Origin of the sequence: Histophilus somni 2336, from assembly GCF_000019405.1 — a bacterium.
Taxonomy (GTDB): Bacteria; Pseudomonadota; Gammaproteobacteria; order Enterobacterales; family Pasteurellaceae; genus Histophilus; species Histophilus somni.
On sequence record NC_010519.1, the window covers coordinates 2,127,453 to 2,242,795 of the forward strand.

Annotated in this window: 121 protein-coding genes, 2 tRNA genes, 4 pseudogenes and 1 riboswitch (2 of these 128 cut by a window edge); of the genes and pseudogenes, 97 read left to right on the top strand and 30 right to left on the bottom strand. The window is 37.3% G+C overall.

Annotated features, from left to right (window positions below):
* Both HSM_RS09660 and HSM_RS09665 read left to right on the top strand, forming a co-directional pair.
* Positions 1–635 carry the end of a Mu transposase C-terminal domain-containing protein gene (locus tag HSM_RS09660; RefSeq protein WP_012340961.1) on the top strand. Its footprint begins 1,324 nt before the window's first position, so only the last 635 of its 1,959 coding nucleotides appear in the window; its start codon lies off the left edge, out of view; the stop codon is at positions 633–635.
* Between the two features lie 3 nt (positions 636–638).
* Positions 639–1,519: pseudogene (locus tag HSM_RS09665) on the top strand (AAA family ATPase).
* 320 nt (positions 1,520–1,839) lie between these two features.
* On the opposite strand, the gene HSM_RS09670 reads toward HSM_RS09665, so the two are convergent.
* From HSM_RS09670 to HSM_RS09680, 3 genes are all read right to left on the bottom strand, one after another.
* Positions 1,840–2,961: an IS1595 family transposase gene (locus tag HSM_RS09670; RefSeq protein ID WP_012340962.1), complete on the bottom strand. Its 1,122-nt coding sequence runs from the start codon at positions 2,959–2,961 to the stop codon at positions 1,840–1,842.
* A gap of 376 nt (positions 2,962–3,337) precedes the next feature.
* Positions 3,338–3,835, bottom strand: coding sequence for a hypothetical protein (locus HSM_RS09675; protein WP_012340963.1), 498 nt, complete (start codon positions 3,833–3,835; stop codon positions 3,338–3,340).
* A 1-nt stretch (position 3,836) separates the two neighbouring features.
* Positions 3,837–4,037 (bottom strand): hypothetical protein, encoded by a 201-nt coding sequence (locus tag HSM_RS09680; protein WP_005822158.1) that lies wholly within the window; start codon positions 4,035–4,037, stop codon positions 3,837–3,839.
* A gap of 131 nt (positions 4,038–4,168) precedes the next feature.
* On the opposite strand from HSM_RS09680, the gene HSM_RS09685 reads away from it, so the two are divergent.
* The 3 genes from HSM_RS09685 to HSM_RS09695 all read left to right on the top strand — a co-directional run bounded on the left by HSM_RS09685 (position 4,169) and on the right by HSM_RS09695 (position 6,048).
* Complete coding sequence (locus HSM_RS09685; RefSeq protein WP_012340964.1) at positions 4,169–4,573, top strand: helix-turn-helix domain-containing protein; 405 nt, start codon at positions 4,169–4,171, stop codon at positions 4,571–4,573.
* A gap of 82 nt (positions 4,574–4,655) precedes the next feature.
* A complete protein-coding gene (locus tag HSM_RS09690; RefSeq protein ID WP_012340965.1) occupies positions 4,656–5,603 on the top strand; it encodes a hypothetical protein in 948 nt (315 codons plus the stop codon).
* Complete coding sequence (locus HSM_RS09695; RefSeq protein WP_012340966.1) at positions 5,587–6,048, top strand: hypothetical protein; 462 nt, start codon at positions 5,587–5,589, stop codon at positions 6,046–6,048. The genes HSM_RS09690 and HSM_RS09695 overlap by 17 nt, the downstream gene beginning before the upstream one ends.
* Positions 6,049–6,387: 339 nt before the next feature.
* Here the strand turns inward: HSM_RS09695 and HSM_RS09700 are convergent, their stop codons facing one another.
* From HSM_RS09700 to HSM_RS10925, 4 genes and pseudogenes are all read right to left on the bottom strand, one after another.
* Positions 6,388–6,783 (bottom strand): hypothetical protein, encoded by a 396-nt coding sequence (locus HSM_RS09700; protein ID WP_012340967.1) that lies wholly within the window; start codon positions 6,781–6,783, stop codon positions 6,388–6,390.
* A 110-nt stretch (positions 6,784–6,893) separates the two neighbouring features.
* Positions 6,894–8,435 carry an HsdM family class I SAM-dependent methyltransferase gene (locus tag HSM_RS09705; protein WP_012340968.1) on the bottom strand — a complete coding sequence of 514 codons (1,542 nt, stop codon included), beginning with the start codon at positions 8,433–8,435 and terminating at the stop codon, positions 6,894–6,896.
* Complete coding sequence (locus tag HSM_RS09710; RefSeq protein ID WP_012340969.1) at positions 8,395–8,793, bottom strand: type I restriction enzyme HsdR N-terminal domain-containing protein; 399 nt, start codon at positions 8,791–8,793, stop codon at positions 8,395–8,397. The genes HSM_RS09705 and HSM_RS09710 overlap by 41 nt, the downstream gene beginning before the upstream one ends.
* 110 nt (positions 8,794–8,903) lie before the next feature.
* A pseudogene (locus tag HSM_RS10925) lies at positions 8,904–9,235 on the bottom strand (helix-turn-helix domain-containing protein).
* Positions 9,236–9,396: 161 nt separating this feature from the next.
* Between HSM_RS10925 and HSM_RS09720 the strand changes: the two are divergent.
* The 6 genes and pseudogenes from HSM_RS09720 (at position 9,397) to HSM_RS09745 (ending at position 15,782) form a co-directional block, all read left to right on the top strand.
* Entirely contained in the window at positions 9,397–10,050 is a 654-nt protein-coding gene (locus HSM_RS09720) for an IS1595-like element IS1016C2 family transposase (RefSeq protein ID WP_011608478.1), read from the top strand.
* A gap of 113 nt (positions 10,051–10,163) precedes the next feature.
* Positions 10,164–11,198, top strand: a pseudogene (locus HSM_RS09725) (IS1595 family transposase).
* Between the two features lie 133 nt (positions 11,199–11,331).
* On the top strand, positions 11,332–11,646 hold the full coding sequence (locus HSM_RS09730; protein ID WP_012340971.1) for a hypothetical protein: 315 nt from the start codon (positions 11,332–11,334) through the stop codon (positions 11,644–11,646).
* Positions 11,647–11,775: 129 nt separating this feature from the next.
* A pseudogene (locus tag HSM_RS09735) lies at positions 11,776–12,093 on the top strand (transposase); the annotation flags it as partial.
* A gap of 420 nt (positions 12,094–12,513) precedes the next feature.
* Positions 12,514–13,593, top strand: a complete 1,080-nt coding sequence (locus tag HSM_RS09740; protein WP_041605183.1) for an AAA family ATPase — start codon at positions 12,514–12,516, stop codon at positions 13,591–13,593.
* A complete protein-coding gene (locus HSM_RS09745; RefSeq protein WP_012340974.1) occupies positions 13,590–15,782 on the top strand; it encodes a S8 family peptidase in 2,193 nt (730 codons plus the stop codon). Before HSM_RS09740 ends, HSM_RS09745 begins: the two co-directional genes overlap by 4 nt.
* Positions 15,783–15,916: 134 nt before the next feature.
* Here HSM_RS09745 and HSM_RS10485 read toward each other — a convergent pair whose 3' ends face one another.
* A complete protein-coding gene (locus HSM_RS10485) occupies positions 15,917–16,348 on the bottom strand; it encodes a hypothetical protein (RefSeq protein WP_012340975.1) in 432 nt (143 codons plus the stop codon).
* Positions 16,349–16,433: 85 nt separating this feature from the next.
* Between HSM_RS10485 and HSM_RS09755 the strand changes: the two genes are divergently transcribed.
* The 5 genes from HSM_RS09755 to HSM_RS09775 all read left to right on the top strand — a co-directional run bounded on the left by HSM_RS09755 (position 16,434) and on the right by HSM_RS09775 (position 20,548).
* Complete coding sequence (locus tag HSM_RS09755) at positions 16,434–16,967, top strand: GntT/GntP/DsdX family permease (RefSeq protein ID WP_012340976.1); 534 nt, start codon at positions 16,434–16,436, stop codon at positions 16,965–16,967.
* A gap of 10 nt (positions 16,968–16,977) precedes the next feature.
* The gene (dsdA, locus tag HSM_RS09760; RefSeq protein ID WP_012340977.1) at positions 16,978–18,294 is read left to right on the top strand and encodes a D-serine ammonia-lyase; all 1,317 of its coding nucleotides are present in this window, start codon (positions 16,978–16,980) and stop codon (positions 18,292–18,294) included.
* 244 nt (positions 18,295–18,538) lie between these two features.
* A tRNA-Phe gene (locus HSM_RS09765) sits at positions 18,539–18,614 on the top strand.
* A 6-nt stretch (positions 18,615–18,620) separates the two neighbouring features.
* Positions 18,621–18,696 (top strand) — tRNA-Asn (locus HSM_RS09770).
* A gap of 454 nt (positions 18,697–19,150) precedes the next feature.
* Positions 19,151–20,548 carry a nicotinate phosphoribosyltransferase gene (locus tag HSM_RS09775; RefSeq protein WP_012340978.1) on the top strand — a complete coding sequence of 466 codons (1,398 nt, stop codon included), beginning with the start codon at positions 19,151–19,153 and terminating at the stop codon, positions 20,546–20,548.
* 76 nt (positions 20,549–20,624) lie between these two features.
* Here HSM_RS09775 and gpt read toward each other — a convergent pair whose 3' ends face one another.
* Positions 20,625–21,089 (bottom strand): xanthine phosphoribosyltransferase, encoded by a 465-nt coding sequence (gpt, locus tag HSM_RS09780; RefSeq protein WP_011608161.1) that lies wholly within the window; start codon positions 21,087–21,089, stop codon positions 20,625–20,627.
* 124 nt (positions 21,090–21,213) lie between these two features.
* On the opposite strand from gpt, the gene HSM_RS09785 reads away from it, so the two are divergent.
* Positions 21,214–22,674, top strand: a complete 1,461-nt coding sequence (locus tag HSM_RS09785; RefSeq protein WP_011608162.1) for an aminoacyl-histidine dipeptidase — start codon at positions 21,214–21,216, stop codon at positions 22,672–22,674.
* Between the two features lie 147 nt (positions 22,675–22,821).
* Here the strand turns inward: HSM_RS09785 and mutS are convergent, their stop codons facing one another.
* From mutS to HSM_RS09805, 4 genes are all read right to left on the bottom strand, one after another.
* Positions 22,822–25,392: a DNA mismatch repair protein MutS gene (gene mutS / locus HSM_RS09790; RefSeq protein WP_041605184.1), complete on the bottom strand. Its 2,571-nt coding sequence runs from the start codon at positions 25,390–25,392 to the stop codon at positions 22,822–22,824.
* Positions 25,393–25,533: 141 nt separating this feature from the next.
* On the bottom strand, positions 25,534–26,349 hold the full coding sequence (aroE, locus tag HSM_RS09795; protein ID WP_012340980.1) for a shikimate dehydrogenase: 816 nt from the start codon (positions 26,347–26,349) through the stop codon (positions 25,534–25,536).
* 3 nt (positions 26,350–26,352) lie between these two features.
* Positions 26,353–26,904: a Sua5/YciO/YrdC/YwlC family protein gene (locus HSM_RS09800; protein WP_012340981.1), complete on the bottom strand. Its 552-nt coding sequence runs from the start codon at positions 26,902–26,904 to the stop codon at positions 26,353–26,355.
* Positions 26,901–27,449 (bottom strand): DNA topoisomerase family protein, encoded by a 549-nt coding sequence (locus tag HSM_RS09805; RefSeq protein ID WP_012340982.1) that lies wholly within the window; start codon positions 27,447–27,449, stop codon positions 26,901–26,903. Before HSM_RS09805 ends, HSM_RS09800 begins: the two co-directional genes overlap by 4 nt.
* A 133-nt stretch (positions 27,450–27,582) precedes the next feature.
* Here HSM_RS09805 and HSM_RS09810 point away from each other — a divergent pair, with 133 nt between their 5' ends.
* Entirely contained in the window at positions 27,583–28,146 is a 564-nt protein-coding gene (locus HSM_RS09810; protein ID WP_012340984.1) for a YqgE/AlgH family protein, read from the top strand.
* A complete protein-coding gene (ruvX, locus tag HSM_RS09815) occupies positions 28,146–28,571 on the top strand; it encodes a Holliday junction resolvase RuvX (RefSeq protein ID WP_011608168.1) in 426 nt (141 codons plus the stop codon). The genes HSM_RS09810 and ruvX overlap by 1 nt, the downstream gene beginning before the upstream one ends.
* On the opposite strand, the gene HSM_RS09820 is transcribed toward ruvX, so the two are convergent.
* On the bottom strand, positions 28,572–29,330 hold the full coding sequence (locus tag HSM_RS09820; protein ID WP_012340985.1) for a DeoR/GlpR family DNA-binding transcription regulator: 759 nt from the start codon (positions 29,328–29,330) through the stop codon (positions 28,572–28,574). It lies immediately after the preceding gene.
* A 170-nt stretch (positions 29,331–29,500) separates the two neighbouring features.
* Here HSM_RS09820 and ltnD point away from each other — a divergent pair, with 170 nt between their 5' ends.
* From ltnD to HSM_RS09870, 11 genes are all read left to right on the top strand, one after another.
* On the top strand, positions 29,501–30,409 hold the full coding sequence (ltnD, locus tag HSM_RS09825) for an L-threonate dehydrogenase (protein WP_012340986.1): 909 nt from the start codon (positions 29,501–29,503) through the stop codon (positions 30,407–30,409).
* 1 nt (position 30,410) lies between these two features.
* Complete coding sequence (gene otnK / locus HSM_RS09830; RefSeq protein WP_012340987.1) at positions 30,411–31,652, top strand: 3-oxo-tetronate kinase; 1,242 nt, start codon at positions 30,411–30,413, stop codon at positions 31,650–31,652.
* Positions 31,649–32,281, top strand: coding sequence for a 3-oxo-tetronate 4-phosphate decarboxylase (otnC, locus tag HSM_RS09835; RefSeq protein WP_012340988.1), 633 nt, complete (start codon positions 31,649–31,651; stop codon positions 32,279–32,281). The genes otnK and otnC overlap by 4 nt, the downstream gene beginning before the upstream one ends.
* Positions 32,282–32,283: 2 nt before the next feature.
* The gene (gene otnI, locus HSM_RS09840; RefSeq protein ID WP_012340989.1) at positions 32,284–33,066 is read left to right on the top strand and encodes a 2-oxo-tetronate isomerase; all 783 of its coding nucleotides are present in this window, start codon (positions 32,284–32,286) and stop codon (positions 33,064–33,066) included.
* A gap of 14 nt (positions 33,067–33,080) precedes the next feature.
* A complete protein-coding gene (locus tag HSM_RS09845; protein WP_012340990.1) occupies positions 33,081–33,755 on the top strand; it encodes a cyclase family protein in 675 nt (224 codons plus the stop codon).
* 1 nt (position 33,756) lies between these two features.
* A complete protein-coding gene (locus HSM_RS09850) occupies positions 33,757–35,556 on the top strand; it encodes an alpha/beta hydrolase (RefSeq protein WP_012340991.1) in 1,800 nt (599 codons plus the stop codon).
* Between the two features lie 144 nt (positions 35,557–35,700).
* On the top strand, positions 35,701–36,648 hold the full coding sequence (denD, locus tag HSM_RS09855) for a D-erythronate dehydrogenase (protein ID WP_011608174.1): 948 nt from the start codon (positions 35,701–35,703) through the stop codon (positions 36,646–36,648).
* Positions 36,649–36,663: 15 nt separating this feature from the next.
* Positions 36,664–38,136, top strand: coding sequence for a GntT/GntP/DsdX family permease (locus HSM_RS09860; RefSeq protein ID WP_012340993.1), 1,473 nt, complete (start codon positions 36,664–36,666; stop codon positions 38,134–38,136).
* Between the two features lie 65 nt (positions 38,137–38,201).
* On the top strand, positions 38,202–38,369 hold the full coding sequence (locus HSM_RS10930; RefSeq protein ID WP_157857772.1) for a hypothetical protein: 168 nt from the start codon (positions 38,202–38,204) through the stop codon (positions 38,367–38,369).
* Positions 38,370–38,744: 375 nt separating this feature from the next.
* The gene (locus HSM_RS09865) at positions 38,745–39,788 is read left to right on the top strand and encodes a HesA/MoeB/ThiF family protein (RefSeq protein ID WP_012340994.1); all 1,044 of its coding nucleotides are present in this window, start codon (positions 38,745–38,747) and stop codon (positions 39,786–39,788) included.
* Positions 39,775–40,950, top strand: a complete 1,176-nt coding sequence (locus HSM_RS09870) for an MFS transporter (protein WP_012340995.1) — start codon at positions 39,775–39,777, stop codon at positions 40,948–40,950. Before HSM_RS09865 ends, HSM_RS09870 begins: the two co-directional genes overlap by 14 nt.
* Before the next feature lie 297 nt (positions 40,951–41,247).
* Here the strand turns inward: HSM_RS09870 and HSM_RS09875 are convergent, their stop codons facing one another.
* Positions 41,248–41,997 carry an FCD domain-containing protein gene (locus HSM_RS09875; RefSeq protein ID WP_012340996.1) on the bottom strand — a complete coding sequence of 250 codons (750 nt, stop codon included), beginning with the start codon at positions 41,995–41,997 and terminating at the stop codon, positions 41,248–41,250.
* A gap of 161 nt (positions 41,998–42,158) precedes the next feature.
* On the opposite strand from HSM_RS09875, the gene HSM_RS09880 reads away from it, so the two are divergent.
* The 14 genes from HSM_RS09880 to HSM_RS09945 all read left to right on the top strand — a co-directional run bounded on the left by HSM_RS09880 (position 42,159) and on the right by HSM_RS09945 (position 56,992).
* Positions 42,159–43,184, top strand: a complete 1,026-nt coding sequence (locus tag HSM_RS09880; RefSeq protein WP_012340997.1) for a zinc-dependent alcohol dehydrogenase — start codon at positions 42,159–42,161, stop codon at positions 43,182–43,184.
* 28 nt (positions 43,185–43,212) lie between these two features.
* Positions 43,213–44,196, top strand: a complete 984-nt coding sequence (locus HSM_RS09885; RefSeq protein WP_011608181.1) for a TRAP transporter substrate-binding protein — start codon at positions 43,213–43,215, stop codon at positions 44,194–44,196.
* A 64-nt stretch (positions 44,197–44,260) separates the two neighbouring features.
* On the top strand, positions 44,261–44,740 hold the full coding sequence (locus HSM_RS09890; protein ID WP_012340998.1) for a TRAP transporter small permease: 480 nt from the start codon (positions 44,261–44,263) through the stop codon (positions 44,738–44,740).
* A complete protein-coding gene (locus HSM_RS09895) occupies positions 44,740–46,011 on the top strand; it encodes a TRAP transporter large permease (RefSeq protein ID WP_041604454.1) in 1,272 nt (423 codons plus the stop codon). The genes HSM_RS09890 and HSM_RS09895 overlap by 1 nt, the downstream gene beginning before the upstream one ends.
* A 186-nt stretch (positions 46,012–46,197) precedes the next feature.
* Complete coding sequence (pxpB, locus tag HSM_RS09900; protein WP_011608184.1) at positions 46,198–46,845, top strand: 5-oxoprolinase subunit PxpB; 648 nt, start codon at positions 46,198–46,200, stop codon at positions 46,843–46,845.
* On the top strand, positions 46,842–47,771 hold the full coding sequence (locus tag HSM_RS09905; protein ID WP_012340999.1) for a 5-oxoprolinase subunit C family protein: 930 nt from the start codon (positions 46,842–46,844) through the stop codon (positions 47,769–47,771). Before pxpB ends, HSM_RS09905 begins: the two co-directional genes overlap by 4 nt.
* Entirely contained in the window at positions 47,758–48,501 is a 744-nt protein-coding gene (pxpA, locus tag HSM_RS09910) for a 5-oxoprolinase subunit PxpA (protein WP_012341001.1), read from the top strand. The genes HSM_RS09905 and pxpA overlap by 14 nt, the downstream gene beginning before the upstream one ends.
* 125 nt (positions 48,502–48,626) lie before the next feature.
* A complete protein-coding gene (locus tag HSM_RS09915) occupies positions 48,627–49,814 on the top strand; it encodes an NRAMP family divalent metal transporter (protein WP_012341002.1) in 1,188 nt (395 codons plus the stop codon).
* A gap of 111 nt (positions 49,815–49,925) precedes the next feature.
* The gene (gene araC, locus HSM_RS09920) at positions 49,926–50,786 is read left to right on the top strand and encodes an arabinose operon transcriptional regulator AraC (RefSeq protein ID WP_012341003.1); all 861 of its coding nucleotides are present in this window, start codon (positions 49,926–49,928) and stop codon (positions 50,784–50,786) included.
* Positions 50,787–50,973: 187 nt separating this feature from the next.
* Complete coding sequence (locus tag HSM_RS09925; RefSeq protein WP_011608189.1) at positions 50,974–51,948, top strand: substrate-binding domain-containing protein; 975 nt, start codon at positions 50,974–50,976, stop codon at positions 51,946–51,948.
* 52 nt (positions 51,949–52,000) lie between these two features.
* Positions 52,001–53,491 carry a sugar ABC transporter ATP-binding protein gene (locus HSM_RS09930; protein ID WP_012341004.1) on the top strand — a complete coding sequence of 497 codons (1,491 nt, stop codon included), beginning with the start codon at positions 52,001–52,003 and terminating at the stop codon, positions 53,489–53,491.
* Positions 53,475–54,434, top strand: coding sequence for an ABC transporter permease (locus HSM_RS09935; RefSeq protein WP_012341005.1), 960 nt, complete (start codon positions 53,475–53,477; stop codon positions 54,432–54,434). The genes HSM_RS09930 and HSM_RS09935 overlap by 17 nt, the downstream gene beginning before the upstream one ends.
* A 2-nt stretch (positions 54,435–54,436) precedes the next feature.
* Positions 54,437–55,387: an ABC transporter permease gene (locus HSM_RS09940; RefSeq protein WP_012341006.1), complete on the top strand. Its 951-nt coding sequence runs from the start codon at positions 54,437–54,439 to the stop codon at positions 55,385–55,387.
* A 12-nt stretch (positions 55,388–55,399) separates the two neighbouring features.
* The gene (locus tag HSM_RS09945; protein WP_012341007.1) at positions 55,400–56,992 is read left to right on the top strand and encodes a xylulokinase; all 1,593 of its coding nucleotides are present in this window, start codon (positions 55,400–55,402) and stop codon (positions 56,990–56,992) included.
* A 121-nt stretch (positions 56,993–57,113) separates the two neighbouring features.
* Here the strand turns inward: HSM_RS09945 and HSM_RS09950 are convergent, their stop codons facing one another.
* Positions 57,114–57,836, bottom strand: a complete 723-nt coding sequence (locus tag HSM_RS09950; protein WP_012341008.1) for a glutathione peroxidase — start codon at positions 57,834–57,836, stop codon at positions 57,114–57,116.
* 122 nt (positions 57,837–57,958) lie between these two features.
* Between HSM_RS09950 and oxyR the strand changes: the two genes are divergently transcribed.
* Positions 57,959–58,873, top strand: a complete 915-nt coding sequence (gene oxyR, locus HSM_RS09955; RefSeq protein ID WP_011608195.1) for a DNA-binding transcriptional regulator OxyR — start codon at positions 57,959–57,961, stop codon at positions 58,871–58,873.
* Positions 58,874–58,999: 126 nt separating this feature from the next.
* On the opposite strand, the gene mscL is transcribed toward oxyR, so the two are convergent.
* From mscL to HSM_RS09990, 7 genes are all read right to left on the bottom strand, one after another.
* Positions 59,000–59,395, bottom strand: coding sequence for a large-conductance mechanosensitive channel protein MscL (mscL, locus tag HSM_RS09960; RefSeq protein ID WP_011608196.1), 396 nt, complete (start codon positions 59,393–59,395; stop codon positions 59,000–59,002).
* Between the two features lie 84 nt (positions 59,396–59,479).
* On the bottom strand, positions 59,480–60,856 hold the full coding sequence (trkA, locus tag HSM_RS09965; protein ID WP_012341010.1) for a Trk system potassium transporter TrkA: 1,377 nt from the start codon (positions 60,854–60,856) through the stop codon (positions 59,480–59,482).
* A gap of 84 nt (positions 60,857–60,940) precedes the next feature.
* Complete coding sequence (gene rsmB, locus HSM_RS09970; RefSeq protein WP_012341011.1) at positions 60,941–62,329, bottom strand: 16S rRNA (cytosine(967)-C(5))-methyltransferase RsmB; 1,389 nt, start codon at positions 62,327–62,329, stop codon at positions 60,941–60,943.
* Positions 62,326–63,279: a methionyl-tRNA formyltransferase gene (gene fmt / locus HSM_RS09975; protein WP_012341012.1), complete on the bottom strand. Its 954-nt coding sequence runs from the start codon at positions 63,277–63,279 to the stop codon at positions 62,326–62,328. Before fmt ends, rsmB begins: the two co-directional genes overlap by 4 nt.
* Positions 63,280–63,353: 74 nt before the next feature.
* The gene (def, locus tag HSM_RS09980; RefSeq protein WP_012341013.1) at positions 63,354–63,866 is read right to left on the bottom strand and encodes a peptide deformylase; all 513 of its coding nucleotides are present in this window, start codon (positions 63,864–63,866) and stop codon (positions 63,354–63,356) included.
* 186 nt (positions 63,867–64,052) lie between these two features.
* Positions 64,053–64,682 carry a response regulator gene (locus HSM_RS09985; protein ID WP_011608201.1) on the bottom strand — a complete coding sequence of 210 codons (630 nt, stop codon included), beginning with the start codon at positions 64,680–64,682 and terminating at the stop codon, positions 64,053–64,055.
* 14 nt (positions 64,683–64,696) lie between these two features.
* The gene (locus HSM_RS09990) at positions 64,697–67,207 is read right to left on the bottom strand and encodes a class I adenylate cyclase (RefSeq protein ID WP_012341014.1); all 2,511 of its coding nucleotides are present in this window, start codon (positions 67,205–67,207) and stop codon (positions 64,697–64,699) included.
* Positions 67,208–67,361: 154 nt separating this feature from the next.
* On the opposite strand from HSM_RS09990, the gene hemC reads away from it, so the two are divergent.
* The 4 genes from hemC to HSM_RS10010 all read left to right on the top strand — a co-directional run bounded on the left by hemC (position 67,362) and on the right by HSM_RS10010 (position 71,774).
* The gene (gene hemC / locus HSM_RS09995; RefSeq protein WP_011608203.1) at positions 67,362–68,327 is read left to right on the top strand and encodes a hydroxymethylbilane synthase; all 966 of its coding nucleotides are present in this window, start codon (positions 67,362–67,364) and stop codon (positions 68,325–68,327) included.
* 14 nt (positions 68,328–68,341) lie between these two features.
* Entirely contained in the window at positions 68,342–69,082 is a 741-nt protein-coding gene (locus HSM_RS10000; protein ID WP_012341015.1) for a uroporphyrinogen-III synthase, read from the top strand.
* Positions 69,083–69,282: 200 nt separating this feature from the next.
* Positions 69,283–70,482 carry a uroporphyrinogen-III C-methyltransferase gene (locus HSM_RS10005; protein ID WP_041605348.1) on the top strand — a complete coding sequence of 400 codons (1,200 nt, stop codon included), beginning with the start codon at positions 69,283–69,285 and terminating at the stop codon, positions 70,480–70,482.
* A 14-nt stretch (positions 70,483–70,496) separates the two neighbouring features.
* Entirely contained in the window at positions 70,497–71,774 is a 1,278-nt protein-coding gene (locus HSM_RS10010) for a heme biosynthesis protein HemY (protein WP_012341018.1), read from the top strand.
* A gap of 54 nt (positions 71,775–71,828) precedes the next feature.
* Here HSM_RS10010 and dusA read toward each other — a convergent pair whose 3' ends face one another.
* The 3 genes from dusA to lsrR form a co-directional block, all read right to left on the bottom strand.
* Positions 71,829–72,815, bottom strand: coding sequence for a tRNA dihydrouridine(20/20a) synthase DusA (gene dusA / locus HSM_RS10015; RefSeq protein ID WP_012341019.1), 987 nt, complete (start codon positions 72,813–72,815; stop codon positions 71,829–71,831).
* A gap of 410 nt (positions 72,816–73,225) precedes the next feature.
* The gene (gene lsrK / locus HSM_RS10020) at positions 73,226–74,779 is read right to left on the bottom strand and encodes an autoinducer-2 kinase (RefSeq protein ID WP_041605350.1); all 1,554 of its coding nucleotides are present in this window, start codon (positions 74,777–74,779) and stop codon (positions 73,226–73,228) included.
* A 53-nt stretch (positions 74,780–74,832) separates the two neighbouring features.
* Positions 74,833–75,792, bottom strand: a complete 960-nt coding sequence (gene lsrR, locus HSM_RS10025) for a transcriptional regulator LsrR (RefSeq protein WP_012341021.1) — start codon at positions 75,790–75,792, stop codon at positions 74,833–74,835.
* A gap of 216 nt (positions 75,793–76,008) precedes the next feature.
* Here lsrR and lsrA point away from each other — a divergent pair, with 216 nt between their 5' ends.
* The 36 genes from lsrA to rplQ all read left to right on the top strand — a co-directional run bounded on the left by lsrA (position 76,009) and on the right by rplQ (position 99,355).
* Positions 76,009–77,517 carry an autoinducer 2 ABC transporter ATP-binding protein LsrA gene (gene lsrA / locus HSM_RS10030; RefSeq protein WP_012341022.1) on the top strand — a complete coding sequence of 503 codons (1,509 nt, stop codon included), beginning with the start codon at positions 76,009–76,011 and terminating at the stop codon, positions 77,515–77,517.
* Between the two features lie 8 nt (positions 77,518–77,525).
* Positions 77,526–78,524 (top strand): autoinducer 2 ABC transporter permease LsrC, encoded by a 999-nt coding sequence (lsrC, locus tag HSM_RS10035; RefSeq protein ID WP_012341023.1) that lies wholly within the window; start codon positions 77,526–77,528, stop codon positions 78,522–78,524.
* On the top strand, positions 78,521–79,504 hold the full coding sequence (lsrD, locus tag HSM_RS10040) for an autoinducer 2 ABC transporter permease LsrD (RefSeq protein WP_012341024.1): 984 nt from the start codon (positions 78,521–78,523) through the stop codon (positions 79,502–79,504). Before lsrC ends, lsrD begins: the two co-directional genes overlap by 4 nt.
* A gap of 112 nt (positions 79,505–79,616) precedes the next feature.
* Positions 79,617–80,636: an autoinducer 2 ABC transporter substrate-binding protein LsrB gene (gene lsrB / locus HSM_RS10045; protein ID WP_011608213.1), complete on the top strand. Its 1,020-nt coding sequence runs from the start codon at positions 79,617–79,619 to the stop codon at positions 80,634–80,636.
* An 18-nt stretch (positions 80,637–80,654) separates the two neighbouring features.
* On the top strand, positions 80,655–81,533 hold the full coding sequence (gene lsrF / locus HSM_RS10050; RefSeq protein WP_011608214.1) for a 3-hydroxy-5-phosphonooxypentane-2,4-dione thiolase: 879 nt from the start codon (positions 80,655–80,657) through the stop codon (positions 81,531–81,533).
* Positions 81,534–81,598: 65 nt separating this feature from the next.
* Positions 81,599–81,901 (top strand): (4S)-4-hydroxy-5-phosphonooxypentane-2,3-dione isomerase, encoded by a 303-nt coding sequence (lsrG, locus tag HSM_RS10055; protein ID WP_011608215.1) that lies wholly within the window; start codon positions 81,599–81,601, stop codon positions 81,899–81,901.
* Positions 81,894–82,604, top strand: a complete 711-nt coding sequence (locus tag HSM_RS10060) for a beta/alpha barrel domain-containing protein (protein WP_012341026.1) — start codon at positions 81,894–81,896, stop codon at positions 82,602–82,604. The genes lsrG and HSM_RS10060 overlap by 8 nt, the downstream gene beginning before the upstream one ends.
* 261 nt (positions 82,605–82,865) lie before the next feature.
* A complete protein-coding gene (gene rpsJ, locus HSM_RS10065) occupies positions 82,866–83,177 on the top strand; it encodes a 30S ribosomal protein S10 (protein ID WP_001181005.1) in 312 nt (103 codons plus the stop codon).
* Between the two features lie 16 nt (positions 83,178–83,193).
* The gene (rplC, locus tag HSM_RS10070; RefSeq protein ID WP_011608217.1) at positions 83,194–83,820 is read left to right on the top strand and encodes a 50S ribosomal protein L3; all 627 of its coding nucleotides are present in this window, start codon (positions 83,194–83,196) and stop codon (positions 83,818–83,820) included.
* Between the two features lie 15 nt (positions 83,821–83,835).
* Positions 83,836–84,438 (top strand): 50S ribosomal protein L4, encoded by a 603-nt coding sequence (rplD, locus tag HSM_RS10075; protein ID WP_012341027.1) that lies wholly within the window; start codon positions 83,836–83,838, stop codon positions 84,436–84,438.
* The gene (rplW, locus tag HSM_RS10080; RefSeq protein ID WP_011608219.1) at positions 84,435–84,740 is read left to right on the top strand and encodes a 50S ribosomal protein L23; all 306 of its coding nucleotides are present in this window, start codon (positions 84,435–84,437) and stop codon (positions 84,738–84,740) included. The genes rplD and rplW overlap by 4 nt, the downstream gene beginning before the upstream one ends.
* 20 nt (positions 84,741–84,760) lie before the next feature.
* Positions 84,761–85,582, top strand: a complete 822-nt coding sequence (gene rplB, locus HSM_RS10085) for a 50S ribosomal protein L2 (protein ID WP_012341028.1) — start codon at positions 84,761–84,763, stop codon at positions 85,580–85,582.
* Between the two features lie 26 nt (positions 85,583–85,608).
* Positions 85,609–85,884, top strand: coding sequence for a 30S ribosomal protein S19 (rpsS, locus tag HSM_RS10090; protein ID WP_005539416.1), 276 nt, complete (start codon positions 85,609–85,611; stop codon positions 85,882–85,884).
* Positions 85,885–85,894: 10 nt separating this feature from the next.
* Positions 85,895–86,227, top strand: coding sequence for a 50S ribosomal protein L22 (rplV, locus tag HSM_RS10095; RefSeq protein WP_012341029.1), 333 nt, complete (start codon positions 85,895–85,897; stop codon positions 86,225–86,227).
* Positions 86,228–86,243: 16 nt separating this feature from the next.
* Positions 86,244–86,951, top strand: a complete 708-nt coding sequence (rpsC, locus tag HSM_RS10100) for a 30S ribosomal protein S3 (RefSeq protein ID WP_011608221.1) — start codon at positions 86,244–86,246, stop codon at positions 86,949–86,951.
* 13 nt (positions 86,952–86,964) lie between these two features.
* Complete coding sequence (rplP, locus tag HSM_RS10105; protein ID WP_011608222.1) at positions 86,965–87,375, top strand: 50S ribosomal protein L16; 411 nt, start codon at positions 86,965–86,967, stop codon at positions 87,373–87,375.
* Positions 87,375–87,566 carry a 50S ribosomal protein L29 gene (gene rpmC / locus HSM_RS10110; protein ID WP_011608223.1) on the top strand — a complete coding sequence of 64 codons (192 nt, stop codon included), beginning with the start codon at positions 87,375–87,377 and terminating at the stop codon, positions 87,564–87,566. The genes rplP and rpmC overlap by 1 nt, the downstream gene beginning before the upstream one ends.
* Entirely contained in the window at positions 87,566–87,820 is a 255-nt protein-coding gene (gene rpsQ / locus HSM_RS10115) for a 30S ribosomal protein S17 (protein ID WP_011608224.1), read from the top strand. The genes rpmC and rpsQ overlap by 1 nt, the downstream gene beginning before the upstream one ends.
* Before the next feature lie 196 nt (positions 87,821–88,016).
* A complete protein-coding gene (locus HSM_RS10120) occupies positions 88,017–90,623 on the top strand; it encodes a TonB-dependent receptor (protein WP_012341030.1) in 2,607 nt (868 codons plus the stop codon).
* Positions 90,624–90,819: 196 nt separating this feature from the next.
* On the top strand, positions 90,820–91,191 hold the full coding sequence (gene rplN / locus HSM_RS10125; RefSeq protein WP_005711998.1) for a 50S ribosomal protein L14: 372 nt from the start codon (positions 90,820–90,822) through the stop codon (positions 91,189–91,191).
* A 12-nt stretch (positions 91,192–91,203) separates the two neighbouring features.
* Positions 91,204–91,515, top strand: a complete 312-nt coding sequence (rplX, locus tag HSM_RS10130; RefSeq protein ID WP_011608226.1) for a 50S ribosomal protein L24 — start codon at positions 91,204–91,206, stop codon at positions 91,513–91,515.
* Between the two features lie 17 nt (positions 91,516–91,532).
* Positions 91,533–92,072, top strand: coding sequence for a 50S ribosomal protein L5 (rplE, locus tag HSM_RS10135; protein ID WP_011608227.1), 540 nt, complete (start codon positions 91,533–91,535; stop codon positions 92,070–92,072).
* 11 nt (positions 92,073–92,083) lie between these two features.
* A complete protein-coding gene (rpsN, locus tag HSM_RS10140) occupies positions 92,084–92,389 on the top strand; it encodes a 30S ribosomal protein S14 (protein ID WP_011608228.1) in 306 nt (101 codons plus the stop codon).
* Between the two features lie 36 nt (positions 92,390–92,425).
* On the top strand, positions 92,426–92,818 hold the full coding sequence (gene rpsH, locus HSM_RS10145) for a 30S ribosomal protein S8 (protein WP_011608229.1): 393 nt from the start codon (positions 92,426–92,428) through the stop codon (positions 92,816–92,818).
* 16 nt (positions 92,819–92,834) lie between these two features.
* The gene (rplF, locus tag HSM_RS10150) at positions 92,835–93,368 is read left to right on the top strand and encodes a 50S ribosomal protein L6 (RefSeq protein WP_012341031.1); all 534 of its coding nucleotides are present in this window, start codon (positions 92,835–92,837) and stop codon (positions 93,366–93,368) included.
* Between the two features lie 13 nt (positions 93,369–93,381).
* Complete coding sequence (gene rplR, locus HSM_RS10155) at positions 93,382–93,735, top strand: 50S ribosomal protein L18 (RefSeq protein ID WP_011608231.1); 354 nt, start codon at positions 93,382–93,384, stop codon at positions 93,733–93,735.
* 15 nt (positions 93,736–93,750) lie between these two features.
* The gene (gene rpsE, locus HSM_RS10160; RefSeq protein ID WP_011608232.1) at positions 93,751–94,251 is read left to right on the top strand and encodes a 30S ribosomal protein S5; all 501 of its coding nucleotides are present in this window, start codon (positions 93,751–93,753) and stop codon (positions 94,249–94,251) included.
* Positions 94,252–94,257: 6 nt separating this feature from the next.
* Positions 94,258–94,437: a 50S ribosomal protein L30 gene (gene rpmD / locus HSM_RS10165; RefSeq protein WP_041605352.1), complete on the top strand. Its 180-nt coding sequence runs from the start codon at positions 94,258–94,260 to the stop codon at positions 94,435–94,437.
* A gap of 4 nt (positions 94,438–94,441) precedes the next feature.
* The gene (gene rplO / locus HSM_RS10170; protein ID WP_011608234.1) at positions 94,442–94,876 is read left to right on the top strand and encodes a 50S ribosomal protein L15; all 435 of its coding nucleotides are present in this window, start codon (positions 94,442–94,444) and stop codon (positions 94,874–94,876) included.
* A gap of 7 nt (positions 94,877–94,883) precedes the next feature.
* A complete protein-coding gene (gene secY, locus HSM_RS10175) occupies positions 94,884–96,209 on the top strand; it encodes a preprotein translocase subunit SecY (protein WP_012341033.1) in 1,326 nt (441 codons plus the stop codon).
* Positions 96,210–96,236: 27 nt separating this feature from the next.
* Positions 96,237–96,350 (top strand): 50S ribosomal protein L36, encoded by a 114-nt coding sequence (gene rpmJ / locus HSM_RS10180; RefSeq protein WP_005625868.1) that lies wholly within the window; start codon positions 96,237–96,239, stop codon positions 96,348–96,350.
* Between the two features lie 143 nt (positions 96,351–96,493).
* A complete protein-coding gene (gene rpsM, locus HSM_RS10185) occupies positions 96,494–96,850 on the top strand; it encodes a 30S ribosomal protein S13 (RefSeq protein WP_012341034.1) in 357 nt (118 codons plus the stop codon).
* Positions 96,851–96,865: 15 nt separating this feature from the next.
* Positions 96,866–97,255 carry a 30S ribosomal protein S11 gene (gene rpsK / locus HSM_RS10190; protein WP_005701868.1) on the top strand — a complete coding sequence of 130 codons (390 nt, stop codon included), beginning with the start codon at positions 96,866–96,868 and terminating at the stop codon, positions 97,253–97,255.
* Positions 97,256–97,284: 29 nt separating this feature from the next.
* On the top strand, positions 97,285–97,905 hold the full coding sequence (gene rpsD, locus HSM_RS10195; protein WP_012341035.1) for a 30S ribosomal protein S4: 621 nt from the start codon (positions 97,285–97,287) through the stop codon (positions 97,903–97,905).
* 32 nt (positions 97,906–97,937) lie between these two features.
* Positions 97,938–98,927: a DNA-directed RNA polymerase subunit alpha gene (locus tag HSM_RS10200; RefSeq protein ID WP_011608239.1), complete on the top strand. Its 990-nt coding sequence runs from the start codon at positions 97,938–97,940 to the stop codon at positions 98,925–98,927.
* Between the two features lie 41 nt (positions 98,928–98,968).
* Complete coding sequence (rplQ, locus tag HSM_RS10205) at positions 98,969–99,355, top strand: 50S ribosomal protein L17 (RefSeq protein WP_011608240.1); 387 nt, start codon at positions 98,969–98,971, stop codon at positions 99,353–99,355.
* A gap of 69 nt (positions 99,356–99,424) precedes the next feature.
* Here the strand turns inward: rplQ and HSM_RS10210 are convergent, their stop codons facing one another.
* The 3 genes from HSM_RS10210 to ubiK form a co-directional block, all read right to left on the bottom strand.
* Positions 99,425–100,111: a metallophosphoesterase family protein gene (locus HSM_RS10210; RefSeq protein WP_012341037.1), complete on the bottom strand. Its 687-nt coding sequence runs from the start codon at positions 100,109–100,111 to the stop codon at positions 99,425–99,427.
* Between the two features lie 4 nt (positions 100,112–100,115).
* Positions 100,116–101,393, bottom strand: a complete 1,278-nt coding sequence (nadR, locus tag HSM_RS10215; RefSeq protein WP_012341038.1) for a multifunctional transcriptional regulator/nicotinamide-nucleotide adenylyltransferase/ribosylnicotinamide kinase NadR — start codon at positions 101,391–101,393, stop codon at positions 100,116–100,118.
* A 73-nt stretch (positions 101,394–101,466) separates the two neighbouring features.
* Complete coding sequence (gene ubiK, locus HSM_RS10220; RefSeq protein WP_012341039.1) at positions 101,467–101,706, bottom strand: ubiquinone biosynthesis accessory factor UbiK; 240 nt, start codon at positions 101,704–101,706, stop codon at positions 101,467–101,469.
* Between the two features lie 94 nt (positions 101,707–101,800).
* Positions 101,801–101,945: riboswitch (FMN riboswitch) on the top strand.
* A 108-nt stretch (positions 101,946–102,053) separates the two neighbouring features.
* Here ubiK and ribB point away from each other — a divergent pair.
* The 5 genes from ribB to HSM_RS10245 all read left to right on the top strand — a co-directional run bounded on the left by ribB (position 102,054) and on the right by HSM_RS10245 (position 107,558).
* The gene (ribB, locus tag HSM_RS10225) at positions 102,054–102,698 is read left to right on the top strand and encodes a 3,4-dihydroxy-2-butanone-4-phosphate synthase (protein WP_012341040.1); all 645 of its coding nucleotides are present in this window, start codon (positions 102,054–102,056) and stop codon (positions 102,696–102,698) included.
* Between the two features lie 170 nt (positions 102,699–102,868).
* Positions 102,869–103,582, top strand: a complete 714-nt coding sequence (gene recO / locus HSM_RS10230) for a DNA repair protein RecO (protein ID WP_041603920.1) — start codon at positions 102,869–102,871, stop codon at positions 103,580–103,582.
* 20 nt (positions 103,583–103,602) lie between these two features.
* Positions 103,603–104,922: a 23S rRNA (uracil(1939)-C(5))-methyltransferase RlmD gene (gene rlmD, locus HSM_RS10235; protein WP_012341042.1), complete on the top strand. Its 1,320-nt coding sequence runs from the start codon at positions 103,603–103,605 to the stop codon at positions 104,920–104,922.
* 11 nt (positions 104,923–104,933) lie between these two features.
* Positions 104,934–107,171, top strand: a complete 2,238-nt coding sequence (gene relA, locus HSM_RS10240) for a GTP diphosphokinase (RefSeq protein WP_011608250.1) — start codon at positions 104,934–104,936, stop codon at positions 107,169–107,171.
* Between the two features lie 30 nt (positions 107,172–107,201).
* Entirely contained in the window at positions 107,202–107,558 is a 357-nt protein-coding gene (locus tag HSM_RS10245; protein ID WP_011608251.1) for a diacylglycerol kinase, read from the top strand.
* A 46-nt stretch (positions 107,559–107,604) separates the two neighbouring features.
* Here the strand turns inward: HSM_RS10245 and HSM_RS10250 are convergent, their stop codons facing one another.
* Complete coding sequence (locus HSM_RS10250) at positions 107,605–109,905, bottom strand: TonB-dependent hemoglobin/transferrin/lactoferrin family receptor (protein ID WP_052292877.1); 2,301 nt, start codon at positions 109,903–109,905, stop codon at positions 107,605–107,607.
* Between the two features lie 264 nt (positions 109,906–110,169).
* On the opposite strand from HSM_RS10250, the gene HSM_RS10255 reads away from it, so the two are divergent.
* The 7 genes from HSM_RS10255 to HSM_RS10285 form a co-directional block, all read left to right on the top strand.
* Positions 110,170–110,637: a hypothetical protein gene (locus HSM_RS10255; protein WP_012341044.1), complete on the top strand. Its 468-nt coding sequence runs from the start codon at positions 110,170–110,172 to the stop codon at positions 110,635–110,637.
* Between the two features lie 26 nt (positions 110,638–110,663).
* Positions 110,664–111,881 (top strand): beta-ketoacyl-ACP synthase, encoded by a 1,218-nt coding sequence (locus HSM_RS10260; RefSeq protein WP_012341046.1) that lies wholly within the window; start codon positions 110,664–110,666, stop codon positions 111,879–111,881.
* A 1-nt stretch (position 111,882) separates the two neighbouring features.
* Complete coding sequence (locus tag HSM_RS10265; protein WP_012341047.1) at positions 111,883–112,335, top strand: ApeP family dehydratase; 453 nt, start codon at positions 111,883–111,885, stop codon at positions 112,333–112,335.
* Positions 112,335–113,063, top strand: a complete 729-nt coding sequence (gene fabG, locus HSM_RS10270; protein ID WP_012341048.1) for a 3-oxoacyl-ACP reductase FabG — start codon at positions 112,335–112,337, stop codon at positions 113,061–113,063. Before HSM_RS10265 ends, fabG begins: the two co-directional genes overlap by 1 nt.
* Positions 113,064–113,126: 63 nt before the next feature.
* Positions 113,127–114,374: a beta-ketoacyl-ACP synthase gene (locus HSM_RS10275; protein WP_012341049.1), complete on the top strand. Its 1,248-nt coding sequence runs from the start codon at positions 113,127–113,129 to the stop codon at positions 114,372–114,374.
* Between the two features lie 167 nt (positions 114,375–114,541).
* On the top strand, positions 114,542–115,294 hold the full coding sequence (locus HSM_RS10280; RefSeq protein ID WP_012341050.1) for a beta-ketoacyl synthase chain length factor: 753 nt from the start codon (positions 114,542–114,544) through the stop codon (positions 115,292–115,294).
* Positions 115,270–115,343, top strand: partial view of a lysophospholipid acyltransferase family protein gene (locus HSM_RS10285; RefSeq protein WP_012341051.1) — the start only. Its footprint extends 688 nt past the window's final position; only the first 74 of its 762 coding nucleotides appear in the window; it begins with the start codon at positions 115,270–115,272; its stop codon lies off the right edge, out of view. Before HSM_RS10280 ends, HSM_RS10285 begins: the two co-directional genes overlap by 25 nt.

Consider the following 115,343-nt stretch of genomic DNA (forward strand, 5'->3'; position numbering starts at 1 on the left):
CGCCAGTGCAAAAAAGAGCGAAAGGCAAGCTCCCAAGTTGGCAACAGTTACTGGATATGGTGCAACAAGTGGTCGATTGGTACAACCAAGAGCATATCCATAGCGAAATTAGATGTATACCAGCTAAGAAATATCAGCAGATGTTACACCCAGAAGATGTGGTCATGCTGACGGATATTGAATTGCGTGATATGAGCCGACCTGAGTTTATCCGCACGCCTGAGCGAGGTTGGATAAGTTGGTGTAACAACAAATATTTTAATACCAAATTATTAGCGGTAGATGGGCAAGAAGTAGTGATTGGAATTGATATCCATAACGCCGAAAGCATACAGGTGCGAACCAAAGACGGCAGATTTGTGTGTGATGCGATTTGGAATGGTAACACAAGAGAAGCCTTTCCAGTGGCGATGCTGGAACAGCAACGTAAAGAACGCCATCAACGTCGCAGTAAGCTTAAAGAGCGACAACTGGCAGAGATTGATGCGGAGCTTAATCCTGTTATTACGATTGAGCATAAACATGATTTTAACTTGTTGGCAACAGCAAGTAAGCCGAAAAAAGAGCCTGTGCCGTTATTTTTTACACAGGCAGAACGAGAAGATTACGAAAAAAAGTTAGCGGTAGGAGGCTAAAAAATGAAAAACCAACAGCTTAAAGAATTTATGCAAGCCCAAGGGTTAGGACAAAAGCAAGTAGCGAATGCCTTTGGTGTATCTGTGGCAACAGTGAGCCAATACTTGAGCGGTAAATATCAAGGCAACTGCGAAGAATTAGATCGCAAAGTAGATGAAATGCTCGAACGCCAGAAAGCTAAAGTGGTTGAGGCTAAATATAACGCTGAATTTGTACCAACTTTAGCGGCAAAACGTGGAATGGAAGTGATGCAGTTTGCCCACGTTGAAGGTGAAATTAATGTGATTTTTGGGGCAGCAGGTTTAGGAAAAACGCAAATGTTGAAAGAGTACGCTCGAAGAAATAGCTCTGCGGTGTTAATTGAGGTTGATCCGAGTTGTACGCCGAAAGTGCTACTACGCAAGATTGCAGAAACGGTCGGGGCAACGGCTCGTGGAATTAATAACGAGCTCTTAGACAGTATTGTAAGCAAACTTAAAGGCTCGGAGCGGTTGTTAATGGTGGATGAAGCAGAGTTGCTCTCTACTCGCTCATTAGAGTTTATCCGCCGCATCCATGATTTATCAGGTATTGGGGGGTGTTGGCTGGTATGCCTCGCTTGTTGGTTAATCTCAAGGGTAAAAATAACGAGTTAGCACAGCTCTATAGCCGAGTGGGTTTTGCGTGCGATTTGGGTAATGCCCTACCTGATGATGATTTAGCGTTATTGGCTGAATCTGCATTAGGTACAGATGAGTTTAACGCACCACTGATTAAAGCGTGCAAAGGTAATGCACGCCGATTAAGCAAACTGATGCGTGGCGTGGTGCGGTCAAGCGAAATCAACGGCATACCAATTAGTGCCGAGCTGGTTGAGCGTTATGCAGGTATGTTGATTAGTTAGGTGACAGATGACGTACCGTCAAATTTATGCGGCGTACCGTGGAGATGAGAACGTGGCAGACGGTACGGCGGAAGAATTCGGTATTATGTAGCAGTTGCACAAAACCTAAAATGCAATCTCAACCGCAGTAAAATTTTTGATGCCCTTAATCGTTGAGGGCATTTATTTTGGTAAATTTTAGCTGATTTTCTCACTTGTTTGCCAATGTTATTGGCTTGCGATGTAAATTTTCCCATCAATGGGCGTAGTCAATCCGCTTAACCTTGTCAAAGGTAAGCTGATTCCCCTGTTCATTCTAATTAGTTTTGTAATTAAGAAAATTAGGCTGCCAACAACTCTTGCTCGTACTTCATTCTTTCATTGAGATTTTTGAAGTAGGACTGGGAAATTTCTTCAGGGCTAAATGCGGTCATACTGATAAGCTCTTGCGTGCGATGATTCCCTTGCCAGTAACCCACCCATTCCCTTAATGGTAATACCCATAAGCAACGTTTGAGAATATCACTAAATAGGTCGCCATTAGACTTTTGACGATTATCTGACATAAACGCCACTTGGTTGGCATAATGTAGGGCGTATTTATTATCACATTTGTGATGTACACCACGATGTAAATCACGGAAACGAGCATTAAAGGATTCGGCGAGATTATTACTCACACCTTTGGCACTATAACATTCTTTATGATTAACACTCCAACGAGCGTAGTGAAAATCCAAACCTTTATAGGCTAGATTTTCATCACACATAATATCATTGCCTTGTTTTACGAATTGATGGTTTAATGCCAAAATTGTTTTAGCATTTTCAGTATAGTCCATTGTAACGATGGTGCGATTTGAACCCCACAATGTTTCATCATTAGAAGCACGTTGATTTAGGCTGATAATGAAACGTTTAGTTGGTCTCAATTTAGGATAGTTTGTCTTTTTATCTCGTTGTTTATGTTGATTCTTTTTAAAATTTGCTTTGCGTAGCTTATAGTTAATCAACGTCCCATCTTCGTGAATTTCCCCTTGCAATGGCGTTAAATCTCGAGTTTTGAATAGGGCTTCACGCAGTTTATGGCAAAGGACAAAAGCCGTTTTATAACTAATATTAAGGTGACGGCTCATTGTTATTGCTGAAATCCCTTTGACTTCATTCGCAAAGAGAAGAATGGCAGCCAAAATATCAACAAACGGTAGTTTATGAAAAGCAAATGCTGTATTAGTTGTAATATAGAAGTGGCGTTGGCAATGTTTGCAACACCAACGTTTGCGAGATTGAAGAAAGTAAGCATTGTGGCGAATACCGCAATGCGGACAACAAACATCGTGAATATTATCAGGATTACCCCAACGGTTTGCTTTCAAAAGTTGGAAGGCTTCATCTTCACTTAAACGGAAGATATGTTTAAGGGATAATGTTTTAGATTTGCTTGAAAGTAAGTAATGAGCCATAAGTATTCCTTGTGTGTACAAGGCACTCAAAGCTAAACGCCAGACATAAAAAATCGCCCACCTGAATTTTCAGGTCGGCTCAAAGCGTTTTGCCCTGAATACCGTACTGTCACAAGAAATACGTGGACTTTAATAAATGAGTTGCAAACCCCAAATAGTCCCCTAATAAAAGGGTTCTACGCCTATATGGTTCGCTATGCTTCTTTGAAAGAAACTAGGCTAAATATAAATAAATGGTTCATTGGCAAATTGTCATTGTTCATCAACGATGAACGGCATTCAAAATAGATCTACGTTGTTTTTCTGTCAAATAAAAAAGCAACCCATTGCTAGGTTGCTTATGAACTGTGATTCTAAAAAATGGATATATAACAAGTTAATAAACACTAACCTGATTACCTTTAATACTCACAATATAGTTATGTGTAATATAGTCTGCACTACCTGATAATCTGTTACCAATAGAATTAGCCATAATTCTACACTTCTTCACACCGTTGTTATCAGATATTTCTTTAGATTCAAAAGAAGAAAATGCAATATAATTCTGCATTCTTGTTATACCTTCAGCAATACTTCCTGCACCTTCCATTGCTCGACCAAACATATCCCAGAGTGGATTAGAGCGGTCTAACCCTTGCGTAGCGTGCCCTACAAAAAATTGAGCGAGTTTATTTGCTTGAACATTTTGAGCTCGGATTCCTTCGTTAATGAATCTGCGGACTGTTTCTTCAACAACATAATCATCGCACTCAATTTCCTTTTGAAAGGTAGGTACTAGTTGTAAAGGCGATATACTAGGCACTAAAACATCTATACTAAATGCAGTAGCAATCACTGGAAAAATATATTTTCCAAACTTAGAAAAAGCCATTCTATTCTCCTTGTTGTTTTTCAGGATTTTCAGACTCTTTTTTCTTTAAACTAGGTATTTTGCTAAATAATTCTTTAGGATATGTGCATACTATTTTCAGGTATGTTTTTAGAAATTCGGCTGAATTAGCATCAAGATGAGATGTTCTACGATGTGCAATATAGCAACCAACAATAAGGTAGAAGTAAATCAGTTCTTTCATAATGTTTCCTTATAACTAAAAATCAATACCAGGGAAAACCTTGTATAGTATGTGTACAGTCTGATGTAGTAACTAACGGTGTATATCAACCACACTAGTTGTGGGTACACTCATCAATTAGTGGGTAAAAAATGAATATCAACGAGAAAATCCGAAGAATCCGTGAATCAAAAGAATGGTCGCAAGAACAGATGGCTGAAAAACTGAATATGTCATTAAATGGCTATGCCAAGATTGAGCGTGGTGAAACAAAGTTATACTTAGACAAGTTAGAGCAAATTGCTCAAATCTTAGATATTGATGTTGTTGAGTTAATCCAATCAGGTGAGAAAAATATCTGCTTTCAAATTGAATCGCCGTTAGGTTCGGTGTATCAAGGTGTGGGGGAATCATCGCTGTTGATTGAGATTGAGCGATTGAAGTTGAATCTTTCGCATGCTAACGAGAAGGAAAATTTATTGAATAAGTTGCTTGAGCAGAAAGATAATGAGATTAATGCATTGAAAGATTTACTAAAAATGGCTATGCCCGAATAAAACATATAAAAACATTGTGTTCTATCGTAGAGAGACAAGATAACAGTTGAATTCTATTGGGAAAAATATTTAAGGAATAAATGTGAGCAAACAAATTAAACTTAGAGCATTTGAAATTGTAAATAATGATATTAGTAAAAATCTTCAAGTCGTTAATTTACTCAAACAAAAATTAGATAGTTCAACTTCTAGTAATGAGCGTAGAATGCTTTTAAGTGAAGATGATCCTAAGAAGGAAGAAGATTTAATTTCTCACTTCAATACTGATAGAAACAACGTTGTTTTTGCAACAATGTTACGTATTGCACTCGGTGATAATGTTCAGCATATCGATGAGACTCTTTTTCAGAAAGCCAATTTTTCAATTAGTGACTTACTGAATGCTAAACTTAATACAAGTGCTATATATAAAGATCACTACTATTTTTTGCTATCTGATCGTTTTGTTGTTACAAATCTATCTAGCAGGACGACAATTACTCGCTTACAAACATATTTAAACTGGTTTCTCGGCGAGTTACTAGAACTCAATCCGATAATTGAGCTTAAAGAAGAATATGATTTGAGTAATGTAAGATCACTGGTTATTCAAGATCCTGAGAATAAGAATACTACAAATATTGACAGTACGGCTAAAGATAACACGAACTCAACTGTGGTATCCAAATTCAAAGACATTACTCACTTTGCAATAGAACATGTGAAAGAGCTATTTGCTGATGCAGAAGATTTAGATGAAATTGATTTTAGTCAGTTAGTTTCAGCCAAACTACTTATTCAAATAAAGAAACCAACTAAAAATTCTCCAGAAGATGTTAAAAAAGCATTTTCAGCAATGTTAAAACCTGTATCAGATCTAGATAATATCTCATTTAAAACTCGTAATGGCACATCAGTTACAGGAAACCAACTTCAGAAGATTAAGCAAGTAGAGGTAGATACTACTGACACAGGTAAATTAAATGAACAAACACTTTTCCAACAAATGGAGCTTTTTATAAAAGAACTCGAAAATGCAAACAAAGATTAAATGGATAGTAATTAGCTTAATCACATTTTTATTATCATTCATCTTATCTCCTTTTCTTAATCAAGAAGATAATATGAATCAAGCTATTGTGCCTACCATTTACACATTGTCAGGTATTATGTTTTCTATTGGAATGGGAATCGCTTGTACATTTAACCCTAGCCAAATTAGAAATGAACAAGTTTTTCAACGAGTCAAAAAAAATATAACTAATGTAAGAAATACATTTTTAATGTATTTTATGCTATCTACAGTTACGTTTTTAATTAGTCAAATTTTAGCTAGAAACCATATTTCCGTAATGAACTTTACTTTGATATTTGATCCTAAAATCTTGGCTTTATTATTTTCTATAGTGAGTCTTATTTATTTTATTGTTAATTTCCTTACTATCCAAAAGTTGATTTTTGATATAGCCGAAAGAGCTATGAATGAAAGTAAATAAGTCACCTTCTCAGCGGCTTATTTATATTTCATTTTTATTACTTCAATATTTAAGTAAATCATCTAATTTAAGACGTTCTTAATTGAATGAGCGAAATTTAGTTATGAGAAAAATTTGGTAGGAAATCAATAGAAATATTTCTTGATATATTCATAACTAAATACCTGTGTCTGGTGTATTATCTCAGAAACAGGTATTTACAAAAATTGTGGGAGAGTTCTCACACTAACACTATATGACTAGGTCGTTTTTCTACATTAAAAGTATTGTATGTTTCAATATCATCTTTATTAGCCTCTAAAAAAGCTTTGAGAGATACTGTTCCCATTTTCAATCTATCTACAAAGGATTGGATTGCTTTCCTTTCCTTTCTGATTCAGATAATAATGGAACAACTATATTTTTAGCATCGCTAGAGCTTATTTCTGCCAATCCATCTGAGCCTCTAGCTAATGATCTCATTTGAATAGCCCATGCTTCTGTATTCAAAAAAGCGAGAAGATCAGCTAAAAATACTTCTTTGCCTTTTTGTATGCGACACCTGTGACAACCATTAGTGACTATTATATCGGTTTGATATTCGCCTATATAACACCATTTTGCCGCACTTCCCCAAATTGAACCAAAATACAAATCATGAGGCTCGGAAAAATGTTTAGCCCTACTAGGTAATTCCCAACCATACATTTCTTGACTTGTAAACTCACCATAAGAAATATCTTCTAATATGAACATATTTATAACGATTTATCCCAATTAAACTATTCTTCTCTCCAGATGAAGAAACTTTTTCAGGAAGAAAATTAACTATATCTCCCAAACGTAGGTGTGGTCTTAATTTTATATTATATATAATATTTTTCACTATTTGATTTAAGTAAATCTGAAACATTATCAGTTCTAAGCCAACTAAAATAATTTAAAGCTGACATAGAATATCTTATTCTATCTAAAACTACTGGAAAATCAGTGTTTAGTACAAGCTCTCCATTTTTATCAGATATAAAACTACCATCAATGGGATTTCTTTTATATACAGGTTTGGCTATTTTATTTCCTGCTTCCCAACCTAAGTTTTCAATAGATTCTATAAAGAAACTATAATCTTCAGAATTTAACGATGATTTTAGTGGTTCTTTTCGTTTTTCAAGAAACAATATACTGGCACTAACATCTGCACCGCTGCTTTTAAAGCTAAATCTAGGTAAAGCACAAATACCAGCTATCTTAACATGGCGTAAAAGCCATTCTCTAAAAATTAAAAATTTTTCGGAATGATTCCCTAAATAACCATTAGGCAGAATTATTGCTATTCGTCCTTCTTTTTTTGCTTTTCTCACGCATAATTCTACAAAAAGAAGCCCTGATTCCTGCTGTGATAGCAATGAATTTTTATCTAAAATAAAAGTATTTTTTTCTAATATCCATTGAAACCCTAAGTCAAAATTTTTAAGAACCTCAGTTCTTCTTTCTAAAATCTTACTACCAAACGGAGGATTGCATAATATTAAATTATATTGTTTATAATCATCATTTATTGTTTCTAATGAATCAATTTTCTTTATATTGGTTTTCCCATCTCCATTTAATACCATATTTAATATAGCTACTTGAACTGCATTATCTGAGTTATCATTACCCCAAATATAATCTGCATGCCCATGATTAAATTTTCTAGCAGTTTGAAATGCTGCAACCAAAAAATCTGCGCTACCACAAGCAGGATCAAAAACATGCTCGCCAAATTTTAAGTTCATCACATCTATAATAAAGTCTGTTATCGGTGTTGGTGTAAAAAACTGTGCGAGATCCCACTTATAAAGTGATTTTGCAAATTTCATATAAAATGACTGTATTATATCTCTTTTAGAATATGTAATTCTGATGGGAGATAATACTTTTAATATATCTAATAACGCATCATTTTTTATTTTAAAATCAGGAGTCAACGGTTTTGGTAAATGAGAACCGTAAAAATCAATAACTCGAGCTAAAAGATTTTTAAATCTAGGGATAGAAATGTTATCAGGTATTCCTAAAGATCTAAAATCTTGAATTTCCATAGCTTCATGAGGTTGTCCTTCCTTGCTATGTTCATCAAATATTTTTACCAATAAAATCTTTAAGATTAATTCATATCTTGCAGAAATATCAAAACCTTGTTGATGAAGAGTATTTTCAATATAATCAAATATTTCAATTAAGTTATTGTTTGGTTTTGTTTCATTAAATGAAATAGGTTTTATATTTATGGAAGCACCAAATTCAGGTAATAGATTTATTAAACCCTCTCTAATTTCTTTTTTATCATTTGAAAAATCTTGCCAAAATACTCGTTGTTCTAAATTATCCCAGTATAATCCTAAACATTTTTGGATGTTTAGCAAAATCTAAAAATGGTTTAACTTGAGTTTCTTTTACATAGTCTGATTTTGAATTATCTTTTTTTACTTCACATAGTATAATCGCATGTTCCAAAATTGAATCGACATCATTTGTAATTGTAACTTTATCAACATCTAATACAGCGAGATCACATCTAAAGTTATTTCTACCATTATTACCAAATTTCTTAACTATTTGTTCGATAATAATATTTTGTTTTGGATAACCTTGCGATAATAAATAGTGTATTGCCTGTATTCTATAATATTCTTCAGTATATGTTAGCTTATTTTTAGATTTTTGAGATGTTTTTAATACCCCTCGTATAGGGCAGATGAGTTGAACTTGCTCTACTGACATTATGCCACCGCCTTTTTCACAGTTGCATTTGACAAAAATTGAATGGAGATTAAGCTATTGCGTTGCGTTGAACATTTTTGAGATCCTTATTTTAGTATATCAAGTAATAATTACTGTTTCTCTGAAATTTCTTTAAAAGAAATTGAGAAAGCATCTTTTAAGTTTTCAGGCATAGCACGGTAATCTGAAATTAATTTCGTTTCTTGCTCTGACATTACAGTTTTTTGTTGTTCAGACTGAAACATTCCGCCTTCACCACTTACAAGCCAGTTCAAATTCACTCCAGCTTTAGCAATGGCAGTCATTCCTTCTGCATTAGGTTCACGTTCACCGCCAACATAACCTTGTAGTGTGCGATAAGCGACCCCGTCTGTTCTGCAAAATCTTTAATTTTCCAGTTTTTTGCTTCACAAACTTGTCTTAGTCTTTCTGATATGCACATTTGAGCGTTCCATTTTCAATACTAGATTGAAAAATACCGCAAACGAGTGCATATTTGACATTGAATGAGGAATATTCTATCACGTTTGAGCGTGTATGAAATACTCTGATAACATAATTTTTGGGGCTGTATTAGATTAGTAAGTATGCTAGTCTATAAAAATGAAAATAACTCATTGTAAATTAAAGAAATCTATACAGAAAAAGCTCCTTGAGTTTTTTGTGTTAGAAGTGACAGCTCGATCAGCAGCTAATATTTTAGGTATCAATCCAAATTCAAGTGCCTTGTTTTATCGTAAAATTCGTGAAGTCATCAGCTATCATTTAGCCCTTGAAGCCGATGATGTTTTTGATGGACAGATTGAGCTTGATGAAAGCTATTTTGGTGGTCATCGTAAAGGAAAACGAGGGCGTGGAGCAACCGGTAAAGTGGCTGTTTTTGGCTTGTTAAAACGACAGGGAAAGGTATTTACGGTGGTGGTAGAAAATACCAAAACCGAAACGATAATGCCTGTAATCACAAGGAAAATCAAGCCTGACAGTTGGGTTTATACCGATACATATCGTAGCTATGATGCTCTTGATGTGAGCCAATTTCACCACGAACGCATCAATCATTCGGAGTTGTTTGCAGTGAAAGAAAATCACATCAACGGTATAGAAAACTTTTGGAGTCAAGCCAAACGGATACTCCGAAAATATAATGGAATTGACCGAAAAAACTTTCCTTTGTTCTTGAAGGAATGTGAATTTCGGTTTAACTTTGGAACACCAAAAGAGCAGTTAAAAACATTGCGAAAATGGTGTGGAATTTAGGGCTGATCTAATACAGCCCCTAATTTTTTGGCAATTAAAAGTTTTTACGGCAATTTAAATTTGCAATCTAAATTATTAAACTAATCAGACATATATCATCAGAAATAACTACAATGACCCAGCACTTTCTTTTAACCAGCAAAGCTCGCACGCTTTCATCTATTAAGATAGCTCGCCTATCTGACGATGAAGCATTTAGCTTATTATGCGAGCTACGCTGGGGGGAGTAAAGAAGTGGTGGTTTGCCCTAAATGCGGTGTACAACATAAAGCCTACTTTATCTCTACTCGCAAACAATGGCGTTGCAAACATTGCAGGCACACGTTTAGCATTACATCAGGAACAATTTTTGCGAATCATAAACTGCCGATTCAAACCTACTTATTCGCTATTGTATTATTTGTAAATGTGGTTAAGGGAATTTCAGCCTGCCAACTCTCTCGTGATTTGAATGTACAGTACAAAACCGCTTTTACCTTATCACATAAAATCCGTGAAAGCCTGATTGTACAACGTGAGCTTTTTCCACTTTCAGGCGAGATTCATATTGATGGTACTTACGTGCATTCCGCTCCACGTCCAAAGAATAAGAAAGTTGAACGTGTAGATAGACGTTTAAAACAAATGCTAATCCAAACAAACGTGCGGTATTGGTTATGCGTGAATGTTACGCTAAACAGGAAACCTTATCTAATCCGCAGTTAGTTGGAGCAAAAAGGACCATCACGTTTCCTATTTTGTCAGAAAACACTGAAACCGTGAAGAAATTAGCTCACTCACATATTGAGCCAAACAGCCGTATTCATACCGATGAAAACAGTGCTTATGATGAATTAATCGTAGATTACAACTTACAACGTGTGAACCATCAAAAAGAATATCGCAGTGATGAAGGGATTACCAATAACCTTGCAGAAAGTTACTTTAGTCGCTTTAAACGTATGTACTACGGACAAGTTCATAAAATGAGTAATATTTATCTCGATAATTACGCAAACGAAATAGCCTATCGGGAAGATACTCGCAAACTGGATAATTTAACGATTTTCAACGATATCACCAGTAAATGCCTTTCTACACCATCAGAAAACGCTTGGAAAGGCTATTGGCAAGGTAATCACAGACAAGTAGAAAGGCTAATAATGTAATATGGCAGACCCAATTTACTATACGCAGATTAAACAAAAAATCGCTCAGTTTGAACGAGAAAAAGAGCAGGTATAGGCTCACCTAGCTCTAGTTGAACGCCGTATTACTTTACTTCATCAAGCCTTAGACGTAATGAACATCGGTGAAGATGAAGTTCATCAACACAACACCGAACATTTTAAATATCGAGTTTACCATAAACGCTTTAACGGCAAATTAAGCCAACTTATCCAACAGGTGATGAAAGCTGAACCACATCGTTTTTGGCGGGCAGAAGAAATAACAGAAGCGGTACTCGTTGCATATAAACAAGCCCATCGTCCTATTACTAAAGATTATATTGAGTCTGTCCGCTCCGCTTGTGAACGCCTTGCAAGACGAGAGATAATAGAGAGAGTTGAAGTTGTTCGATACAAAGTGATTCAATGGAAATGGAAACAAAGATAGCGGTAGAATACCACTATCAGACCGCTGACAAACCTCCAGACATTGCTTTGGAAGTTTGATCTAATAGGCACAGAAAAAAAAGAAATGCCTATGCTTAAAAATATCGCCTCTCCCTGATACGAACTCGAGATGATAAGTCTTGAACAGCGTATTCCCAAAGACTATCTCGTCCGCAAGGTTGCTAAAGCGATTGATTTTGAATTTATCCGTGATGAAGTCGCTCCTCTTTATTGCCAAGACAACTGCCGCATGGCTCTTGATACTGTTCATTTGTTTAAAATCATGTTATTGGGTTATCTCTTCGGCATTAAAAGTGAACGGCAGTTAGTAAAAGATATTGAAGTCAGTGCAGCTTACCGTTGGTTCTTGGGAATGTGATTAACAGAAAAAGTCATTGATGCCGGTCCCCTAAGTCAAAATTATCTTCGCTGTTTTAATGGCACAGATTTTATCAAGATGAAGTGATAGTAAGAAAAGCTAGAAAACTCACCGCTTGAGTGGTTATCCGGAGTGAAGCGCAAGGAAGATGGATAAAACGCAAAAAATAAACCCACTTTTATCAGGTTGCTGGTAAAGGTGGGTTTATCAGTGGTCTGGGCTGAATATCACTATTCAGTTTTTTATATCATTTCCGCTTACTGTGTTGGTTGTAATGTGCTATTCAGTATGCTTCTAGATGTTTCAGGAGCAATTTAACTGCCCTTTTTACTAGAGCTACCATAATCCCCGCACAAAAGAACACTGGCTCTAATTTATCTCAAAACAGTTAAATTTAAGCTAAAAAACCATAAAAATGGCTTTAATTTTGTTTTTTTTAGGCTATAATTTCAAAAAATTATGTTTCTTTATAAGGATTTTTGTAAATTTATGGCTAATGTGATAAATGAAATGTTTATTGATGTAGTAAATGACGCTCTTACTGGGAAAAAAGATAGTCTTTTGATGAGATTGAAAGTAATAGCTAAAAAGCTAAAGAAAGAACTACCTGACTTAGCAAAAGAATTGGAATCTTTAATTTCCACTTCAAGCACTAATGCTGTCGCAAGAGGGCAATCATTAACACCTCAATTTTCTCCTGTTGATGCCGATACCAGACAAAAATTACTAATTGACGTATATCCGGTAATTATGGATACAGTTCCTATATGGTCAGAAAAAGTAAATACTCAGTTAAATCGCTTTATAGCTGAGTGGGAAATGAAAGAATCCTTACATAAAGGCGGGCTACATCCATCTACATCTCTGCTCATAAGTGGTCCGCCAGGAGTAGGTAAGACATTATCTGCCAAATGGATTGCTCATAAACTTGACATACCCCTCCTAACTTTAGATCTCGCCAGTGTAATGAGTAGTTACCTAGGTAAAACCGGCAATAATATTAAAGCCGTACTCAATTATGCTTCATCTTTTCCATGTGTATTATTACTTGATGAGTTTGATTCAATAGCTAAAAAGAGAGACGATACAACTGATGTCGGTGAATTAAAAAGATTAGTAACCGTTATTCTCCAAGCTATTGACGAATGGCCTAAGCAATCTGTCTTGATAGCAGCAACTAATCATTCAGAGCTTCTAGATCCTGCTGTTTGGCGACGGTTTGACAGTATTATTGATTTTGAGCTTCCAAATCAAGAGCTAATTAAAAAGTATCTGATATCTAAAGATATTAGTAATAATCTGTCAAATTATATATCAACTAAATTACATGATGTTTCTTATGCCATAATAGAAAGAGCCATCAATCAAGCTAAAAAAAATTCTATCATAGAAAAAAGACCTTTCAGTGCAACATTAATTAATGAATTATTAGGTGATAATGTTTTACTGGAAAATGTTATTGAAACGATGTTATCAACAAATATTTCTCAACGAAAAATTGCACAAGACTTAGGAATTTCAAGATCTCAAATACAAAAATTTGTGAAAGAACAAGGATTACAACAATGAATAATAAAAATATGCTTCTTGGTTATGGAGAAACGCTTACTAGGCCAGTAAAATTGAATACAGGCGGAGGACCTAAAAATAAGCCGTATACATATGAAGAAAACAAACCTGTTATTGTAGCGCAGCTAAATAAAGTCATTTCTGAAATTAACGACACACTACCGCTTGCAATGCCAGAGGGAAAAGCAGTAGTAAAATTCGTTCTTCATCCAGCTTTTTTAGCTAAAAGTTATTTTCCAGTTAAGCTATTAAATAAATTTTCTCTTCAAAGTATAGGCAGTAAGGCTGTTAGTATTAAACCTAGAAAAGATATCAAAAAGAGAGGGAAGAGAGAAGAATATACAACCGCCTGTATTTATGTGTCCGGTAAAAAAGAAAATTTTCAGGACTTTCTTGATACATTAAATGAAGACAACCTAAATCAAAGCTTAAAAGATGATTTTATTACGTTAGAAAATATATCTACATTAACTACCTCAGATAAAATAAAAAGTTTTAATAATGATGAGGTTGTAGCTGTTGAAATAGCTTTACATACACCCAATACCCCTTCAGGGATTGTTGATGCTTTTGAGGTATTTGCAAAACAAAATGGTGTTTTCGTAGATAAAAAAAGAAGCATAAGCGTAAAAGGATTAACATTCATACCTGCTAAAGCCAGTAAAAATATGGCATTGAAACTCGCAGAATTCTCTTTTCTCCGGAACTTAAGAGAATTACCCCAATTACGGGTTAATGATCCTGTGATATTACGTTCATCTACCAATGACTCCAGTCTTAGCCTTCCTTCAGAAGGAGCTATAAATCCTGATTTAAAAGTCGCAATATTCGATGGAGGACTAGGAATTAATAATTTTGATCCTTGGGTTAAAGAATATATATGGAGTAATGGTAATACCAGTGCGCAATTACTTTCTCATGGGCAAGATGTTACATCCACTGTTCTTTTTGGTGTTGTGAATAATGATACTAAAAAGCTTAGCGTACCTTATTGTAATATAGATCATTATAGAGTGTTAGATTCGGATATTAATAATACTGATATAGATTTATTTGATGTTCTTATCCGTATAAAAACAGTATTAGAACAAACAAAATATGATTACATAAACCTAAGTTTAGGTCCAAGACTCCCGATTGATGACGATGATGTTCATGTATGGACTTCGACCCTTGAAGAAATTCTTGCTAAAAGCGGAGCACTTTGCACCGTCGCTGTTGGCAATGACGGACATTTGCCAGAATCACTGAACCGAATTCAACCGCCTTCAGATTTAGTTAATGGATTATCTGTTGGTGCGGCAACTTCTCTATCAGATGATTGGAAAAGATGTTTATATAGCTGCATTGGCCCTGGTAGAAGCCCCGGGTATATAAAACCAGATGGTGTTGCTTTTGGAGGATACACTGAAGAACCATTTCAAACATATAGTCCGATGACTAACGGAATTGTAAGCACTGCCGGAACTAGTTTTGCTGCCCCGTTAGTATTACGGCAGGCAATAGCCTTAAGTACATCCTTACAATATAACATCACGCCGTTAACAGCTAAAGCTCTTCTCGTACACCATGCAGAACCTAAAGATTTTCCGCGTCATGAAATTGGATGGGGACGTTTTCCTAATGATATTAATGACATTATCTATTGTAGTGATGATGAAGTAAAAGTTATTTATCAAGGAATACTCAAACCATCACAATATATGAGGGTCTTAATTCCAATTCCAAACATACCTATACGAGGAAGTGTAACATTAAGGGCAACATTCTGTTTCTCAACGTCAGTGGATCCAGAACATTCCCTTAATTATACAAGAAGTGGACTTGAAGTTATTATGCGAAAAAGTACTGACGATACTCCAGGACTTACATTTCCATTTTTTAATCAGAAACGTATTTATATGGATGAAAGTGAACAACGCGATGCCCATAAATGGGAAAATACAATAAGAAGTGAACACAAATTCAAGGCTAACGAGCTAACAACCCCATGTTTTGACATAATTTATTATGGAAGAGATTGTGGTATGCCTGTTGTTCATATAAATGAACTGGAAGACTTACCTTACGTTTTGGTTGTAACATTATCTGCAGAGGAAATGCCTGAGCTATATAACCTGATAAGACAGAGATACCAAACACTCCAACCAATTCAGGTACAGCAACAAATTGTATTACAACACACTTAATATTTTAGTACAATAAAATATACATGATAAAAATCTGAATATCATTGTTCAGCTCAGACCGCTGGCAAATCTTTAAAGCAATGTGAGCAATCTTTAGGGGCAGCGGTCTGATAGCGGAGAATACCGCTATTTTCTTATGTTCCAATCTCTTTTAACTTCCATCTGTTCTTCGGGTTTTGACTACGCCCTACAATAGAATGCTTTTCGATAATCCCCTGACTATGTAATCGTCTTAATGCATGAGAAAATGCAATAACAACTGACTGGAAATCCGATTTATCAGGCGTATAGCCTTCCAATTCAAAAGCCTTAATCACAATCTCATTTGTTGATAACCACTGATTTGGAAAATGCTTAAAAACTTTAGCAATAAATTCATTCGGGCGATAAGTGTAAGCTCTAGATTTCTCACCACGTTGTTTTGTCGCTAATGAAAATGGCTCACTGTTTAACGCTATCAAGGCTTGCTGTAACGTAGCAATATGCTGTTTAGCCACCTCAATACATCTTTCGAAATAGGTAACGTCTTGTGTTAATTTAGCGATTTTCTGCTGAATAGCACTCATACTTACTTGCTTTTATCATACATAAAAATCCTTGTGGTTAGTAAAACTCACAAGGATTGTAGTAAAATTTAGTTAAGTAGTCTTTGTGCAACTGCTACATAATACCGCATTTGTTGCGTATTATTTGCTTGGTATAAAACATCACCAAAGTATGGAATCCTTATTAAAAAATACTGAAAATGGATTTATGGCTATTGGTAATATTTTACTGATTATAGGTGCCGGAGGGGCATTTAACAGTATTTTAAAGGCGAGCGGATTAAGTGATGGATTGGCTGAGATTTTAGCAAATTTTAATACACATCCTATTCTATTGGCATGGCTTGTTGCTATTGTTTTACATGCCGCAGTGGGTTCTGCAACGGTAGCAATGATGGGAGCAACGGCAATCGTGTCGCCATTACTTGTTACTTACCCTGATATTAGCCCCGAAATTATTGTCCTTGCTATTGGTTCTGGTGCGATAGGATGCACTATTGTAACGGATTCTCTCTTTTGGTTGGTCAAGCAATATTGCGGTGCAACCTTGAATGACATTTTTAAATATTATACCGGTGCAACTTTCATCGCTTCCGTATTAGCACTCGGGTTTACATTTTTATTATCAACAGTGATTTAGAGGTATCATTATGAAAATTCAACATTTAATGCAAGATCCTTTCATTCAAAAATTAATGCGTTTTGAAGAAGTGATGTGGTTTAATCCTAAAAGTGCGGGGGTAAAAACAGGATTGTCTTACGTTGGGTTGGATGTATCCGATACTCAACAGGCGGCGGAACGTTTGCAGCGTTTTGCTCCTTATTTTTGTCGTGCTTTTCCTGAAACTCAAAAAACGAAAGGTATTTTGGAATCTGAACTGGTATCTATTGATAAGATGAAATCGGCATTAATCGATCATTATCATATGCCGATACAAGGACGTTTATTGCTCAAAAAAGACAGTCATTTACCAATTTCAGGGTCAATTAAAGCAAGAGGCGGAATATATGAAGTGTTGGCTTACGCAGAAAAATTGGCATTAGAACACCATTTAATTACCGAAAGTGATGATTATAGTCAATTGTGCGATGAAAAGATCAAAGATTTTTTCAGCCGTTATAGTATTGCAGTAGGATCAACGGGGAATTTGGGGCTTTCCATCGGTATTATGGGGGCTGTTCTCGGCTTCAAAGTTAGTGTGCATATGTCAGCAGATGCAAGAGAATGGAAAAAGCAAAAGTTGCGTTCATACGGTGTGAATGTTGTGGAATATACACAAGATTACGGTGTAGCTGTCGCTCAAGGACGGAAGGCAGCTCTTTCCGATCCGAACTGCTTTTTTATTGATGATGAGAATTCGACAACACTTTTTTTAGGTTATTCCGTTGCAGGTCAACGACTAAAACAACAATTTTTGGAACAAGGTATAAAAGTAGATGAAAATCATCCGCTCTTTGTTTATCTTCCTTGTGGTGTTGGCGGTGGACCTGGCGGTGTTGCATTCGGATTGAAATTGGCATTTGGCGATTATGTACACTGCATTTTTGCTGAACCGACTCATTCACCTTGTATGCTGCTCGGTGTTTATACAGGGTTACATGATAAAATTGCGGTACAAGACTTGGGTATTGATAATATCACAGCTGCTGATGGTTTAGCAGTAGGGCGTGCATCAGGATTTGTTGGTCGGGCAATGGAACATTTGTTAGACGGTTTTTATACTATTGAAGATCAAAAGTTATATGATTTACTGGGGCTATTGCATAAGACAGAAAATATTCAACTTGAGCCTTCTGCTTTGGCAGGAATGATAGGTCCGTTGCATATCAATCACTCCGATTATTTAAGAAGATATCACATCACACAAGAACAATTGGCAAATGCAACACATATAGTGTGGGCGACTGGTGGTGGAATGGTACCTGATGTTGAGATGCAAAAATATTTGTCACTCGGGCGATTTTAAAATATTCTCCCCAAGTTGGTTTTTGGGGAGAAGAAAGAGTGCAAGTGCGGTAGATTTTTAGAGAGTACTGGAAATAAATAATAAATTTGATGCGTCACTATTTTGTTTATTTTTAAGCACATTCTGATTTATTTGCAAACATATTGCCTGTTAAACAAGCAAACAATTAAGATTTTGTAATTTTTTAAAAATTATTGTTGACTTAAATAAGAAAAAAACGTTTAATACGCACCACTGACTTGTTGCCTCGATAGCTCAGTCGGTAGAGCAGGGGATTGAAAATCCCCGTGTCGGTGGTTCGATTCCGCCTCGAGGCACCATTCTACTCCTCCTTAGTTCAGTCGGTAGAACGGTGGACTGTTAATCCATATGTCGCTGGTTCAAGTCCAGCAGGAGGAGCCAACTCTATGTTAGTTATGTTATAGAACGATGCCTTATTGATTATTGTTTTGTTAAGAGGGTGTCAAATAGAAAGTCAAGAATTTATCTCAAAAATAGATTTTCCCAATTTAAATTTAATTCATTTTAATAGTATCAATCATTCATATTAAACTTAATGTCTTCGGGACATGGTAATTCCGCCTTTCAGTGTTCCCTATGCTAGTATATGCATCAACAAGCACAAGTTATATTGCTTATAATATAGAAATAGTGCATTTGCAATGCTTGCAGAATCAATGTTGGTGAGGTGTGAAAAAATGGGTAATGATGAAGGTATATTTTTTTCAAAGAAAATTAAAAAAATTAAACGTTAAATAATGCTTAATAATAAAACAAAAGTGCTTTTCTTTTGTTAATTTGGTAAAGTATATACATCAAAATTCAAATTAATTAGTTAAAAATTAAGAAAAATGATATGTATACATCAAATTTCACTAATTTAATCTTAAATGTAGACAGCTATAAAGCCTCGCATTGGTTGCAATATCCCAAAGGAACAGAATATATTTCCTATTATATTGAAGCTCGTCGAGAAAGTTTTGATGTAGTGATGTTCGGTTTACAGGCCTTTATCAAAGAATATTTGCTTAAACCTATTTGCCAACAAGATGTTGATGAAGCAGAAATTGTATTAAAAGCACACGGATTGCCTTTTTATAGAGATGGTTGGCAACATCTAATACATAAACATCAAGGTTATTTACCCTTAAAAATTGAAGCTGTATCAGAAGGAACGGTCTTACCTGTTGGTAACGTGGTTTGTCAAATAACCAATACAGATCCTGATTTTTTTTGGTTAGTCGGCTATTTAGAAACCGCACTTTTAAGGGCAATCTGGTATCCTTCCACTGTTGCAAGTCTTTCCTATTTTTGTAAAAAGCAAATTAGACAAGCTTTAATAAAGTCTGCAGATGATCTGTCCGGTTTAGACTTTCAATTACATGATTTTGGTGCACGAGGTGCATCAAGCCTTGAAACTGTTGCGTTGGGGGGATTAGCTCATTTAGTTAATTTCAAAGGAACAGACAGTGTTTCTGCCTTAATTGCTGCAAAACGCTGGTATAACATTAATGAAATGCCTGCATTTTCTATTCCTGCTGCCGAACATAGCACGATCACTTCTTGGGGTAAAGATCGGGAAATAAATGCTTACCAAAATATGATTGAATGCTTTGGTGGAGAGGGAAAACTTTATTCCGTAGTATCGGATAGTTATGATCTTTGGCATGCCCTGGAACATATTTGGGGCGAGAAATTAAAAGATTTGGTGATCGAAAAAGGCGGAAGATTGATTATTCGACCTGACAGTGGCAATCCTATAGAGATTATTTGCAAAACCCTAGAAATTTTAGCAAATAAATTTGGTTATATTCTTAATCAAAAAGGCTACAAAGTTTTACCTGATTGTCTTCGCATTATCCAAGGAGACGGCATCAATGCTCAAAGTCTACCAAAAATTCTTGATGCTGTTATGCAAAAAGGATTTAGTGCCGAGAATGTTAATTTCGGCATGGGGGGAGGACTGCTGCAACAAGTCAATCGTGATACCATGAGTTGGGCAATGAAAGCTAGTGCCATTTGTATTAATGGACAGTGGCAAGAGATTTATAAGGATCCCATTACCAGCCAAAGTAAGCGTTCTAAAAAAGGTGTTTTGGCTTTAGTCAAACAGGGAAGTGATTGGTTAACAATTAAACAATCTGAGTTAAATGGACAAACTAATCAGTTACAAACCGTTTTTTTCAATGGAAAACTTTTTATCGAAGAAAACTTAACGGAAATCCGCTTGCGGACCACGTCCTTTTTAGTATGACCATATTTTACTCAGTGAGAAAAAGATGATATTTGAAAAAGTATCATCTTTTATTTTTCGCTTAACAATGTACTTACTATTTTCTAGCCAGTGGCGGTACAAATGTAATTCCCATATCCCAAGGTTGTTCAATCCACGTATTTTGTGGAATGTCAATAACATAATCATCAACTAAATTAGCCCCGGCAGGTTTGGCAAAAACAGTAACAAAACGCGCATTTGGGTAGAGTTCACGAATTGCTCGAGCAGTATTTCCCGTATCAACTAAATCATCAACTACAATAAAACCTTCGCCACCATTTTTTACCTGTGCTGCATGCAAAACATTTAAATTGCCTTGCTGATTATGGTCATAACTTGAAATACAAACAGTTTCAATATGACGAATACCAAGTTCACGAGCAATAACTGCAGCTGGAAATAATCCACCACGACTAACGGCAATAATACCTTTCCATTGTGTTGCCGGAAGCAAACGTTCTGATAATTTACGTGTATGCATTTGGAACATGTCCCAAGTTACAACATATTTTTCGCTCATAATTCACCCTAAAGTCAGTTGATAGCGGAGTTCCGCCTGAGAAATAAAATGGCGTTAGAATAACCTGAAATCTATTTTTATGCTATTATTTTCCTTATTTTTCGCTAATAAAGGATAAAAAAATATGTCAGATCTTCAATCTCTGCAACCTAAACTACTTTGGCAATGGTTTGATCAAATTTGTGCTATTCCACATCCTTCTTACAAAGAAGAGCAGTTAGCACAATTCATTATTAATTGGGCAAAAACAAAAGGTTTTTTTGCGGAACGTGATGAAGTCGGTAATGTATTAATTCGTAAACCGGCAACAGTAGGAATGGAAAATCGTAAACCTGTAGTACTACAAGCACACTTAGATATGGTTCCACAAGCTAATGAAGGGACAAATCATAATTTTGATCAGGATCCTATTTTGCCATATATCGATGGTGATTGGGTTAAGGCTAAAGGCACAACGTTAGGTGCTGATAACGGTATTGGTATGGCATCTGCACTTGCTGTCTTAGAAAGTAATGATATTGCACATCCGGAGTTGGAAGTATTGTTAACCATGACTGAAGAAAGGGGGATGGAGGGGGCGATTGGGCTACGTCCAAATTGGCTTCGTTCTGAGATCTTAATTAATACCGATACTGAAGAAAATGGAGAAATTTATATAGGTTGTGCCGGCGGTGAAAATGCAGATCTTGAATTACCTATTGAGTATCAAGTCAATAATTTCGAACATTGTTATCAAGTTGTGTTAAAAGGGTTACGAGGCGGGCATTCTGGTGTGGATATTCATACCGGACGAGCTAATGCAATCAAAGTGTTGCTTCGTTTTTTAGCAGAACTTCAACAAAACCAACCGCACTTTGACTTCACTTTAGCAAATATCCGTGGCGGTTCTATTCGCAATGCTATTCCAAGAGAAAGTGTTGCCACTTTGGTCTTTAATGGTGATATTACCGTATTACAAAGTGCGGTACAAAAATTTGCAGATGTAATCAAAGCCGAATTGGCACTAACTGAGCCAAACTTGATATTTACACTTGAAAAAGTTGAAAAACCTCAACAAGTATTTTCCAGTCAATGCACGAAAAATATTATCCATTGTTTGAATGTTTTGCCAAATGGCGTAGTACGTAACAGTGATGTCATTGAAAATGTGGTAGAAACATCATTAAGCATTGGCGTGTTAAAAACTGAAGATAATTTTGTTAGAAGTACCATGTTAGTGCGGTCATTAATTGAAAGTGGCAAATCCTATGTTGCTTCTTTATTAAAATCTTTAGCCTCATTAGCACAAGGTAATATCAATTTATCAGGCGATTATCCGGGTTGGGAACCACAAAGTCATAGTGATATTTTGGACTTAACTAAGACAATTTATGCACAAGTTTTAGGTACAGATCCTGAAATCAAGGTAATTCATGCGGGACTTGAGTGTGGGTTATTGAAAAAAATCTATCCAACGATCGATATGGTATCTATCGGACCAACAATTAGAAATGCACATTCTCCGGATGAAAAAGTACATATTCCGGCTGTGGAAACTTATTGGAAAGTATTAACCGGTATACTTGCTCATATTCCATCACGTTAAAAATTGATATACAAGACAAGTATAAAGAGCTGTGTAAATTTGCAAAGAATTGAGCAAGCACATTAGATAATTTTCTCATTCTTAAAACTAAAAATCCTTGTAGAAAATCGTTTTTTACAAGGATTTTTGTGTTGAACAACAATCTGTTTAATTCAACATTTTCTTTAACTGATATAAACACTCAAGTGCTTGCTTCGGACTTAACTCATTAGGATCAAGCGTTTTTAGCGTTTCAATCACCGCACTTGTATTCTCCTCCTCTTCCATTAAAGTTAATTCCCCTTGAACTTGTGTCAAAACGGACTGTGATTGGTAACTGTTTTGCTGAGAAAGTGTTTCAAGCTGTTTTAATTTCTGTTTTGCCGATTTAATTACATTTTGTGGGACACCGGCTAAAGCAGCAACAGCCAAACCATAGCTTTTACTTGCCGCACCTTCCTGTACCGAGTGCATAAAGGCAATACTGTCGTTATGCTCAAAAGCATCAAGATGAACATTATGGATACCTTCGATTTTTTCTGGTAATCCCGTCAGCTCAAAATAATGCGTGGCAAATAACGTTAAACTGCGGATTTTTTGAGCCAATTGTTCAGCACAAGCCCAAGCAAGAGAAAGTCCATCATAGGTTGAAGTTCCTCGCCCAATTTCATCAATAAGCACTAAACTTTGCTCTGTGGCTTGGTGCAAAATATTTGCCATTTCAGTCATTTCGACCATAAACGTTGAACGTCCGGAGGCAAGATCGTCAGAAGCACCAATACGTGTAAAAATTCGATCAATAGGTCCGATTACCGCACTTTCTGCAGGTACAAAACTACCAATATATGCCATTAAAGTAATCAATGCTGTTTGTCGCATATAAGTACTTTTACCCCCCATATTCGGTCCTGTAATAATCAACAAATGACGCTTTTGATTAAGTTCTACAGGGTTAGCAATAAAAGGTTCTTTTAACACTTGCTCCACAACCGGATGACGCCCTTGCATTATTTGCAAACCGACTTGTGTACTAAATTGCGGTTGAACATAATTTAAGGTTTCTGCCCGTTCCGCTAAATTGGTTAAAACATCAAGTTCTGCCAAAGTTAAACTGGCTAGTTGTAAATCACCTAAGTGCGGTAATAATTGATCGAAAATTTCATCATAAAGTTGTTTTTCTAACGCAAGTGACGCTCCTTTTGCTTTTAGAACTTTTTCTTCATAAGTTTTTAGCTCAGGAATAATATAACGTTCTACATTTTTCAATGTTTGGCGACGTACATAATGAAGCGGTGCTTTATGTGCTTGCCCTTGACTGATTTGAATATAATAACCATGCACCGCATTAAAACCGATTTTTAATGTATCAATACCAGTATTTGCACGCTCACGTTGCTCCAAATCCTTTAAGTAGCGTGTTGCTCCTTCAGACAAACTCCGCCATTCATCAAGCTCCTCGTTGTAACCTTCAGCAATGACACCGCCATCACGAATAAGTAAGGGGGGATTATCAATAATTGCTCGCTGCAAAAGTGCTAATTGCACAGAAAAATCAGCAATTTGTTGTGAAAATGCAACAAAGTGCGGTATTTTTGTTAATTGGTGTTGAATAAAAGGTATTTGTTCCAACGCTGTTCGTAGCCGAGTTAAATCTCGAGGTCGAGCGGAACGCAGGGCAACCCGAGCAAGAATACGCTCCATATCGCCAACTTGACGTAAAAGAGGTTGTAATTCTTCAACTAAATTTTGCTGCAACAGCATTTGAATATGTTGTTGACGATACTGCAATTTTTCAATATTGCGAATAGGCTGGTGAATCCAACGTTTAAGTAAGCGACTTCCCATCGGGGTAACACATTTATCTAAAATTGCAGCAAGTGTATTTTCAGTTCCGCCAGCAAGATTTTGGGTTAGTTCTAAATTTCTACGTGTTGACGCATCAATTTGTACAGTATCGCTATTTTGTAACAAGCTAATACTTTGAATATGAGGAAGTGCGGTACGTTGCGTTTCTTTTGCATATTGCAACAAACAACCCGCAGCACATAATCCTAAAACCGCTTTTTCTACACCAAAACCACGCAAATCTTTTGTACCGAATTGGCGATTAAGTAATTGAATTGCCGTACTTAATTCAAACTCCCAAAGAGGACGACGACGTAATCCTTTGAATTGTTCAATTAAATGTTTATCCTCTAACGCTTCCGAATATAGTAATTCAACCGGTTGAATACGTTGTAACTCCGCTTGTAAACTGGCGGCATCTTGTAGTTCGCTAATTTGAAAACACCCTGAAGTCATATCTAAAACAGCTAAGCCAAATTGTGTTTTTTCTTGATAAATCGTAGCGATAAGATTGTCTTGCTTTTCCGGTAACAATGCTTCATCACTCACTGTTCCCGGTGTAACAATACGTACAACTTGGCGTTCAACCGGACCTTTAGCTATAACAGGCTCACCAACTTGCTCACAAATTGCTACACTTTCCCCAAGTTGTACCAATTTTGCTAAATATCCTTCTATTGCATGATAAGGTACGCCAGCCATTGGAACCGGTTGTCCAGCTGATTGCCCTCTTTTAGTTAGGGAAATATCTAATAATTCAGCAGCTTTTTTTGCATCATCATAAAAAAGCTCATAAAAATCACCCATGCGATAAAACAACAAAACATCCGGATTTTCCGCTTTTATTTTTAAATATTGTTTCATCATTGGCGTGTGATTTTCGAATGTGTGCATGGCTTTCATTGTGTTAATAAGTAAAAAGAATGAGTGGAATTATAACAAAAGTGCGGTCTGTTTTGCTGGTGTTTTTTGTATCTGCTTTCAAGTCAAAAGAATAAAAATATGTCTAAATGATCAAGCGGTTGCTCCTGCCTTTTATATTTTTATCTCGTTTCCACTAAATAAAGGGTCAATTTCCGGCATTACGCCACGCCATAAATAAAATGCGTGAGCAGCTTGCCCAACCAGCATACCGAAGCCATCGCTAATTTTGGTTACCCCCTGTTTTTTACACAATGCAATAAAAGGCGTGTCGCTTTCTTTGCTGTATTGCATATCATAAACGGCAGAGGCAAGTTGTAAAATCTGAGGATTAATATCAATAGTTTTACCTTGTAATCCTGTTGATGTAGCATTGATGATTAAATCAAATGTTTGTATCGGAATATGTTTCAGATCCAACGCCTCAATAGTGCCAAATTGATTGAATTTATGTGCTAAGTCTTCAGCTCTACTAAAAGTGCGGTTGGTAATTAAGATATTTTGTTGAGCTTGTAATAAAGGCAATAAAACTCCTTTTGTTGCACCGCCTGCACCTAAAATCAATATTCTTTGGTTTGGTTTGAGCCAATTTAAACGTTGTAAATCGCTCACTAAACCGGCACCATCCGTATTATCAGCAAATAATGTTCCATCAGCTAATTTTTTTAAGGTGTTACAAGACTCCGCACTTAAACAACGCTTGCTATGTTGTTGTGCCAATTTAAATGCTCGCTCTTTGAAAGGAGCGGTAATATTGCAGCCTTTAGCACCTTGTGCAAAAAAATCGCTCAACTGTTGTTCAAATTTTTCTTCATCACCCAATATCGCTACATAATCTAAGTTTTGTCGAGTCTGCTTCGCAAAATATCGATGAAGTTGAGGAGATTTACTTTGAGCAATGGGATTCCCCCAAACTGCGTATTTATCCATTTTTTATCCTTGTCTAACTAATTGATTAGTAAATAAATCACGAATTTCAGATGGTTTTGTGGCTGAGCCAACCGACATATCCAATACAGGAAAATCCGCCCCGAATTGTAATCTGACTTCATCGCTGGTTTTGCAAGGTGCAATCCCACTTAAATTGGCACTGGTAGAAGTTAAAGCAAAACCTGTTTGTTCGCAAAGTATTTTGATGGCGGGATGTTGGCTTACTCGAATAGCTATACTATTAAAATTGCCACATAAGAATTTAGCAATATCTTTTTTTGCCGGCACAATCCATGTAATGGGGCGAGGATAAGTTTGTTGTAGTTTTTGCCAATGTTGAGAATTGATCTGTTCCTTATCAATAAAAGAAAAAAAATAATCTAATTTGGGTGCAACTAAAATTAAACCTTTTTCTCTTGGGCGTTGCTTTAAAATTAATAATTTTTCTACCGCACTTTGACTAAAAGGGTTACAACCTAAACCGAAAACAGCCTCTGTCGGATAGGCGACGACTTCATTTTGTTTTAATTTTTCAATAATTTGCGTGATATTCATATTGTTGTTTTGAAAATATGTTGACAATTTTTATTGATACACAACCAAGTGCGGTGATTTTCGTCTTCTTTTTTCAAGATTGCACCTTGCATTTGGCAATTGGGGCAAGGGATTAAATGAGGTTTTTGTGCTAATGTAAATTTGCATTTCGGGTACTGATTACAAGCATAAAAATTTTTTCCTTGCCGTCCATGTCGAGCAACAATTTCACCATGTTGACATTCCGGACAAACAATCTGTTGTTCTGTCGTTTCTTGTTCTTCATGCACGACAAAACGACATTCCGGATAACCGCTACAACCGATAAACATGCCGTAACTACCCTGTTTTAGTTGTAAAAAACGACCGCACTTCGGACAATTTTGAGCAAGATTTTTAAGTATTTTACTTTCATTATTAGGGTGTAAAGGCTTGATATAATCGCAAGATGGATAGTTAGAACAACCCAAAAACAATCCTTTTTTTCCTTGTTTCATCTGCAAAACAGCTTCACATTGAGGACAATGTTCTTGATGTTTGGTATGTTGGAAAAGGCTTTTTGACATATTCTTTTTTCAATCCTCGTGAGAAAAAACAACAATAAACGATCCTATCAATAATATCAACTTACAATCCTAATTTGAAAGCCATTCTAGCACAGTGTAGAATGTGCAACATTGTATTTAGGATAAGAGTTTTATGAATTTACAAGATCATTTTTTGATTGCCATGCCTCATTTAGAGGACGAGAATTTTCAGCGTTCCGTTGTGTATATTTGTGAAAATAATGAACAAGGCTCAATGGGATTAGTGCTAACTCAAGCAACAGATTTAAGCATTGCTGAATTATGTGCAAAAATGAATTTTATGATGGCGGATGAGCGTGAATATTCCGATAAATTAGTTTTATTAGGTGGGCCTGTAAATTTAGAGCATGGTTTTATTTTGCATAAGAAAACAGCCCAAGAATTTCAGCATAGCTATAAAGTTACAGATCAAATTTATCTTACAACTTCGGCGGATATAATTAATACTTTTGGTACCGCACAATCACCGGAAAAATATTTGGTTACTCTGGGGTGTGCAAGATGGGAGCCGAATCAACTGGAAAATGAAATAGCCAATAATGATTGGTTGGTTGTGCCTGCCGATGAAAATATTTTATTTGATGTGAACAGTTCGGAACGTTGGTTTGCCGCTAATCAATTATTAGGTATTGAGCATGTAAATTTTTCGTATCAACAACAAATGGAACATAGTTAATGTCAATTACAGTTTTAGCCTTTGATTTTGGCACAAAAAGTATCGGTTGTGCTGTAGGGCAAAGTATAACAGGTACGGCACAAGCACTCCCGGCATTTAAAGCACAAGACGGTATACCTGATTGGTTAAAAATTGAAAAATGTTTGAAAGACTGGCAACCTAATATTGTTGTTGTCGGGTTACCTTTAAATATGGATGGTAGCGAGCAAGATCTCACTCATCTAGCGAGAAAATTTGCTAATCGTTTGAACGGTCGATTTGGTGTGAAAGTTGAATTACAAGATGAACGCCTAACAACCAAACAAGCCCGTGATGAAATATTCCAACGAGGCGGTTACCGAGCCTTAAAGAAAGAAAAAGTAGATAGTATTTCTGCCTGTTTGATTTTAGAAAGTTGGTTTGAAAATGGTGCTTGTGGGGAATAATTACACTAAAATTAACTCAATTTCCATTTCTTTTATCGATTCTTGGGCATTTAGTAACAGCTTGTCATCGCAAATAATGCTATTGAATACATTTAATTCACAAATAGAAAATGTAGCTGTTTTTCCATATTTAGAAGAATCAGATACCAAAATTTTGTTGTAACTGGATTGCAATATTGCTTTTTTAACAGGCAGTTTTTTCTCATCCGGTGTAGTTAAGCCTCTTAAATTCCAAGATGATGTGGAAATAAATGCCAGATCAATTGAAAGCTGTTTCAATAACTGTGTAGCCAATTCACCAACAGAGGAGAAATTAGATTTATTAATTGATCCTCCTGTATGAATTAATTCACATTGTCCATGTTTCATCAAGAAATTAGCTATCACAAAATCATTTGTAATTACCAACAGATCTTCTCGTTGAGCAATATTATGTGCGATTTCTAATGTTGTTGTTCCGGCATCTAAGTAGATAGTTGTATTTACCGGTATTAGCTCAGCCGCTCGACTACCAATTTTTTCTTTTTGTAGCGTGGAAAGCAAAGATTTGTCATTGTGTGTCGGTTCAATAAATAAATGTTCTAATAATTTCACACCGCCGGAAACTGAAACAACAATACCTTCTTGCTCTAATTTTTGAATATCTCGACGAACAGTCATATGAGATACACCTAATAATTTTACTAATTCATTGATACTAATAATCTCTTGCTTACTAATCAGCTTAAGAAGTTTTTTTTGTCTTTCTGCCGGTATCATTTTTTACTCCTGATTTTTTACATAATTATATCACTTTTTCCATTTAGGCTAATATCTATAAAATTAACATTATTTAACAAATAATGTTAAATAATGTGATCGTGATCTCATTTTTTTTGTAAAAAAAAGTGCAAAATACACCATCAAATAACTTTAAAGGAGTGATCAGTATGAACCAAAAACTATTTTCTGTCGCTGTTATTGGTTTAGGTGCAATGGGGATGGGAGCTGCAAAATCATGCATTCAAGCAGGATTAGATACCTATGGCGTTGATTTAAATTTACAAGCCTTAGAGATTTTAAAAACAGCTGGAGCAAAACAAGTGAGTACAAGTGCGATAGGTTTTGCAAAAGATTTAGATGCAGTTTTGCTATTAGTCGTCAATGCAAATCAAGTAAATAATATTTTATTTGGGGAACAAGGATTGGCACAGCATTTAAAACCTAAAACTGCGGTAATGATTTCATCCACTATTTCTGCACAAGATGCCAAAGAAATTTCACAAAAATTAACAAAACTTGATTTGATAATGTTAGATGCACCTGTATCAGGTGGAGCTGCAAAAGCCGCTCAAGGTGAAATGACGGTAATGGCATCCGGATCTACAGAAGCTTTTGAGAAATTAAAACCGGTTTTAGACGCAGTTTCAGGTAAAGTGTATAACATCGGAGAAGAGATTGGTTTGGGTGCAACCGTAAAAATTATTCATCAATTACTGGCGGGAGTGCATATTGCTGCAGGGGCGGAAGCGATGGCATTAGCCGCAAAAGCAGGTATTCCACTTGATTTGATGTATGATGTAGTAACTAATGCAGCGGGCAATTCATGGATGTTTGAAAACCGAATGAAACATGTGGTAGATGGCGACTATACGCCTCTCTCCATGGTCGATATTTTTGTAAAAGATCTCGGTTTAGTGAATGACACGGCAAAATCTTTACATTTTCCACTTCATTTAGCTAGCACGGCTTATTCAATGTTTACTGAGGCTAGTAATGCAGGCTACGGTAAAGAAGACGATAGTGCGGTAATCAAAATTTTCAGTGGTCTTGATCTGCCGAAAAAAGGAGGACACTAAGATGTTAGGTGTCATAGCAGATGATTTTACCGGTGCAAGCGATATTGCGAGTTTTTTAGTCGAAAATGGCTTAAAAACAGTGCAGATGAACGGTATACCAAAAACCGCACTTCACAGCAAAGTTGATGCAATTGTAATTAGCTTGAAATCACGTTCCAATCCTGTTGAGGAAGCTATCCAACAATCGTTACAAGCCTTAGATTGGCTAAAACAAAATGGCTGTACCCAATTCTATTTCAAATATTGCTCAACTTTCGATAGTACTGAAAAAGGCAATATCGGACCGGTAACGGATGCGTTAATGGCTGCATTAGAAACTGATTTTACTGTCATTACCCCCGCACTTCCTGTTAATGGGAGAACTATCTTTAATGGTTATTTGTTTGTAGGTGATGTATTGCTGAATGAATCCGGTATGCGTAATCATCCGATTACACCGATGAAAGAGGCTAATTTAGTTCGCTTAATGGACGCACAGTCTCAAGGTAAAACTGGGTTATTGACTTATGCAGATGTTATTCAAGGTGCTGAGCGTGTGAAAGTACGTTTTACAGAATTAAAACAACAGGGCTATAAATATGCAGTAGTGGATGCGGTAGATAATTCACAGCTTGCGGTACTTGCTGAAGCCGTGGCGGATTTTAAATTGGTTACCGGCGGCTCAGGTTTGGGGGCTTACATAGCAGCGTATCGCTCAGGCGGTCAGAAAGGAACGAATGCTTTTGTACCGAATAAAGGCAAAACGGTTGTACTTTCAGGATCTTGTTCTGTGATGACAAACAGCCAAGTCAATGCGTATAAAGCCCAAGCACCAAGTTATTTCTTGCAAGCCGAGCAAGCCATTAACAATCCAAATTATGTGGAAGAACTTTATGCGTGGGTTGTTGAAAATCTAAACGGCAACTTTGCACCGATGGTTTATGCCACTGTACCGCCTGAAAAATTGAAAGAAATCCAACACCAGTTTGGTGGGAATAAAGCAAGCCATGCGATTGAAACTACATTTGCAAAACTTGCAAAAAAATTGAAAGTTGCAGGGGTAACTAACTTCATCACTGCAGGCGGTGAAACATCGAGCATTGTAGTCCAGCAACTTGCTTTCTCTGGGTTTCACATCGGCAAGCAAATTGCACCCGGTGTGCCATGGCTACAAGCAGTCGAAGAGCCGATTTTTCTTGCCTTAAAATCTGGTAACTTCGGTAAAGAGAATTTCTTTAGTTTTGCACAAGGAATGTGTGTATGACAGAACTTGAACAAAAACAACAAATGGTTGCTTTAGCTCGTTCATTATTTGAGCGGGGATATACAGTAGGTGGTGCAGGCAATCTATCCGTGCGTTTAGATAAAAACCGTATTTTAGTTACGCCAACAGGTTCTTCACTCGGACGTTTAGAAGCAGATCGACTTTCTGTGTTAGATATGCAAGGAAATGTGCTTTCTGGTGATAAACCGTCCAAAGAATCGGTTTTCCACTTAGCGATGTATCAGAAAAATCCGAGTTGCCAAGCGATTGTACATCTACATTCTACTTATTTAACCGCACTTTCTTGTTTGGAAGATTTAGATACGGAAAATGCAATACGAGCCTTCACCCCTTACTACGTGATGCGTATCGGCAAATTACCTGTAATTCCTTACTATCGCCCGGGCAACTTCAATATTGCCAAAGAATTAGGCGAGAGAGCTTTAGACGGCAAGGCTTTTCTGCTTGCGAATCACGGAGTGGTAGTTACAGGAGAAAGCCTAATAGATGCCGTAGATAATACTGAAGAATTGGAAGAAACCGCCAAACTCTATTTTATTTTACAAGGTCAAAAAGTGCGGTATTTAACCGATGATGAAGTCAATGACCTGAAACACAGAGGAAAATAAACATGCCCAAATTTGCTGCAAATTTAACCATGATGTTTAACGAAGTCCCTTTTTTATACCGTTTTGAAGCAGCTGCTACTGCCGGTTTTAAATATGTGGAATACCTTTGGCCCTATGATTATCCAGCAGATATGCTAAAGGAAAAATTAGATAAGTATGGTTTACAACAAGTTCTATTTAATACTTCAGCAGGCAATGTAGACGCCGGCGAATGGGGTGTCTCTGCGATTCCGGGGCGTGAAGCGGATAGTCACCGTGACATCGATCTTGCTCTTGAATATGCTCTTGCCTTAGGTTGTTCACACGTTCATGTGATGGCGGCAGTTGTACCGCAAGGCGAAGATCGAGAAGCCTATAAACAGACTTTCATCAAAAATGTGCAATATGCGGCAGATAAATTTAAACCGCACGGTATTAAAGTCTTGTTAGAAGCACTCAGCCCGGAAGTCAAACCTAACTACCTGCTGAAAAGTCAATTCGACACGCTAGAAATTGTTGAATCCGTCAACCGAGATAACGTCTTTGTACAGTTGGATTATTTCCACGCACAAAATGTAGATGGCAACTTGTCTCGCTTAACCGACAAACTCAACGGCAAATTTGCCCATATCCAAATTGCCTCCGTGCCGAATCGCCATGAGCCTGATGAAGGTGAAATAAATTACCAATATCTCTTTGATAAATTGGATCAAATTGGCTATCAAGGTTTTATTGGCTGTGAATATAAACCACGCTCTGACACCTTAGCAGGTTTAGATTGGTTTAAACCTTATCAACAAAAATAAAATAGGTGCTCTTTATGAATTATCAGTTACTTTCTTATCCTCTAGATGTAAAAGATCCTGGTTTTCCAAATGAACCCACTCTAACTTATGATATTTGTACAAGTACTGCACAGGGAGATGTGTATAACAGTGCTATGATTCACTTGTTTAATCATTTCGGGACACATTTTGATGCACCTAAGCATTTTAATCCACATGGTTTATCTATTACTGAATTACCTTTAATGTATTTCATTTATGAAAAACCCCTGTTAATTGATTTGCCTAAACCTGTCGGTTCGCTAATCGAACCTGAGGATTTATCCCCTTTTTTAACTCATATAAAACAGGCTGATTGTTTATTAATTCGTACTGGCTTAGAACACTTAAGATCTGAAAATCCACAACAATATGCTGAAAATGGTGTTGCCGTAAGCATTCAGGCTGCAAAATTTTTGATTGATTATGCCAGTAATTTAAAAGCTATTGGATTTGATTTTATTTCTCTTGCTTCACCAGCGAATCCTGATCATGGCATCGAAGCTCATCAAGTAATGTTAGGAATGTATAAAGAAAAATTTATTTGCATTATTGAAGATATGAAATTATCGAAGCTTAATAAAAAAACATTAAAACGTGTTTTAGCTATGCCTTTACTTGTTAAAGGAATTGATAGTGCACAAGTTACTGTGTTAGCAGAAGGATTTTAGTATGAACTCAATGAAAAATTATTTTTGGGGATGTGTATTTTTATTATTTACTTTCCTAAGTGCTTATCTTGCTTCTTTATATGATCGTGATTTTGGACGAATTGAAGTCAGTTCAGTAAGTTTTATGACAGAAGAAATGCAACCTATGGTAGCTAAACTTTATCGTCCTGTTTCCGCAACCGCAGAAACACCAAAACCTGGATTACTTGCATTACATGGTTATCAAAGCGATAAAGAAGCAACAAGTACTTTTGGTGCTTTAGAATTAGCAAAGCGTGGTTTTGTCGTATTGGCTATAGACCATTTTGGACATGGCTATTCAACAAAATTACCTGCATCAAATAAGAACATGAGTGGAGCAAATAATGGTTATCAATATTTGAAAACTTTACCTTTCGTTGATAAATCACGTTTAGGTATTTTTGGACATTCCACTGGTGCATTAAATGCAATTCGTGTTGCAAAACTCAATCCTGATCATAAGGCTGTCAATGGATTAAGTAGTAATGGCGGTGACATGGAACTGAATAACTACTTATTAACTCAAGGCTTATATGAAGAGATAGGCGGATATCGTGAAAAAACATTCCCTGTTAAAAATTTAGTTATTCACCCCAACCGCTTAATTGCTTTTGGTTTACCTGAAAACGAATCTTTAGAATGGGATCATACCTATGGTAGTTTTAAGGATGGTTCTGCACGCCGTGCTGCTATAGTTGATGGTACACACCTTGGTGTAATGATTGCTTCTAATAGTAATAAAGAAGCTATCCTTTGGTTTAATCAAGCACTACAAGATGGAGAAAAAGGGGTTGATTGGATAGAAGCAGATCAACAAACATATTGGTATAAGGAATTTTCAGGCTTGTTTGCTTTGGGTTCAGCTTTAATTGCTACATTATTTTTTGCAAACGGTTTGTTAAATAGTGCTTATTTTTCTGTTGTATGTAAACCGGTAAGCGAGAAAACTGCAGTTACTGATAAACAATGGTGGAAGTTTACAACAGTCAATATTGTATTAACTATGTTACTTTATCCATTATTTACTCAATGGGGTGGTGCTAATGAACCTATTGCATCTAAACTGAGTTTTATGCCATTAGAAATGGGTAATGGCATTATTCTTTGGTTAGTGGTAAGTAGTATCATTGGAATCATTTTATTTAGTTTATGGAAAAGAAAAGTTGCTGTTTCGCTGGCAGAATTTGGTGTGACTAGCCATTCTTCAGTATTAACGACAAGTCAAATTATTGTGCGTTATTTACTTCTAAGTATCCTATTAATTTTAGGATTGTATCTACTCACAAGTTTAATTTATCAAGCTTTTAGTGTTGAATTACGCTTTCTATGGCCTCTATTAAAACCATTAACAGCTGAACGTTTTAGTTTATTCTTTGTTTATTGGTTACCAATTTTAGTGTTTTTCTTCATTTTTAATGGATTAATTGTTTCCGTGCAAATGAAACAAAAATTGGCTACATCTTTTAGCTCAACTCTCATTATTTGGAGCATAAAAACAACCATTTTTACCACATTTGGATTAGTTATATTGTGGTTATTCCATTTTGTCCCTAATTTTATGCAAATAGGTCCAGGGTTTGATTTACTTGGGTTACCACAATTCGGTGGACGTTGGATGATGATGTTAGCTGTGATTATTCCTCAATTTATTGTATTTACTGTGATCAATCACTGGTGCTATTTGAAAACGGGATACATTTATTTAGGAGTATTTTTCACCTCTCTATTAATGACTTGGATTTTAGTAGGTGGTCAAGTAATCGGTCGGTTCCTCGCATAAAAATTAATTACTTAGAAAATTTTTAACGAAGTAGTAAAAAGCCCTATTTTTCATGGGTAGGGCTTTTTGCACCCTGCAAACCCAAAATTGCATTAAAAACAAGCGGTTTTTGTTTAAAGTGCAATCTATTTTAAGGAGAACACAATGAAAATTGTTATTACAGGAGGACAAGGTTTTTTAGGACAGCGTCTTGCAAAGACTTTGTTATCCAATTCAACTTTATCAATCAATGAATTAGTGTTGATTGATGTCATTAAACCCATTGCTCCAAACAATGATCCACGTGTGCGTTGTTTGGAAATGGATTTAAGAAATCCTGAAGGTTTAGATGAAATTATTACCGAAAAAACAACCGCTCTTTTTCACTTGGCTGCAATTGTGAGTAGTCATGCAGAGCAAGATCCAGACTTAGGCTATGAAATCAATTTCTTAGCAACTCGAAATTTATTAGAAGTTTGTCGAAAAAATAATCCTAAAGTGCGGTTTATTTTTTCAAGTTCTTTAGCGGTGTATGGTGGCAATTTACCTGAAATTATTCAAGATCACACCGCAGTTACACCACAATCTACTTATGGTTCTCAAAAAGCAATGTGTGAGTTATTGATCAATGATTATTCACGCAAAGGCTTTGTTGACGGCATTGTAGTTCGATTACCAACTATTTGTATTCGTCCAGGAAAACCGAATAAAGCAGCCTCTTCTTTTGTAAGTAGCATTATTCGTGAGCCTTTACAGGGCGAAGAAGCCATTTGTCCGGTTTCGTCAGATTTACGCCTATGGCTTTCCAGTCCAAATACCGTAATTAATAATTTTATTCATGCGTTAACTTTGCCATCGCTACCACAGCGTAGTTGGCACATTATTAACTTACCTGGCTTTACGGTTAGCGTAAAACAAATGTTATCTGATTTAGCTTCAATAAAAGGTGAAAACATCTTAGAAAAAGTGCGATTTGAATTTGATGAAAATATCAACAATATCGTCGCAAGTTGGCCGGCAGAGATTGATAATAAAACTGCTCTTAAACATGGCTTTAATGTGGATGCTGATTTCAAAGAAGTTATTCAACAATTTATTAAAAACGATATGTAACTTAGGAGCAACAGTATGTTTGACTTACCAATTCCAATCATTGGACTATTGATTGCGGTATTTGTCTTAGTCTATTTAGTGTTAAAAACACGTGTTCATGCATTTATTGCTATGCTGATTGCTTCTGCGATTGCCGGCCTTGTTGGCGGGATGTCCGTCAATGAAACTCTCGGTGCCATTAGTAAGGGGTTTGGTGGAACCTTAGGCGGTATTGGTATTGTTATCGGTTTAGGGGTTATGATGGGAAGCGTGCTTGAAGTTTCAGGGGCGGCAGAAAAAATGGCTTACAGCTTCATCAAACTGCTCGGTAAGAAAAAAGAAGAGTGGGCTTTGGCAATTACTGGTTATATTGTAAGCATTCCCATTTTCGTTGATTCAGCTTTCGTTATTCTTTATCCAGTGGCTAAAGCATTGGCAAAAAACGGAAAACGTTCTCTTTTAACCTTAGGCGTTGCACTTGCTGGTGGCTTAGTGGTAACTCACCATACTGTTCCACCAACACCCGGTCCTTTAGGTGTGGCAGGATTATTTGCTGTTGATATTGGTGCTATGTTGTTAGTGGGGATGGCTCTCGCTATATTGCCGGTTATTGGTATTGTTCTTTACGCAAAATGGCTAGATAAAAAATATCCGGAATTTAACCAACAAGTTTTCACTCAAGAAGAATTGAAACAAAAATACGATGACTATATTGAAAGTCGTGAGAAAAAGAACTTACCAAGCTTAGGGTTATCCTTACTGCCAATTGTTTTGCCAATCGTTCTGATCTTTATCAAAGCAATGTTTGATTTAGCTGCAAAAGGTCATGTGGAACTGGCTCAAATGGGAGTTTATCAATTCTTTGCTTTTGTTGGTCATCCAATGATTGCATTAGCAATCAGTGTATTAGTTGCTGTTTATACATTATTACCAAAAGCAGACCGTGATTCGACCGCACTTCATCTCGAAGAAGGAGTCAAAACTGCGGGAATTATTTTATTGGTAACCGGAGCCGGTGGTGCATTAGGTGCTGTGCTACGTGACAGCGGTGCAGGTAAACAACTAGCGGAACAAATTGCTTCATTGCCAATTTCACCAATTCTTATTCCGTTTATTGTTTCAACCCTTGTTCGCTTTATTCAAGGTTCCGGTACAGTTGCAATGGTAACGGCAGCTTCAATATCCGCCCCTATTTTGGCTCAAATTCCAGGTGTGAATATGTTGTTAGCAGCACAAGCAGCCACAATGGGTTCATTATTCTTCGGTTACTTTAACGATAGCTTATTCTGGGTTGTGAACCGTATGATGGGCATCAATGATGTGAAGAAACAAATGATAGTTTGGTCTGTGCCAACCACGATTGCGTGGGGGATTGGGGGTATCAGTGTGATTCTCTGTAACCTTGTCTGGGGTAACGATGGCTCATTATTTGATCTTTTGTTCCCTATTGCTGTAATGGCAATTATTGCATTCTACATCAAGTTCCAAAATAGAACTTTGAATAAATAATCAACGCTCAAATAGACTATGAATGTTATTCGTAGTCTATTTTTTAATCTAAGTGAGGAGTGAATATGAAAAAATATTTTATTTTGGCTAGTGGTTTGCTGTTGTCCACTTTGACCGGTGCAATACCTGATGAAATTAAATCTAATTCCAATGTGAATATAACTTTGCTCGCAGAAGTAACCGCACAAGGGTGGAGTAAGGATTGCCTATCATCATTTCCATTACTCTATTAAATTCTTCATAGAATCTATGATTTAGAGTGATAATCTGCTGAGCGTAAAGGCTTAGTGTTTCTTGTGCACTGTCTAAATGATTCATTTTCTTCCCTCACAAGCGATTAAAGCTCACTAATTTTTTGAAATTTACGCAATGATAATAACCCCATATTTGAGCACCAAATAAAAAATCACTCAAATATAATTGACAACCATTATTATTTTATTTTAATGTGAATATGCTGTAGATCGTTATAGCAAAATTATCAATTAACAAAAAACAATAGGAGGCAACTATGCGTGGACGTCGACTAAACTAATTCTATAAAAAATTATAGAGGTGATCTAATTAGATCGCTTCTATTTATCCTCTATATAAATAAGGAAGCATCTATGAAATATATCACTTCTAAACATGTATTTTTTGACTATCTAAATGAAAATGAATTTGTTATTGGGATAGGTAGTAACCAAGAAATTACAAACAACAAAGATTATTTTAATAATTGTCTAAATTTATGTTATTTTTGTATAAATCCTAAGAGCATTTCTGAAATATTATCTTTTATAAAAGATAATAATATAGACATTCTATATTTCGATAAAATGAAGAAAATGAAGTTTATTACAAAAGAAATAATAGACTTCAATGATAGATACAGTAGAAATCATTTATACTATAATGCATTAGGATATAAAATATATGATATACAAAATAAAATATCTAAATCTCATATTCTTATTGTTGGTGCAGGAGGCATAGGAAATATTTGCTCCTATTTATTAGGAACAATAGGAATTAAGAAGTTAAGTATCATTGATGATGATATAGTTGAGGAATCTAATCTAAACAGACAGTTCTTATTTCGAGAGAAAGACATAAACAAAAATAAAGTAGAAACAATAAAAAGAGAGTTATTATCTATTCGGAAAGATATTATTATTGATATTTTCCCAGAGAAATTAAATAAATCTATTTTAGATAAAATATCACAAATAGATTTAGTTATTTGTTCAGCAGATGATGAGTATTGTATAGATATGATTAATGAATTTTGCTGTTTTAATAAAATTCCTCTAATTAACGTAGGTTACCTCAATGATATTTCTGTTATCGGACCATTCTACATTCCAAAGTTAGAATATAGCTGTTGTTTATGTTGTGATAAGTCTATATATTTAGAAAATGATGTTATAGATGAAAAAGTGAAGAAAATTAAATCAGTTACGAAAGCACCATCTACTATCATTAATAATTTCTTTGCTAGTGCTATGCTTGGTTCAGAACTTATTAAATTCTTTGCACGCGATTACAAATCAATGCAAAGTATTAATTCTGTAATAGGAATTCACAATAAGAATTTTAAGTATGAAGAAATTAAGTTAGCCAAAAATTATAATTGCAAATATTGTGGAGTAAATAATGAGACACTATGAAAAAATCATCACTAGCTGTGTATCTACCTCTGCAACCCGTATGCTGATTGGGGCGGTCTCCACAGTTTATATGCTTGTATCAGGCATTAATTTATATGAAGTTGGGTTAATTAAAAGCACTCAGGCTATTTTGATTTTTGTGCTGGGATTTGCAGTCGGCATTCTGTCAGACCGAATAGAACGAAAATGGCTACATATTACCGCCTTAATTTTTTCGACTTTTTGGCTCTATTTTTTCTACCTTGCGGGTTTATACAAGAGCTTTAACCTCTTTTTATTAGCAGAAATCCTCAATGCGATTTCTCTCTGTATTTATCAAAACAATACCAATGCTTATTTAGTAGATCAGTTTTATCACGAGCAACCGAAAGGTGAACTCAGTCTTGCCTTAGGAAAATTAGGAAAATGGGAGTTTTCCTTGATGGCATTTTCTGCTTTATTAGGAGGGGGCTTATACTCTACGCTATCAGAGAACCTCTTTTTATTAACAACGATTATTATGTCGATCGTTACAGTCGCTTCCTTTATTTTGCTTCCCAAGGTGAGCAGGAGAGCTACACATAAGACTCTACCATTTATTCAAAAGCAGGACTTTTTAATTCTTATACGTAAATTCAGTCGCTACAAACAAGCTATTTTCTTATTTGTGGTGCTAAGCCTCTATTTTCAAATTATCATTCAATATTGGCAAGCAGTTGTTTACGCCATAAACAAATCAGAGCAGAATGGACTTATTCTAGGAGGGATGCTATTTTTGATGTTTATGGTACAATCTTGGGCAGGAAAAGCAATTGAGGTAAAATATCCATTCAGTCGCTTAACCCTTGCCTTAAGCTTTCTCAGTAGTATGGTGTTATCCTTTTTTGCAGAACGGTGGCAATCGGTCTTCTTTTACACAATCGCCATTTGCTTAGCATTATTTGTGGTACGATATACAGTGATTCAAACCGACACAGAGCTACATAGACATTTACTCTCTCGCTTTAGAGCAAAATACGATATGCTACTCAACTCATTAGTGAGAATTTTAACCGCTGTAGTCTTACTGATCATTGGTTATATAAGCAATCTTTATGGTATACAAGCCATTCAAATCATTGGATTAATAATTGCTATCATATTTACCCTTTTTGCATTAATAACTTCACAAAATGTAAAATAGAAAAAACTTAACCCATTGTTTAAGATGAGAAAATGGATGTTTTTATAGTCTATTTTTTAATCTAAATGAGGAGTGAATATGAAAAAATATTCTAGCACCAGTATTGCATTATTACAACAATAAGTATATTCAAGTGAAAGTGTGTCCTATGAAATACAGAACGCAGTTCTTGAATTAAATTAGGTTAACTTAAAAACGGTATAAACCTATGTAATCAGTTATCATATTAAAGATATTAGCTCGTTGGGTTTATTCCAAACCAATGAGTTTTTTCACAGTAAATTTCTTTATGTAGTTTTAGATTCCTACTATAACGGGGTTTACATTGAATAGATATCCATCAAAATTAGTGTCCTCTACATCGGATAGTTCAAGCAATTTAGTTTTAACATTTTCTAGATGTTGCCACATTGCTTTACGTGCCAAAGCAGGATTTTTGCGCTGAATCGCATTTAAAATCGTTTCATGATCTTTAATCCATAAGTGATGGAGATCATTATGTATGATACGCGAATGAAGCTGTGTCCACATAGCATTATTAAAACGATATTTCCAAAGTTGCTCTTGAGTTTGAATAAGGACATCGTTTCCAGTAATTTCGGCAAGAGCAAGATGGAATTCTTTGTCAGCACTGCAGTCATCAATATTTTGAGCAAATAATTCCTTTTCTTTATCAAGAATTTGCCTAAGTCGTAAAATATCTTGTTTGGTAACCTGTTGTGCAGCAAATTCAGCAATACTGCTTTCTAACAACTGTCGTGCTTGAAGTAGTTCAAATGGGCCTACATCTCTTAGCTTATTATCCGCTTCTTCTTGAAGAAGATCTGGGATTTTTATGACGTATATTCCGGATCCTTTTCTTACTTCAATAATCTTTTCCACTTCCAACATTACTATCGCTTCCCTTACGATAGTTCTACTTACTTCAAATCTTTCAGAAATATTTCTCTCGGTAGGTAGCTTATCGCCTATTTTGTATTTTCCTTGAGAAATTTCCTCTTTAAGTATTTTTCCTATTTTTGTGTAAGTTCTAGAATTATTTTGCATAAATCCTCGCGATATTGGCACGCCAAAATAAATTTATGTGATCAATATCACAATTATAGAAAATTGGAATACCAAAAAATATACTTTGATGTTACTGTCTGTTCATAAAATATCATTGACGACATTAAATGTCGATTAACTTTGTTAAAGAGGGAAACATTATGAGCAAATACGTAAGATCAGTTTGTCTCGTGGAACCTAAGAAGGTTGATATAAAGACCGTGTTGTATCCTAAAAAAGGTGAGTGTGATGTTCTGATCAAAGTAGAGAGTATAGGAATCTGCGGATCTGATATTGGTGCATTTAGAGGTACAAATCCGCTGGTAACTTACCCTAGAATTTTAGGACATGAAATTGTTGGTACAGTCATTGAAGCTGGTGTTGGTATGCCAAAAAATATTAATATAGGTGATCGTGTAATTCTCGAACCTTACATTTATTGTGGACATTGCTATCCTTGTTCAATCAGTAGAACAAATTGCTGTGAGGCACTAAAAGTTTTGGGGGTACATATTGATGGAGCAATGCAAGAAATTGTTAGACATCCAGCTCATATGCTTATTAAAGCACCTGATATACCGATACATGAACTGGCTTTAGCAGAACCTTTAACTATTTCATTACATGCAATTCGTAGAACCAAAGTAAAAGCCGGTGAACACGTTGCTATCATCGGTGCAGGTGCGATTGGACTGATGGCCGCATTAGTTGCCAAAGCTTATGGTGCGACACCAATTTTAATTGACATTTTAGACAAGCGATTAGATTACGCAAAATCTATTGGCATTCCAAATATAATTAACCCGGCAAAAGAAAATGATCTTGAAGCTATTAAATCCATTACTAACGGAAGAATGGCTGAGGTTGTTATTGAAGCGTCAGGAGCAAATATTGCTGTACAAAATACGCTTAAATATACTTCTTTTGCAGGACGTATTGCTTTAACTGGATGGCCGAAAAATGAAACGCCACTACCAACTAATTTAATTACCTTCAAAGAACTTAACATTTATGGAGCAAGAACAAGCAAGGGGGAATTTGAAGAAGCATTAAAACTTTTAGAATCCAGAAAGATTGAACCGAAGAATATTATTAGTAAGGTAATTACATTTGATGAAATTCCTCACTACATCGAAGAGCTTTCAGAAAATCCTGATGATTATTTAAAAATCATTGCTGTATTTTAAGTCTTAACTAACCTATGAGGTAATAATTATGAAACTCAAAAAATTAACTAAAGTATTAGTTGTTGCAGGCTTAGTATTTAGTAGTTCGGCATTTGCTAAAACTGTAATTAAAATCGGACATTTTAATTCCGATATGCACCCGTCAAATATTGTATTAAACGAAGTTTTCAAGAAAACCGTTGAAGAAAAAACGCAAGGTCGCTATGAAATTCGTATTTTCCCAAATAATCAATTGGGCGGCGAAGATCAAATCGTAAATGGCTTACGCAATGGTACGATTGAAGGTGGAATTACCGGCTTATTGTTACAAAATGTGGATCCTATTTTTGGTGTGTGGGAAATGCCGTATTTATTTAAAGACAATGTTGAAGCGAAAAAGGTATTGGAATCTCCGATTGCAAAAGAAATTGGCGATAAAATGGAACAATACGGTATTAAATTATTGGCTTACGGCATGAACGGTTTTCGTGTGATTTCGTCCAATAAAAAATTGGAAAAATTCGATGATTTCAAAGGATTACGTTTAAGAGTGCCATTGAATTCCTTGTTTGTGGATTGGGCAAAAGCAATGAATATTAACCCGCAAAGCATGCCTTTAAGTGAAGTCTTTACTGCATTAGAGCAAAAAGTGATTGATGGCCAAGAAAATCCATATATGTTGCTCAAAGATTCCGGTTTGTATGAAGTACAAAAATACATTATCCAAACTAACCATATTTTCTCACCGGGATTATTGCAATTAAGCTTGAAAACTTGGAATAAAATGTCAAAAGAAGATCAAGAAATTTTCTTAGAAGCGGCTAAATTATATCAAGAGAAAGAATGGGAATTAGCGATGAAGATGGAACAAGATGTTAAAGACTTCTTCCATAAAAACGGTAAAGAAGTAATTATTCCGTCCGAGCAGTTTAAAGCAGATATGTTGAAAGCCTCTGAAACACTTTATCAAAATTTTTATCAAAAATATGATTGGGCAAAAGGCGTGATTGAAAAAATTCAAGCCGCTAAATAATTGAACTCATAGGCTGTTTGTTAGCAAACAGCCTTTTTCCTATCGCTTTTTAGGAGATAAAACAATGAAATTTTCTACCGCACTTGACCGCACTTTAAAGATGTTGGCAGTGATTGCATTAGTGACAATGATTTTATTGGTCTTTTTTAATGCCATGCTACGTTATTTTTTCGATTCAGGTATTGCTTGGTCGGAAGAATTTGCTCGAATTTGTTTCGTCTATATGATTTTTTTAGGCATTATCTTAGTTGCCAAAGAAAGAGGGCATTTGACTGTTGATATTGTGATTTCTTATTTACCTGCATACGTACAGATGTATGCCTTATTTTTTGCTGATATATTAGTGTTGCTTGCCTTATCTTTTATTACTTATGGTGCATATCAATTAATGTTGCTGACTTATACACAAAAAATGCCCGCAACGGAAATTTCTACCGCATTTTTATATTTAGCAGCTGTGATTTCTTCCTTATCTTATTTTCTCGTGGTTTTTACCAATTTATGGAAACATTTAAAACTGGCATTTAGAGGAGGGAAAGCATGATGTTAGGATTATTTTTAGGTAGTTTATTCCTATTTTTATTTCTTGGTGTGCCAGTAGCGTTATCAATGTTACTGAGTGCCAGTTTTATGTTATGGCATATGGATATGTTTGATACTCAATTAATTGCTGAAAACTTTGTAATGGGTACTAATAACTTTCCCTTAATGGCAATTCCATTTTTTATGCTGACTGGTGAAATTATGAAATACGGCGGTATTTCTGAGCGGATTATCAATTTTGCTATGAGTATGGTAGGACATATTAAAGGAGGATTAGGTTACGTAGTGATTATTTCAGGTTTAATCTTTGCTGGGTTATCTGGTTCTGCTGTAGCAGACACCGCAGCGTTAGGTGCAATTTTAATTCCAATGATGGTAGCTAAAAAATATGATGTTGCTCGTTCTACAGGTTTAGTTTGTGCGGCAGGAATTATTTCGGTGGTCATTCCTCCAAGTATTCCAATGATTGTATATGGAATTACCGCAGGTGCATCCATTACCAAATTATTTATGGGTGGCACGGTTCCTGGATTATTAATGGTTACAGGATTGTGGTTAATGTGGAAATTTTTATATCGTAATCACGAAGAAAATATAAAACCGAAACAATCTGGTGCAGAACGCTGGCAAGCTTTTAAAAAAGCTTTTTTCCCATTATTGTTACCGGTCATTATCATTGTTGGGTTGCGTGGCGGTATTTTTACTCCAACAGAAGCAGGTGTAGTTGCGGCGATTTATGCGGGATTGGTTAGTCTTGGCTATCGCAGTTTAAATAAAGAAAATTTAATCGAAGTCTTTTTAAATACGATTAAAACTACTTCAATGGTGATGTTTGTTGCGGCCGCGGCGATGATTTCTGCATTTGCAATCACGGTTGCTCAAATTCCAACGGAGTTGGTGCAATTTATCAAAGGATTAACTGACAATTCAACGGTATTAATGTTGGTTATTATGATTTTCTTATTACTCGTTGGTTGTGTAATGGATTTAATTCCTGCAGTATTAATTTTTGTACCCGTATTATTGCCAGTATTGAGAGCTTACAATATCGATATTGCTTATTTTGGTATTATGATGGTGATTAACTTATCGATTGGCTTAATCACACCTCCAGTGGGAACGGTACTTTATGTTGGTTCGGGAATTGCTAAACTTGGCATAAGTAAAATTAGTAAGGGAATTTCGCCGTTTTTGTTAGTTTATGTTGCTATTTTAATGTTGATGGTGTTCTTTCCTGATGTTGTGATTGTACCAATGAATTGGTTATCTTAGTGGTGCTTATTATATCCATTGTTATAAAGACAAAGTTGTCGTAATGACAGAAGCTGGCAATATGAATAAAGCGATATTTTGTAATAAAAATAACGTATAAATCGCAATTTTTACAAATTGATTTGACAGAAAAGATATTCGGGTGTAAAACATTTTTTACATTTCATTAACATTTTGGAACGTTTTATGCTCACCATTCATCATACGAGTGAACAATCACTTCTCTGTGAAATTGCTCCTCCTGCTGAACTTGCCAAGCAACAGCGAATTTGGCAAATTGCAGAGCAGGCTCGGCAACTTGCCAATGTGCAAGAAGTAGTGGTTGGTATGAATAATTTTACTGTCTATTACGATTTATTTGCAGATAGTCAACCATTAATTGAAAGCCTGCAATCATTGTGGGAAAATTATCAACCACAATCAGTTAAAACACCACGCTGTATTGAGATTCCAGTGCATTATGGTGGCGAGTTTGGTGAAGATTTATTTGATGTAGCACAATTTCACCAAACTACGCCAAAAGAAATTATTCGCCGTCATACCGAACCTGTTTACACTGTGTTTATGATCGGTTTTCAAGCTGGATTTCCTTATCTAAACGGGTTACCTGAAAATCTTTATACACCAAGACGTGATATACCTCGTACTAAGGTGCCTGCAGGCTCCGTCGGCATTGGCGGTAGTCAAACAGGAATTTATCCTTTTACCTCACCGGGTGGCTGGCAGTTGCTCGGGCGTACTGATTTAGCACTATTTGATATTCAACAATCTCCACCAACACTATTAAGTGCGGGTGATAATGTCCGTTTTGTTGCAGAGAGTATTCAACTATGATCTACATTAAACAAATACAAGGTTTTGCTCATATTCAAGATTTAGGTCGTTATGGCTTTCGTTCTCTCGGTATTGGACACAGCGGTGCAATGGATTCTTTGGCTTTACAAGCAGGCAATTTATTACTAAAAAATGCAAATAACGCTCCAGCAATAGAAATTACGCTTGGTGGAATGAGTTTGACATTTGATTGCGATACTCCATTTTGTTTTACTGGTGCATTAGTAGAGGCTGAACTGGATGGCGTGCCTGTATTTTCCTACTTTCGTTATACTGCCAAAGTGCGTCAAACTTTAACGCTTAAACGTATTATAAAAGGTAATTATACTTATCTTTGCGTTGCTGGCGGTTTTCTTGTACCACAGGTGCAAGGCTCAGCCAGTACTGATCTTAGAGCGCAATTTGGGGGGTATCAGGGGCGTATGTTAAGAGCGGGGGACTGTATTCCCACCGTTTTGCGTGATATACAGTTATCATTTCTCAGCATTGAACCAATTGATTTTACTCATAAGATTGGGACGACACTTTCGTCTGAATATGAGGCATTTACTACTGAAAGTCGTGAGCGTTTCTTCCAACAGAGATGGGTTCTACAAAATAACAGCAGTAGAATGGGCTACCGTTTTGCAGAAAATTCGTTAAAACTGACCGCACCTCTTGAAATGCTTTCCTATGCGGCACCTGCTGGCACAGTGCAAGTGCCACCTGATGGGCAACCTATTGTACTAATGGCAGATGCACAAACTACAGGAGGTTACCCTAAAATTGCTTGCGTGATTAGTGCTGATCTTGGAAGACTTGCTCAGACATCGATTGGCAGTGCGGTGCAGTTTGAATTATTAAGCCGAAAACAGGCGGTGGCACGTTTTAAACAAGATCAGAACTATTTAGAGGATATTCGGAGAAAGGTAAATGAAACAGATTGATTTAAATGTAGATCTTGCTGAGGGCTGTGCCAACGACCAGCAACTTTTACAGCTTGTCAGTTCAGCAAATGTTTGCTGTGGATTACATGCGGGTGATTACAACGAAATACGCGAAGCGATTTTGTGGGCAAAAGAAAACGATGTACGAATTGGAGCACACCCTAGTTTTCCTGATCGTGAAAATTTTGGTAGAACCAATATGCAATTGCCAGATGATGAGCTTAAGGCTTGTTTATTTTATCAACTTGGGGCAGTCAAAGCATTATGTGATGCGTCTGGTGTGACGATGGAATATGTAAAGCCTCACGGAGCATTATACAATATGGCAGCGAAAGATCCTCATTTAGCCGCACTTATTGCAGAAACAGTGAAAAGTGTTGATCCTTCGCTTAAGTTAATGGGGCTTTCTGGCAGTATCATGCTGACCGTTGCTGAACAGCACGGTCTAGCGACTATCTCTGAGGTCTTTGCTGATCGACATTACCTTGCTGATGGTTCACTTGTGCCTCGTACTCGTGATGATGCAATGGTTGAGAACGATGAGGAGGCTATTTCTCAAGTGTTACAAATGGTGCTTGAAGGTACTGTTCCAACTGTTGATGGCGGTAATGTGGCAATTAAAGCAGACAGCATCTGTTTACATGGTGATGGTGAACATGCAGTCGTATTTGCAACGCGTATTCGCAGAGAGTTAAAGGAGAAAGGGATTTTGGTTACAAGTTCAATTTAGTAAGAATTTTACTAAAAATAGGAATAGATGTTATTTGTTCTAGTCGCCTTTCTTTTGGTTGTTTTTCTTTTACAAAGCAAAGAAAAATAGCCTTGATTTCTAAAACAAAACATAAGGAAAACACAATGTCAAACAATAACCGCAGTGCCCTTATTGGAGCGGCATTTTTAATGGCGACTTCAGCCATTGGACCGGGTTTCTTAACCCAAACAGCGACATTTACCCAAAACTTATTTGCCAGTTTTGGGTTTGTGATTTTGCTCTCTATTTTGCTTGATATCGGGGCTCAATTAAATATTTGGCGAATTATTGCCGTTTCCGAAAAGAAAGCCCAAGATGTTGCTAATGCAGTATTGCCGGGTGCGGGGTATTTTCTCGCATTGCTTATTGTGATGGGTGGCTTAGCGTTTAATATTGGTAATGTGGGTGGTGCAGGCTTAGGTTTGAATATTCTTACTGGAGTATCTCCTGAAAAGGGAGCAATTATCAGCGGTATTATTGCTGTTGGTGTATTCCTATTTCGTGAAGCTGGTAAAGTAATGGATAGATTTGCTCAAATTATGGGGTTTGTGATGATCGCCTTGACTGTCTTTGTGGCAGTAAAAGCCAACCCACCTATCGCTGATGCCGTTGTTCACACTTTCTTACCTGAAAAATTAGATGTTATTGCGATTGTCACCCTTGTGGGAGGTACAGTTGGTGGCTACATTACTTTTGCCGGAGCTCACCGTTTATTAGATGCGGGCATTAAAGGAAAAGAAAACTTAAAAGAAGTGAGCAGAAGTTCTGTTTCTGCAATCTTAATTGCTTCCATTATGCGTGTGGTGCTGTTCCTTGCGGTATTGGGTGTTGTTTCAATGGGTGTCCAACTGGATCCAAAAAACCCAGCCTCAACACCATTTGCTTACGTTGCCGGTAATGTCGGGTTAATGATTTTCGGTATCGTAATTTGGGCTGCATCTATTACCTCTGTGATTGGTGCGGCGTATACCTCTGTATCTTTCATTACCTCATTTTCACCATTCATCGAAAAACACAAAAATTGCTTTATCGTGGCATTTATCGTGATTTCTACCGTTGTGCTTGCTACCATAGGCAGACCAGCCCAAGTGCTAGTGTTCGTAGGAACATTAAATGGTTTAATTTTACCCATCTCACTCGGTTTAGTCTTATTAGCAGCTTATAAAACAAATATTGTTGGTAACTATAAACACCCTATTTGGATGACAATTGCAGGGACTATTGTTGTCGTAAGCATGGCAATTTTAAGTATTATAACTCTCTCAAAATATGTTTTGGGGCTGTTTACTTAATTGATTTAAGGCGATGATAGCAATTTTCGGTTTCTCTTTACTTGGAAGAGAAACCTTTTTCCATTATGATCTTGTCTAAATTTAACGTTGCTGTGTAAACATATATTGCAAATGTATAAAAATCTATCCTTACTTTTACTTGATGATTTGTTCGATTTAGAATTAGTTGCGGGTCTTACTCAATGTGAGAAAGGTAATTACCTTGATTCTATGGTAGATAGACAACAAGGAATGAGTGGCTATATGTTACAATTAACTACTTTTGGTACAGGCATTATTTTTGATGGTAAACATTCTTTTTCCACTCATCGAGGACAATTGCTACTATTCACACCAAGTGCGGTTCAACATTATCACAGACATCCAGAAAGTCAGTATTGGCACTATAAATGGATCTATTTTTTACCAAACCCAAAATGGAATAAATGGTTAAATTGGTCAAATATGGAGGAAAAAATAGGGCGTATTACCATTGGTGATGACCGCTACTTTCAGGAAATCAGTCAGCTTTTCAGCAAAATTGAAGTCGAATTGAAATCAAGTAAATTTTTTAAAGAAGATGTAGCCACCAGTCTATTAGAATACTTACTTATGAAAAGTATTTCCGCCGAGAAAATTGAAGTTATTCCAGTAATTGATCAGCGTATTTTAAATGTTTGTGATTTAATTTTGACCAATTTGGCTAAAAATGACAGCTTAGAAGCACTAGCAAAAAAAGTATTTTTATCGCCATCAAGATTATCTCACCTTTTTAAACAATCTTTGGGTATTGGCTTAGTGCAATGGAGAGAAGTACAGCGTATTTCCGAAGCTAAAAAATTACTTTATTTCTCTAACATTTCTATCTCAAATATTGCTAAATCTTTAGGCTATGAAGATTCTCTCTACTTTTCGAAAATTTTCAAAAAACACACCGCACTGTCTCCGTCTAAATTTAGAACTTTAGAAAGATGTAAAAACAATGAAATGTGATCCAGATCTCACTTTACTTTGTATAGCAGAATTTTCCATATTGATAAAAAAAAGTTACCTATTTTTCCCTCACACAAAAGCATAAGATAAAAATGGCTTTAATAGTATGGTTTCTATTAGAGAGGTAATATCAAGCTTTTTATACGATATTCAATTAAAGGACTTCTTATTTTATGAGGGAAGAATAATGAAAAAACTCACTTTAAAACATACATTATTTTCAGGTATTTTAGCACTGACTTGTTATGGTTCAGTTCTTGCTAATGACGTAGTTAATATTTCTAAAATTGACGGTATGCCATGGTTTAATCGTATGGCAGAAGGTGTTGTACAAGCAGGTAAAGATAACAATATTAATGCTTATCAAGTTGGACCATCAAATACAGATGCTCCACAGCAAGTGAAATTAATTGAGGATTTAATTGCAAAGAAAGTCAGTGCTATTTCAATTGTACCTAATGATGCAAATGCCTTAGAACCAGTGCTGAAAAAAGCCAAGCAAAATGGTATTGTTGTTTTGACGAATGAATCTGTAGGTCAGCCAAGTGCAGATTGGGATATTGAAATTATTGATAATGCCCAGTTTGCTGCCGATTATGTTGAAGAAGTCGCTAAAGCAATGGGCGGTAAAGGCGGATATGTTATTTATGTCGGTGGTTTAACCGTACCTCAACATAATTTATGGGCAGATCTATTTGTAAAATACCAGAAAGAACATTATCCAGATATGTTTGAAGTAACCAGCAGAATGCCTGTTGCAGAAAATATCAATGATGCTCGCCGTACCACAATTGATTTAGTCAAAGCTCACTCTGACTTAAAAGCAGTAGTCTCTTTCGGTTCACAAGGTCCTATCGGTGCCGGTTTAGCCGTTAAAGAAAAACGCTTGAAAAATAAATTAAATGTTTTCGGTATGATGATTCCTTCTCAAGCTGCAAATTTAATTAAGAGTGGTGATATTACGATGGGTATTACCTACGATCCAGCAAGTGCGGGTTATGCTCTTGCTGCAGTTGCTGCCAAAGTGTTGAAAGGTGAAAAAATCGAAGATGGTTTAGAACTCCCTAATGTCGGTAAAGCCAAAGTGGATACAGAGAAAAAACTCCTCCAATTCCATAATGTACTTAAAGTAACCAAAGATAATATCGACAACTTATATTAATCTATATTGAATATGGGTTCTTTCTGAACCCATATTTCTCTCAGGAGGCTTTATGGCATTTATTTTGATGCAAAATATCAATAAGACATTCCACGGTGTAAAAGCCTTAAATCAAGTTAATCTCTCTTTAGATTATGGAGAAGCTCTCTGCCTTGCCGGACAAAATGGTTGTGGAAAATCCACGCTAATCAAAATCCTCTCAGGTGTTTATCAACCGGATAAAGGGGCTGAAATTCAAATTGGTGCGAGCAAATATACCAAACTGACGCCACAAGCTTCTATTGAACAGGGAATTCAAGTAATCTATCAAGATTTAGCCCTTTTTCCTAATTTAACTGTCGCTGAAAATATTGCAATAAATTTACATCGAAAATTAGGTTGGGTCAGCCAATCAGAAATTTATCAAGTTGCATTAAACGCAATACAAAGCATTAATGCAGATTTAGATCTCAATGCTATTTTAGAAGATTTACCAATTGCACAGCAACAATTAGTCGCTATTTGTAGAGCTCTTGCACAAAATGCCCGACTGTTAATTATGGATGAGCCAACAGCATCTCTTACAGCGAAAGAAGTACAAGATCTGCTAAAAGTTGTACTCAAGTTAAAAAGTAAAGGCATTAGTATTATTTTTGTCAGTCATAAATTACAAGAAGTAATGAGTGTCTCTGATACCGTTTTAGTACTTAAAAATGGGAATATGGTTGGACAATACCCTATTAGTGAAATGGATGAAAAACGCTTAGGATTCTTAATGACAGGCTTGGAAATTGACTATAAACGGTTAGATTTGCCCGATTTTTCGCAAAATAGAACCGTTTTAGAAGTTCAAAATTTAACTCTGCCTAACCAGTATGAATCCATTAATTTCTCATTAAGAGAAGGAGAAATTATTGCCTTGACCGGTTTACTCGGCTCAGGTCGGACGGAACTGTGCCTTAGCTTATTTGGAATCACTCAACCTAAATCAGGTGATATTCTATTAAATGGTGAGAAGGTTATATTTCAAAACAACCGTGATGCTATCAAACAAGGAATTGCTTATGTTTCTGAAGATAGAATGACAACTGGTTTAATTATGACTGAATCCATACATCATAATATTATCTCTACTATTTTTCATAAAATCACCGATAAATTTAACATTATAAAATCATCAAAAGCCTATAATTATAGCCAGGAATTAATTGAATCTTTAAAAATTAAAGTAACGGATTCAGATTTGCCAGTAAATACACTTTCCGGTGGGAATGCCCAGCGGGTGTCTATCGCAAAATGGTTAGCAATAGATCCTAGAATTATTATTTTAGATGCTCCAACCATTGGGGTAGATATTGCGAATAAGGAAGGAATATTCCAAATTATTCGCACATTAGCACAAAAAGGTATCGCTGTTATTTTTGTGACCGATGAGGTAGAAGAAGCATACTACAACAGCCACAAAGTCATAGTAATGAAAAAAGGTAAAATTGTAGGTGAGATATTACCTATCTATACCACAGAAAAATCAATTGCGGAGGTTGTTTATGAAAATCACCAATAATCATATTTTATCTACGACAATTTTGATACTGGCAACCTTATTAAGTCTATTCACGAATGACTTCGCTACCATTGAGAATATCTATGATGTAGTCAATAACTATTCAATGCTAATGATTTTAGCTTGTGGGTTGTTTGTGGTGTTACTATCAGGTGGCATTGACATCTCATTTCCTGCTATCACCATTATTTCACAATACATTATGGTAACGGCTATAGGCAAATATGATATCGGTTTTTTCGGCGTATTTGCAGTATCATCCGCAATAGGTATCTTACTTGGTTTTATTAATGCTCTTTTTGTAAACCGCCTTAGTGTACCTTCAATTATTATCACCATCTCAACATTAAATATTTTCTACGGAGGACTACTCTATTTTACCAAGGGTGTTTGGTTATACGATTACCCTGAATGGTTCACCCAAGAATTGCTATTTTTCAAACAAACCTCGCAAGATGGTTTTGAATTCGGTTTATCTTTTCAAGCGATAATGGCGATTTTATCTATATTATTAACTTGGTTGATCACTAGCAGGTTAACAATAGGAAGAAAAATTTATGCCCTTGGTGGAAACCAAGATGCCACCTCTCGTATTGGTTTTAATATTTTATTCCTTCACCTATTTGCTTACGGCTATATGGGATTTATGGCTGGAATGGCAGGTGTTGTGCAATCTTATACAGTGCAGTCTGTTGCCCCTGACTCTCTACTTGGTTACGAATTAATTGTACTAGCAGCCGTTGTTTTAGGGGGTGCAAGTTTATCTGGAGGAAAAGGGACATTATTTGGCACCGTAATGGGAGTAATGTTACTAGCAATTATTCAAAATGGGCTGAACCTTATGAATGTATCCTCGTATTGGCAAACGATAATTACCGGTATCATTATCATCTTAAGTATTAGTGCTACTGCATTAGGGCAATTGAAAAAACAAGGAGTATAACGATGAGAAGCAAATTTGATCATACTATTTTTTATCTGTTGGCTCTTTTTATTATTACTGTTATTGCCTTTAGTATTTTAATTCCAGATATTTTTTGGTCTGTGAGTAACTTTCAATCAATGGCATCGCAAATTCCAGTCTTAGGAATTTTAACTCTTGCAATGGCATTACCTATGCTTACGGGAGGAATAAATCTTTCTATTATTGCCAGTATGAATGCTTGTTCATTAATTATTGCTTGTTTTATTACGAAGCATGCAGGGATTTCTTGGCTATTTCTATCTATTGTATTAAGCTTTTTATGTGCATTAATTATTGGGGTGATCAATGGTGCACTGATTGCTATTATCCGAGTTTCACCGATTCTAGCCACGTTAGGCACAATGACATTAATTAATGGCATAAATATATTAGTAACAAATGGTTCAACGGTTGCTGGCTTTCTAGAAATAATACTGAGTATTAATACCTCAACTTTTTTATGGTTGCCACTGCCTATTCTGATTTTTTTATTCCTTGCTGGACTTGTTTGGTTTTTCTTAGAAAAAACTTCTATGGGTAAAGCGGTTTATTTTATCGGCAATAATGAAAAAGCCACATATTACTCTGGCATTAATACCAAGAAAGTTCTAATTTGGATATATATTATCTCCTCTGTACTCTGTGTATTCGCAGCCCTTTTAATGATGTCTAAACTCAACTCAGCCAAAGCATCGTATGGAGATTCTTACTTGCTCATTTCCATTTTAGCGGCAGTACTAGGTGGATTTAATCCTGATGGCGGCAAAGGAAAACTTATCGGCATTATGTTGGCTCTTGTATTACTACAGGTTATTGAAAGTGGATTAAATATGTTAGGTATCAGTAGTTATATTACGATGATTTTATGGGGTAGCTTATTACTACTGTTTATATTCTTACAAAAAAATCGTCTTTTCCTATTAAAAAACTAAGGGATGTACGTTATGCAAAATGAAAAACAGCTTATTGAACAAGGTAATATCGTTATTGGTATTGAATTAGGTTCAACCCGAATTAAGGCAGTATTAATTACCTCAGATGGTACTATTTTAGCAACGGGTGGAGCAGATTGGGAAAATAGGTTAATTGAAGGAGTTTGGACATACCATCAGCATGAGATATGGGAAAAACTACAAGCGGCGTATGTAGATTTGAGTAAGACTGTAAAAGCAAAATATCACACCACAATTCGTACTGCAAAAGCACTGGGAATTAGTGCAATGATGCACGGTTATTTGCCTTTTGATAAACAGGGAAATCAGCTGGTGCCTTTTAGAACATGGCGAAACAATATAACTTTAAAATCATCGGAAAAATTAACCGCACTTTTTCAATATCCAATTCCTCAACGTTGGAGTATTGCCCATTTATACCAAGCATTACTCAATAAAGAACCGCATTTATCTGAAATTGATTATATTACAACTCTCTCAGGTTATGTGCATTGGCAACTAACCGAGAACAAAGTTTTAGGAATTGGAGACGCTTCTGGTATGTTCCCGATAGATACTGAGATACAATCATACAATAAAACTATGCTGACTCAATTTGATCAGGCTGTTATTGAATATCAGATGCCTTGGAGATTAGATGCCATTTTGCCAAAAGTATTAGTAGCTGGAGAACATGCGGGTAAATTAACTTTTAAAGGGGCTAAATTACTTGATCCAACAGGTAACTTACAGGCTGGTATTCCACTTTGCCCGCCAGAGGGTGATGCAGGCACAGGAATGATTGCAACCAATTGTATCAAAGAAAAAACAGGTAATATATCTGCTGGTACATCAGCATTTGCTATGATTGTTTTGGAAAAAGCCTTATCGAAAGTCTATTCAGAACTGGATATTGTAACTACTCCGGCAGGTAAACTAGTCGCAATGGCACATGCAAATAACTGTACTTCCGATATTAATGCTTGGATAAATTTATTCGGTGAATGTTTAGCTACTTTTGGTGTTTATGTGTGTATGGAAGAGCTATATGAAATGCTTTTTCTGCATGCTTTGCAAGGTGAGCCGGATTGTGGTGGATTACTATCTTACGGTTTTTATTCTGGCGAACATAATGTTGGTTTATCGGAAGGTTGTCCCGTTTTTTTGCATCCAACCAAAGCTCGTTTTAATTTGGCTAACTTTATGCGTACGCATTTTTATACTGCTTTTGGTGCAATGAAATTAGGAATGGATATTTTGATTAATCAAGAGAAAGTGGAAATTTCTCGTATTCTGGGGCACGGAGGTATTTTTAAAACTGAAGGGGTCGCTCAAAAAATATTGTCTTCTGCACTTAATATTCCTTTAGCAACTGCAAGCACAGCTTCAAATGGAGGAGCTTGGGGTATTGCACTACTGGCGAATTTTCTTACCATTTCTAAAAGATATAATTTAGAAGAATATTTAGATAATTGTATTTTCAACACAACTAAACTTAATCTTATTCAACCGGATAAAATAATGAGTGAAGGCTATGAACGATTTATGCAACGTTATAAACAAGGTATTTCAATTGTGGAAAGTGCACTTTTTTTGAATCAGTAAAGTTATAAGCACATAGAAAAAGCTTATGTTGTGACGGGCTGAATCGGTTGTAGAACATCTGCCCATAATTGGTTAATAATGTTACTTAACTGTTAGGGCAGATTGATTTTTACCTGTATGATTATGCAAAATATTGTGCTAGATCGTCACTTCCGCCAATATATTGCCCACCGATAAACACTTGTGGCACACTTGTTTTACCTGTGATTGCACGAACAGAAATTGTACTCGCATCACGACCCAGTATGATTTCTTCAAAGGTATAGCCCTTTTCTTTTAGCAATGTTTTTGCTTTTGCACAGAATGGACAGCCGGGTTTTGTGATGATGGAAACTGAAGGTTTTTCTGTCCAATTTGGGTTTAAGTATTTAATCATTGTGTCTGCATCAGAGACTTTAAATGGATCGCCAGGTTCTTGTGGTTCAATAAACATTTTTTCGACTACGCCATTTTTTACCAGCATAGAATAACGCCAAGAGCGTTTACCGAAACCAAGTTCTGTTTTATCAACAAGCATGCCCATACCGCTTGTGAATTCACCATTACCATCGGGAATTACTGTTACATTCTCGCTTTCTTGATCAGCTTTCCAAGCATTCATAACGAACGTATCGTTAACTGATACACAAATAATATCATCAACACCTAACGCTTTAAATTCACATGCAAGTTCGTTATAACGAGGTAAATGTGTTGCTGAACAAGTTGGAGTGAACGCACCCGGTAAAGAAAATAATACAACCGTTTTATTGTCAAACAAATCGGCAGTTGTAACATCAACCCATTGATCTCCTTGGCGTGTACGGAATGTTACTTGAGGAACTTTTTTTCCTTCCATAGTCATAATTTTTTCTCCTATATAAAGATTAGTTGATAAAAAATATGATTTTAAGTTTAAACTATGTTATAGTCAAAAACAATCAAAAAAAGTTATTTAATTGTTAATTTCTATGATAGGTGTACAGAATGAATATTCGAGATTTAGAATACCTAGTTTCTTTAGCTGAACATAAACATTTTCGTCGTGCTGCCGATGCTTGTTATGTTAGTCAACCTACTTTAAGTGGGCAAATCAGAAAATTAGAAGATGAGTTGGGTATCGTATTACTAGAGAGAACAAGCCGAAAAGTTTTATTTACTCAATCTGGGTTGCTTTTAGTCAAACAAGCTAAAACTGTTTTACGAGAAATAAAGCTATTGAAAGAAATGGCAAGTAATCAAGGTAAAGAAATGAATGGACCACTACATATGGGTGTCATTCCAACTATTGGACCCTATTTATTACCCTATATTGTTCCGGCACTAAAAAATACTTTTCCTGACCTAGAGCTATTTTTGTATGAAGCTCAAACGCAAAAGCTTTTAGAACAATTGGAAACAGGTCACTTAGATTGTGTCATATTGGCATCAGTTGATGAGGCTGAAGCCTTTATTGAAGTACCGATGTTTAATGAGAGAATGCTACTGGCAGTTTCAGACGAACACCCTTTATCAAAAGAAGATTCGATAAAAATGGATAAGCTGAAAGGATATGAAATGCTTATGCTGGATGATGGGCATTGTTTACGAAATCAAGCCTTAGATTACTGTTTTGCTGCTGGGGCAAAAGAAAATCAGAATTTTCGTGCCACAAGTTTAGAGACATTACGTAATATGGTATCTGCCAATACAGGTATTACTCTCATTCCTGAACTGGCACTCTTAAACGAAGGTTCGAGAAAAGGAATAAAATATCTGCCATGTTTCTCTCCTGAGCCATCTAGAGGTATTTCTCTTGTTTATCGTCCAGGCTCTCCTCTAAGAGGGCGATATGAGCGAATAGCCAATAAAGTTAGTGAAATAATAAAACCTTTACTAAATAATAGAAAAAACGGTAATTGAGGTATAACAGCTATATAATAGCTGTATAAATATCTAATTGTTTGGAAAAACTAAAATTACATCAGGGATAATTCTGTTGGCTTTTAAGTCTGCTATAGCAATTATTAATTCCAATTTGTTTTTAGGCTATTTTTTTAATAAGTCACGAATCTCTGTTAGTAATTTTTCTTCGTTTGAAGGTGTAATTACCTTTTCTACTTTTGGTTCTTCTTTCTTCAATTTATTTAATGCTTTGATCATTAAGAAAATTGCAAATGCAATAATGATAAAATCAAATATATTTTGGATAAACATACCATATTTTAACGTCATAGCCGGAGTTTTATCGGTTGCTTCTTTTAAAACAATATGTAAGTCTTTAAAATCTACGCTACTGGTGAAAAAACTTAATATCGGCATGATGACATCTGCTACTAATGAGCTGACAATCTTACCGAATGCCCCACCGATAATCACACCGACAGCCATATCGATAACATTGCCCCGCATGGCAAACTCACGAAATTCTTTAATAAAACTCATCACATACTCCTAAAATAAACAAATATAAGTTTGAATAGATCGTAAAAACTTTCAGTTTGATGTATAGAAAATTGATATTATTCTCTAAATAAAGAAAGCATTAGGTTGAAAAAGTTTCTCTATTTCTGTTACATATTTTTTATCACTTAAATAAACAATGATATGATCGCCACTTTCAATGACTACATCTTTTCTTGCGATGATCACAGTATCTTGTCGCAAAATCGCACCAATAATTGCACCATTGGGTAATTTTAACTCTCTAAGTTTACGTCCAATTACTTGTGATGTTGTTTCATCGCCATGCACAATAATTTCCAATGCTTCAGCAATGCCATGACGCAAAGAGATCGCATTTGCAATATCTCCTTTACGTACATGCCCCAGTAAAGCGGAGATGGTAGCTTGTTGTGGAGAAACTGCAATATCAATTGTTCCGCCTTGAACTAAATTGATGTACGCCATACGCTGTATTAACACCATTGCTTTTTTAGCTCCAAGATGCTTAGCCAAGAATGCCGACATAATATTTGTTTCATCATCACTGGTTAAACATAAGAAAGCGTCAATGTTTTCAATATGTTCTTCAAACAATAACGATTTATCGGAAGGATCTCCATGCAATACTAAGGTTTTAGATAATTTTTCCGCAAGTGATGTTGCACGCTCTGCATTACGTTCAATAAGTTTGACTGTGCAGTGATTTTCCAGTTTTTTTGCAACACCCACGGCGATATTACCTCCCCCAATAATCATCACTCGTTTATAAGGTTTTTCCAAGCGTTGCAGTTCTGACATGACCGCTTTAATATAAATTGTTGCACAAATAAAAGTTACCTCATCGCCGGCTTCAATAATTGTCGAACCCTGCGGACGAATCACTTTATCTTGACGCAAAATAGATAAAATACGGCAATCAATATGCGGCATATGGTCTTTTAGGGCGGAAAGAGAATAGCCAACCAAAGGGCCACCATAATAGGCTTTTACTACAACAATACTAATATTTTCATTAGCTAAATGAGCTACTTGTAATGCACCGGGGTAATCAATTAAGCGAGAGATTTCTTCAGTAACAAGTTGTTCCGGTGAAATGATATGATCAATAGGGATCATGTGCGGTTGAAATAATTTATCTTTTTCACGCCAATATTCTGCATCACGAATACGTGCAATTTTTGTCGGAGTGTTAAATAAGGTATAAGCTATTTGGCAAGAAATCATATTCGTTTCATCTGAACTTGTAACAGCTACTAATAAATCTGCGTCAGGTGCTCCTGCTTCTCGTAAAATTCTCGGTGATGATGCAGAGCCGTTAATCACTTTTAAATCATGTTTATCTTGTAAATGTGCCAAACGAACAGCGTCATTATCAATTAACGTTATATCATTGTCTTCACTCACTAAATTTTCAGCAAGTGTTGTTCCTACCTGACCGGCACCCAGAATAATAATTCTCATCAATTCCCTCTTTTAATTTATACAGATTGAATACCTTTATTTTTCATATTTCAACTTCACATTAATTTCTGATAAGTTTTATGATTAATTGGGCAGTTTTCTTAATTTGGCATAATAAAAACCGTCACCTCCCTGTTCTGTTGGAACAAATTGATGACCAATTTCCTCCCCAATGGTAAAAGGCAAAGGTTCTAATTTTGCATCATTGTGCTTGGCTAAGAAATGCTGAATTTGTTGACTATTCTCTTCAGGTAATAAAGAACAGGTCGCATAAACTAAAATACCTTGTGGTTTTAATTTTTTCCAAAGGGCTTCTAAAATTTGTCCTTGCAATTGCACTAGGGGAGTAATATCACTTTCTTGGCGTAGCCATTTTATATCAGGGTGTCGACGAATAACACCGGTAGCGGAACAAGGAGCATCTAATAAAATTCGGTCAAATTGTACCGCACTTTCAGATTTAAAGGTCAGTCCTATAGCATTAAAATCAATCTCTGATAACCATTGCTCCGGCTGGGTTGCATCACCACAAATTATTATAGCTTGTTGTTTCATACGAACTAAATTTTCTTTCACACGTTGTAGACGAGCAGGTTCAATATCTAAAGCGATGACTTTTGCGTTGGGTGCTTGTTCTAAAATATGTGTAGTCTTTCCGCCCGGTGCCGCACAAGCGTCTAAAATAAGTTCGTCATTTTCCGGTTCGAGTAATAAGGCTGACCATTGTGCGTGTAGATCCTGAACGCTCACCCATCCTTGTTCAAAATAGGGTAATAAATTGACCGCACTTGCGTGATGTAGGCGTAATGCTTGTGGGTGATTCGTTGTTGATGTAGATATTCCTCGCTCCATTAAAAGTTGTTGATAATCCGCAATAGAACAATGTTGTAAATTAATGCGTAGCCACATCGGAGGTTTTTGGTTATTCGCTTCAACAATTTCACGCCAATTGGCATAAGATTGTTTTAGTTTATTCACTAACCATTCCGGATGTAAGGTTTGCCAATGCTTATCCACTATCGCCAGAATTTGTTCTTGTTCCCGCAAAAAGCGACGCAAAACAGCATTTAACAGGCCACGGAAACTATCTGATTTTAAACTTTTCGTGGCAGAAACGACTTCGTCCACTGCAGCATGAGCAGGAATTCGGGTATATAAAATTTGGTATAAACCGACCAACAACAAGCAATGTACGATCCGAGTTTTACCTTTCAAAGGCTTATCCAGTAGGAGTTGAATGATGCGTTCTAAGCGAGGTAACACACGACAAATACCAAAACAAATTTCTTGTAGTAGCGGAAAATCTTGCGGTTTGACCGCACTTTGTTGCTCAGGCAGCAAGGTAGAAAGGGATTTACCTTGAACTAAAACTTGTAAAATTACTTCTGCCGCAAGCACACGGACTGAGCGAGGCGTGAAAAGTGCGGTAGATTTGACCGCTCTTTTAGTTTTGTTGTGCTGAGATTTGCTCATAGGACTTGTCCTATCTTAAACCAATCCGCACGGCTGTTTAATAAATCTCGTGCTGACATCGGTTTTTTACCTGCAGGTTGTAATTGCTCCAAGTTTAATACACCATTTGCTGTCGCTACTTGAATACCTCGTTTATCTGCTGCAAGAATGGTGCCACAAGGCTTATTTTGATGAGGTAACACTGAGGCTTGATAAACTTTTAACGTTTGTAGCGTGCCTTGACTGTCTTGTGTTACAAAATAACTCATTGGCCATGGATTAAACGCACGAATACAACGTTCTAATTGTTCAGCGGATAAAGACCAATCTAGTTTAGCCTCTTCTTTAGAAAGTTTTTCTGCATAATTACTCAGACTTTCATCTTGTACTTCCGCTTTAAATAGACCTTGTTCTAAACCGTCCAAAACCTCAAGTAAGGCTTTTGGTGCAATGTTAGCCAATTTAGTGTAAAGGGAGGTTGAGGTTTCTGTCGGTGTAATATCACAACAGACTTTATGTAACATATCGCCCGTATCCAGCCCCTCATTCATTTGCATAATGGTTACCCCTGTTTTTTTATCTCCTGCCCAAATTGCACGTTGAATAGGTGCTGCACCACGCCAACGAGGTAAAAGCGAACCGTGTACATTGAGACAACCTAAAGGAAATGTTTGTAACACAGCCAAAGGTAAAATTAACCCATAAGCAACAACTACCATCACGTCGGCATTCAATTTACTCAGATGTTCTTGCACCTCAACTTTACGTAAGGATTTAGGTTGATAAACGGGAATATGATGTTTTTCGGCTAAAATTTTAACCGCACTTGCCCGCAATGTTTGCCCTCTCCCTGCAGGTTTATCGGGCTGCGTGTAAACAGCAAGGACATTATGTTGAGATTGGAGTAACGCTTGTAAATGTTGTGCGGCAAAATCTGGTGTACCGGCAAAAATAATATTTAATGGTTTCATAAGATAAGCTAATGTTCTACGTTATGTAATTGATAAAAATAAAAGGCGGACGATCCGTCCACCTATTGTTTAATTTAACGATTTTTTGCGATCTGTTTTTGCAATTTGAGTAGTTTTTCTTTCATGCGTTGGCGTTTTAATGGCGACAAATGATCAGCAAAAACAATACCATTTAAATGATCTATCTCGTGTTGAATACAAATGGCCAACAAACCATCTGCATCTAGCATAAACTCTTCTCCCTGACGATTTTGTGCTTTTACTTTTACAGTCTCTTTACGAGGCACAAAACCACGTAAACCAGGTAATGATAGGCAACCTTCTTCAATACCTGTTTCACCGAAACTTTCAAGAATCTTAGGGTTAATCAACACAATTTGATTTTCTTTAGTTCCTTCAATATCGATCGTGATAATACGCTTATGTACATTTACTTGTGTTGCGGCTAAACCAATCCCTTCTTCGTGATACATCGTTTCAAACATATTATCAATAAAGGTTTGTAATTCTTCGTCAAAAACGCTTACAGGTTCTGCGACCGTTTTTAAGCGTTCATCGGGATAAATTAATACATTCAATAATGCCATAAGTTCCTTTCATATTTTATGTTATAAATTCAAATTGAATTCATTTTACTCGTTTTTATAGGCTTTTTTAAGAAATAAAATAAGGAAATGGGAAAATATCTCAACTGAGATGCGTAAAAAACTTCAGCGAGAGCGATTTACCGGCAAAAGAGCGGTAATTTCTACCGCTCTTTTTTGGGAATTGTGTTATACGCCTTTATGTTGGAAGTACAAAACTGTTGCGGCAACCCGAGAATGAACGTTTAATTTACGTAATAAATTGCGAATATGTACTTTTACAGTTTCCTCTGAAATAAATAATTGTCCTGCAATTTGTTTATTTGCTAATCCTGTCGCAATGAGTGCCAGTACATTCATTTCCCGATCTGTGAGGGAATAAATAGGATCATCTTTATGTTGACGTTCTAACAGTAAATTTTTGATCGATTCACTGAGAATGACTTCGCCTTGTGTAACTCGTTTTATCTGAGAGAGTAGGGTATCCGGTTCCGTATCCTTTAATAAATAACCGTCAGCTCCTGCATCGATTAATGTGAAAATATCATTTTTCGCATCAGAAACGGTAAGTATTAGAATTCTTGCATCAATTCCTTCTGTGCGTAAAGCCTTTAATGTATCCAGTCCGGATAATCCTTTCATATTTAGATCTAAAATGATCAAATCAGGTTCTAACTGCAATGCCAGATTTACACCTTCACTTCCACTTCCGGCGTCACCTATGACTTCAAAAGATTCATCCAGCTCAAGCAATTGTTTAATACCTCGTCGCATCAAAGGATGATCGTCTATTAAGAGCACTTTTGTTTTGTCAGACATTGATTTTGTCCTCATCATGAGAGTGCAAGGCGGCTATGAAAAGGCACGATTTTTGTTCCACCGTTGCAGTCCGGTAATAATTGATAAAATTGCGGATAGTTAAAATTATGCTGCACGATTTTATATGGGTTGTTGTTTTTATCCAAGCTCGCCGATTGATAAATTTGATTTATCTCACGAATTTTCTGTTCTTTTGAGCCTTCACAATGTCGATAGATTTCAATGTGGTTTTGTTCGTCTAAAATATAGACATTAAAACTTTTATCTTCATTATCTTCAAAGAAAAATTGTAAGAAACCTTCGCTCGCAAAAGCATCCATTTCATAAGGATAATGTTTCTGTTCTGCTAAAAGTGCGGTTTCTTTTTCCTCAATAGTATTACGTAGTTCATTATCAAATACACTATTATTTATCGAAGTGTTTTGCATTTCCTGTAAGCTGAGTCCACGCTCTTCAAAGAATAATTGCCAGTTTTTACCCGCTATTCTCAACATATTATTTTTGGGGGCATCGGTATCACCAATTCGTATATCAATATATTTTTTGATAAGTGCATGGACAATATTGCATAAGGTTTTTTGGTAGTGTTGGCTGTAACAAAAGACGTTAATTGATTTTGGCGGTGTTGAGCCGGGATAAAATTTGTTTGATAACACTTTTAATGCTAATAGAATGGCATTGGCACCCTCAAAATGCAAAGTGCGGATCTCATTCCAGATATTTCTATAAGTGAGGTCAATACTTCCTACGAGACTTTCTTCTGAAGGCCCAAAACTGAATAAGTCACTTGGTAAAATAGTCGACTTACTTTGCAACAAATGAGCAGTTGGATCGTTAGTTAAATTGATTGTAACGGAGAGATGTTTTATTTTGCATTGTCGAGTTAATTCCTTATTTGTTGCTTTTTTAGTACGGGTAATAGGGAAAGATAAACGCAAATCAGCAACGAAATTACGTAGCGTTTTAAGAGATACAGTATCACTATGAATATAAAGCGAAGTGATTGGTGTAAGCAACCCATTAAAATAGGCCCATGAAACTAATTTATTTAGATTTTCGCCATATTCTATGTGGCGTTTTTGACAAAGTCCTTGTACATCCGGTTTTTGTGTTACTAAATACCAACCGGCTTTGAAGAATTTATTTTGTTTCACTTCAATGAATGTTAAGTGCGGTTCCGATAAATCAAGGGAAATAGCTTGATTGAGCAAGGTGATTTTTCCCGGTAATTCTTCAAAAGCAGTGTAAAGTTTTCTGGTCAAGATAGAAACATCTTGTGGCATGATACTGGCATTTACATTATGTTTACGCCCGAAGTTAATTAGATTTCGATAGCTCAACATAAGGTATTGCATCAGGTCATTGTGACTTTCCTTAACTTTTTTGATTTTCCAAGTTGTACGTTGATTTAGATTTTGAAGAAGATTATCTGACCAATTCCACTGCTGTGTAAGTTGATGCAGTTTTTCTGAACGCCAATTATTTTCTTGTTGTTGAACGATATACTCACTGGCTTTCATATAAAAGCAACGTCTCACAAAATCTAATCTTTTGAATTCATTCAGTTTTGTTAAAAAAGAACTCACTCGCTCCAACATTGCTAAGTATGGGTCATAGTGATAGTCAAGATCGTTATTCAGCAGACGTTGTTTGAATTCTTGTGCAATTAAGTGAGTATTTGGATATTCATAAGAATAACTTTCGAGTAATAAGATTTTGAGTACCGATTTATAGGGGGAATCGATACCTTTATATAGTTGCCATAGACTTGCACCAAAATATTCGTTCGCTGAAAACGCACTCAGACAACCAAAATCTACCCAATCATCTATATTGATTTGCTTTGTTTTGATGAGTCGATTGACTTCAGAACTATAATCTTGTTCATTTGCTACCTTTAGATGTAACCAAAGTAGCGGTTTACCGGCAAGGCGAATAACAGAACGATAGAACTCCTCCAGTAATAACATATATTGTGCGGAGCCACTATTTTCAGAAGTAAGTGCATCGGCATAACGAAAGCTACGAAAACGCTGTTGGTCAACTAAATAAAGATTAATTTCTACGCCAAGACTTCTTGCCCATTGTTGCAATAAGTGATTTTTTTTTGAAAGTTGTTCTTTATCTTCTAATCTAAGATCTTCTCGGTGGCATACCCAAATATCTAAATCTGAGCTTGGTGTTTGGCTGATAGAACCGATACTTCCCATAACGTAAACACCTAAAATAGGCGTGTCTGTGAGATGTTGTAATGCTGCCAAATGTGTACTAAGTTGCTCAAAATCTCCCTGAGGGAGATGTGTAGTTAAAAATTCCTGTTGGTATTTTGATAATTGAAAACGAGCAATGCCATGTGGGGCATTCGGTAGGTAACCGCCCATCAAGGGATGATTTATGTGTAACAATAAGGTAAGAAGTTGTAATACACGTTGGAACTCTACTGAAGTTGAAGATAGTGCTCTTTCTAAACGTAACTGATCAACAAATTCAACTTGTTTCTTCGCTTGTTGGAGATCGTATTTCAAGTTATTCTCTATCTAGATAAATTAATCGTTGCTTACTCTATCACTCCCCTTGTATGAAAGCAAAAAAATCAAGTAAAAAATTAAATCTACACTGACATTTCAGAGTAACAGTGATAGGATATTGCGATTACGAGTCTAATCTATATTTCTACATATGAGTATCAACAAGACCCTAAAAATTGCGACACGTCAAAGTCCGTTAGCATTATGGCAGGCAAATTACGTTAAAAATCGCCTACAACAACGTTATTCTCATTTAAGTGTCGAACTTGTCCCTATCATCACAAAAGGCGATGTTATCTTAGATACACCTTTAGCTAAAATTGGCGGAAAGGGATTATTTGTAAAAGAATTAGAAAATGCGTTGTTAAATGGTGAAGCGGATATTGCGGTGCATTCGATGAAAGATGTGCCAATGCAATTTCCGAAAGGATTAGAGCTAAGTGTGATTTGTCCGAGAGAGGATCCTCGTGATGCATTTGTTTCAAATAAGTACCGCACTTTAGACGAGTTACCGCAAGGTGCTATTGTAGGAACATCGAGTTTACGTAGGCAATGTCAACTCAAAAACTGGCGAGCGGATCTCGATATCCGTTCTTTACGTGGTAATGTTGGAACAAGATTAAATAAGTTAGATCAGGGTGATTATGATGCGATTATCTTAGCTTCGGCAGGATTAATTCGGTTAGGATTGACTGAACGTATTCGCTCTTTTATTGAAATTGATACGATTTTACCTGCTTGTGGACAAGGTGCGGTAGGAATTGAGTGTCGGGTAGATGATCGAGATGTGCAATCTTTATTGATGCCGTTGGCTGATCAGACGACAACTTATTGCGTATTGGCAGAGCGTGCAATGAATTTTCATTTGCAAGGTGGTTGCCAAGTTCCGATTGGTGCTTATGCAATTTTAGAGAATAATCAGTTATATTTGCGTGGTTTAGTGGGAGATGTTCACGGTTCACAAATTCTATCGGCAGAAGGGCAATTTGAATTATCTCTTGATTTTGAATCATCGCAAAGTGCGGTGCAAAAAGCGGAAGAATTAGGCGTGAGTATTGCTGAACAATTATTACAGCAAGGTGCAGATAAAATCTTACAGGCTGTTTATCAATCATAATTGAGTAAGAGGCAATGGCAGTTTTAATTACACGACCCGGTGAGCGAGGAGAGCGACTTGTTGAGATGCTTAATAAAGCTGGAATTATGGCACTCCATTTACCGCTTATTTCCATTATAGCGGGGCAAGAATTAAATCGATTACCCGATAAATTACAACAATTAAATTGCGGTGATTATGTAGTTGCAGTATCTAAAAATGCGGTGGAATATGCACAAAAAACCTTAAGTGCGGTAGGTTTTTGTTGGCGTTCGGACTTATATTACTTTACGGTTGGACAACGAACTGCAGAATATTTTGCGAGCCAAATAGAAAATTCGGTGTATTATCCTGTTGAGCAAGAAAGTAGTGAAGGATTACTTAATTTACCTCAAATGCAAGACCTTCAGGCAAGGAATATTTTGATTTTGAGAGCGAATGGAGGACGGGAATTTTTTACTGAGCAGGCTATTTTGCGAGGAGCTAAAGTTGAAACTTTGGAATGTTATCAACGAATGCCCATTGAATATAATAAGTTGGAAAAAATTAGTTTATGCCAACGTATTGGGGTAGATACCATTGTTGTAACAAGTCAAGAGATGTTAAATTACTTAGTGAAACTTGTGCCAACCAATGAAACAGGCTGGTTATTCAGTTGTCGTTTAGTAACGGTAAGTCAACGTATAGCGGCATTTGCAAAAAGTGTTGGGTGGACAAATATTGTTGTGGCAGATAAAGCGGATAACTTGAGTCTTTTCCTTGCATTGCAACAATGAAGGCTGGAATTTCATTTGATTAAGGAATAAAAATTATGACGAAGAAACATTCAAAGGTTAGCACAGAAAAACAGGATAATATATCCGTGCAAAATCCTCCTTTGGAGGCAGAATTGCAATATGAGGAAGTACCGGCTGAGGATATTGTAAAGCAAGAAAGTAAGGCTAAACAGGAAACTTTTTCAAATCAGGAGCATTTTATGGAAAGAGAGAATGAACAAGTTGGCGAAAAAAGAACAGCAGCTCAAGTTGAAACTGTAGTGGTGAAAAAAGGAGGGACAGTCATTGCTCTATTAGCTTTGCTTATTGCATTGGGTATTGGGGGAGCTGGCTATTATTTTGGTCAACAAAAAGTAGAAGAAATTCAGCAAAAGTTGACCGCACTTAGCCAACCGTCGGAAGCTGTGCCGCTAGAAAACAATGATACTTTGTTGGCAACAGTTGAAGAATATAAGCAAACTGTTATACAGAAGATTGAGCGACTGGAAAATGAAATGACAAAACAAAACCAGCTTATTCAAAGTTTACAAGCACAAGTAAATAAATTGGATGCGGTTGGTAAAGTTGAACAATCGACGGATTGGTTGTTGTTTGAAACAGATTATTTGTTGAATAATGCTTTACGTAAAATCGTATTGGATAATGATGTGGAGACAGCTATTGCGTTATTGAAAGTAGCGGATGAAACACTCGTTAAGGTTAATGATCCTAAAGTCATTAACATTCGTCAGGCAATTAATGCAGATTTAAAACAGTTATTATCAGTAAATAATGTAGATCAAAATGCCATCATGCAACATTTATCTCAATTAGCAAACGGTATTGATGAATTAGTTGTATTAAATGTGAATTTCGATGAGCAAGAAAATACTCAATTAAGCGATTCCTTACAGGATTGGAAAGAAAACGTAGAAAAAAGTGCGGTATCTTTTTTAAATCATTTTATTCGTGTAAAACCTCGCCATGTGAACTCAAAGGAATTACTTGCACCAAATCAAGATATTTATTTACGTGAAAATATTCGTTTACGTTTGCAAATTGCGATTATGGCAGTACCTCGTCAGCAAAATGATTTATATAAACAATCACTTGAAATTGTAGGTTCTTGGATAAGAAGCTATTTTGATACAAGCACTGAAGTGGCACAAAACTTCTTGAAAGAGATTGATGAACTTGCTGAGAAATCTATCTATGTTGATGTTCCTAACCAATTAAAAAGTTTGCTTTTGTTGGATAAGTTATTGAATAAGGAACAGTCATCTGTACAAAAAATTGAAATGACAGTAGATAAAGACTTGGTTAGCTCAACAGATCAAGTATCTGAGGAAGGGAAAACAGATCAAGCTGTTGAAAAATCTGATGAAAAGCCAATTGAACAGCCTGTTGAGCAAGCACAGTAATAGGAGAATAGCGTATGTTCAGAGTTCTATTTTTAATGCTGGTTTTATTGGCTGGATTAATTGGCGGTCCCTATTTATCAGGTAAACAGGGATATGTGTTAATTCAAACGGCAAGCTATAACATCGAAATGTCAATCACGATGTTGGTTATTTTCTTTGTGATTTTAATGGCCATTGTTTATCTAATTGAATGGGTGGTTACACGTTTCTTCCGTTTGAGTAATAATACCTATAGTTGGTTCTCTCGTCGTAAACGTGTTAAGGCACAACGTCAAACTTTGGAAGGTTTAGTGAAGATGAATGAGGGCGATTATTTCAAAGCTGAGAAATTGATTGGAAAAAATGCTAGACATTCAGATAAACCAATATTGAATTTAATTAAAGCGGCGGAAGCGGCACAACAGCGAGGCGATGATTTTGTTGCCAATCGCTATTTAATTGAAGCAACAGAATTAGCAGGTACAGACAGTTTAATTGTCGAAATTGCACGTACTAGAATTTTATTGCAACAAAATAAACTTCCGGCAGCTCGTAGTTCGGTGGATAGTTTACTGGAGATGACTTCTCGTAATAAAGAAGTATTAAAGCTGGCAGTGAAAATTTACCTGAAATCTGCCGCCTTCCACGCATTGGATAAAATTCTAGATCAAATTGAAAAAGTTGGATTGTATTCTTCCGATGAATTCACCGCACTTCAACGTAAAGTCGAAGATGGTTTATTAGACGAGAAAATGAACGAAGAGGGTGTTGATGGGTTATTACGTTGGTGGGATGAACAGCCTCGTAAACGCCGTAATGATTTATATGTTAAGGTTGGTTTAATTCGTCGTTTACTGGACAGTGATGATCATGAAAGTGCTTATGAGTTAGCTATTGATGCTCTGAAAAAAGTTGAAAATAGTGTTGAAGCTAATGTTGCTCTTTGTACTCAAATTACTCGTTTACAACCGGAAGATAACAGTAAGTTATTAAAACTTTTGGAAAAACGTGCAAAACAGTCAAACAGTAAAGATTGTTGCTGTGTTGAACGTGCGTTAGGTTACCTTTATGTGCGTAATGATGATTTCGCTAAAGCGGCAGAAGCATTCAAGAAAGTGATAGAGAATAAAGCGAGCTTACAAGCAAATGATATTACTATGGCGGCTTATGTTTTCGAACAGGTTGGAGAGCTTGAATTAGCACAAAAAGTTCGTGAGGAAGGATTGAGAAATGCGATGTCAATTAAAGAGCCGGAAAATAAAACCAAAAAAACAGCAGAAAATCCGACCGCCCTTTTAGAACAAAAATCCTAAGTATATTGTTAAAAAAGCCCTTAAAAATCATTGTTAAGGGCATTTTTATAGGTTTTATTTTTCCTCAATGAAAGTTAAGGCTTTTTCAATAACCTCCACACCGGCATGAGATTTATGGATGTTTTCACTCATATAGCGTCGCCATTGCCTTGCCCCTTTACATTGTTGAAATGCACCTAATAAATGGCGAGCAATATGATTAAGATAAACGCCTTGACTCAATTGTTGCTCTATGTAAGGAAACATATTTTCTATTGCTTGTCTTGGCGTGATAATTGCACAAGACGGATCAAATAACGCTTGATCAATATAGCCCAATAAAGACGGGTTTTGATAAGCTTCACGCCCAACCATTACTCCGTCCACATAATTGAGATGTTGTTGAATTTCTTCAAGCGTTTTAATTCCGCCATTAATGCTGATCAATAAATGAGGAAAATCCTTTTTCAACTGGTAAACTCGCTCATAATTAAGTGGCGGAATTTCACGATTTTCTTTTGGACTTAACCCTGATAGCCATGCTTTTCTAGCATGAATAATAAATTCTTGGCAACCGATATTATGTACTTTTTCGATAAAATCACATAGAAATTCATAGCTATCAAACTCATCAATACCAAGACGAGTTTTTACTGTGACTGGAATATTGACCGCACTTTGCATTGCGTTCACACATTCTGCTACTAGAGCAGCCCTTGCCATCAGGCAAGCACCGAACATCCCATTTTGCACCCGATCGGATGGACAACCTACATTCAAGTTTATTTCTTGATAGCCACGTTCTTCCCCTTTTTTCGCACAATATTGTAGTTTTTCAGGATCACTTCCGCCGAGTTGTAATGCCACGGGGTTTTCCGATACATCATAAGCAAGATGATCGTATTTGGCATGAATAATTGCACCGGTAGTAACCATTTCTGTATAGAGTAAGGTATACCGGCTGAACTGCCGATGGAAAAAACGGCAGTGGCGTGTAGTCCAGTCCAGCATAGGAGCAACGGAAAAACGACCTCGATAAAAGTGCGGTTGATTTTGCTTCATTTTTTACTTGTTTGATAATTGAAACGGTTAGGGTTTAGCGTTTTCGTGAGCTTTTCTCTTTTTGTGCATGCCGACGGAAACGCCCACGCCTAAATGATAAAGTAATACAGGATTAATTTGGCGTGAAACAAAAGCCGTTACAATACAATCAATGAATGCTTAAATCAAGCCGATTTGATGAGTTGTTATTATTGGTTTAAGGATTGCGTACTTACCACTCAATATCTGAGCTAATACGGTATGTCTAAGAGGGAATAATCGGGTTATTGCTTAGATTTGATATGAAAGGTAATTTCATGAGGTGAAGAAATTCCGGTAGATTTTAGTCACTTGACTGGAAAAGTGAAGTAGCAACGTAAAGAAAAATTGGTACACTCTTTTTAAGTTTACGTTGCTGTCGTTTTAGATATTTATTTAATCCCAGGAGCTTTCCAAAGCGAAATGGTTAGTCCTCTGTCAACCAATTTCAGTTGCTGCTGGTATATTTCTTGCCATTTTTCTTTATGTATTTGATATAAATTATGATTTCTTGCATTTGGTTGATGTTGTCTTTCAAATTTTACTAATGTTTTACCTGCTTCATGTAATGAAGTATAAATACCAGCACCTACTCCAGCTGCAATGGCACATCCTAGAGCAGTTGCTTCTTTTACTACAGGTACATTAACAACCAATCCTGTTACATCAGCTAGAATTTGGCTCCATAATTTCCCTTTTGCACCACCTCCGGCAAAAACAATACTGGTAAGATTAACGTGGCTGAATTGCTGGACTTGATCAAGATTACATGAAGATACAATTGCTGCATTTTCTTGTAATGCCCTAAACAGGACTGATTTGTTGCATTTTTCAGGATCAATCGAAAGGTTAATAAATGATGGGGCTGCGTGATACCAAGATTTGAAATGCATAGCATCAGAGAATACAGGAATAACATCATTTGAACCTACGGGTATCTTTTCTGCCATTTGTTCCAGTAATGTGTAAGCATCAACACCTAAGCGATGAGCGACGGCTTTTTCTTCTTCACAGAAAGCATCTCTAAACCAACGCATAGTAAGTCCTGTAAAGAAGCTGATAGATTCTGCTTGTACCATCGGTGCAATGACATGCGGATTGATGCGTATATTCATTTTAGGATCTGTCATTGCTTGTGGTAAGTTTATGACCTGTTGCCAGAAAGTTCCTCCAATAATAGCAGCTTGCCCCGGTTCTGTAATCCCTAGTCCGATACAACCTAATTGCACATCACCACCACCAACAACAATAGGCGTGCCGACTATTAACCCGGTTTGCTGTGCAGAATGGGCGGTTACTTGACCGAGTATTTCACCTGTCTCTTTTACTTTCGGTAAAATAGCAGGATTGAGTCCAGCCATCTCTAGTAAAGTGTGCTCCCATTTTCGGGTTTTTAGGTTGAGAATGCCGGTTGTGCCAGCATTTGAAGGTTCGACGGCCAGTTCTCCGCTAAGCATAAATCCTAACCAATCGCTAATCATAGAGAGAAAATGGACTTGAGCATAAAGATTAGGTTGATGATGTGCAAGCCAAAGTAAACGGGGTAATGCACTTAATGCCAATGTTTGACCAGAGGATTGATAAACTTGTTGTTCAAACTGATACTGGTTTAGAGACTTTAATTGAATAACTTCTTCTACAGATCTGGCATCCACATTACCGCACGCCCAAATCGGGTTTTTATTGGCATCGTATAAAACAATGCCTTCACGCATGGAGCAAGTCGATATAGCTATAATTTGTTTAGCATCTATTTGGCTGGTAGCTAAAACTTCTTGAATACATAAGCAAGCAAGGTGCCAGTTATTTTGTAAATCAAAGCCCATTGAGCCTGGGATATTTGGGTCGGAAATATGTGTCCATTCTTTTTGTGACGTAGCGATTTGATTTCCTTCAAGATCAAAAATAACTGCACGAATACTACCTGTGCCGGCATCTAATGCCATTAAATAACGGGATAATTGCATTATGTTTTCCTCCGATTATCTGAGGAAAATCGTTACACTACTTTAGCTAAAATAGTGCGTGCGGTTTTTTCCTCTGTGACTAATGAATTGATATGCTGTCCTAAAAGTGCGGCAATAATTGCTTCAACTTTATCTTCACCACCGGCAACGCCAATAATAGTCGGTATTCGCTTGATACTATCTAATGAAACGCTGATTAATTCCTCGTGAATCGGCATATCCGGTTGAATGTTTCCATTTTCTTGCAAGAAATAGCCTAAAATATCCCCCACAGCACCTTTTTGACGAAATTCATCTAGTTGTTTTTCATTGATGATATAACCTGTTTGAAGCAAAGTGGAGCGTGTTTTCTGAACCGTAGATCCGATACCAACGATGGCAACATCAGCCATACTGGCTGCTAACATAATATCTCGTACATACCCCTCTTTTTGGAAAAGTTGTGCAGCTTCAGGTGAAGAAGCTCGTAGAGGGGCGGGAATAATACTGATAGCACAGCTACTATCAAGTTGCCCAATACTTTGCATATAAGGTCCAACACCGCCGGTTAAGGTGATTAACTTAATCTGGTTTTGTTTAATAAAATCATTGCAGTGCTTTACCGTGTGCATCACGGTGTCACCAAACCCAAAAGAGAGAACTTGCTTTGCTTTGAGTAATCCCATCAACATTTGAGAGGCTCCGACACCTAAGCGGGCATTGACTTCATAATTCTGTAACTCTGGCAACACACGAATATGCTGTAAATGAAACCGCTGTTTTAAAGCTTCTTCTAGTTCCAAGCATCCTTTATAACGAGAGTTGATTTGAACTTTGATTAAGCCGATTTGTCGCCCTTTTTCCAGTAAGCGTGAAACTTTTAAACGGGGCAAGCCCAATTTCTCACCAATTTCATTTTGTGTCAGATTATCGTGGTAGTAGAACCATGCAATGCGTGCTAATAACTCTTCCTCGTTAAAGCCAGCTTCGTAGTGATTATCTAAATTTATCATTTTTTTACCCTGTTTTTATTATTCATCTGATTTTAATTTTAATCAAATGTTCTTTTTCTAAAGTGTGAATTCGATCACATTTTACATTTAATGTGAAAAAAAGACATAAAATTCTTAAAAATGTGAAGTTTATCACAAAAAAATAGAATTTTTTGGGTTATGATTTGGAACAAATGATAATTTAAATTTTCATTTGTTCAATTTGAAGGGGCAAAAATGAAAGAGACAGAATCTAATCCTACGCCTTTACTGGAAGCTTGTGATGTAAGTAAAGCTTTCTCTGGTGTTGAAGTACTAAAATCCATTAACTTTTCCCTTTATTCTGGGCAGGTGCATACTCTACTTGGTGGAAACGGTGCTGGCAAATCAACCTTGATGAAAATTATTGCCGGTATTCAGCTGCAAGATACTGGTACGTTAAAAATTCATGGCAAAGTCCGAACCAATTTAACACCAAGCAAGGCACATCAATTAGGTATTTACCTTGTTCCGCAAGAACCTTTGTTATTTTCTAATTTGAGTGTAAAAGAGAATATTTTATTCGGTTTGCCAAGAACAATGGATTTACAGTCAAAGCTCACAGCGTTGTTGACGGAACTAAACTCACATTTAAATTTGGATATGCAGGCTGGTTTATTAGATGTTGCTGATCAGCAGTTAGTTGAAATTATGCGAGGCTTAATGCGAGATGCTCAGATTCTGATTTTAGATGAACCTACCGCCTCATTAACACCAGTGGAAACCGAAAATCTATTCGGACAGATAAATTCCTTACTCATCAAAGGGGTAGGGATTGTTTTTATTTCGCATAAATTGTCTGAAGTTTGGCAAATTGCTGATTGGGTGAGTGTAATGCGAGATGGTTACATTGCCTTAAGCGAGCCAATTGACAAGATCAATCACGACGATGTTATTCAGGCGATTACTCCTCGAGCTAAAAATGCATCATTAACAGAAAGTCAGCAGTTGTGGTTGGATTTACCAGGGCATAAGAGGGTGAAATCGACCGAATTTCCATTATTGACAGTAGAAAATTTCACTGGTGAAGGATTCCGAGATATCAACTTTGAAATTTATCCTGGCGAGATTTTAGGATTAGCAGGCGTAGTCGGCTCAGGTAGAACCGAATTAGCTGAAACGCTGTATGGTTTGCGTAAAGCCAAATCCGGTAAAGTGATATTTTGTGATGAGCTAATTAATTCACTGTCCGTTAAGCAACGGCTTAAACGAGGCTTAGTGTATTTGCCCGAAGATAGGCAAGCCTCTGGATTGCATTTGGATTCACCATTAAGTTGGAATACCTGCGGATTAACCTATCATGATATGGGCTTTTGGATTGATGAGTCCAAGGAGAAAGCAATTTTAGAACGCTATTACCATGCTATCGGAATAAAATTTAATCATGTTGAGCAATCGGTACGTACCTTATCAGGTGGTAATCAGCAAAAAATTTTGATCGCAAAATGTCTGGAAGCCGATCCTCGGTTGTTGATTGTTGATGAGCCAACTCGTGGCGTTGATATTGGTGCGAGAGCAGATATTTATCAATTAATAAAAAGTATTGCCAAACAAAATGTAGCCGTGTTGTTCATTTCATCTGACTTGGAGGAAATAGAACAAATGTCTAGTAGAGTTTTGGTAATGCACGACGGTAAGCTTAGTCAATCGTTGAAAGGTGAAGATATCAATACTGATAATATTATGCGACTGGCATTCAGTAGTTAGGAGGCATTATGTGGAAATTTATTCAGAACAATCGTGAATTAACTATTTTAGCTGCCATTTTGTTGTTATTTGGATTGCTAGGTGTGGCGGATGACTTTAGCTTACAAACTCTCATGATGATTTTTAACTCGACCCAAATATTAGCTTTGTTAGCTATTGGTGCGACCTTTGTGATTTTAACTCGTAATATTGATGTCTCTGTCGGCTCAATTATGGGATTAAGTGCAGTAGTTGTTGGATTAGTGCTAAATTCAGGTTATTCCCTACTGATTGCGTGCACTATTACTTTACTGTGCGGGATTATTGCAGGTGGGGTAAACGGTGTATTAGTCTCAGTACTTAGAATACCGGCTATTGTGGCGACATTGGGAACATTGGGTTTATATAAAGGCTTAATGTTAGTATTAACTGGTGGTAAGTGGATTGAAGGTTTGCCACATTCATTGAAAACATTGTCAGAAGAAATTGTATTGGGGTTTTCGCCTATTGGGTTAGCTGTTATTTTCCTTATTTTAGTCACGTACTACTTTTTTACTCACACTTATATTGGTCGTTGTTTTTATGCAGTGGGGGATAATTTACAAGGTGCCTTGCAATTAGGTGTAAAGGTGAATGTTATTCGCATTAGTGCATTTGCAGTAAACGGTCTAATGGCTGCTTTAGCTGGAATTATTTTTGCTTCTCAAATCGGTTTTGTGCCAAATTCAACTGGTAATGGGCTGGAAATGAAAGCAATTGCGGCTTGTGTATTAGGTGGAATAAGTTTACTGGGTGGTGCAGGTAATATTATTGGTGCTGTATTAGTGGCATATTTCCTGATTCAAATTGATACGATTTTAGTACTGATGAAAGTGCCTGCCTATTGGAATAACTTTGTTGCTGGTGTGGTTCTATTAGCTGTATTGGTATTTGACGGTAGAATCCGAGTAATGATTGTCAATAATATCAAACAACAGCGTTATGCCCGTTTTCTTAAAGATAATTCATTGCAGGAGAATCAAAAATGATTAAGAAATACAGCTGGGAAATAGCTCTCTTTTGTCTACTGATACTGGAAATTATCGGGTTCGGTTTGGTTAATCCTCGGTTATTGGATCTCAATGTCTTATTTAACAGCACCAGCGATTTTATTTATATCGGAATGTTAGCATTGCCTCTAACACTGATTATAGTCAGTGGAGGGATGGATATTTCATTTGGATCTGTAGTGGGACTATGTGCCATTACTCTCGGCGTATTATTTAGACTAGGAATACCGTTAAGTGTAGCAATTGCGGTGACATTTGCAGTCGGATCATTGTGTGGTGCGATTAATGCTGTACTCATTATCTATACTCAAGTTAACCCGCTGGTTATTACGCTTGGCACAATGTATCTGTTTGGTGGTGGTGCATTGTTATTATCAGGTTTTGCTGGTGCAACGGGCTATGAGGGTATTGGTGGATTTCCCGATGTGTTACTTGATTTTGCAAATCTCAGTTTTGGTATTATTCCAACACCGATTATTTATTTCTTAATAATGACATTACTGTTTTGGTTGTTGATGCATCGTACTCGTATTGGTCGTAGCACATTTTTAATTGGGCAAAATTTACGGGTCTCTAAGTATAGTGCTGTACCGGTTAATCAAACTCTATTTATTATTTATCCGTTAATTGGTTTGATTGCGGCTTTTGTCGGTGTGTTGCTGGTATCCTACTTTGGTTCAGCTCGTTCGGACTTAGGGAGTTCGTTGTTAATGCCGGCACTAACCGCAGTTGTACTTGGCGGTGCGAATATTTACGGTGGTTCAGGTTCAGTGATTGGTACAGCAATAGCTGCATTATTGATTGGCTACTTACAACAAGGGTTGCAGATGGTTGGAATTTCGAATGAAACATCCAGTGCCTTGTCCGGAGCATTGTTGATTATTGTACTTATCGGGAAATCGCTTAATACACATCGGGCAGTAGTGATTCAATGGTGGAATCGAATCCGAGCAGTTTAAAATAAGCGGTTAGTTTATGATGATTTTTGTCAAAATTGACTGCGATAAAACCCCTGCATACTTGTTGTTTTGGTATGTTTTTTAATCATACACTCAATTGAGGAGACGTTCTATGAAATACTCACTTTTAAAAACAACCGCTCTTGCCGTAGCGTTAGGTTTTACCGGTTTTAACATAGCACAGGCTATGGATAAGGTGGCATTTATCCCAAAATTAGTTGGCGTTGGTTTTTTTACCAGTGGTGGGCAAGGTGCGGTCGAAATGGGAAAAAAATTAGGTTTGGATGTAACCTATGACGGTCCGGCAGAACCGAGCGTATCGAACCAAGTTCAGATGATCAATAACTTTGTGAACCAGGGTTATAATGCCATTATCGTCTCAGCGGTATCGCCTGATGGATTGTGCTCTACCTTAAAAAGAGCGATGAAAAAAGGTGTAAAAGTATTAACTTGGGACTCCGATACTCAGCCTGAGTGCCGAAGCTACTATATAAATCAAGGAACACCTACTCAACTTGGCTCAATGCTAGTTGAAATGGTATCAAGTCAAATTTCTAAACCAAAAGCAAAAGTTGCATTTTTCTATTCCAGTCCAACAGTGACTGACCAAAACCAGTGGGTTAAAGAGGCAAAAGCAAAAATTGAAAAAGAACATCCCAAATGGGAAATTGTGACGACACAATTTGGCTACAACGATGCAATTAAATCGCTGCAAACTGCCGAGGGGATCTTAAAAGCCTATCCTGATTTAGATGCGATTATTGCTCCAGATGCCAATGCTTTGCCGGCTGCCGCTCAAGCAGTTGAGAACCTTAAACGACAAGGTACAATCGTTGTCGGATTCAGTACGCCGAATGTAATGCGTCCTTACGTAAAACGAGGCACAGTAAATCAGTTTGGTTTATGGGATGTTGTGAAGCAAGGTCAACTCTCTGTTGCAGTAGCTAATGAATTGTTAAAAGGCAATTCTCTTAAGGTTGGCGATAAATTGAATGTTGATGGTATTGGTGAAGTAGAAGTATCAGCAAATAAAGTACAAGGCTATGAGTTTGAAGCAAAGGGAAACGGTATTGTGTTACTACCTGAGCGTGTTGTATTCACTAAAGATAATATTGATAACTATGATTTCTAATTATATAGGAGACAATCTATGGCAGATTTAGATGATATTAAAGATGGTAAAGATTTTGGTATTGGTATTCCTCAAACTAACAAGCTTTTTTTCGTCAAAGGTTCCAGTGCATTAGATTGGGGAATGCAATCACGTCTTGCCAATATCTTTAATCCAAAAACAGGTAAGACAATTATGTTAGCCTTTGATCACGGCTATTTCCAAGGTCCGACGACGGGTCTTGAGCGCATTGACCTCAATATTGCACCGCTCTTTGATTATACCGATGTATTGATGTGTACCCGTGGTATTTTAAGAAGCGTTGTACCGCCGGATACCCGAAAATCTATTGCTTTAAGAGCATCTGGTGCAAATTCTATTTTGACAGAACTTTCTAACGAAGCAGTTGCAGTTAGTATTGAGGATGCTTTGAGATTAAATGTATCCGCCATGGCTGCACAGGTTTATATCGGTTCTGAATATGAACATCAATCGATTAAAAATATTATTCAATTGGTCGATCAGGGTAATCGCTATGGAATGCCTGTGATGGCAGTAACTGGTGTAGGGAAGGATATGGCTCGTGATCAACGCTACTTCTCACTTTCGACTCGTATTGCCGCAGAAATGGGGGCTCACATTATTAAAACTTACTATGTTGATAGGGGATTTGAGCGGGTTACAGCAGGTTGCCCTGTACCGATTGTAATTGCCGGAGGTAAAAAATTACCGGAATTGGATGCTCTTGAAATGTGCTATCAAGCGATTGATCAAGGTGCAGCTGGTGTGGATATGGGCAGAAACATTTTTCAATCTGAAGCACCAATTGCGATGATCAAGGCGGTGCAAGCGGTTGTTCACGGTGGAGAAAATGCAAAAGATGCCTACCAACTCTATTTAAGTGAGAAAAACAACTAAGTTAATTAGGTTGGCTAAGTTAGCCAACCTATTTTTCCCATGTTTTCTATGATAAGGAGAAGCTTATGTTTGCTATGCTTGTTGAAATCAATATAAAAGAAGGTAAAGAAAAAGAATTTCTGGAGGTTTTCGAACGTAACCATATTGGCACTCGCCAAGAACTGGGAAATTTGCGTTTTGACATATTACGAGATCCGGAAATACGAACTCGTTTTTATGCATACGAAGTGTATGAAAATGAAACAGCACTAAATTTTCATCGGCAAACTGAACATTATCGCCGTTGTGTAAGAGAATTAGAATCTTTAATGACTGGTTCAAGAAGTAAGAAAATCTTTGAATGGATATTACCGAATCCTTATGTCTAAATTATCACTTATTCAGCAGTTAAAGCAGCAAAAACTGAGTGTTGGTATCTTATCTGCAAATTGGCTTCAACTTAATGAAGAGGTAACAACATTGTTGGAGAAGCAGATTAATGTACTGCACTTCGATATTGCTGATGGGCAATTTAGTTCGTTATTTACAGTTGGAGCAATAGGAATTAAATATTTTCCAACACATTGTTTTAAAGATGTGCATTTAATGGTAAGAAATCAGTTGGAAGTAGCAAAAGCTGTTGTAGCAAATGGTGCAAATTTAGTGACATTGCAGTTAGAGCAATATCATGATTTTGCTTTAACGATAGAATGGCTTGCTAAACAGAAAACAACTTATGCCAATCAGGTATATCCTGTATTAATTGGAGCCTGCTTATGTCCGGAAACGCCGATTTCTGAATTGGAACCTTATTTGGATCAAATTGATGTAATTCAATTATTAACTTTAGATCCGAGAAACGGAACAAAATACCCTTCCGAGTTGATTTTAGATCGTGTAATACAGGTAGAAAAGCGATTGGGTAATCGACGTGTGGAAAAATTAATCAATATAGACGGCTCAATGACGCTGGAACTTGCAAAATATTTCAAGCAAGGAACTCATCAAATTGATTGGATTGTTTCTGGTTCTGCGTTGTTTAGTGGAGAATTAAAAACAAATTTAAAAGTATGGAAGTCCAGTATTATGTGACATCAATAAAAAGTGCGGTGATTATTTCGTGATTTTTATAAAATAACTTGCTTTTTTTGAGATCATGAGTATAATCTCACCACTTTCGATATGAAAGTCGTTTGATGTAATCATTTATTGAACGTACTATTACGGTATGTAATAGATAAAATGTCCCCAATTTGGAGGACTAAGTAGGTTCGCTGCACTTCCCTTTATTTAAGATGTTAAAGGTGATGGTGTCAGTTTTTTTATAGCTAATTTTATTGGAGCTCTGGTCTAATGCAGAACCAAAGAATCCGTATCCGCTTAAAAGCTTTTGATCATCGTTTAATTGATCAATCTACAGCGGAGATCGTAGAAACAGCTAAACGTACTGGTGCACAAGTCCGTGGGCCAATTCCTTTGCCAACTCGCAAAGAACGTTTCACAGTATTGATTTCTCCACATGTAAATAAAGATGCACGTGATCAATATGAAATTCGCACACATAAACGTTTAGTCGATATTGTAGAGCCAACAGAAAAAACTGTTGATGCATTAATGCGTTTAGATTTGGCTGCCGGCGTTGACGTGCAGATCAGCCTAGGTTAATTAAGAGGTTATTACAATGATTGGTTTAGTCGGTCGTAAAGTTGGTATGACTCGTATCTTCAATGAAGATGGGGTGTCAATTCCAGTTACCGTAATCGAAATTGAAGCCAACCGTGTGACTCAAGTTAAAACTCTTGAAAACGATGGCTATACTGCAGTTCAGGTTACTACTGGTTTTAAAAAAGCAAGTCGTGTAACCAAGCCTGAAGCAGGTCATTTCGTGAAAGCAGGTGTTGAAGCTGGTCGCGGTTTATGGGAATTTCGTACTGAGGGTGAAGAATTCACTTTAGGTCAAGAAATCAATGTTGACATCTTTACAGATGTTAAAAAAGTAGATGTTACTGGGACATCAAAAGGTAAAGGTTTCCAAGGTGGTGTTAAACGTTGGAATTTCCGTACTCAAGATGCAACTCATGGTAACTCTTTATCACATCGTGTGCTTGGTTCTATTGGTCAAAACCAAACTCCAGGTCGTGTGTTTAAAGGTAAAAAAATGGCTGGACATTTAGGTGCTGAACGCGTTACTGTTCAATCACTTGAAATTGTTCGTGTTGATGTTGAACGTAAATTATTATTGGTGAAAGGGTCTGTACCTGGTGCAACTAATAGTGATGTTATCGTTAAACCAGCAGTTAAAGCATAAGTCTAGGAGATAGAGATGGAATTACAAGTTGTAGGTGCAAACGCACTCACTGTTTCTGAAACTACCTTCGGACGTGAGTTTAACGAAGCGTTAATCCACCAAGTGGTTGTTGCTTATGCAGCAGGTGCTCGTCAGGGTTCTCGTGCACAAAAAACGCGTGCTGAAGTGTCTGGTTCAGGTAAAAAGCCTTGGCGTCAAAAAGGTACTGGTCGTGCTCGTTCAGGCGACATTAAATCGCCAATTTGGCGTTCAGGTGGTGTGACCTTTGCAGCTAAACCACAAGATCATAGCCAAAAAGTAAACAAGAAAATGTATCGTGGCGCAATCAAAAGTATTCTTTCTGAATTAGTTCGTCAAGATCGTTTAGTGGTTGTTGAAAAATTTGAGATCGATGTACCAAAAACTAAGGTTTTAGTACAAAAATTAAAAGATATGGCGTTAACTGACGCGCTTATCATCACTGCAAGTTTAGATGAAAATCTATTTTTGGCAGCACGTAATCTTTACAAAGTAGATGTGCGTGATGTGCAAGCTATTGATCCGGTTAGCTTAATCGCATTCGATAAAGTTGTTGTAACTGTAGATGCGGTAAAACAAATTGAGGAGATGTTCGCATGATTCAACAAGAACGTTTGTTAAAAGTGTTGAGAGCCCCTCACGTATCAGAAAAAGCAACAAATAATACTGAAAAATCAAATACAATTGTTTTCAAAGTTGCTTTAGATGCAAATAAAGTCGAAATTGCAAATGCTGTTGAGCAATTGTTTGAAGTGAAAGTAGACTCAGTTCGTACAGTGGTTGTTAAAGGTAAAACTAAACGTCGCGGTGCTAAAATGGGTCAGCGTAGTGACTGGAAAAAGGCTTATGTTACTCTTCAAGAAGGTCAATCGCTTGACTTCGTTGAAGGTGCGGCTGAGTAATTTCGGAGGAGAAAAAATAAATGGCTATCGTTAAATGTAAGCCGACCTCCGCTGGTCGTCGTCACGTTGTTAAAATCGTAAACCCTGAATTACATAAGGGCAAGCCTTACGCACCGTTATTAGGTACTAAATCTAAAACTGGCGGTCGTAATAATTTAGGACGTATCACTACTCGTCATATTGGTGGTGGTCATAAACAACATTACCGTGTAATCGATTTCAAACGTAACAAGTTAGATATCCCAGCGGTTGTTGAGCGTCTTGAATATGATCCAAATCGTTCTGCAAACATTGCTTTGGTGCTTTACAAAGATGGTGAACGTCGCTATATTTTGGCACCTAAAGGTTTATCAGCAGGCGATCAAATCCAATCAGGTATTAATGCACCAATTAAAATTGGTAACTCGTTACCGATGCGTAATATTCCGGTTGGTTCAACAGTACATAACGTTGAGTTAAAACCAGGCAAAGGCGGACAAATTGCTCGTTCTGCTGGTGCTTATGTACAAATTATCGCTCGTGAAGGTAATTATGTGACTTTACGTCTTCGTTCAGGCGAGATGCGTAAAGTATTATCTGAATGTGTAGCTACTATTGGCGAAGTTGGTAATTCAGAGCATATGCTTCGCGTACTTGGTAAAGCTGGTGCTAACCGTTGGAGAGGTGTTCGTCCAACAGTTCGTGGTACAGCAATGAACCCAGTAGATCACCCTCATGGTGGTGGTGAAGGTCGTAACTTCGGTAAGCATCCTGTTACACCTTGGGGTGTTCAAACCAAAGGTAAGAAAACTCGTCACAACAAACGTACCGATAAATATATCGTACGTCGTCGTGGCAAATAATATTAATTAAATTAAGAGGATATGCCATGCCACGTTCTCTCAAGAAGGGTCCTTTCCTTGACCTACACTTGTTGAAGAAGGTAGAGAAGGCGGTGGAAAGCGGGGATAAAAAACCAATTAAAACTTGGTCCCGTCGTTCAATGATCATTCCTTCAATGATCGGATTGACCATCGCAGTCCATAATGGTCGTCAGCACGTTCCTGTTTATGTTTCTGATGAAATGATCGGTCATAAATTAGGTGAATTTGCACCGACTCGTACATACCGCGGTCACGCTGCGGATAAGAAAGCTAAGAAGTAAGGGGTAAGAGATGGAAACTATTGCTAAACATCGTTACGCTCGCACTTCAGTGCAAAAAGCTCGCTTAGTTGCGGACTTAGTCCGTGGTAAGAAAGTTGCACAAGCCTTAGAAATTCTTACTTTCACTAACAAAAAAGCGGCAGCTTTGGTGAAAAAGGTGCTTGAATCTGCAATTGCTAATGCAGAGCATAATGATGGTGCAGATATTGACGATCTTAAAGTTGCGAAGATTTTTGTTGATGAAGGTCCAAGCATGAAACGTGTTATGCCACGTGCTAAAGGTCGTGCAGATCGTATTTTAAAACGTACAAGCCACATTACAGTGGTTGTGTCAGATCGATAATAGTAGAGGAATAACAATGGGTCAAAAAGTACATCCACATGGTATTCGCCTAGGTATTGTTAAGCCTTGGAACTCTACTTGGTTTGCGAATACACAAGATTTCGCTGATAATTTAGACGGTGATTTCAAAGTACGTCAATTCTTGAATAAAGAATTAGCGAATGCTTCAGTTTCACGCATTACTATTGAGCGTCCGGCGAAAAGCATTCGTGTAACAATTCACACAGCTCGTCCAGGTATCGTAATTGGTAAAAAAGGCGAAGATGTTGAAAAATTACGTAACGCAGTAGCTGCTATTGCAGGCGTTCCGGCTCAAATCAACATTGCTGAAGTGAAAAAACCTGAATTAGATGCAAAATTAGTTGCAGGTAGCATTGCTTCACAACTTGAACGTCGAGTAATGTTCCGTCGTGCTATGAAAAAAGCAGTACAAAACGCAATGCGTTTAGGTGCTAAAGGCATCAAAGTTGAAGTAAGTGGTCGTCTAGGTGGCGCAGAAATTGCACGTTCTGAATGGTATCGCGAAGGTCGTGTACCACTACATACATTACGTGCGGACATCGATTATAACACCTCAGAAGCTCATACTACATACGGCGTAATTGGCGTTAAAGTATGGATCTTCAAAGGTGAAATTCTTGGTGGAATGGCTGCAATTGCACAACAACCGGAACAACAACCAGCCACGCCTAAAAAGGCTCCACGTGGTAAAGGTCGTAAGTAAGGAGATTTGCTAAATGTTGCAACCAAAACGTACAAAATTTCGTAAAGTCCACAAAGGTCGTAACCGTGGTATTGCTGCTGGTACAGAAGTTAGTTTCGGTACCTTTGGTTTAAAAGCAGTTGGTCGTGGTCGTTTGACAGCACGTCAAATTGAAGCCGCACGCCGAGCGATGACTCGTGCGGTTAAACGTCAAGGTAAAATCTGGATTCGTGTATTCCCAGATAAACCAATTACTGAAAAACCATTAGAAGTCCGTATGGGTAAAGGTAAAGGTAACGTTGAGTACTGGGTAGCTTTAATCCAGCCGGGTAAAGTAATGTATGAAATGGATGGTGTATCTGAAGAAGTTGCTCGTCATGCGTTTGCATTGGCAGCGGCAAAACTTCCAATTAAGACAACATTCGTAACTAAAACGGTGATGTAATGAAAGCTCAAGAACTACGTACAAAAACTGTTGAAGAGCTGAATGCTGAATTGGTTAACTTGTTAGGTGAGCAATTCAAATTGCGTATGCAAGCAGCCACCGGTCAGCTTCAACAAACCCATCAGTTAAAACAAGTGCGTCGCAGTATTGCACAAGTAAAAACTGTATTAACCGAAAAGGCGGGCGCATAATGACTGATAAAATTCGTACAGTACAGGGTAAAGTGATTAGTGACAAAATGGATAAGTCATTTGTGGTTGCTATCGAACGTACAGTTAAACATCCGATTTATGGTAAGTTTATCCGTCGCACTACTAAACTGCACGTACATGATGAACATAACGAAGCAAAATTGGGTGATGTAGTTGAAGTTAGAGGGTGTCGTCCACTCTCCAAAACTAAATCGCACACTTTAGTTCGTGTTGTTGAGAAAGCACAGGCTTAATTGACAACGTATATAAGTAAGAACCTAGCAGAAATGCTAGGTTTTTGGTTTTTTTGATTTATAGAAATTTTTAAAATTTTACTGCTGATAAGCATGATATTTAATATAAATTATAACTATATTTTAAAAATGATTATTGTTTTTTAGTTTTGTAAGAAAATCTGATTCTAACCTTAAAATTATTTAAGGATAAAAAATGAAACTATATAAATTTAGAAAAGAATTATTTGTATTGACTCTTTTAGTCTCCGGCAGCAGTATCTCAGCAGAGATCATTGCGGAATTAGATGAAGTTGTCGTATCTGATAGTAGCAGTGTAGCTGATTTTCAATCACTCGCTTTTCAAGGTGGTCGTAAAGCTAGTGATGTATTTATTGAGGGTAAAGAGTTTAAAACACGTTCTGCCACCTTGGGTAATGCTTTAGCTGGAGAATTGGGCGTGCATTCTAACCCCTTTGGAGGCGGAGCAAGTGCTCCTGTGATTAGAGGGCAAGAAGGGGTGCGTATTAAGCTTTTGCAAAATGGGTCGGATATTGTCGATATGTCTAATATTTCGCCTGACCATGCTGTAGTCGCTGATACACTTTTAGCACAGCAGGTCGAATTGGTGCGAGGGACATCTACCTTAATGTATGGTATGGCATCACCTGCTGGTGTAGTGAATATTGTCGATAACCGTATTCCGACTTCTCGTCCTGAGAAAGGGTATGAGGGAGAGATCGTTTCACGTTTTGATACAGCGAGTAAAGAAAAAGTCTTGACCGCAGGGGTTACCTTAGCAGCAGGCGATAATTTCCTGATTCGTGCTGAGGGGCTGACACGCAAATCAGAGAATTACCATGTGCCAGAGGTATTTATTGGTCAAAAATTAAACTACCTACCGGATAGTCATCATAAATCAAAAGTAGGAACGCTAGGCACAACTTGGATAGGCGATAAAGGCTATTTAGGCGCCTCCGTAAGTTATCGTAAAGACCATTACGGTATTCCTGGGCATAATCATGCGTTTGATTATTGTTCAGGGCATTTGTTTGATACAGATAATTTGAAAGCCATTACAGGGGGGGATGGTGAGGCACCTTATCTTAATGCTTACCCACATTTGATGACAGATGCTGATATGATTTCTTCTCTACATTTCCATTGTGGTGCGGATATCCAAGGGCATAAGCATAGCCATGAAAGTATTTATGGACATGATCATGATATTAGTGAAGCAGGTCCTGTCGTGGATATGCGTTCTAAGCGTTATGATGTAAGAGGAGAGTGGAAATCACCTATTCCAGGGATTAGCAAAGTAAAACTCTCGCTTGCTTATGCAGACTATTATCACGATGAAAAGCATGATGGCAAGGCACATATTGATAAGAATGATTCGCAGGGCATAAAAGATAGAAAGAAATATACGGCTGCCATTATGTCAGGAAAACCAGAAGCTTTTTATGCTAATCGTGGATTTAATAGCCGTTTAGAGATTTATCATCAACCTACAGAGCATTTTAATGGTGTAGTAGGGATGCAGTATCAAACACAAAAAACTAAAGTTCAGCGTTTAGCGCCTAGTTTAAATAATAATGGACAAGATTTAAGTGGTGAGAGAAAAGAGTCTGAACGTAATCCATTGGTACCGCACACGAATAAGCAATTCAGTGTATTTGCATTAGAGCAATTTACTTGGCGTAATTTTATTGTTGAAGTGGGGGCAAGATGGGAGAAACAACGCATTCCAATCAAATATGATCCGCATAAATTACGTCTTGATAAAGCTGCAGGTTCTAAAGTTCGTCTACCAGATTTATCTCCTTATACTGAAAATGCTTTGTCATATTCAGGTACTCTAATGTGGGATTTTCATCCAGCTTATCGACTGTCTATCACTGGCTCGCATAATGAAAGAATTCCATCACCAATGGAGCTGTATTATCATGGTAAACATCTTGCAACAAATTCCTTTCAATATGGCAATAAGGATTTAAAGAAAGAGCGGTCAAATAATGTAGAAATCGGTCTGATGCGTATTTCCGACAAATGGGATTTTAAAGTCAGTGCTTATTACCAACGCTTTAAGAATTATATTCACAATGAGAATTTGTATCGCGAGGGTAACTTATTTATGCGTCGCTATAACCAATCTCAGGCAAGGTTCTATGGTTTTGAGGGCGAAATCGGTTATCAGATAACGCCTAATCATAAAATTACGTTCTTTGGCGATTATGTCAATGGTAAACTCTTTGGTTTTAAAAAATTCTATGGTAATCCGAAGTTTAAAAGGGTATGTGAACTTGAGAATGATGGAAAAAATAATCTCGAGAAATGTGTTGAGAACGAAGAATGGGGGGAGGAATGGAGCTATCATAAAATTGGAGAGCAAACTATCGAACGTCCCAACCGCAATGCAGCCCGTGTTCCCCCTATGCGTTTGGGATTTCGTCTAAAGAGCCAGTTTAACGATAATTGGTCTGGCTCATTGGAATATACGAGAATGTTTGTACAAAAACGCATATCCATTAATAGCGTGATCAAAGAGATTGATCGTGAGGAAGCAGAGAAGCGAAGAGAAAATGCGAAAGGGCTTGGGTATGACGGTCATTATACAGAACTTGTCCCTGAAGATGTTACCCAAGGCTATCACTTACTGAATCTTTCTCTCAATTATTCACGTAAAATAGATGGAGTAGAATATAGTGCGACATTAAGTGCGAATAATTTGTTGAATCAAAAAATCTATATTCATAACTCCTATTTGCCTTATGTACCGCAAATGGGCAGAAATTTTATTTTGAATGTCGGGGTAACATTCTAGTTGTTCGTGAGGATATCAAAGAGCGGTTGTTTTTTGCAAAATAACCGCAGTATGTTTTCTTTAACGAAACCTGTTATCTTTTTCCAAAAGTTACTTGATAAGTGCGGTGCTATTGTGCTAAACTCTGCGACCTGTTTACCATAGGGTAGATGGGTTCGTCCCGAAAGGGTGTTTTTTATTTTAACGGAGCACTAATATGATCCAAGAACAGACTATGCTGGATGTTGCTGATAATTCAGGGGCTCGTAGCGTAATGTGTATCAAGGTTCTAGGTGGATCGCACCGTCGTTACGCTGCTATCGGTGATATCATCAAAGTTACTGTGAAAGAAGCAATTCCACGCGGTAAAGTTAAAAAAGGTGATGTGTTAAAAGCAGTTGTTGTGCGCACCAAGAAGGGTGTTCGTCGCCCAGATGGTGCAGTTATTCGTTTCGATGGTAATGCTTGTGTGATTTTGAACAATAACACTGAGCAACCAATCGGTACTCGTATTTTTGGACCGGTGACTCGTGAACTTCGTTCTGAGAAGTTTATGAAAATCATCTCTTTAGCTCCAGAAGTACTATAAGGAGAAAATGTAATGGCTGCAAAAATCCGTCAAAACGATGAAGTAATTGTTCTTGCAGGTAAAGACAAGGGCAAACGTGGTAAGGTAACTAAAGTGTTACCAAACGGTAAAGTTTTTGTTGAGGGTGTTAATATTATCACTAAGCACGAAAAACCAGTTCCTGCTTTAGGTAAAGCTGGTGGGTTAGTGAAAAAGGAAGCGGCAATTGATGTATCAAACGTTGCAATCTTTAATCCGACAACAAATAAAGCTGACCGTGTAGGTTTTAGAATTGAAGATGGTAAGAAAGTACGCTTCTTCAAATCTAATAATGAAATTATTTAAATAACTGGAGTAATGTGATGGCGAAACTGCATGATTACTACAGAGATACGGTAGTCAATGAATTAAAAGCAAAATTCAACTACTCATCTGTCATGCAAGTCCCACGAATCGAAAAGATTACCCTGAATATGGGAGTGGGTGAAGCATTGACCGACAAAAAGTTGCTAGATAACGCAGTAGCGGATTTAGCAGCAATCAGTGGTCAAAAACCTTTAGTAACTAAGGCTCGCAAATCTGTTGCAGGCTTTAAAATCCGTCAAGGGTATCCAATCGGTTGTAAAGTAACCCTACGTGGTGAACGTATGTGGGAATTCTTTGAAAGATTGATTACTATCGCTGTTCCACGTATCCGTGACTTCCGTGGTTTAAACACCAAGTCATTTGATGGTCGTGGTAATTACAGCATGGGTGTTCGTGAACAAATCATTTTCCCTGAAATCGACTACGATAAAGTAGATCGTGTGCGTGGTTTAGATATTACTATTACCACAACAGCGAAAAGTGATGAAGAAGGTCAAGCGTTATTAGCGGCTTTCAATTTTCCATTCCGTAAATAAGGTAGGTTATCGTGGCAAAACAATCAATGATCGCACGCGATGTAAAACGTGCTAAATTAGCTGATAAATTCTACGAAAAACGTGAAGAACTAAAGAAAGTCATTTCTGATGTAAATACATCTGATGAAGAACGTTGGGCTGCAGTGTTGAAGTTACAAACGCTTCCACGTGATTCTAGTCCAGTTCGTCAGCGTAATCGTTGCCGTCAAACTGGTCGTCCTCACGGAGTTCTTCGTAAGTTTGGTTTAAGCCGTATTAAGGTTCGTGAAGCTGCTATGCGTGGCGAAATACCAGGTCTTAAGAAAGCAAGTTGGTAATTTACCACTTTATTTTGGAATCGGAGTAAAAGCACAATGAGTATGCAAGATCCAATCGCAGATATGTTGACTCGTATTCGTAACGGTCAAGCTGCGAATAAAGTTGCGATTAGTATGCCTTCATCCAAGCTAAAAGTGGCTATTGCCAATGTATTAGCGGAAGAAGGTTATATTGCTAACGTTAAAGTTTCGGAAGGCGTTAAGCCTGAATTGGAAATTACATTAAAATATTTCCAAGGAAAACCGGTTGTAGAAAGTATTCAGCGCGTAAGCCGCCCTGGCCTTCGTATTTACAAACGTAAAAACGAATTGCCAAAAGTGATGGGCGGATTGGGTGTTGCTGTTGTATCTACATCTAAAGGTATTATGACTGACCGTAAAGCTCGTCAAGCGGGCTTGGGCGGTGAGATAATCTGTTACGTAGCTTAAGAAGAGAGGTAGGAAAATGTCTCGTGTTGCAAAAGCACCTGTTAGTATTCCTGCCGGCGTTGAGGTAAAACTTGACGGTCAGCTACTAACAGTAAAAGGTAAAAATGGTGAGTTATCTCACACCATTCATAACTCAGTTGAAGTTAAACAAGATAATAATCAATTAACATTCTCTCCTCGTGTAGGTATTGCTAATGCTGATGCACAATCAGGCACAGCACGTGCATTGGTCAATGCGATGGTTATCGGTGTTAATGAAGGTTTTACTAAAAAGTTACAGTTGGTGGGTGTTGGTTATAGAGCACAAATGAAAGGCAATGTACTTGTGCTAAGTTTAGGCTTTTCACATCCTATTGACCATGTGTTACCAGCTGGTGTAACTGCTGAATGTCCATCACAAACAGAAATTGTTCTGAAGAGTGCTGACAAGCAATTGATTGGTCAGGTTGCAGCTGATATTCGCGCTTATCGCCGTCCTGAGCCTTACAAAGGTAAAGGGGTACGTTATGCTGATGAAGTTGTACGTATGAAAGAGGCCAAGAAGAAATAATTAAGGTAACACTATGGATAAGAAATCAGCTCGTATCCGTCGTGCAGCTCGTGCACGTCATATGATGAGAGAGCAAGGTGTAATTCGTTTAGTTATTCACCGCACTTCGCGTCATATTTATGCACAAGTTATTGCACCAAACGGTTCAGAAGTGCTTGCTACTGCCTCTACAGTTGAGAAAGCAATTAGTGAGCAAGTTAAATATACTGGAAATAAAGATGCAGCGGCAGTGGTTGGTAAAATTGTTGCTGAGCGTGCATTAGAAAAAGGTATCAAAAGTGTTGCTTTTGATCGTTCCGGTTTTAAGTATCATGGTCGTGTCCAGTCTTTAGCGGATGCTGCCCGTGAAGCTGGTCTACAGTTCTAATAGAGGTAATTTTAGATGGCAAGCATCGAAAAACAAACTGGTGAACTGCAAGAGAAGCTAATCGCGGTAAACCGTGTATCAAAAACTGTAAAAGGTGGTCGTATTATGAGCTTTACTGCTTTGACAGTAGTAGGTGATGGTAACGGTCGAGTAGGTTTTGGTTATGGTAAAGCGCGCGAAGTTCCGGCAGCTATCCAAAAAGCGATGGAAAAAGCACGTCGCAATATGATTACTGTGGCTTTAAATGAAGGCACATTACAGCATCCAATTAAAGGTTCTCACACTGGTTCTCGCGTATTTATGCAACCAGCAAGTGAAGGTACGGGTATCATCGCTGGTGGTGCTATGCGTGCTGTATTGGAGGTTGCGGGTGTTCGTAACGTTCTTTCTAAAGCATATGGTTCAACCAACCCAATTAACGTTGTTCGTGCAACTATTGATGCATTAGCAAATATGAAATCACCAGAAATGGTTGCTGCCAAACGTGGCAAAACCGTTGATGAAATCTTGGGGTAATTGATGATGGCAAAAACTATTAAAGTAACACAAGTTCGTAGTTCTATTGCTCGTTTACCAAAACACAAAGCTACTTTACGTGGGCTAGGTCTTCGCCGTATTAATCATACTATTGAGTTAATTGATACTCCGGCTATACGTGGTATGATTAACCAAGTTTCATATATGGTCAAAGTGGAGGAGTAAGAGAATGCGTTTAAATACTCTATCTCCGGCTGAAGGTGCTAAGCACAATGCGAAACGCCTAGGTCGTGGTATTGGTTCTGGTTTAGGTAAAACAAGTGGTCGTGGTCATAAGGGTCAGAAAGCTCGTACTGGTGGCGGTGTTCGTCGTGGGTTTGAGGGTGGTCAAATGCCTTTGTATCGTCGATTACCGAAATTTGGTTTTACTTCAATGAAATCAGCTGTAACAGCAGAAGTCCGTTTGAATGACTTAGCCAAAGTAGAAGGTAATATTATTACTTTAGATACATTAAAAGCAGCGAATGTTTTAACAAAGGATATCCGGTTTGCGAAAGTAATCCTTGCTGGTGAAGTTAAAACTGCGGTAACCATTCGTGGTTTAGGTGTAACTAAAGGTGCAAAAGTAGCTATTGAAGCTGCTGGCGGTTCAATTGAGGAATAATTAACAAATGGCTAAGCAACCAGGTTATCAAAATAGAAGTACTCAAAGCGGTACTAGTGAACTAAAAAGCAGATTATTATTTGTGCTAGGTGCACTGATTGTTTTCCGTATTGGTTCCTTCATTCCGGTTCCTGGTATTGATGCGGCCGTGCTGGCTCAATTACTTGAACAACAAAAAGGCACTATCATTGATATGTTCAATATGTTCTCTGGTGGTGCGTTGAGTCGTGCGTCAATTTTTGCATTAGGTATCATGCCTTATATTTCAGCATCGATTATTATTCAATTATTGACCACGGTTCATCCTGCTTTAGCAGAGTTGAAGAAAGAGGGAGAAGCGGGAAGACGTAAAATTAGTAAGTATACACGTTATTCTACTCTCGTATTAGCAACTGTTCAGGCAATCGGTATTTCTACTGGTCTACCTAATATGCTACCTGGGTTAGTTCCTAATTTAGGCTTTGGTTTCTATTTTACAGCGGTAATTAGTCTTGTAACAGGAACCATGTTTCTAATGTGGTTAGGTGAACAAATTACGGAGCGTGGAATAGGTAATGGCATTTCTTTAATTATTTTTGCAGGTATTGTTGCAGGGTTGCCTTCAGCAATTGGTCAAACTATTGAGCAAGCTCGTCAAGGGCAAATGCATCTATTAGTTCTTTTATTGATCGCAGTAATTGTTTTTGCGGTGACTTATTTTGTTGTTTTCTTTGAAAGAGGACAAAGAAGAATTAAAGTCGAGTATGCAAAACGTCAACAAGGTCGTCAGATAGTAGGTGGTCATTCAACTCATCTACCATTAAAAGTAAATATGGCAGGAGTTATTCCGGCAATTTTTGCTTCAAGTATTATTCTTTTTCCTGCCACGTTAACATCTTGGTTTGGACAAGGTTCTAATTTGGAATGGTTAACTGAATTATCGCTATTATTACATCCAGGACAGCCTTTATATCTGATTGTTTATGCTGTGGCTATTATATTTTTTAGTTTCTTTTATACCGCAATGCAATATAATCCGCGTGATACAGCAGATAATTTGAAAAAGTCTGGCGCATTTATACCCGGAATTAGACCAGGTGAACAAACATCGCGTTATATTGATAAAATTATGACTCGCCTTACATTAATTGGTGGATTATATATTACGTTTGTATGTTTAGTTCCTTATATTATGACATCAGCTTGGAATGTTCAGTTTTATTTTGGTGGAACGTCTTTGTTGATTGTTGTAGTTGTAATTATGGATTTCATCGTACAGATTCAAAGTCATTTAATGTCAACTAAATATGAATCTGCGTTGAAAAAAGCAAACCTTAAAGGTTTTGGACAATAAATGTCCATATAGTAAAAAGGATAAGTAATGAAAGTTCGTGCTTCAGTCAAGAAAATGTGTCGTAACTGTAAAATTGTTAAACGTGAAGGTGTTGTTCGTGTATTATGTAGCGACCCTAAGCATAAACAGCGTCAAGGTTAATTGATATTTTTCTTGCAAAGAACCAGCTGGGTATATATAATACTCAGCTCATTTATGTCCTTGATATGCTGTTTGAGTATCCTGAAACGGGCTTTTCAAGATCAGTATATCAAATTTAATCAATAAAATAATAGGAGTGCATAGTGGCCCGTATTGCAGGCATTAACATTCCTGATCAAAAACATACTGTAATCGCTTTAACTGCAATTTACGGTATCGGTAAGACTCGAGCTAAGGCAATTTGTGCAGCTGCGGGTATTGCTGAAGATGTAAAGATCAGAGAATTGTCTGAAGAGCAGATTGATAAACTGCGTGACGAAGTTGGTAAATTTACCGTTGAAGGTGACTTACGTCGTGAAGTAACACTTAACATTAAACGCCTATTAGATTTAGGTTGCTATCGTGGTTTACGTCATCGTCGTGGTTTACCAGTACGTGGTCAACGTACTAAAACTAATGCGCGTACCCGTAAGGGTCCACGTAAGCCGATCAAAAAATAGTCGGGGTAAGGTTAAATGGCTAAAACACCAGTTCGTGCACGTAAACGTGTAAAAAAACAAGTTGTAGATGGCGTTGCTCATATTCACGCATCTTTCAATAATACAATCGTTACAATTACTGACCGTCAAGGGAATGCTCTAGCATGGGCAACTGCAGGTGGTTCAGGTTTCCGTGGTTCTCGTAAATCTACCCCGTTTGCTGCACAAGTTGCGGCAGAACGTTGTGCCGAAGTTGTAAAAGAATTCGGTTTAAAGAACTTGGAAGTTATGGTTAAGGGGCCGGGTCCTGGTCGTGAATCAACAATCCGTGCTTTAAATGCAGCGGGATTTCGTATCACGAATATTACAGATGTGACTCCGATTCCACATAACGGTTGTCGTCCACCGAAGAAACGTCGTGTTTAATGACGTCATAGGATAGTTGGAGAAAGAAAATGGCAAGATATTTGGGTCCTAAGCTCAAGCTAAGCCGCCGTGAAGGCACTGACTTATTCCTTAAGTCTGGTGTGCGTGCTATTGATACAAAATGTAAAATTGATACAGCACCTGGTCAGCATGGTGCTCGTAAACCGCGTTTGTCAGATTATGGTAGTCAATTACGTGAAAAGCAAAAAGTTCGCCGTATTTACGGTATTTTAGAACGTCAATTCCGTAACTATTATAAAGAAGCAAACCGCTTAAAAGGTAATACTGGGGAGAATTTACTGGTATTATTGGAAGGACGATTGGATAACGTTGTTTATCGCATGGGCTTTGCTGCAACTCGTGCTGAGGCTCGTCAATTAGTGAGTCATAAAGCGATTGTTGTAAATGGTCGTGTAGTTAATATCCCATCTTTCCAAGTTTCAGTTAATGATGTTGTTGCTGTTCGTGAAAAATCTAAAAAGCAAGCACGTATTAAAGCATCATTAGAATTAGCAGAGCAGAGAGAAAAACCAACTTGGTTGGAAGTCGAAGCAGCTAAAATGGAAGGTGTGTTCAAACGTGTTCCTGAGCGTTCTGATTTATCAGCAGACATTAACGAACATCTGATCGTAGAGCTTTACTCTAAATAATAGTTAAGGCTTTGTAGCAAAGAGAGGATAAAATGCAGGGTTCTGTTACAGAATTTTTAAAGCCACGTTTAGTTGATATTGAGCAAATTAGTTCTACTCATGCTAAAGTGATCTTAGAACCGTTAGAGCGTGGCTTTGGTCATACTCTAGGTAATGCATTGCGTCGAATTCTTCTATCTTCTATGCCGGGCTATGCAGTTACCGAGGTGGAAATAGATGGCGTATTGCATGAATATAGTAGTAAGGAAGGTGTTCAGGAGGATATTATTGAGGTACTTCTGAACTTAAAAGGTCTAGCGGTTAAAGTACAGAATAAGGATAATGTTTTTCTGACACTAAGCAAATCTGGAATTGGCCCTGTTGTTGCAGCTGACATTACTCATGATGGTGATGTTGAAATCGTAAATCCTGATCATGTTATCTGTCACTTAACAGACGAAAATGCGTCTATTAATATGCGTATTCGTGTACAACGTGGTAGAGGGTATGTGCCGGCATCATCTAGAGTTCATTCTTTAGATGAAGAACGTCCGATTGGTCGTTTGTTAGTTGATGCTTGTTATAGTCCAGTTGATCGTATTGCTTATAATGTACAAGCAGCACGTGTTGAACAACGAACTGACTTAGATAAGTTGGTTATTGAACTGGAAACAAATGGCACAATCGAGCCAGAGGAAGCGATCCGTCGTGCTGCAACGATTTTAGCAGAGCAACTAGATGCCTTTGTTGATTTGCGAGATGTTCGTCAACCAGAAGTTAAGGAAGAAAAACCGGAGTTTGATCCGATTTTATTGCGTCCTGTTGATGACTTAGAGTTGACAGTTCGTTCTGCTAACTGTTTGAAAGCAGAAACAATTCATTATATCGGTGATTTGGTACAGCGTACTGAAGTTGAGTTACTGAAAACACCTAATTTAGGTAAAAAATCTCTTACAGAGATTAAAGATGTGCTTGTTTCACGCGGTCTATCACTTGGTATGCGCCTCGAAAATTGGCCACCAGCAAGTATTGCTGAAGACTAGTTTGGACATAGGTTAAAGATTTTTCTGAGAAGGATAAGGTCATGCGTCATCGTAAGAGTGGACGTCAACTAAATCGTAATAGTAGCCATCGTCAGGCACTATTCCGTAATTTAGCTAGTGCATTGGTTAGTCACGAAATTATCAAAACTACCTTGCCTAAAGCAAAAGAATTACGTCGTGTAGTTGAACCGTTAATTACATTAGCGAAAGTAGATAGTGTTGCAAACCGCCGTTTAGCTTTTGCTCGTACACGCAACATCGAGACAGTTGCGAAATTATTTAATGAATTAGGTCCACGTTTTGCACAACGTGCGGGTGGTTATACTCGTATTTTGAAATGTGGTTTCCGTGCTGGTGATAATGCTCCAATGGCGTACATTGAGTTAGTTGATCGTCCAGCCTTAGCTGAAGAAGCTAAAACAGAGTAATTTATAACTCATTTAAAAAGCCCACAGTAAAATGTGGGCTTTTTGTAGTAATCATATTTATTTTCTATTCTATTCCCTATCATCAATTCCTATCAATAAAAAATTTCCGTTTATATTACATAAACTTCTGAATCCAACATTGGTAATTTTAAAAGGATTTTTATTTGGACGTTTTGTGTAGTCAAAGCTCTCATGGTGATGACCGTGAAAAACATGCTTTACTTGCATTGATGTGGCTAAATTATTAATAACAGAAAATCCTAAAGGATGAGGTTTTGGTGCCTCATGACATATTAGTATGTCTGCTTTTTGTTTTTCTAATGCTTCAATATCAGAAGGAAAGATTGAAGTTCTATGACGCAATGGAATACCTCCTCGCCAAATTTTTTCCGGAGGAGCGTATTGGCAATAGTGGATATGATCAAAAAAGAGCGGTTTATTTGGTGGCATCCAAATTTGTCCACGAAACACGCCTCCTAATCCGGCAATTTTTATTCCTTGAATGTCGACAACTTTACCGTGTAAATTACGTGATTTCCATTTTGTACCCCATAAGGCCTCATATGCTGAAACTGTTTTGCTATCATGATTTCCATGGATAAACCAAAGATCACAAAACTGTGCCAGTTTATCCAGTTCATCAGAAGTAGTTAATTGTAAATCACCTAAAATAATAAGAGATACATTTGCATGTTCTTGAATAAAAGGGTAAAGATGGGAATAACTTCCATGTGGATCACCAGCAAATAAAATCATAATATTATTCCTTAAAAATTGAAGGTGTGATTGTTTCCACGGCTAAGTCCAAAATTTCTTCGTTGAGTACTTTCTCAACAATATTTTTCACTTGATTATAACGTTCCAAGTAACTGGGTGAGTCAATTTCAATATAAGGTACACTATGCTTATCTAATAATTTTTTTAAGAGTTGTTGGAAGCGTTGACGTTGTTTAGCATTTCCTAAGCTACGCAAGCCATCATCTACCCATTGGGTATTATTATTTAATAAAATGGTCACATCAAAAGGATATTCTTTGATCATGGAGTCTAAGAAAGGGTGTGCTTTTCCTTCATACTGAATACAAAATGCCTGAGTTGTAATAAAGTCTGTATCTACAATTGCAACTTTGTGTGCATGCCTGACGGCATAATCAATATAACGCTGATGACCTAATGCTATTTGTGGATAATCAGAATATTGCATAGCTTGTTCATTACCTCCCAGTTTTTCAAAAACAAATTCACGTCCATATTCCCAAGCTGATGTAGTATTAAATACTGTAGCTAGCTTATTAACAAGAGTTGTTTTACCGCTACTTTCTCCACCTAAAATAGCAATTGTTTTTGCAAAAAATGGGCGAACTTCTTTAGGAATGAATTTCCAATAGTGAAATGGATTGTTACGAATTTTTGTTGCAGAAATATTAAGGAATCGGCGTTTTGGATCAACTAATTCGACTTGTAAATTTAAATATTTTTCATAAGGTACTTTATCTTGGATTTCACTGCTAAAAACCACGCTAGGATTAACGTTTTTTTCCTTGAATAGACGTTTTACTTGTTCAGCCCATGCAGACCAGCCATTGGGATAACTTGGTAGACCATCTTCAATAAGATGATGAATAACAATTTTATTTTTCTGATATTTAAAAATTTGTTGCATCCAACGTAAGCGATCCTGTACAGTTGGCATTCGTTTCATTTTACTGTCATAAAATAGTTTTAAATCTCGTTCTGTATCGCTACATACAACCACATGAAGCTCATCTACTTTGCTAAATGCTTCATAAATCATATTAATATGACCGGTATGAACGGGATAAAATTTGCCGAAAATAACGCCTATTTTTTTGTTATCTTGTTCAGTAATCTGTAGTGCTTTATGCAATGCTGAAAGTTTTGTGGCACTTGGATTTTTAATTTTTCCACTCACTAATTGGTTAAAATAAGCACGAGTGATATTGGCTTGTGTACAAAGCTCATTAACCTTCAGATTTAATTGCTTACGTTTTTGTTGCAGATAGCTGAAACTCGACATTATTTTCTCCTTTTCTATTTCGGGAATATTTAATGAGTAGCATAAAAAGTGCGGTAATCACTTAGTAAGTTTTTTATTTTTCTTGTAATTGTTCTAAACGTTTCTCTAGTTCAATCAGCTTTTCACGAGTTCTTATTAAAACTTGTGTTTGCACATCAAATTCTTCTCTTGTCACTATATCTAGTTTAGATAATTGAGATTGTAAGACTTGTTTTAGTTTCATTTCGGCATCTTGCCCTAAGTTTTTTACACCTTGAGGGAGAGAATCTTGAATTTGTTGCATAATTTGTTCTATTTTTTTAGGATTTAGCATAATAAGCTCCATTTTGATATAAATTGCCCCATTGTATGCAATCTTATTCAAAATAAAAACATTTTTTCTTATTAAACGTTAAGATATACTATACATGCATTCTCAGGGCAGGGTGAAACTCCCTACCGGTGGTAAATATTTCGATATAAGCCCACGAGCGCTTACTTATCTTAGTAAGGTCAGCAGATTTGGTGAAAATCCAAAGCCGACAGTGATAGTCTGGATGAAAGAGAATAGAGCGAGGTATTATACTTATCGTTGTTGTTTTTCTATTTATCTGATAGAAAAAATCCTTTTATCATCAGCCCTGATTCTGGTATCTATTAATTTATTTAAAGGAGTTTACTATGAATCAGTCATTATTATCTCAGTTTGGTACATCTGAAGAACGAGTTAAACGTGCGATTGAAGCTTTCAAAAGAGGGAACGGAGTTCTTGTCCTTGATGACGAAGATCGGGAAAATGAGGGTGATCTTATTTTTCCGGCTGAAACAATCACAGTTGAACAGATGGCAAAATTAATTCGTTATGGGAGCGGAATTGTTTGCTTATGTATCACTGATGAACTTTGCCAACAGCTCGATTTGCCACCGATGGTACAAAATAACACAAGTATTAATCAAACAGCGTTTACTGTGAGTATTGAAGCGGCACAAGGTGTATCTACCGGCGTATCTGCACAAGATCGCGTAACGACTATTCAAGTCGCCATTGCTGATAATGCTAAGCCGCAAGACCTTAGCCGTCCGGGACATGTATTTCCATTAAGGGCTAAAAAGGGCGGTGTGTTAGCACGGCGGGGACATACTGAAGCCGCAGTTGATCTAGCTTCTTGGGCAGGTCATAAGCCTGCCGGGGTAATTTGTGAAATAACCAATGATGATGGGAGCATGGCAAGAACACTGGAGATCGTAGAATTTGGCAAAAAATTTAATTACCCTGTGGTAACAATTGAGGATCTTGTCCGTTATTCATCAAGCAAAGTTGTTTAGCTCGATAAGTAAGAACATCATCAATTTTTTTTCGTTGTTGATGCTGTAATTAAATTGAAATTTCCCTGTTCCCAACAGTTTGGGTTTCTGTAAATAAAAATAAAATGAAGACTATGCAAGATGAAAAATCTGTTAAACTGTGTGCTATTTAAAATGGGTTAAAGGATAAAATTATTAGTAACTTAAAACGTGGGTTTGTCTTACATCGACGGGATTATAGTGAAACCAGTTTGTTGGTCGAGTTATTCACTGAAGAACACGGACGTTTAACAGTATTGGCGAAAGGGGCTCGTGCAAAACGATCGGCGTGGAAATCTTTGCTGCAACCCTTTACACCTTTGTTACTTAATTGGTCTGGTCGTGGGGAATTAAAAATATTAATAAAAGCAGAGGCGATATCATTAACTTTACCGCTACAAACCACCGCACTTTATAGTGGATTTTATGTTAATGAATTAATTGCTCGTCTATTGGCTCCGGAAACCGCATATCCGGATCTTTTTCAATATTATTTGCAATGCTTAACTGCATTGGCAAGCTCACCGCAAGAAATCGAAAAAAGTTTACGCACTTTTGAATTTCAACTGTTGGAGGTTTTGGGTTATGCCGTGGATTTTTGTCATTGTGCTGGTTCGGGGAAACCAGTTGATGAAAAGATGACTTATCGCTATCGAGAAGAAAAAGGCTTTATTGCTTCTTTAATTAAGGATAACCTGACTTTTTATGGACGTGAATTATTAGCTTTTGAGCGTAGAGAATTCGTCGATAAGACCGTCTTGCAGGCGGCGAAACGTTTTAGCCGTATTGCTTTAAAATATTATTTGGGTAATAAACCTTTAAAAAGTCGTGAATTATTTACGCAGAATATTTTACATACAAAATAAGTTTTACTAGATATAAATTTATGGTTTTACTTTATCAGCCAAAGAAACAAAAAAAATTGAGAGCAGCTTTTACGACCATTGTTCAAGATTTGGATTATCAAGGATTAGGTGTAGCAAAAATTCAAGGAAAAACGTGGTTTATTGAGAACGCATTACCACAAGAGCAAGTACAGGTTCAAGTTATTGAAGAAAAACGTCAATATGGACTGGGTCGAGTTCAAAAGATTTTACAAGCCAGCCCTTTGCGACAAACTCCAAGATGTGCTTATTATCAAATTTGTGGCGGCTGTCAATCTCAGCATATCCCTATACATTTACAACGTGAAACGAAACAAAAAGCGTTATTTCAGCGTTTAACCAAACTGCAAAAAGAGGCTATAGAATTTATGCCGATGATAAGTGGCGAAGCATGGCATTATCGCCGTAGAGTACGCTTAAGTTTGTACTGGGACGCTAAAAGTAAAAAATTGAAGATAGGCTTTCGGCAAAAAAATTCACAACAAATCGTGAATATTCGTCAATGCGATGTGCTTGATCCCTTGTTAAATGAGTTATTACCTAAATTGCATGAGTTGTTGAGTACGTGCTCTAAACCGAAAACACTAGGACATATTGAATTAGTTGCCGCAGATAATGGCGTAGCGATGTTATTGAGAGTAACAGAAAAATTGGCTGAACATGACCGCACTTTATTGTTGGATTTTGCATTTAATCATCAAGTGATGTTATTTGTACAAGATGAAAAAGAGATTTGTCATTTGCAAGGAGATTTGCCTTATTACCAATTAGATGATGGTTCTATTTTACATTTTGATATTCGTGATTTTATTCAGGTTAATCGCCAACTTAACCAAAACATGGTCAATACTGCACTGGATTGGTTGGATTTGAAGAAGAAGGATAATGTGTTGGATTTATTTTGTGGTATGGGAAATTTTACCTTGCCGATTAGCCGATATGTGAAAAGTGCGGTAGGAATTGAGGGTGTTTTACCTATGGTCGAAAAAGCCCGTCGTAATGGGGAACGAAATCATTGTCATAATGTCCAATTCTACCAGTGCGATTTAAGTCAATCTTTTACTGAGCAAGAATGGGCAAAGGTTCCTTTTGACAAAATCTTACTGGATCCACCGAGAAGCGGTGCCGCATTTGCTTTAAATGCATTGTGTTATTTAATGGCTGAAAAAATAGTGTATGTGTCTTGTAATCCGGCGACATTAGTGCGTGATGTGGAGCTTTTGCTTAAGTTTGGTTATCAATTAAAAAAAGTTGCAATGATTGATATGTTCCCACATACAAGTCATCTGGAAAGTATTAGCTTATTTGAAAGGAACAGATAGGAAGTAAAGTTATGGTTGCAGTGCGTGGTTCACATTTACTTAATTTGCAAGATTTTGTGGTTGAGCAATGGAGTAAAAGTTTATCTTTACCTGAGAATGTTGAACAAAAATTAATACAGGCTTGGCGTTATGCACAGCAAAAGTGTCTTATTGTACAAAGTGAATCGGAGAAAAAAATTGTTTGTTCTTTGCAAGCTGGTGTGGAAATGGTGGAAATTCTGCATAGTTTGAATATGGATGCGGAAAGTTTGATTACTGCAATGCTTTATCCATTGGTGAACCATAAAATGACTTCCCTTATGCAAATCAAAGAAGATTTTGGCAGTAATATTAGCAAGTTAGTGAAAGGCGTAGTGGAAATGGATAACATTCGCCAACTTAATGCCAGTCATTCAGCCAACAGTTTGCAGGTGGATAATGTTCGTCGTATGTTATTAGCTATGGTTGATGATTTTCGTTGTGTCATCATTAAACTTGCGGAACGTATTAGCTATTTACGGGATGTAGACCGCTTGTATTCTGAAGAAGAAAAAGTACTGGCTGCAAAAGAATGTTCTAATATTTATGCACCGCTTGCGAACCGTTTGGGTATTGGTCAATTGAAATGGGAATTAGAGGATTATTGTTTCCGCACTTTACACCCCGATACTTACCATGCGATTGCAAACTTATTAAAAGAACGTCGTTTGGACCGTGAACAATATATCGCGGATTTTGTGCAGGAGTTACGTGGTTATCTGAATGAGAATTTGGATCAAGTAGAAGTGTATGGACGACCAAAACATATTTACAGTATTTGGCGTAAAATGCAGAAAAAACACTTGGAATTTAGTGATTTATATGATGTAAGAGCGGTCAGAATTATTGTACAAAAATTGCAAGACTGTTATTCCGCTTTGGGCATTGTACATACTCATTTCAAACATTTGCCTAAAGAGTTTGATGATTATGTTGCTAACCCGAAACCGAACGGTTATCAATCTATTCATACTGTCGTGTTGGGCAAAGGTGGAAAGCCTATTGAAGTGCAAATTCGTACTCAACAAATGCATGATGATGCAGAATTAGGTGTTGCTGCACATTGGAAATATAAAGAGGGTGTAAGTGGCGGACGTTCCGGTTATGAAGAAAAAATTGCATGGTTACGCAAATTATTAGCTTGGCAAGATGATATTACAGATTCCGGTGAAGTAATGGCGGAAATGCGTAGTCAAGTTTTTGATGATCGTGTTTATGTCTTCACGCCAAAAGGCGAAGTTGTGGATTTACCAACAGGATCTACCCCCTTGGATTTTGCGTATGCTATTCATAGTGAAATTGGGCATCGTTGTATTGGTGCGAAAGTTGGTGGGCGTATTGTACCTTTTACTTATCAGCTTCAAATGGGTGATCAAATTGAGATTATTACTCAGAAAACCCCGAATCCAAGCCGTGATTGGGTAAATCCGAACTTAGGTTTTACGCACACGGCGAAAGCACGTGCTAAAATTCAGAACTGGTTTAAAAAACAAGATCGCGATAAAAATATTCCTGCCGGAAAAGAATTGCTTGAAGTTGAAATTGCCCGTTTAGGTATTTCCTTAAAGCAGGTAGAGCAACACGGATTGCCTCGCTATAACCTGAAGAACTTAGAAGACTTGTATGCCGGTATTGGTGGTGGAGATATTCGTCTAAATCAACTTATTAACTTTTTACAAAATAAATTAATTAAGGTGAGTGCACAACAAACAGATGAAGAAATTTTGCGTTATGTAGCCAATAAAGGTGCTCATTATGTGAGTCAAAAACAAAAAACAGAGAAAAAAGGTTACGTGATTGTTGAGGGGGTAGGTAACTTAATGTACCATATTGCCCGTTGCTGCCAACCTATTCCAGGTGATGATATTATGGGCTATATCACAATGGGAAGAGGGATTTCTATTCACCGTGGCGATTGTGAACAGTTTATAGAGTTGCAAAATACACACCCTGAACGTGTTGTTGAGTCAGTTTGGGGCGAAAATTATGCCACAGGTTTCCGTATCAGTATTCGTATTATCGCCAGTGATCGAAACGGTTTATTGCGAGATATTACAACAGTATTAGCTAATGAAAAAATTAGTGTTTTGGGTGTATCAAGTCGTGCAGATACGAAAAAACAACTTGCGACTATTAATATGGAAATTGAATTAAATAATGTACAAATTTTAAGTAAAATTCTGGCAAGATTAGCGAAATTAGATGACATAATTGAGGCAAAACGTCTTTAGATAAGTTAGGCAAAGATAAAGGTAAAGATAATGAAAAAAACAACCGGATTGGAGCATTTTATAAAATCAATAGTCTATTCCTTAAAAGGGTTGAAAAGCACGATTCAACATGAAAGTGCTTTTCGTCATGAGCTTGTGGTTTGTTGTATTTTATTTCCTTTAGCGTTTCATTTTGCACAAAGCAAAATTGAGTTTGTGCTTATGATTGGTTCTTTATTATTGGTGCTGGTTACCGAATTGTTGAATAGTGCAATTGAAGTTGTGGTTGATCGTATTGGAACGGAATATCATGAGTTATCCGGACGAGCCAAAGACCAAGGCTCAGCAGCAGTTTTTGTCGCCATAATCCTTGCACTATTTACTTGGGGAGTGATTTTATTTTGTTAGCGTGTTGACATCCGCCCTGCCTTCAGGCGGGGCGGATGTCAATAGACTAGAAACGAACTTCCACGGAAGCGGCAAAATTGCGTTTTGGTGCGGTAAAACGATTGATGCCTTCCCCTTTAAGTCCTACAGAACGAGCGTTATAACCATTGTTAAACCATAAGTTATAGACACTATCCCAAGTTATATAATTACGGTTGAATAAGTTAAAAATCCCCATATTCAATGTAACATTTTTACTCAGGTTAACTTGTCCCGTTAAATCCACTACAAAGTAGGAAGGACTTAAATAGGGCCACGGTTTCACATTTTTAGCAACATCACCACTTTTGTTACCGCCAAGTTCATATTTTACCTCTATAGCATCTTTAGCTTTTTTAGCCGCACTGTAACGACCGGTTAAACTGATACTCCATTTTTCCGTTTCATAATCAATTCCCCCAACCACTGTCCAAGGCTGAATAGATCTGAGTGGTTCGTTGTCATGATTTTGCCCTTTGCTATAACTCCCTTTGAGGCGGAATGTTAACCCATCTGACAGTCCGAATGCCGAGCCATTAACAGCACCGCTAACTTCTATCCCTTTAATTACCGCTTTAGGTTCATTAACAAACTGAGTTTCCGTAATAAACTGTTTCGAACCACCCCAAAAACTACTAGGATTGTAGTATGGATTTTGTTTAAAATTATCACGTTCTTGAATAAAATTATGGTAACGTGTGCGGAAAAGCCCGACGCTAAAGTGGGCATATTGATTTTGGAAACGATAACTTAATTCGTGGTTCAGTGCAGTTTCCGGTTGCAACAATGGGTTCGGTTTAAAATTATTAGTAGTACCACTACCGTCACTTACAAAATATAAATCTTCAACACGTGGTACTCTAAAACCAGTACTCAGGCGGTAGCCAATTTGATGTGATGGGTGTACTTGATACTCCAATCCTAGTTGCCAAGAAAGACGAGAAAGTTTTCTTGAAGGAAAGTTGATGATAGCATTATTGACTTGCCCCTTGAGTTGAGGGTTGTAATTGTAGCGATCATAACGCCCGCCAATAGTGGCTTTCAATGTATCAGTTAAAGCGATTTCATCAAGCAACGATAGGGAAAAAATACGAGATTTTACTGGACTAACTTCCGTATAATTCGGGCGACTTTTGCCTATCCAATAGGAACTAGTAGAGAAACGTATAGAGTTGCTGTTTTCCAAAAATTGATCACGAAATTCCACTTTGCCGGATAAACGATGTGTGGTTCGCCATAATGCTAATGGATAAGTTGATAATTCCCCGCGAGTAATAGTTTGGTTTTGAATGTACTGATGGGAAGAAAGTCGAAATAATTGATTATTCCTAATAGTGAGAAAAGCTGAAAGTTGTTTGATTTGTTGTTTTGCTACAAAGAGTTTTGCTGTTTCTAACCAAGAGAAGCCATTATATCGATATTCGAGACCATAACGGCGGTATGGTGTTCTGTCTGTGGCAAATCGGTTCTCATCACTAAGCCCTAATGTTTTTTCTTCGGTAAATTTCTTTTCTGCACGATCTTCTAAAAATAGTGTAAAGCGATGGGTGTTATTAATATCGTAGCCGATTTTTGTTAACCATGAGGTGGTGTGGTAGCTGAGGGGATCGGGTTTACCACGTTTATAAGTGGTAGTATCTGCACCTTTGCCATTATTGATTGTTTCATGCCCCCAACGTTTGGTTAATTGTGCAAAACCGAAGAAGCGATCAGTCTTGAACCCCCCCCCTATCACTTGACGCCATTCTCTATTTTTTGAGGTATAACCGGTTTTGGATAAGAAGCCGAAAGTGCGGTCAGGTTCGACAAAATCTTCAATCTCTTTGGTGGTAAAAGAAACCGCACCCCCTAAAGCACCACTACCATTCATGACAGAATTTGCCCCTTTCTGTACTTTTACCGAGCTAATATTTTCATATTCCGTATTATTGATATTACCATTATGGAGTCCAGTCGAAGAACGTGCGGAAGTGGACATTGTTGATTCGGCTTGCGGTATACCATCAACAATCACCGCAACGCGATCTTTGTCGACACCACGTATTGCAAAGCCGTTACTACCAGAACGACCGCCTTCAGGCACGCCAATCCCCACTTCATGACGAAATAAATCACGTTCATTAGACACCATATTTTTCCGCAATTGTTCGGAAGATTGAGTAGAGGAAAAAATAGGCTCAACATTCGCCACAACGGATATTTCACCCAATTCTTCCGCTTTATTTGGCTTTGTTTTTTCTTGATTCGAATCGGCAAGACTTAATGCAGGAAACATCAAGCTACTTGAAAGAAACAATTGGTTGAGAATAATAGAATACTTAGATTTCAAAATGAAAATCTCCCTGTAAAAAATATAATAGAAATGAGAATGGTTCTTATAATTATAAATGCCCTAACTGTCAAGTTTTTTAATCATTTTTATGGAAAGAGTAAGTTATTTGAATAAACTATATTGTTGCTAAACAAAACGTTGCTTGTGAAATGTATTTTTCACTAGCATTTTTACCAAGAGTTTTTGTATTATATGAGCAAAATAAGTATGCCTTGATTCATATAGATATAAAAGAGTTGTTAAATATTAATGCGATAGGATATGTTAAAAAAATTAATTTTACTTGTCATCCCGATGTTGCTAACGGCTTGTGCATCTTCGTTAAAAGTGCTTGAACTGCCGCAAGTAAAAACAGACAGCAGACTTTTTGTGATTACACAACAATTTCCTCAATCGGAAAAAAGTTTGCTGGCGATTGAAGTTCAACCTCATCAATGGCGTTGGGTGCAAACAGATCCGCTCGGTGCACCTATTGCTCGTCTTGTTTTGAGTAAAGCGGGGTGGCAAAACGACGGTTTCGTTATGCCGAATAAGCAGGCAAAACAGCTTTTTTCTGCGATTGCGACGTATTTTATGTCGACTATGATTTTCGATGTCCAGCAGATCTCGGAAAATGAATATGCACAAAACCATCGGTTAATATGGCGATTTTCTCCGCAAAAACACGGCGTTAATATTGAGTTGGGGGATAAGTCTGTTTGGTTTGTCGAACCTTTGAGACTGAATTAAAATTGTACTAATTATCAGAAAATAAAATGACGGAAACCTTATATTTATCAAAACCTGCGATAATCAGTGCTATGGGCGAAGGGCTGAAAACGCATATAGAAATGTTATTGAATGCGGAGCATTCCCCGTTAGTGCATTCCGATAAGGTGTTTAGTCGGCATCACATTGCCGGTAAAATCGGTGTCTTCGGCGAGATAAATTTATCATTACGCCCATTTCCGGAAAAGCTTAGTGTACAACACCGTAGTCGTAATAATCAGGTATTGTGGCACGCATTGGCAGATATTGAACCGCAAATTGAGCAAGCTGTTCAGCAGTTTGGCAAGCAACGTATCGCTGTGGTTATTGGTAGTTCAACAACGGGTGTAGATGAAAATATTCCTGTTTTCAAAGGTGGAGCAAGCCAACAAGATTGGTCGTTAGCACCTTTCAATTTTCAGCAAGTTTCATTTTCCGCTCCAGCAGATTTTGTGGCGGAAGTTTATGGTTTAAGCGGTTTAGTCTATGGTATTTCTACTGCCTGTACTTCGGGTGCAAGAGCGTTAATCAGTGCGGCTCGGTTATTGAAAAATAATTTGTGTGATGCGGTAATTTGTGGTGGTGTAGATACGCTTTCACCGCTAACGGTGAGCGGGTTCAATTCTTTATCCGTGCTTTCTGCACAGCGTACAAATCCGTTTTCTCGTTATCGCAACGGGATAAATATTGGTGAAGGTGCGGCGGTCTTTTTAATGACGAAAACAAAGTTAAATGATGAAAGCCTACAATTGTTCGGCTATGGGTCGAGTAGTGATGCTTATCATATGTCTTCCCCGCATCCTGAAGGCGAGGGAGCAATTTCCGCTTTTGAGAATGCTTTAAAAAACGCCAATGTTAAGGCTGAACAGGTTGGTTGGATTAATTTGCATGGTACTGGCACGGTTCAAAATGATCACATGGAAAGCCTTGCGGTTGAAAAGATCTTCGGAGATAAGACCACTTGTACCACAACTAAGGTATATACTGGACATACGCTGGGTGCGGCAGGTGCTATTGAAGCGGCGATTTTGTGGGGTATGATCAGTCGAGATTATAATCCAACGGGTAAACTTCCCGCACAATTGTGGGATCAAGAAAAAGATGAAAATCTGCCCGCACTTGCGATTACAGATCGGGATAGTTATTGGAAAATGGATAGACGTATTGGTGTAAGCAGTTCTTTTGCCTTTGGCGGGAATAATTCGGTTTTGGTGTTGGGGGAGTAGCATGGTTAATTTGCATTGTCCGATTACGCAAGTGGCTCCCTTGCTGCCGCATAGTAACGATATGGTGTTGCTTGATCTTATTACGGATTTTGGCGAAGATTTTTTGATCGCTGAGGCAAGGATTAAAAGCGATAATATTCTTATTCGAGAAGGTAAACTCAGTGCATTTTCCGGTATTGAAATTATGGCTCAAGGTGTGGCTGCTTGGGCAGGATGTATGGCTGTTCAAGCCAATGAGCCGGTGCGTTTAGGGTATTTACTCGGCACGCGTAAATTACATATTTACCAAGATGAGATTGCGATCGGTAGCCGTCTTCAGATTAAAATAAACATGTCCATTCAAGATGCTGCGGGGTTTGGTGTATTTGATTGTCAGCTTATTGATTTAGCCGATAATCATGTGATTTTGGAAGGGGCATTGAATGTGTTTAGTCCTAAGGAGGAACAACAATAATGGCAAAGACAGTTCTGATTACCGGCTCAAGTCGCGGTATCGGCAAAGCGATTGCTTTAAACCTTGCCGCACAGGGGTATGATATTGTGGTGCATTGTCGTTCTCGTGTAGATGAGGCGGAGAATGTGGCACAAGAGGTGAGAGCTTTAGGGCAAAATGCAAGAGTACTCCAATTTGATGTGGCTGATCGTGAAAAAGTGCGGTCAATTTTAGAGGCGGATGTAGAAGAAAATGGTGCGTATTACGGCATAGTACTTAATGCAGGGCTAACCCGTGATAATGCTTTTCCGGCATTGACCGATGATGATTGGGATAGCGTGTTACGCACCAATTTAGATGGTTTCTATAATGTGTTGCACCCGATTATGATGCCGATGATCCGTCGTCGTCAAGCGGGGCGAATTGTGTGTATTACGTCTGTTTCAGGCTTGATTGGTAACCGTGGACAGGTGAATTACAGTGCGTCTAAAGCGGGTATTATCGGTGCGGTCAAGGCGTTGGCTATCGAACTGGCAAAACGCAAAATCACGGTAAATTGTGTGGCTCCGGGGTTAATTGACACGGATATTCTGGACGAAAATGTCCCGATAGCTGAGATTTTAAAAATGATCCCTGCCGGACGCATGGGCGATCCTGAAGAAGTCGCTCATGCCGTGCAATTTTTAATGGATGAAAAAGCCGCTTATATTACCCGTCAAGTGATTGCAGTGAATGGCGGGCTTTGTTAAAGAGCGGTAAGGATTTCAATATTTTTATTCACAATTGAACATTAACAGCAAAAAGGATACGAAGTGAAACGGGTGGTAGTCACAGGAATTGGCGGTATCACTGCTTTTGGGAATGATTGGCAGAAGATAAAAACAGCTTTTCAACGTAAACAAAATGCCGTCAAATCTATGAATGATTGGGTTGAACGTTTTCCCGAATTGGATGCTCGTTTAGGTGCGGTTATTGAGGATTACTATCCTCCGAAACATTGGAACCGTAAGCAATTACGCAGTTTAGGGCGTGTTTCTCAGCTCGTAGTTGATGCCAGTGAGCGAGCCTTGGCTAACGCTTCTTTATTGGACAAAGACGGTATTATTTTGGAATATTTGAAAGACGGTAGAATGGGTGTGGCTTGCGGTTCTTCTACCGGTTCTACTAATGATATTAAAGATGCGGCAGAACTTTTGATGACCGGTAAGTCAGACGGTTTCAACGCCAACACTTATGTACGTATGATGCCCCATACTACGGCGGCAAATATTGGTATTTTCTTTGGTTTAACAGGTAGGATTATCCCTACTTCCAGTGCTTGCTCATCAGGCAGTCAAGCGATCGGCTATTCCTATGAAGCCATTAAATACGGATTGATTCCTATGATGCTTGCTGGCGGTGGTGAAGAATTTTGTCCGTCAGAGGTTTATGTTTTCGACAGCCTTTATGCGGCAAGTCGTAATAATGACAATCCAAGCCATACGCCACGTCCATACGATAAAGCACGTGACGGATTAGTGATTGGCGAGGGCGGTTGTATGTTTGTGTTGGAAGAGCTTGAGCATGCATTAGCTCGTGGAGCGAATATTATTGCCGAAGTGGTCGGTTATGGTGCAAATAGTGACGGTAGTCATGTTACCCGCCCGCAAAAAGATACGATGCAGCGTTGTATGGAATTAGCCCTGAAAGATGCAGGGATTGAACCGAGTAAAATTGGTTATGTCAGTGGGCATGGTACCGCTACCGAACAAGGCGATATTGCAGAAACGCAAGCCACTGAAGCGGTATTTGGGTATGTTCCCATGAGTTCTCAAAAAAGTTATCTTGGTCATACGTTGGGAGCTTGCGGTGCATTGGAATCTTGGTTTTCCATTGAAATGATGCGAGATGGCTGGTTTGCACCAACGATTAATCTTGACAATGTAGATGAGCGTTGTGGTAAGGTGGATTATATTCAACATGATGGACGAGAAATTCACACGGATTATGTCATGAACAATAATTTCGCATTCGGTGGGGTGAATACTTCTCTTATTTTTAAACGCTGGACGGATGAATAGTGGTAATAAGTCGCTACATTTCGGGGTGTACATTATAGAAATTGCTATGGAATTAGCTAAAATTAGCGGCGTTTTGTAAAGTTGTGGATAGAGAAAAAGCGTATGGCAAAGATGATAAATGATGGGTGTAATATCGATAATGACTTTGTTCAAAAGAGTATTAAACAATGACGCAACAAATCTGTAATTTTTCATTTAATCTTCATGCGTGGAATATTGTCTGTAATAAAGAGCTTTCCGGAGAGGATTGGCAACAAGGCGAGCAGTATTGGCTGGAAAGTGTTGCTAAACGTGAAACTGTTGCACCTAAACTGGCTTTTTTACCGCCGTTAAAACGTCGGCGTTTAAGTGAAAGTGCACGTTTATTTTTTGAGGCGGCATGGCCGTTAACCGAACAAGAGAATAATTTGCCGGTGGTGTATGCTTCGCTGAATGGAGAAATCAATCGTAGCTTTGCCTTGTGGCATTCTCTCTTAACTGAAGGAGATGTGTCTCCTACTTCATTTAGTCTTTCGGTGCATAATGCCCTTGTTGGACAATGGTCTGAAATGCGTCAGGTTAAAAATGAAACGACGGCTATTACCGCCTTAAAAGATAGCTTGGAAATTGCCTTATTAGAGGCTTTTCTACTCTTAAATGATGGACAAGAAAAGGTCTTGGTCGTGCTTTCGGAAACACCGTTATCAGTGAAATACAATGCTCAACCCGTGGAGCGTTTGCCTTTGTCTTATGCGTTGGCGATGGTGGTGGAAAAAGGCTCGACTTATCAGCTTAGTTTGCAATCGCAAGCTGTTGAAAGTGCGGTATTTTTTGATAGTGCACTGACTTGGGTACAACAGCAATATTTGGAGGCATCCCAATGGCAAACCCAAAGTAGTCGTGGAGGAACTTGGTTATGGAAGAAAAACTTGATTGGCTAAGGCGTTTTCTCGGTACGTTATTTGGTTTTATATTGTTCGGTTTCGTCGG

Coding starts and splice junctions, on each gene's coding strand:
- HSM_RS09865 (WP_012340994.1), top strand. CDS start 38,745: ATGAAATATATCACTTCTAAACATGTATTTTTTGACTATCTAAATGAA.
- rplX (WP_011608226.1), top strand. CDS start 91,204: ATGGCTGCAAAAATCCGTCAAAACGATGAAGTAATTGTTCTTGCAGGT.
- rpsE (WP_011608232.1), top strand. CDS start 93,751: ATGGCAAGCATCGAAAAACAAACTGGTGAACTGCAAGAGAAGCTAATC.
- HSM_RS10060 (WP_012341026.1), top strand. CDS start 81,894: ATGTCTAAATTATCACTTATTCAGCAGTTAAAGCAGCAAAAACTGAGT.
- rpsC (WP_011608221.1), top strand. CDS start 86,244: ATGGGTCAAAAAGTACATCCACATGGTATTCGCCTAGGTATTGTTAAG.
- aroE (WP_012340980.1), bottom strand. CDS start 26,349: ATGGATAAATACGCAGTTTGGGGGAATCCCATTGCTCAAAGTAAATCT.
- trkA (WP_012341010.1), bottom strand. CDS start 60,856: ATGAGAATTATTATTCTGGGTGCCGGTCAGGTAGGAACAACACTTGCT.
- HSM_RS09740 (WP_041605183.1), top strand. CDS start 12,514: ATGGCTAATGTGATAAATGAAATGTTTATTGATGTAGTAAATGACGCT.
- HSM_RS09775 (WP_012340978.1), top strand. CDS start 19,151: ATGTATACATCAAATTTCACTAATTTAATCTTAAATGTAGACAGCTAT.
- HSM_RS09710 (WP_012340969.1), bottom strand. CDS start 8,793: ATGTCAGTAGAGCAAGTTCAACTCATCTGCCCTATACGAGGGGTATTA.
- HSM_RS09885 (WP_011608181.1), top strand. CDS start 43,213: ATGAAACTCAAAAAATTAACTAAAGTATTAGTTGTTGCAGGCTTAGTA.
- lsrF (WP_011608214.1), top strand. CDS start 80,655: ATGGCAGATTTAGATGATATTAAAGATGGTAAAGATTTTGGTATTGGT.
- rpmD (WP_041605352.1), top strand. CDS start 94,258: ATGGCAAAAACTATTAAAGTAACACAAGTTCGTAGTTCTATTGCTCGT.
- rpsS (WP_005539416.1), top strand. CDS start 85,609: ATGCCACGTTCTCTCAAGAAGGGTCCTTTCCTTGACCTACACTTGTTG.
- HSM_RS10260 (WP_012341046.1), top strand. CDS start 110,664: ATGACGGAAACCTTATATTTATCAAAACCTGCGATAATCAGTGCTATG.
- HSM_RS09700 (WP_012340967.1), bottom strand. CDS start 6,783: ATGTTCATATTAGAAGATATTTCTTATGGTGAGTTTACAAGTCAAGAA.
- HSM_RS09810 (WP_012340984.1), top strand. CDS start 27,583: ATGAATTTACAAGATCATTTTTTGATTGCCATGCCTCATTTAGAGGAC.
- mutS (WP_041605184.1), bottom strand. CDS start 25,392: ATGCACACATTCGAAAATCACACGCCAATGATGAAACAATATTTAAAA.
- lsrA (WP_012341022.1), top strand. CDS start 76,009: ATGAAAGAGACAGAATCTAATCCTACGCCTTTACTGGAAGCTTGTGAT.
- HSM_RS09890 (WP_012340998.1), top strand. CDS start 44,261: ATGAAATTTTCTACCGCACTTGACCGCACTTTAAAGATGTTGGCAGTG.
- HSM_RS09730 (WP_012340971.1), top strand. CDS start 11,332: ATGAACATCGGTGAAGATGAAGTTCATCAACACAACACCGAACATTTT.
- HSM_RS09895 (WP_041604454.1), top strand. CDS start 44,740: ATGTTAGGATTATTTTTAGGTAGTTTATTCCTATTTTTATTTCTTGGT.
- HSM_RS09925 (WP_011608189.1), top strand. CDS start 50,974: ATGAAAAAACTCACTTTAAAACATACATTATTTTCAGGTATTTTAGCA.
- HSM_RS09675 (WP_012340963.1), bottom strand. CDS start 3,835: ATGGCTTTTTCTAAGTTTGGAAAATATATTTTTCCAGTGATTGCTACT.
- hemC (WP_011608203.1), top strand. CDS start 67,362: ATGAGTATCAACAAGACCCTAAAAATTGCGACACGTCAAAGTCCGTTA.
- denD (WP_011608174.1), top strand. CDS start 35,701: ATGAAAATTGTTATTACAGGAGGACAAGGTTTTTTAGGACAGCGTCTT.
- HSM_RS10245 (WP_011608251.1), top strand. CDS start 107,202: ATGAAAAAAACAACCGGATTGGAGCATTTTATAAAATCAATAGTCTAT.
- lsrB (WP_011608213.1), top strand. CDS start 79,617: ATGAAATACTCACTTTTAAAAACAACCGCTCTTGCCGTAGCGTTAGGT.
- rplO (WP_011608234.1), top strand. CDS start 94,442: ATGCGTTTAAATACTCTATCTCCGGCTGAAGGTGCTAAGCACAATGCG.
- HSM_RS10280 (WP_012341050.1), top strand. CDS start 114,542: ATGACGCAACAAATCTGTAATTTTTCATTTAATCTTCATGCGTGGAAT.
- HSM_RS09720 (WP_011608478.1), top strand. CDS start 9,397: ATGAAAATAACTCATTGTAAATTAAAGAAATCTATACAGAAAAAGCTC.
- ribB (WP_012341040.1), top strand. CDS start 102,054: ATGAATCAGTCATTATTATCTCAGTTTGGTACATCTGAAGAACGAGTT.
- HSM_RS09680 (WP_005822158.1), bottom strand. CDS start 4,037: ATGAAAGAACTGATTTACTTCTACCTTATTGTTGGTTGCTATATTGCA.
- HSM_RS10485 (WP_012340975.1), bottom strand. CDS start 16,348: ATGAGTGCTATTCAGCAGAAAATCGCTAAATTAACACAAGACGTTACC.
- araC (WP_012341003.1), top strand. CDS start 49,926: ATGTATAAAAATCTATCCTTACTTTTACTTGATGATTTGTTCGATTTA.
- HSM_RS09930 (WP_012341004.1), top strand. CDS start 52,001: ATGGCATTTATTTTGATGCAAAATATCAATAAGACATTCCACGGTGTA.
- HSM_RS09800 (WP_012340981.1), bottom strand. CDS start 26,904: ATGAATATCACGCAAATTATTGAAAAATTAAAACAAAATGAAGTCGTC.
- dsdA (WP_012340977.1), top strand. CDS start 16,978: ATGAAAATTCAACATTTAATGCAAGATCCTTTCATTCAAAAATTAATG.
- lsrR (WP_012341021.1), bottom strand. CDS start 75,792: ATGATAAATTTAGATAATCACTACGAAGCTGGCTTTAACGAGGAAGAG.
- HSM_RS10200 (WP_011608239.1), top strand. CDS start 97,938: ATGCAGGGTTCTGTTACAGAATTTTTAAAGCCACGTTTAGTTGATATT.
- fabG (WP_012341048.1), top strand. CDS start 112,335: ATGGCAAAGACAGTTCTGATTACCGGCTCAAGTCGCGGTATCGGCAAA.
- rpsJ (WP_001181005.1), top strand. CDS start 82,866: ATGCAGAACCAAAGAATCCGTATCCGCTTAAAAGCTTTTGATCATCGT.
- otnI (WP_012340989.1), top strand. CDS start 32,284: ATGCCCAAATTTGCTGCAAATTTAACCATGATGTTTAACGAAGTCCCT.
- HSM_RS09850 (WP_012340991.1), top strand. CDS start 33,757: ATGAACTCAATGAAAAATTATTTTTGGGGATGTGTATTTTTATTATTT.
- HSM_RS09870 (WP_012340995.1), top strand. CDS start 39,775: ATGAGACACTATGAAAAAATCATCACTAGCTGTGTATCTACCTCTGCA.
- HSM_RS09985 (WP_011608201.1), bottom strand. CDS start 64,682: ATGTCTGACAAAACAAAAGTGCTCTTAATAGACGATCATCCTTTGATG.
- otnK (WP_012340987.1), top strand. CDS start 30,411: ATGTTAGGTGTCATAGCAGATGATTTTACCGGTGCAAGCGATATTGCG.
- HSM_RS09805 (WP_012340982.1), bottom strand. CDS start 27,449: ATGTCAAAAAGCCTTTTCCAACATACCAAACATCAAGAACATTGTCCT.
- rplD (WP_012341027.1), top strand. CDS start 83,836: ATGGAATTACAAGTTGTAGGTGCAAACGCACTCACTGTTTCTGAAACT.
- rplV (WP_012341029.1), top strand. CDS start 85,895: ATGGAAACTATTGCTAAACATCGTTACGCTCGCACTTCAGTGCAAAAA.
- ubiK (WP_012341039.1), bottom strand. CDS start 101,706: ATGCTAAATCCTAAAAAAATAGAACAAATTATGCAACAAATTCAAGAT.
- HSM_RS10255 (WP_012341044.1), top strand. CDS start 110,170: ATGTTAAAAAAATTAATTTTACTTGTCATCCCGATGTTGCTAACGGCT.
- HSM_RS09915 (WP_012341002.1), top strand. CDS start 48,627: ATGTCAAACAATAACCGCAGTGCCCTTATTGGAGCGGCATTTTTAATG.
- rpsK (WP_005701868.1), top strand. CDS start 96,866: ATGGCTAAAACACCAGTTCGTGCACGTAAACGTGTAAAAAAACAAGTT.
- rsmB (WP_012341011.1), bottom strand. CDS start 62,329: ATGAGCAAATCTCAGCACAACAAAACTAAAAGAGCGGTCAAATCTACC.
- mscL (WP_011608196.1), bottom strand. CDS start 59,395: ATGAGTTTTATTAAAGAATTTCGTGAGTTTGCCATGCGGGGCAATGTT.
- nadR (WP_012341038.1), bottom strand. CDS start 101,393: ATGTCGAGTTTCAGCTATCTGCAACAAAAACGTAAGCAATTAAATCTG.
- rplB (WP_012341028.1), top strand. CDS start 84,761: ATGGCTATCGTTAAATGTAAGCCGACCTCCGCTGGTCGTCGTCACGTT.
- gpt (WP_011608161.1), bottom strand. CDS start 21,089: ATGAGCGAAAAATATGTTGTAACTTGGGACATGTTCCAAATGCATACA.
- dusA (WP_012341019.1), bottom strand. CDS start 72,815: ATGAAGCAAAATCAACCGCACTTTTATCGAGGTCGTTTTTCCGTTGCT.
- rplQ (WP_011608240.1), top strand. CDS start 98,969: ATGCGTCATCGTAAGAGTGGACGTCAACTAAATCGTAATAGTAGCCAT.
- rpsH (WP_011608229.1), top strand. CDS start 92,426: ATGAGTATGCAAGATCCAATCGCAGATATGTTGACTCGTATTCGTAAC.
- fmt (WP_012341012.1), bottom strand. CDS start 63,279: ATGAAACCATTAAATATTATTTTTGCCGGTACACCAGATTTTGCCGCA.
- rpsD (WP_012341035.1), top strand. CDS start 97,285: ATGGCAAGATATTTGGGTCCTAAGCTCAAGCTAAGCCGCCGTGAAGGC.
- relA (WP_011608250.1), top strand. CDS start 104,934: ATGGTTGCAGTGCGTGGTTCACATTTACTTAATTTGCAAGATTTTGTG.
- HSM_RS09785 (WP_011608162.1), top strand. CDS start 21,214: ATGTCAGATCTTCAATCTCTGCAACCTAAACTACTTTGGCAATGGTTT.
- rplF (WP_012341031.1), top strand. CDS start 92,835: ATGTCTCGTGTTGCAAAAGCACCTGTTAGTATTCCTGCCGGCGTTGAG.
- HSM_RS10930 (WP_157857772.1), top strand. CDS start 38,202: ATGAAAAAATATTTTATTTTGGCTAGTGGTTTGCTGTTGTCCACTTTG.
- otnC (WP_012340988.1), top strand. CDS start 31,649: ATGACAGAACTTGAACAAAAACAACAAATGGTTGCTTTAGCTCGTTCA.
- lsrC (WP_012341023.1), top strand. CDS start 77,526: ATGTGGAAATTTATTCAGAACAATCGTGAATTAACTATTTTAGCTGCC.
- HSM_RS09950 (WP_012341008.1), bottom strand. CDS start 57,836: ATGACTATGGAAGGAAAAAAAGTTCCTCAAGTAACATTCCGTACACGC.
- lsrK (WP_041605350.1), bottom strand. CDS start 74,779: ATGGCATTAGATGCCGGCACAGGTAGTATTCGTGCAGTTATTTTTGAT.
- HSM_RS09905 (WP_012340999.1), top strand. CDS start 46,842: ATGATCTACATTAAACAAATACAAGGTTTTGCTCATATTCAAGATTTA.
- HSM_RS09935 (WP_012341005.1), top strand. CDS start 53,475: ATGAAAATCACCAATAATCATATTTTATCTACGACAATTTTGATACTG.
- rplC (WP_011608217.1), top strand. CDS start 83,194: ATGATTGGTTTAGTCGGTCGTAAAGTTGGTATGACTCGTATCTTCAAT.
- HSM_RS09695 (WP_012340966.1), top strand. CDS start 5,587: ATGCAAACAAAGATTAAATGGATAGTAATTAGCTTAATCACATTTTTA.
- rpmC (WP_011608223.1), top strand. CDS start 87,375: ATGAAAGCTCAAGAACTACGTACAAAAACTGTTGAAGAGCTGAATGCT.
- ruvX (WP_011608168.1), top strand. CDS start 28,146: ATGTCAATTACAGTTTTAGCCTTTGATTTTGGCACAAAAAGTATCGGT.
- HSM_RS09745 (WP_012340974.1), top strand. CDS start 13,590: ATGAATAATAAAAATATGCTTCTTGGTTATGGAGAAACGCTTACTAGG.
- lsrG (WP_011608215.1), top strand. CDS start 81,599: ATGTTTGCTATGCTTGTTGAAATCAATATAAAAGAAGGTAAAGAAAAA.
- rpmJ (WP_005625868.1), top strand. CDS start 96,237: ATGAAAGTTCGTGCTTCAGTCAAGAAAATGTGTCGTAACTGTAAAATT.
- HSM_RS10000 (WP_012341015.1), top strand. CDS start 68,342: ATGGCAGTTTTAATTACACGACCCGGTGAGCGAGGAGAGCGACTTGTT.
- HSM_RS10120 (WP_012341030.1), top strand. CDS start 88,017: ATGAAACTATATAAATTTAGAAAAGAATTATTTGTATTGACTCTTTTA.
- rplW (WP_011608219.1), top strand. CDS start 84,435: ATGATTCAACAAGAACGTTTGTTAAAAGTGTTGAGAGCCCCTCACGTA.
- rplR (WP_011608231.1), top strand. CDS start 93,382: ATGGATAAGAAATCAGCTCGTATCCGTCGTGCAGCTCGTGCACGTCAT.
- HSM_RS09820 (WP_012340985.1), bottom strand. CDS start 29,330: ATGATACCGGCAGAAAGACAAAAAAAACTTCTTAAGCTGATTAGTAAG.
- HSM_RS09880 (WP_012340997.1), top strand. CDS start 42,159: ATGAGCAAATACGTAAGATCAGTTTGTCTCGTGGAACCTAAGAAGGTT.
- lsrD (WP_012341024.1), top strand. CDS start 78,521: ATGATTAAGAAATACAGCTGGGAAATAGCTCTCTTTTGTCTACTGATA.
- HSM_RS10265 (WP_012341047.1), top strand. CDS start 111,883: ATGGTTAATTTGCATTGTCCGATTACGCAAGTGGCTCCCTTGCTGCCG.
- HSM_RS09940 (WP_012341006.1), top strand. CDS start 54,437: ATGAGAAGCAAATTTGATCATACTATTTTTTATCTGTTGGCTCTTTTT.
- HSM_RS10005 (WP_041605348.1), top strand. CDS start 69,283: ATGGAAAGAGAGAATGAACAAGTTGGCGAAAAAAGAACAGCAGCTCAA.
- HSM_RS09670 (WP_012340962.1), bottom strand. CDS start 2,961: ATGGCTCATTACTTACTTTCAAGCAAATCTAAAACATTATCCCTTAAA.
- rplE (WP_011608227.1), top strand. CDS start 91,533: ATGGCGAAACTGCATGATTACTACAGAGATACGGTAGTCAATGAATTA.
- HSM_RS09875 (WP_012340996.1), bottom strand. CDS start 41,997: ATGCAAAATAATTCTAGAACTTACACAAAAATAGGAAAAATACTTAAA.
- HSM_RS09685 (WP_012340964.1), top strand. CDS start 4,169: ATGAATATCAACGAGAAAATCCGAAGAATCCGTGAATCAAAAGAATGG.
- pxpA (WP_012341001.1), top strand. CDS start 47,758: ATGAAACAGATTGATTTAAATGTAGATCTTGCTGAGGGCTGTGCCAAC.
- def (WP_012341013.1), bottom strand. CDS start 63,866: ATGGCATTATTGAATGTATTAATTTATCCCGATGAACGCTTAAAAACG.
- rplP (WP_011608222.1), top strand. CDS start 86,965: ATGTTGCAACCAAAACGTACAAAATTTCGTAAAGTCCACAAAGGTCGT.
- HSM_RS09945 (WP_012341007.1), top strand. CDS start 55,400: ATGCAAAATGAAAAACAGCTTATTGAACAAGGTAATATCGTTATTGGT.
- pxpB (WP_011608184.1), top strand. CDS start 46,198: ATGCTCACCATTCATCATACGAGTGAACAATCACTTCTCTGTGAAATT.
- ltnD (WP_012340986.1), top strand. CDS start 29,501: ATGAACCAAAAACTATTTTCTGTCGCTGTTATTGGTTTAGGTGCAATG.
- rlmD (WP_012341042.1), top strand. CDS start 103,603: ATGGTTTTACTTTATCAGCCAAAGAAACAAAAAAAATTGAGAGCAGCT.
- HSM_RS10210 (WP_012341037.1), bottom strand. CDS start 100,111: ATGATTTTATTTGCTGGTGATCCACATGGAAGTTATTCCCATCTTTAC.
- rpsQ (WP_011608224.1), top strand. CDS start 87,566: ATGACTGATAAAATTCGTACAGTACAGGGTAAAGTGATTAGTGACAAA.
- rplN (WP_005711998.1), top strand. CDS start 90,820: ATGATCCAAGAACAGACTATGCTGGATGTTGCTGATAATTCAGGGGCT.
- HSM_RS10010 (WP_012341018.1), top strand. CDS start 70,497: ATGTTCAGAGTTCTATTTTTAATGCTGGTTTTATTGGCTGGATTAATT.
- HSM_RS09860 (WP_012340993.1), top strand. CDS start 36,664: ATGTTTGACTTACCAATTCCAATCATTGGACTATTGATTGCGGTATTT.
- HSM_RS09845 (WP_012340990.1), top strand. CDS start 33,081: ATGAATTATCAGTTACTTTCTTATCCTCTAGATGTAAAAGATCCTGGT.
- oxyR (WP_011608195.1), top strand. CDS start 57,959: ATGAATATTCGAGATTTAGAATACCTAGTTTCTTTAGCTGAACATAAA.
- secY (WP_012341033.1), top strand. CDS start 94,884: ATGGCTAAGCAACCAGGTTATCAAAATAGAAGTACTCAAAGCGGTACT.